The 112,640-nt window shown below is 58.5% G+C and carries 112 protein-coding genes (2 of these 112 cut by a window edge); 63 read left to right on the top strand and 49 right to left on the bottom strand.

Annotated features, from left to right (window positions below; translation table 11 throughout):
* Positions 1 to 371, top strand: partial view of a peroxide stress protein YaaA gene (gene yaaA, locus LCM21_RS13585; RefSeq protein WP_224891080.1) — the end only. 400 nt of this gene lie to the left of the window's left edge; the window shows 371 of its 771 coding nt (coding positions 401-771); its start codon lies beyond the left edge, outside the window; the stop codon is at positions 369 to 371.
* On the opposite strand, the gene LCM21_RS13580 is transcribed toward yaaA, so the two are convergent.
* Together LCM21_RS13580 and LCM21_RS13575 are read right to left on the bottom strand one after the other, a co-directional pair.
* On the bottom strand, positions 362 to 820 hold the full coding sequence (locus tag LCM21_RS13580; RefSeq protein ID WP_224891079.1) for a VOC family protein: 459 nt from the start codon (positions 818 to 820) through the stop codon (positions 362 to 364). The genes yaaA and LCM21_RS13580 overlap by 10 nt on opposite strands.
* 235 nt (positions 821 to 1,055) lie before the next feature.
* Complete coding sequence (locus LCM21_RS13575) at positions 1,056 to 3,254, bottom strand: response regulator (protein ID WP_224891078.1); 2,199 nt, start codon at positions 3,252 to 3,254, stop codon at positions 1,056 to 1,058.
* Between the two features lie 116 nt (positions 3,255 to 3,370).
* Here LCM21_RS13575 and LCM21_RS13570 point away from each other — a divergent pair, with 116 nt between their 5' ends.
* Positions 3,371 to 4,219: a 2-keto-4-pentenoate hydratase gene (locus tag LCM21_RS13570; RefSeq protein WP_224891077.1), complete on the top strand. Its 849-nt coding sequence runs from the start codon at positions 3,371 to 3,373 to the stop codon at positions 4,217 to 4,219.
* Here the strand turns inward: LCM21_RS13570 and LCM21_RS13565 are convergent, their stop codons facing one another.
* From LCM21_RS13565 to LCM21_RS13550, 4 genes are read right to left on the bottom strand one after another with little or no spacing between them, the layout of a single operon-like run.
* Complete coding sequence (locus LCM21_RS13565) at positions 4,220 to 6,262, bottom strand: DUF7408 domain-containing protein (RefSeq protein ID WP_224891076.1); 2,043 nt, start codon at positions 6,260 to 6,262, stop codon at positions 4,220 to 4,222.
* Positions 6,259 to 9,021, bottom strand: coding sequence for a DUF4159 domain-containing protein (locus LCM21_RS13560; protein ID WP_224891075.1), 2,763 nt, complete (start codon positions 9,019 to 9,021; stop codon positions 6,259 to 6,261). The genes LCM21_RS13565 and LCM21_RS13560 overlap by 4 nt, the downstream gene beginning before the upstream one ends.
* A complete protein-coding gene (locus LCM21_RS13555) occupies positions 9,018 to 9,893 on the bottom strand; it encodes a DUF58 domain-containing protein (RefSeq protein WP_224891074.1) in 876 nt (291 codons plus the stop codon). The genes LCM21_RS13560 and LCM21_RS13555 overlap by 4 nt, the downstream gene beginning before the upstream one ends.
* Positions 9,890 to 10,897 (bottom strand): AAA family ATPase, encoded by a 1,008-nt coding sequence (locus LCM21_RS13550; protein ID WP_224891073.1) that lies wholly within the window; start codon positions 10,895 to 10,897, stop codon positions 9,890 to 9,892. The genes LCM21_RS13555 and LCM21_RS13550 overlap by 4 nt, the downstream gene beginning before the upstream one ends.
* Before the next feature lie 65 nt (positions 10,898 to 10,962).
* Here LCM21_RS13550 and LCM21_RS13545 point away from each other — a divergent pair, with 65 nt between their 5' ends.
* The gene (locus LCM21_RS13545) at positions 10,963 to 11,541 is read left to right on the top strand and encodes a DUF1285 domain-containing protein (protein WP_224891072.1); all 579 of its coding nucleotides are present in this window, start codon (positions 10,963 to 10,965) and stop codon (positions 11,539 to 11,541) included.
* Here LCM21_RS13545 and LCM21_RS13540 read toward each other — a convergent pair.
* Positions 11,538 to 12,482, bottom strand: coding sequence for a DMT family transporter (locus LCM21_RS13540; protein WP_224891071.1), 945 nt, complete (start codon positions 12,480 to 12,482; stop codon positions 11,538 to 11,540). The genes LCM21_RS13545 and LCM21_RS13540 overlap by 4 nt on opposite strands.
* A 176-nt stretch (positions 12,483 to 12,658) precedes the next feature.
* On the opposite strand from LCM21_RS13540, the gene LCM21_RS13535 reads away from it, so the two are divergent.
* Together LCM21_RS13535 and LCM21_RS13530 are read left to right on the top strand one after the other, a co-directional pair.
* Entirely contained in the window at positions 12,659 to 13,414 is a 756-nt protein-coding gene (locus LCM21_RS13535; RefSeq protein ID WP_224891070.1) for a hydroxypyruvate isomerase family protein, read from the top strand.
* A 62-nt stretch (positions 13,415 to 13,476) separates the two neighbouring features.
* Positions 13,477 to 13,707 (top strand): DUF2798 domain-containing protein, encoded by a 231-nt coding sequence (locus LCM21_RS13530; protein WP_082677486.1) that lies wholly within the window; start codon positions 13,477 to 13,479, stop codon positions 13,705 to 13,707.
* Positions 13,708 to 13,752: 45 nt separating this feature from the next.
* Here LCM21_RS13530 and polA read toward each other — a convergent pair whose 3' ends face one another.
* The 3 genes from polA to LCM21_RS13515 all read right to left on the bottom strand — a co-directional run bounded on the left by polA (position 13,753) and on the right by LCM21_RS13515 (position 17,592).
* Positions 13,753 to 16,551, bottom strand: coding sequence for a DNA polymerase I (gene polA, locus LCM21_RS13525; protein ID WP_224891069.1), 2,799 nt, complete (start codon positions 16,549 to 16,551; stop codon positions 13,753 to 13,755).
* 116 nt (positions 16,552 to 16,667) lie between these two features.
* On the bottom strand, positions 16,668 to 17,330 hold the full coding sequence (locus LCM21_RS13520) for a YrbL family protein (RefSeq protein WP_082677472.1): 663 nt from the start codon (positions 17,328 to 17,330) through the stop codon (positions 16,668 to 16,670).
* An 82-nt stretch (positions 17,331 to 17,412) separates the two neighbouring features.
* Positions 17,413 to 17,592, bottom strand: coding sequence for a zinc-finger domain-containing protein (locus tag LCM21_RS13515; protein WP_068336798.1), 180 nt, complete (start codon positions 17,590 to 17,592; stop codon positions 17,413 to 17,415).
* Between the two features lie 87 nt (positions 17,593 to 17,679).
* Between LCM21_RS13515 and LCM21_RS13510 the strand changes: the two genes are divergently transcribed.
* Positions 17,680 to 18,672: an ABC transporter ATP-binding protein gene (locus LCM21_RS13510; protein WP_224891214.1), complete on the top strand. Its 993-nt coding sequence runs from the start codon at positions 17,680 to 17,682 to the stop codon at positions 18,670 to 18,672.
* 35 nt (positions 18,673 to 18,707) lie between these two features.
* Here the strand turns inward: LCM21_RS13510 and LCM21_RS13505 are convergent, their stop codons facing one another.
* The 3 genes from LCM21_RS13505 to deoC form a co-directional block, all read right to left on the bottom strand.
* Positions 18,708 to 19,526: an SDR family oxidoreductase gene (locus LCM21_RS13505; protein ID WP_224891068.1), complete on the bottom strand. Its 819-nt coding sequence runs from the start codon at positions 19,524 to 19,526 to the stop codon at positions 18,708 to 18,710.
* Between the two features lie 24 nt (positions 19,527 to 19,550).
* A complete protein-coding gene (locus tag LCM21_RS13500) occupies positions 19,551 to 21,884 on the bottom strand; it encodes an aldehyde dehydrogenase family protein (RefSeq protein WP_224891067.1) in 2,334 nt (777 codons plus the stop codon).
* A gap of 75 nt (positions 21,885 to 21,959) precedes the next feature.
* Positions 21,960 to 22,958: a deoxyribose-phosphate aldolase gene (deoC, locus tag LCM21_RS13495; protein WP_224891066.1), complete on the bottom strand. Its 999-nt coding sequence runs from the start codon at positions 22,956 to 22,958 to the stop codon at positions 21,960 to 21,962.
* Positions 22,959 to 23,156: 198 nt separating this feature from the next.
* On the opposite strand from deoC, the gene LCM21_RS13490 reads away from it, so the two are divergent.
* From LCM21_RS13490 to LCM21_RS13465, 6 genes are all read left to right on the top strand, one after another.
* Positions 23,157 to 24,110, top strand: coding sequence for a metal ABC transporter solute-binding protein, Zn/Mn family (locus tag LCM21_RS13490; RefSeq protein WP_224891065.1), 954 nt, complete (start codon positions 23,157 to 23,159; stop codon positions 24,108 to 24,110).
* A gap of 3 nt (positions 24,111 to 24,113) precedes the next feature.
* A complete protein-coding gene (locus tag LCM21_RS13485) occupies positions 24,114 to 24,917 on the top strand; it encodes a metal ABC transporter ATP-binding protein (protein ID WP_224891064.1) in 804 nt (267 codons plus the stop codon).
* Positions 24,918 to 24,919: 2 nt separating this feature from the next.
* On the top strand, positions 24,920 to 26,125 hold the full coding sequence (locus tag LCM21_RS13480; protein ID WP_224891063.1) for a metal ABC transporter permease: 1,206 nt from the start codon (positions 24,920 to 24,922) through the stop codon (positions 26,123 to 26,125).
* Positions 26,122 to 27,051 carry a metal ABC transporter permease gene (locus tag LCM21_RS13475; protein ID WP_224891062.1) on the top strand — a complete coding sequence of 310 codons (930 nt, stop codon included), beginning with the start codon at positions 26,122 to 26,124 and terminating at the stop codon, positions 27,049 to 27,051. Before LCM21_RS13480 ends, LCM21_RS13475 begins: the two co-directional genes overlap by 4 nt.
* A 283-nt stretch (positions 27,052 to 27,334) precedes the next feature.
* Positions 27,335 to 29,200, top strand: a complete 1,866-nt coding sequence (gene mutL / locus LCM21_RS13470) for a DNA mismatch repair endonuclease MutL (RefSeq protein ID WP_224891061.1) — start codon at positions 27,335 to 27,337, stop codon at positions 29,198 to 29,200.
* Positions 29,201 to 29,252: 52 nt separating this feature from the next.
* The gene (locus LCM21_RS13465) at positions 29,253 to 30,482 is read left to right on the top strand and encodes a DNA recombination protein RmuC (RefSeq protein WP_224891060.1); all 1,230 of its coding nucleotides are present in this window, start codon (positions 29,253 to 29,255) and stop codon (positions 30,480 to 30,482) included.
* Between the two features lie 3 nt (positions 30,483 to 30,485).
* On the opposite strand, the gene LCM21_RS13460 is transcribed toward LCM21_RS13465, so the two are convergent.
* Genes LCM21_RS13460 through LCM21_RS13450 form a run of 3 tightly spaced genes read right to left on the bottom strand, consistent with a single transcriptional unit; the run spans position 30,486 to position 32,258 of the window.
* The gene (locus LCM21_RS13460; protein WP_224891059.1) at positions 30,486 to 30,890 is read right to left on the bottom strand and encodes a hypothetical protein; all 405 of its coding nucleotides are present in this window, start codon (positions 30,888 to 30,890) and stop codon (positions 30,486 to 30,488) included.
* Between the two features lie 51 nt (positions 30,891 to 30,941).
* Positions 30,942 to 31,592: a ChrR family anti-sigma-E factor gene (locus LCM21_RS13455; protein ID WP_224891058.1), complete on the bottom strand. Its 651-nt coding sequence runs from the start codon at positions 31,590 to 31,592 to the stop codon at positions 30,942 to 30,944.
* Between the two features lie 9 nt (positions 31,593 to 31,601).
* A complete protein-coding gene (locus LCM21_RS13450; protein WP_224891057.1) occupies positions 31,602 to 32,258 on the bottom strand; it encodes a sigma-70 family RNA polymerase sigma factor in 657 nt (218 codons plus the stop codon).
* Positions 32,259 to 32,404: 146 nt separating this feature from the next.
* Here LCM21_RS13450 and LCM21_RS13445 point away from each other — a divergent pair, with 146 nt between their 5' ends.
* Entirely contained in the window at positions 32,405 to 33,178 is a 774-nt protein-coding gene (locus LCM21_RS13445; protein WP_224891056.1) for a DUF1365 domain-containing protein, read from the top strand.
* A gap of 87 nt (positions 33,179 to 33,265) precedes the next feature.
* Entirely contained in the window at positions 33,266 to 33,583 is a 318-nt protein-coding gene (locus tag LCM21_RS13440; protein ID WP_068336837.1) for a DUF3775 domain-containing protein, read from the top strand.
* A 188-nt stretch (positions 33,584 to 33,771) separates the two neighbouring features.
* On the opposite strand, the gene LCM21_RS13435 is transcribed toward LCM21_RS13440, so the two are convergent.
* Genes LCM21_RS13435 through LCM21_RS13420 form a run of 4 tightly spaced genes read right to left on the bottom strand, consistent with a single transcriptional unit; the run spans position 33,772 to position 37,275 of the window.
* Positions 33,772 to 34,914: a saccharopine dehydrogenase family protein gene (locus LCM21_RS13435; RefSeq protein ID WP_224891055.1), complete on the bottom strand. Its 1,143-nt coding sequence runs from the start codon at positions 34,912 to 34,914 to the stop codon at positions 33,772 to 33,774.
* Positions 34,915 to 34,917: 3 nt separating this feature from the next.
* Positions 34,918 to 35,973, bottom strand: a complete 1,056-nt coding sequence (locus LCM21_RS13430; RefSeq protein ID WP_224891054.1) for a saccharopine dehydrogenase — start codon at positions 35,971 to 35,973, stop codon at positions 34,918 to 34,920.
* Positions 35,974 to 35,987: 14 nt separating this feature from the next.
* Entirely contained in the window at positions 35,988 to 36,602 is a 615-nt protein-coding gene (locus tag LCM21_RS13425; RefSeq protein ID WP_224891053.1) for a glutathione S-transferase family protein, read from the bottom strand.
* 22 nt (positions 36,603 to 36,624) lie between these two features.
* On the bottom strand, positions 36,625 to 37,275 hold the full coding sequence (locus LCM21_RS13420) for a histidine phosphatase family protein (RefSeq protein WP_224891052.1): 651 nt from the start codon (positions 37,273 to 37,275) through the stop codon (positions 36,625 to 36,627).
* Between the two features lie 322 nt (positions 37,276 to 37,597).
* Between LCM21_RS13420 and gcvT the strand changes: the two genes are divergently transcribed.
* The 6 genes from gcvT to LCM21_RS13390 all read left to right on the top strand — a co-directional run bounded on the left by gcvT (position 37,598) and on the right by LCM21_RS13390 (position 45,928).
* Entirely contained in the window at positions 37,598 to 38,692 is a 1,095-nt protein-coding gene (gene gcvT / locus LCM21_RS13415; RefSeq protein WP_224891051.1) for a glycine cleavage system aminomethyltransferase GcvT, read from the top strand.
* 18 nt (positions 38,693 to 38,710) lie between these two features.
* The gene (gene gcvH / locus LCM21_RS13410; protein ID WP_068336854.1) at positions 38,711 to 39,076 is read left to right on the top strand and encodes a glycine cleavage system protein GcvH; all 366 of its coding nucleotides are present in this window, start codon (positions 38,711 to 38,713) and stop codon (positions 39,074 to 39,076) included.
* 108 nt (positions 39,077 to 39,184) lie between these two features.
* Positions 39,185 to 42,040 carry an aminomethyl-transferring glycine dehydrogenase gene (gene gcvP / locus LCM21_RS13405; protein ID WP_224891050.1) on the top strand — a complete coding sequence of 952 codons (2,856 nt, stop codon included), beginning with the start codon at positions 39,185 to 39,187 and terminating at the stop codon, positions 42,038 to 42,040.
* Positions 42,041 to 42,237: 197 nt separating this feature from the next.
* Positions 42,238 to 43,419, top strand: a complete 1,182-nt coding sequence (locus LCM21_RS13400; protein WP_224891049.1) for a phosphoserine transaminase — start codon at positions 42,238 to 42,240, stop codon at positions 43,417 to 43,419.
* Between the two features lie 59 nt (positions 43,420 to 43,478).
* Positions 43,479 to 45,074 carry a phosphoglycerate dehydrogenase gene (serA, locus tag LCM21_RS13395; protein ID WP_224891048.1) on the top strand — a complete coding sequence of 532 codons (1,596 nt, stop codon included), beginning with the start codon at positions 43,479 to 43,481 and terminating at the stop codon, positions 45,072 to 45,074.
* Between the two features lie 116 nt (positions 45,075 to 45,190).
* Positions 45,191 to 45,928, top strand: a complete 738-nt coding sequence (locus LCM21_RS13390; RefSeq protein ID WP_224891047.1) for a metallophosphoesterase family protein — start codon at positions 45,191 to 45,193, stop codon at positions 45,926 to 45,928.
* Here the strand turns inward: LCM21_RS13390 and LCM21_RS13385 are convergent.
* The 3 genes from LCM21_RS13385 to LCM21_RS13375 form a co-directional block, all read right to left on the bottom strand.
* Positions 45,915 to 47,432, bottom strand: a complete 1,518-nt coding sequence (locus LCM21_RS13385; protein ID WP_224891046.1) for a malonate--CoA ligase — start codon at positions 47,430 to 47,432, stop codon at positions 45,915 to 45,917. The two genes, LCM21_RS13390 and LCM21_RS13385, sit on opposite strands and share 14 nt — an antisense overlap.
* A gap of 94 nt (positions 47,433 to 47,526) precedes the next feature.
* Entirely contained in the window at positions 47,527 to 48,231 is a 705-nt protein-coding gene (locus tag LCM21_RS13380) for a GntR family transcriptional regulator (RefSeq protein ID WP_224891045.1), read from the bottom strand.
* 12 nt (positions 48,232 to 48,243) lie between these two features.
* Positions 48,244 to 49,599 (bottom strand): formimidoylglutamate deiminase, encoded by a 1,356-nt coding sequence (locus tag LCM21_RS13375; RefSeq protein WP_224891044.1) that lies wholly within the window; start codon positions 49,597 to 49,599, stop codon positions 48,244 to 48,246.
* An 81-nt stretch (positions 49,600 to 49,680) separates the two neighbouring features.
* On the opposite strand from LCM21_RS13375, the gene hutI reads away from it, so the two are divergent.
* The 8 genes from hutI (at position 49,681) to LCM21_RS13335 (ending at position 56,976) form a co-directional block, all read left to right on the top strand.
* On the top strand, positions 49,681 to 50,889 hold the full coding sequence (hutI, locus tag LCM21_RS13370) for an imidazolonepropionase (RefSeq protein ID WP_224891043.1): 1,209 nt from the start codon (positions 49,681 to 49,683) through the stop codon (positions 50,887 to 50,889).
* On the top strand, positions 50,886 to 52,415 hold the full coding sequence (gene hutH / locus LCM21_RS13365; RefSeq protein ID WP_224891042.1) for a histidine ammonia-lyase: 1,530 nt from the start codon (positions 50,886 to 50,888) through the stop codon (positions 52,413 to 52,415). The genes hutI and hutH overlap by 4 nt, the downstream gene beginning before the upstream one ends.
* Positions 52,415 to 53,212 (top strand): N-formylglutamate deformylase, encoded by a 798-nt coding sequence (hutG, locus tag LCM21_RS13360; protein WP_224891041.1) that lies wholly within the window; start codon positions 52,415 to 52,417, stop codon positions 53,210 to 53,212. The genes hutH and hutG overlap by 1 nt, the downstream gene beginning before the upstream one ends.
* On the top strand, positions 53,209 to 54,891 hold the full coding sequence (hutU, locus tag LCM21_RS13355) for a urocanate hydratase (protein WP_224891040.1): 1,683 nt from the start codon (positions 53,209 to 53,211) through the stop codon (positions 54,889 to 54,891). Before hutG ends, hutU begins: the two co-directional genes overlap by 4 nt.
* A gap of 70 nt (positions 54,892 to 54,961) precedes the next feature.
* Positions 54,962 to 55,840 (top strand): phosphoserine phosphatase SerB, encoded by an 879-nt coding sequence (serB, locus tag LCM21_RS13350; RefSeq protein ID WP_224891039.1) that lies wholly within the window; start codon positions 54,962 to 54,964, stop codon positions 55,838 to 55,840.
* Positions 55,841 to 55,887: 47 nt separating this feature from the next.
* On the top strand, positions 55,888 to 56,217 hold the full coding sequence (locus LCM21_RS13345) for an ArsR/SmtB family transcription factor (protein WP_224891038.1): 330 nt from the start codon (positions 55,888 to 55,890) through the stop codon (positions 56,215 to 56,217).
* Positions 56,205 to 56,630: an SRPBCC family protein gene (locus LCM21_RS13340; protein ID WP_224891037.1), complete on the top strand. Its 426-nt coding sequence runs from the start codon at positions 56,205 to 56,207 to the stop codon at positions 56,628 to 56,630. Before LCM21_RS13345 ends, LCM21_RS13340 begins: the two co-directional genes overlap by 13 nt.
* A gap of 25 nt (positions 56,631 to 56,655) precedes the next feature.
* A complete protein-coding gene (locus LCM21_RS13335) occupies positions 56,656 to 56,976 on the top strand; it encodes a YciI family protein (RefSeq protein ID WP_068336892.1) in 321 nt (106 codons plus the stop codon).
* Positions 56,977 to 56,981: 5 nt separating this feature from the next.
* Here the strand turns inward: LCM21_RS13335 and LCM21_RS13330 are convergent, their stop codons facing one another.
* The gene (locus tag LCM21_RS13330) at positions 56,982 to 57,980 is read right to left on the bottom strand and encodes an asparaginase (RefSeq protein ID WP_224891036.1); all 999 of its coding nucleotides are present in this window, start codon (positions 57,978 to 57,980) and stop codon (positions 56,982 to 56,984) included.
* Between the two features lie 178 nt (positions 57,981 to 58,158).
* Between LCM21_RS13330 and LCM21_RS13325 the strand changes: the two genes are divergently transcribed.
* The 5 genes from LCM21_RS13325 to LCM21_RS13305 all read left to right on the top strand — a co-directional run bounded on the left by LCM21_RS13325 (position 58,159) and on the right by LCM21_RS13305 (position 61,667).
* On the top strand, positions 58,159 to 58,692 hold the full coding sequence (locus LCM21_RS13325; protein WP_068336896.1) for an invasion associated locus B family protein: 534 nt from the start codon (positions 58,159 to 58,161) through the stop codon (positions 58,690 to 58,692).
* A gap of 162 nt (positions 58,693 to 58,854) precedes the next feature.
* Complete coding sequence (locus LCM21_RS13320) at positions 58,855 to 59,019, top strand: hypothetical protein (protein ID WP_169794851.1); 165 nt, start codon at positions 58,855 to 58,857, stop codon at positions 59,017 to 59,019.
* Between the two features lie 143 nt (positions 59,020 to 59,162).
* Positions 59,163 to 59,540 carry a lysozyme inhibitor LprI family protein gene (locus LCM21_RS13315; RefSeq protein ID WP_224891035.1) on the top strand — a complete coding sequence of 126 codons (378 nt, stop codon included), beginning with the start codon at positions 59,163 to 59,165 and terminating at the stop codon, positions 59,538 to 59,540.
* Between the two features lie 79 nt (positions 59,541 to 59,619).
* A complete protein-coding gene (gene rlmN, locus LCM21_RS13310; protein WP_224891034.1) occupies positions 59,620 to 60,807 on the top strand; it encodes a dual-specificity RNA methyltransferase RlmN in 1,188 nt (395 codons plus the stop codon).
* A 233-nt stretch (positions 60,808 to 61,040) separates the two neighbouring features.
* On the top strand, positions 61,041 to 61,667 hold the full coding sequence (locus tag LCM21_RS13305; RefSeq protein ID WP_068337328.1) for a cytochrome P460 family protein: 627 nt from the start codon (positions 61,041 to 61,043) through the stop codon (positions 61,665 to 61,667).
* Positions 61,668 to 61,669: 2 nt separating this feature from the next.
* Here the strand turns inward: LCM21_RS13305 and LCM21_RS13300 are convergent, their stop codons facing one another.
* Positions 61,670 to 62,014: a chaperone modulator CbpM gene (locus LCM21_RS13300; RefSeq protein ID WP_224891033.1), complete on the bottom strand. Its 345-nt coding sequence runs from the start codon at positions 62,012 to 62,014 to the stop codon at positions 61,670 to 61,672.
* A complete protein-coding gene (locus LCM21_RS13295; protein ID WP_224891032.1) occupies positions 62,011 to 62,928 on the bottom strand; it encodes a DnaJ C-terminal domain-containing protein in 918 nt (305 codons plus the stop codon). The genes LCM21_RS13300 and LCM21_RS13295 overlap by 4 nt, the downstream gene beginning before the upstream one ends.
* 149 nt (positions 62,929 to 63,077) lie before the next feature.
* Between LCM21_RS13295 and LCM21_RS13290 the strand changes: the two genes are divergently transcribed.
* Positions 63,078 to 63,461 carry a hypothetical protein gene (locus LCM21_RS13290; RefSeq protein WP_224891031.1) on the top strand — a complete coding sequence of 128 codons (384 nt, stop codon included), beginning with the start codon at positions 63,078 to 63,080 and terminating at the stop codon, positions 63,459 to 63,461.
* Here the strand turns inward: LCM21_RS13290 and LCM21_RS13285 are convergent, their stop codons facing one another.
* Positions 63,462 to 64,559: a cystathionine gamma-lyase gene (locus LCM21_RS13285; protein ID WP_224891030.1), complete on the bottom strand. Its 1,098-nt coding sequence runs from the start codon at positions 64,557 to 64,559 to the stop codon at positions 63,462 to 63,464.
* 3 nt (positions 64,560 to 64,562) lie between these two features.
* Entirely contained in the window at positions 64,563 to 65,405 is an 843-nt protein-coding gene (locus LCM21_RS13280; protein ID WP_068336914.1) for an LOG family protein, read from the bottom strand.
* A 79-nt stretch (positions 65,406 to 65,484) separates the two neighbouring features.
* Here LCM21_RS13280 and LCM21_RS13275 point away from each other — a divergent pair, with 79 nt between their 5' ends.
* Both LCM21_RS13275 and dapD read left to right on the top strand, forming a co-directional pair.
* A complete protein-coding gene (locus tag LCM21_RS13275; protein ID WP_224891029.1) occupies positions 65,485 to 66,402 on the top strand; it encodes a threonine/serine dehydratase in 918 nt (305 codons plus the stop codon).
* Between the two features lie 108 nt (positions 66,403 to 66,510).
* Complete coding sequence (dapD, locus tag LCM21_RS13270; protein WP_224891028.1) at positions 66,511 to 67,338, top strand: 2,3,4,5-tetrahydropyridine-2,6-dicarboxylate N-succinyltransferase; 828 nt, start codon at positions 66,511 to 66,513, stop codon at positions 67,336 to 67,338.
* Positions 67,339 to 67,396: 58 nt separating this feature from the next.
* On the opposite strand, the gene LCM21_RS13265 is transcribed toward dapD, so the two are convergent.
* Entirely contained in the window at positions 67,397 to 67,732 is a 336-nt protein-coding gene (locus LCM21_RS13265) for a cupin domain-containing protein (RefSeq protein WP_224891027.1), read from the bottom strand.
* Positions 67,733 to 67,845: 113 nt separating this feature from the next.
* Between LCM21_RS13265 and LCM21_RS13260 the strand changes: the two genes are divergently transcribed.
* Entirely contained in the window at positions 67,846 to 68,190 is a 345-nt protein-coding gene (locus tag LCM21_RS13260; protein WP_082677473.1) for a hypothetical protein, read from the top strand.
* Here LCM21_RS13260 and LCM21_RS13255 read toward each other — a convergent pair.
* Positions 68,187 to 69,245 carry a transporter substrate-binding domain-containing protein gene (locus tag LCM21_RS13255; RefSeq protein ID WP_224891026.1) on the bottom strand — a complete coding sequence of 353 codons (1,059 nt, stop codon included), beginning with the start codon at positions 69,243 to 69,245 and terminating at the stop codon, positions 68,187 to 68,189. The two genes, LCM21_RS13260 and LCM21_RS13255, sit on opposite strands and share 4 nt — an antisense overlap.
* A gap of 208 nt (positions 69,246 to 69,453) precedes the next feature.
* Between LCM21_RS13255 and dapE the strand changes: the two genes are divergently transcribed.
* The 5 genes from dapE (at position 69,454) to LCM21_RS13230 (ending at position 75,359) form a co-directional block, all read left to right on the top strand.
* Positions 69,454 to 70,593 (top strand): succinyl-diaminopimelate desuccinylase, encoded by a 1,140-nt coding sequence (gene dapE / locus LCM21_RS13250; protein WP_224891025.1) that lies wholly within the window; start codon positions 69,454 to 69,456, stop codon positions 70,591 to 70,593.
* 3 nt (positions 70,594 to 70,596) lie between these two features.
* Positions 70,597 to 71,172 (top strand): TIGR04282 family arsenosugar biosynthesis glycosyltransferase, encoded by a 576-nt coding sequence (locus LCM21_RS13245; protein ID WP_224891024.1) that lies wholly within the window; start codon positions 70,597 to 70,599, stop codon positions 71,170 to 71,172.
* 47 nt (positions 71,173 to 71,219) lie between these two features.
* Positions 71,220 to 73,478, top strand: coding sequence for a ribonuclease R (gene rnr / locus LCM21_RS13240; RefSeq protein ID WP_224891023.1), 2,259 nt, complete (start codon positions 71,220 to 71,222; stop codon positions 73,476 to 73,478).
* Between the two features lie 102 nt (positions 73,479 to 73,580).
* Positions 73,581 to 74,879: a lytic murein transglycosylase gene (locus tag LCM21_RS13235; RefSeq protein ID WP_224891022.1), complete on the top strand. Its 1,299-nt coding sequence runs from the start codon at positions 73,581 to 73,583 to the stop codon at positions 74,877 to 74,879.
* Between the two features lie 243 nt (positions 74,880 to 75,122).
* A complete protein-coding gene (locus LCM21_RS13230) occupies positions 75,123 to 75,359 on the top strand; it encodes a hypothetical protein (RefSeq protein WP_224891021.1) in 237 nt (78 codons plus the stop codon).
* A gap of 114 nt (positions 75,360 to 75,473) precedes the next feature.
* On the opposite strand, the gene LCM21_RS13225 is transcribed toward LCM21_RS13230, so the two are convergent.
* Positions 75,474 to 76,871 (bottom strand): aspartate aminotransferase family protein, encoded by a 1,398-nt coding sequence (locus LCM21_RS13225; protein WP_224891020.1) that lies wholly within the window; start codon positions 76,869 to 76,871, stop codon positions 75,474 to 75,476.
* 56 nt (positions 76,872 to 76,927) lie between these two features.
* The gene (locus LCM21_RS13220) at positions 76,928 to 77,629 is read right to left on the bottom strand and encodes a GntR family transcriptional regulator (RefSeq protein ID WP_224891019.1); all 702 of its coding nucleotides are present in this window, start codon (positions 77,627 to 77,629) and stop codon (positions 76,928 to 76,930) included.
* Between the two features lie 140 nt (positions 77,630 to 77,769).
* Here LCM21_RS13220 and LCM21_RS13215 point away from each other — a divergent pair, with 140 nt between their 5' ends.
* The 5 genes from LCM21_RS13215 (at position 77,770) to LCM21_RS13195 (ending at position 83,053) form a co-directional block, all read left to right on the top strand.
* Positions 77,770 to 78,855 (top strand): polyamine ABC transporter substrate-binding protein, encoded by a 1,086-nt coding sequence (locus tag LCM21_RS13215; protein ID WP_224891018.1) that lies wholly within the window; start codon positions 77,770 to 77,772, stop codon positions 78,853 to 78,855.
* Between the two features lie 67 nt (positions 78,856 to 78,922).
* Positions 78,923 to 80,050, top strand: coding sequence for an ABC transporter ATP-binding protein (locus LCM21_RS13210; protein WP_224891017.1), 1,128 nt, complete (start codon positions 78,923 to 78,925; stop codon positions 80,048 to 80,050).
* Positions 80,050 to 80,940, top strand: a complete 891-nt coding sequence (locus LCM21_RS13205; RefSeq protein ID WP_068336956.1) for an ABC transporter permease subunit — start codon at positions 80,050 to 80,052, stop codon at positions 80,938 to 80,940. The genes LCM21_RS13210 and LCM21_RS13205 overlap by 1 nt, the downstream gene beginning before the upstream one ends.
* Entirely contained in the window at positions 80,937 to 81,755 is an 819-nt protein-coding gene (locus LCM21_RS13200) for an ABC transporter permease (RefSeq protein ID WP_224891016.1), read from the top strand. The genes LCM21_RS13205 and LCM21_RS13200 overlap by 4 nt, the downstream gene beginning before the upstream one ends.
* The gene (locus tag LCM21_RS13195) at positions 81,752 to 83,053 is read left to right on the top strand and encodes an NAD(P)/FAD-dependent oxidoreductase (protein ID WP_224891015.1); all 1,302 of its coding nucleotides are present in this window, start codon (positions 81,752 to 81,754) and stop codon (positions 83,051 to 83,053) included. Before LCM21_RS13200 ends, LCM21_RS13195 begins: the two co-directional genes overlap by 4 nt.
* Here LCM21_RS13195 and LCM21_RS13190 read toward each other — a convergent pair.
* From LCM21_RS13190 to LCM21_RS13180, 3 genes are all read right to left on the bottom strand, one after another.
* Positions 83,042 to 83,923 carry a phosphotransferase family protein gene (locus LCM21_RS13190; protein ID WP_224891213.1) on the bottom strand — a complete coding sequence of 294 codons (882 nt, stop codon included), beginning with the start codon at positions 83,921 to 83,923 and terminating at the stop codon, positions 83,042 to 83,044. The genes LCM21_RS13195 and LCM21_RS13190 overlap by 12 nt on opposite strands.
* A gap of 61 nt (positions 83,924 to 83,984) precedes the next feature.
* Positions 83,985 to 84,641 carry a flagellar hook capping FlgD N-terminal domain-containing protein gene (locus tag LCM21_RS13185; protein ID WP_224891014.1) on the bottom strand — a complete coding sequence of 219 codons (657 nt, stop codon included), beginning with the start codon at positions 84,639 to 84,641 and terminating at the stop codon, positions 83,985 to 83,987.
* Between the two features lie 2 nt (positions 84,642 to 84,643).
* Entirely contained in the window at positions 84,644 to 85,879 is a 1,236-nt protein-coding gene (locus LCM21_RS13180; RefSeq protein ID WP_224891013.1) for a flagellar hook-length control protein FliK, read from the bottom strand.
* 111 nt (positions 85,880 to 85,990) lie between these two features.
* Between LCM21_RS13180 and LCM21_RS13175 the strand changes: the two genes are divergently transcribed.
* The 6 genes from LCM21_RS13175 (at position 85,991) to LCM21_RS13150 (ending at position 89,679) form a co-directional block, all read left to right on the top strand.
* Complete coding sequence (locus LCM21_RS13175; RefSeq protein ID WP_068336967.1) at positions 85,991 to 86,272, top strand: rod-binding protein; 282 nt, start codon at positions 85,991 to 85,993, stop codon at positions 86,270 to 86,272.
* Positions 86,256 to 86,615, top strand: coding sequence for a flagellar export chaperone FlgN (locus tag LCM21_RS13170; protein ID WP_068336970.1), 360 nt, complete (start codon positions 86,256 to 86,258; stop codon positions 86,613 to 86,615). Before LCM21_RS13175 ends, LCM21_RS13170 begins: the two co-directional genes overlap by 17 nt.
* A 208-nt stretch (positions 86,616 to 86,823) precedes the next feature.
* Positions 86,824 to 88,038, top strand: coding sequence for a flagellin N-terminal helical domain-containing protein (locus LCM21_RS13165; protein ID WP_224891012.1), 1,215 nt, complete (start codon positions 86,824 to 86,826; stop codon positions 88,036 to 88,038).
* Between the two features lie 77 nt (positions 88,039 to 88,115).
* A complete protein-coding gene (flaF, locus tag LCM21_RS13160) occupies positions 88,116 to 88,490 on the top strand; it encodes a flagellar biosynthesis regulator FlaF (RefSeq protein ID WP_224891011.1) in 375 nt (124 codons plus the stop codon).
* Positions 88,490 to 88,891: a flagellar biosynthesis repressor FlbT gene (flbT, locus tag LCM21_RS13155; RefSeq protein WP_068336978.1), complete on the top strand. Its 402-nt coding sequence runs from the start codon at positions 88,490 to 88,492 to the stop codon at positions 88,889 to 88,891. The genes flaF and flbT overlap by 1 nt, the downstream gene beginning before the upstream one ends.
* Complete coding sequence (locus tag LCM21_RS13150; RefSeq protein WP_224891010.1) at positions 88,888 to 89,679, top strand: DUF1217 domain-containing protein; 792 nt, start codon at positions 88,888 to 88,890, stop codon at positions 89,677 to 89,679. The genes flbT and LCM21_RS13150 overlap by 4 nt, the downstream gene beginning before the upstream one ends.
* 92 nt (positions 89,680 to 89,771) lie before the next feature.
* Here LCM21_RS13150 and LCM21_RS13145 read toward each other — a convergent pair whose 3' ends face one another.
* The 3 genes from LCM21_RS13145 to LCM21_RS13135 form a co-directional block, all read right to left on the bottom strand.
* Entirely contained in the window at positions 89,772 to 91,343 is a 1,572-nt protein-coding gene (locus LCM21_RS13145) for a DUF427 domain-containing protein (RefSeq protein ID WP_224891212.1), read from the bottom strand.
* 102 nt (positions 91,344 to 91,445) lie between these two features.
* Entirely contained in the window at positions 91,446 to 92,147 is a 702-nt protein-coding gene (locus tag LCM21_RS13140; RefSeq protein WP_068336984.1) for a winged helix-turn-helix domain-containing protein, read from the bottom strand.
* Positions 92,119 to 92,406 (bottom strand): hypothetical protein, encoded by a 288-nt coding sequence (locus LCM21_RS13135; protein WP_224891009.1) that lies wholly within the window; start codon positions 92,404 to 92,406, stop codon positions 92,119 to 92,121. Before LCM21_RS13135 ends, LCM21_RS13140 begins: the two co-directional genes overlap by 29 nt.
* Positions 92,407 to 92,583: 177 nt before the next feature.
* Here LCM21_RS13135 and LCM21_RS13130 point away from each other — a divergent pair, with 177 nt between their 5' ends.
* The 4 genes from LCM21_RS13130 (at position 92,584) to LCM21_RS13115 (ending at position 96,544) form a co-directional block, all read left to right on the top strand.
* Positions 92,584 to 93,072, top strand: coding sequence for a hypothetical protein (locus LCM21_RS13130; RefSeq protein WP_224891008.1), 489 nt, complete (start codon positions 92,584 to 92,586; stop codon positions 93,070 to 93,072).
* A gap of 111 nt (positions 93,073 to 93,183) precedes the next feature.
* Complete coding sequence (locus tag LCM21_RS13125) at positions 93,184 to 93,801, top strand: ribonuclease HII (RefSeq protein ID WP_224891007.1); 618 nt, start codon at positions 93,184 to 93,186, stop codon at positions 93,799 to 93,801.
* 106 nt (positions 93,802 to 93,907) lie between these two features.
* Positions 93,908 to 95,011, top strand: a complete 1,104-nt coding sequence (locus LCM21_RS13120) for a site-specific DNA-methyltransferase (RefSeq protein ID WP_224891006.1) — start codon at positions 93,908 to 93,910, stop codon at positions 95,009 to 95,011.
* 144 nt (positions 95,012 to 95,155) lie between these two features.
* Entirely contained in the window at positions 95,156 to 96,544 is a 1,389-nt protein-coding gene (locus tag LCM21_RS13115) for an adenylate/guanylate cyclase domain-containing protein (RefSeq protein WP_224891005.1), read from the top strand.
* A 78-nt stretch (positions 96,545 to 96,622) separates the two neighbouring features.
* Here LCM21_RS13115 and LCM21_RS13110 read toward each other — a convergent pair whose 3' ends face one another.
* Positions 96,623 to 97,759, bottom strand: a complete 1,137-nt coding sequence (locus tag LCM21_RS13110) for an alkane 1-monooxygenase (protein WP_224891004.1) — start codon at positions 97,757 to 97,759, stop codon at positions 96,623 to 96,625.
* Positions 97,760 to 97,818: 59 nt separating this feature from the next.
* A complete protein-coding gene (gene mutY / locus LCM21_RS13105; RefSeq protein ID WP_224891003.1) occupies positions 97,819 to 98,874 on the bottom strand; it encodes an A/G-specific adenine glycosylase in 1,056 nt (351 codons plus the stop codon).
* Positions 98,875 to 98,955: 81 nt separating this feature from the next.
* Here mutY and LCM21_RS13100 point away from each other — a divergent pair, with 81 nt between their 5' ends.
* Both LCM21_RS13100 and LCM21_RS13095 read left to right on the top strand, forming a co-directional pair.
* Positions 98,956 to 99,462, top strand: a complete 507-nt coding sequence (locus tag LCM21_RS13100) for a DUF721 domain-containing protein (RefSeq protein WP_224891002.1) — start codon at positions 98,956 to 98,958, stop codon at positions 99,460 to 99,462.
* Positions 99,463 to 99,476: 14 nt separating this feature from the next.
* On the top strand, positions 99,477 to 100,139 hold the full coding sequence (locus LCM21_RS13095) for a DsbA family protein (protein ID WP_068337011.1): 663 nt from the start codon (positions 99,477 to 99,479) through the stop codon (positions 100,137 to 100,139).
* 39 nt (positions 100,140 to 100,178) lie between these two features.
* Here the strand turns inward: LCM21_RS13095 and lpxK are convergent, their stop codons facing one another.
* The 5 genes from lpxK to LCM21_RS13070 form a co-directional block, all read right to left on the bottom strand.
* Positions 100,179 to 101,177: a tetraacyldisaccharide 4'-kinase gene (gene lpxK / locus LCM21_RS13090; RefSeq protein WP_224891001.1), complete on the bottom strand. Its 999-nt coding sequence runs from the start codon at positions 101,175 to 101,177 to the stop codon at positions 100,179 to 100,181.
* Entirely contained in the window at positions 101,177 to 102,400 is a 1,224-nt protein-coding gene (locus LCM21_RS13085; protein ID WP_224891000.1) for a 3-deoxy-D-manno-octulosonic acid transferase, read from the bottom strand. The genes lpxK and LCM21_RS13085 overlap by 1 nt, the downstream gene beginning before the upstream one ends.
* A complete protein-coding gene (locus tag LCM21_RS13080) occupies positions 102,397 to 103,197 on the bottom strand; it encodes an inositol monophosphatase family protein (protein WP_224890999.1) in 801 nt (266 codons plus the stop codon). The genes LCM21_RS13085 and LCM21_RS13080 overlap by 4 nt, the downstream gene beginning before the upstream one ends.
* The gene (locus LCM21_RS13075) at positions 103,184 to 104,530 is read right to left on the bottom strand and encodes a TldD/PmbA family protein (protein WP_224890998.1); all 1,347 of its coding nucleotides are present in this window, start codon (positions 104,528 to 104,530) and stop codon (positions 103,184 to 103,186) included. The genes LCM21_RS13080 and LCM21_RS13075 overlap by 14 nt, the downstream gene beginning before the upstream one ends.
* 444 nt (positions 104,531 to 104,974) lie before the next feature.
* Positions 104,975 to 106,498, bottom strand: a complete 1,524-nt coding sequence (locus LCM21_RS13070; RefSeq protein WP_224890997.1) for a DUF2125 domain-containing protein — start codon at positions 106,496 to 106,498, stop codon at positions 104,975 to 104,977.
* A 132-nt stretch (positions 106,499 to 106,630) separates the two neighbouring features.
* Here LCM21_RS13070 and LCM21_RS13065 point away from each other — a divergent pair, with 132 nt between their 5' ends.
* The 3 genes from LCM21_RS13065 to LCM21_RS13055 are packed head-to-tail and all read left to right on the top strand — an operon-like array spanning position 106,631 to position 108,719.
* Entirely contained in the window at positions 106,631 to 107,380 is a 750-nt protein-coding gene (locus LCM21_RS13065) for an SDR family oxidoreductase (protein ID WP_224890996.1), read from the top strand.
* Positions 107,377 to 107,985 (top strand): enoyl-CoA hydratase/isomerase family protein, encoded by a 609-nt coding sequence (locus tag LCM21_RS13060; RefSeq protein ID WP_224890995.1) that lies wholly within the window; start codon positions 107,377 to 107,379, stop codon positions 107,983 to 107,985. The genes LCM21_RS13065 and LCM21_RS13060 overlap by 4 nt, the downstream gene beginning before the upstream one ends.
* Positions 107,982 to 108,719: a VOC family protein gene (locus tag LCM21_RS13055; RefSeq protein WP_224890994.1), complete on the top strand. Its 738-nt coding sequence runs from the start codon at positions 107,982 to 107,984 to the stop codon at positions 108,717 to 108,719. The genes LCM21_RS13060 and LCM21_RS13055 overlap by 4 nt, the downstream gene beginning before the upstream one ends.
* On the opposite strand, the gene LCM21_RS13050 is transcribed toward LCM21_RS13055, so the two are convergent.
* Complete coding sequence (locus LCM21_RS13050; RefSeq protein ID WP_224890993.1) at positions 108,720 to 109,016, bottom strand: HNH endonuclease; 297 nt, start codon at positions 109,014 to 109,016, stop codon at positions 108,720 to 108,722.
* 48 nt (positions 109,017 to 109,064) lie between these two features.
* Here LCM21_RS13050 and LCM21_RS13045 point away from each other — a divergent pair, with 48 nt between their 5' ends.
* Positions 109,065 to 110,246, top strand: coding sequence for a TIGR03862 family flavoprotein (locus LCM21_RS13045; RefSeq protein ID WP_224890992.1), 1,182 nt, complete (start codon positions 109,065 to 109,067; stop codon positions 110,244 to 110,246).
* Here the strand turns inward: LCM21_RS13045 and holA are convergent.
* The 3 genes in view from holA to leuS are tightly spaced (each overlapping or abutting the next) and all read right to left on the bottom strand, a layout consistent with a single transcriptional unit that may run on beyond the window.
* Complete coding sequence (gene holA / locus LCM21_RS13040) at positions 110,243 to 111,271, bottom strand: DNA polymerase III subunit delta (protein WP_224890991.1); 1,029 nt, start codon at positions 111,269 to 111,271, stop codon at positions 110,243 to 110,245. The genes LCM21_RS13045 and holA overlap by 4 nt on opposite strands.
* Positions 111,268 to 111,759 (bottom strand): LPS assembly lipoprotein LptE, encoded by a 492-nt coding sequence (gene lptE, locus LCM21_RS13035; protein ID WP_068337042.1) that lies wholly within the window; start codon positions 111,757 to 111,759, stop codon positions 111,268 to 111,270. The genes holA and lptE overlap by 4 nt, the downstream gene beginning before the upstream one ends.
* On the bottom strand, positions 111,746 to 112,640 hold the 3' end of the coding sequence (gene leuS / locus LCM21_RS13030; RefSeq protein WP_224890990.1) for a leucine--tRNA ligase. 1,640 nt of this gene lie beyond the right edge of the window; only the last 895 of its 2,535 coding nucleotides appear in the window; its start codon lies beyond the right edge, outside the window — the gene reads right to left on this strand; the stop codon is at positions 111,746 to 111,748. The genes lptE and leuS overlap by 14 nt, the downstream gene beginning before the upstream one ends.

Genomic DNA, 112,640 nt, shown 5'->3' with positions numbered 1-112,640 from the left:
AAACCCGGCGCGGCAAAAACCTTTACGAGTATTGGCGGGACCAACTCAGCAAGGCGCTGAACGCGCAGGCGCAACAGATCGAGTCCAAGGTTCTGATCAACTGCGCCAGTCAGGAATATTTCGGTGCAGTAGACCCTAAAGCGCTAAAATTGCGGGTCATCACACCTGTTTTCATGGAAGACAAAGCCGGTACGCCCAAAATCGTCAGCTTTTTTGCAAAGAAAGCACGCGGTGCCATGGCGCGATACATCATTCAGCACCGCCTGACCGATCCCAAGGCATTGCTGGATTTTGACACTGGCGGATATGAGTACCGCCCCGACCTGTCGGAAGAGGACAAGCCCGTCTTTCTACGTCCCTATCAGGCTTGATTCAGAATCGACGGGTCATAGGCGACCAGCTCGACCGTATTGCCTTCGGGGTCTTCGGTGAAAATGCCGCGCCATCCGATCCAGTCAAACCGCTCAACGCGGTATGGCTGGCCCAGCTTTTCATACCACCTGATGACGGCTTCTTGTTCCTCGAAGGGTAGTGAAAGGGCGATATGGTGCAGAGATGATCCAGCCCCGGTTTCAGGCCTTTCGGCACCGGTTGGATGCAACCCGGGCCGAGGGGCTGCCGTATGATGAAACAGCGCCAACACCTGTGTGTGCCCACCGAAACCTTCGGCAATGCGAAAGAAGGTAATAGCGCTGTTATGATCTCCGGTCAGACGTTTCAACCCGACCACGGTCTCATAAAACTCGACCATTGCGCCCATATCCGCGCAGCGAATAGCAATCTCTCCTAATGCTCGCGGGTGAAATCCACGTTCTGACATAGGATCAGCCTAGGGTTACAGCGCAGCGTTTTCCATCGTTCTTTGTCGGTCCCGGGTCGGAAAATGGCGCTGGGGCTTGAACCCGTTGGGCAACGCAAAAGATCACAGCATCGCAGGACAAAGATCAGCCTAGTATGGATAAAAATCGGCTACCGCTCCACGAGAAATTCCAGGTTCTGTGACCGTTTACCCGCAGCTCGCATAGTGTCGGTTTGGTCGGGGGTAGTGCTCTGCGTTAGTCATCCACCAAGGTTCCGGCAAGGATGGGTGCCGCCCCTTCCGGCTTATAATCCAGTATCATCTTGTGGATTTTCCGTTTTTGCAGCGGCTTGGTCAGGTAGTGATCCAGGCCGGCGGATAAAATGTTCTTGTCGTCACCGGCCACTGCATGCGCGGTGAGGGCTACGATGGGTACGTGACGCCCTGCAGTTACCTCGCGGCGGCGGATTTCGGTTGTAGCTTGCTTTCCATCCATTTTGGGCATCGAGATATCCATAAAAATCAAGTCCGGATCGAAATCACGGTGCTTTTCCAACACCTCAATGCCATTGGCTGCGAATTGTAGATCAATGTTCAGATCCTTCACCATTTTTTGCAGGATGAGTTGATTGGTCCGGTTGTCCTCGGCGGCCAGCACACGCATGCGCGGCAGGTGCCTGCCGGGTTCAGCACGCGGTGTTTCCGACAACGCCTTGGGTGCCGAGGTCGAACGCCCAAGCGCGCTCAGGCAGGAGTAGAGTTCGGCCCGCGGAATAGGTTTTTGCAAAACACCTTCCAGAAGATGTCGGTCAGCGCTTGCGTGGATCAGGCCGGGATTGGATGTCATCACCACCACGGGCAGATTGTCCCAACCCCGGTTCCTCAGTTCACCGGCAAGTTCCAAACTGTCCATATCCGGTAGATCATGATCGCACAGCAGCAAGTCGACGCTGTTATCTATCGCGGCCAGCGCTTCGGTACCGGTTGAGCAAACCGTGACACGAGAGCCTAACCGCCCGAGTTGCTTTGTAAGTATGGCGCGACTGACCGCCATATCCTCGACCACCATCACATGGCGCAGTTGGTCTGACAGATTGGGTGGTACGGGCTGCGGGTCTTCGGTAGTCGGCAGCGACACCCGAAAGCCAAAGCAAGAGCCATGCCCAGGTTCACTTTCAACCCAGACCGACCCTCCCATCAGTTTGATCAGGCGCTCGGTAATTGCCAGTCCCAAGCCGGTGCCTTCAAAGGCGCGGTTTTGCTTGTCTTCGACCTGACTGAATTCCTCGAAGATATGCTCAATCTTTTCGGCTTCTATCCCGATGCCCGTATCCTCAATCGCAACATGGATATCGCATTGATCAGATTTGGCATTGGGCACCCCGGTGACCCGGATCAGCACGTGCCCGTTGGACGTGAACTTGACGGCGTTGCCAACCAGATTGGTAAGCACTTGCCGCACACGCCCCGGATCGCCCACGAATAAAGTCGGTAGAAACAGATCGTAGTCAACCAACAGGCACAGCCCCTTGTCGCGTACGCTGGGCTGCATAAGCATTGTAACTTCAAGAATGCAACGTTCGAAATCGAACTGCTCGGCGTGTAGGACCAGCTTGTCAGCCTCGATCTTCGAGTAATCAAGCACGTCGTTGATGATCACAAGCAAAGCCTCACCGGAATTGCGGATTGTGTTCAGATACAACCGCTGTTCGTCATCTAAGGGCGTTTCCGACAAAAGCTCAGCCATCCCGACAATGCCATTCATCGGGGTCCTGATCTCGTGGCTCATATTCGCAAGAAAGGCGGATTTGGCACGGTTGGCGGCTTCAGCGCGTTCTCGCGCGGCCTCAAGCGCGGCCTCATGCTTGACCGAAGCAGTTATGTTCAGGCCCAGGCTGACCACTTCGCCGCCAATGCCGCGATGGGCAATAACCTTAAAATACTCACCATTCCAAAACTTGATCACAACCGAGTCGGGCTGAGGCTGCGCCCAACGCTCCATCATTCTGTTTTGCCAATCTTTTGGGGACTCCGCGCCGATGTCGATTAGCTTTTCTTCCGTCAGAATCTCAAGGATACGCTGGTACGATATACCCGGTTCTACCTCTGGCAGGCCGTCGAACACGCCAAGATAGGTCGCATTGGCAGCGATCAGGCGGCTTTGGTTGTCAAAGAAAGCGAACCCGTCCTGAATGGTTTGCATCGAATGCCACAGGCGGCGTTCGGCCACTTCGATTTTTGCGTTGGCCAGCGTCAGATCTGATTTGACCTTTTCGTTTTCATCGCGAACCGTCTCTACCTCTGCTTCGGTTTCGCCGATGCGTTTGCTCAGGGCCAAGGCGTGCAGGCTGAGCTCATGATTGGCGGCAGACAGCTCGGCCTGTTTCATTTGCAACAGCCGCTCGGCGGCCAGCCGTGCGCGGCGTTCGTGTGCCAGTTTGGTTGCAAGACTCATCTTTTCGGGTTCCGGATAGCGTGCGCCAAGCATCCGTAGAGGAGGTAAAAATCTGTTTAAGCCGTTGCTGCCGCTGTGGAGTCCGTGCCACAATTTCCGAAAAGCGGAGGTGAGCCATGCAACCTGTGTCGTATATCTGTTTACTCTGTGCCGCTGTTATTGGGTCCCAAGTGGCGGCTGAATGTGCTTCGGACGCGCAAATCGAGCGATATGTGCAGGACTATGTGACCAATACGCCCACTGCGGCCCTCTCGGTGAATGGCAGCATGGAAGATGCGTACTGTACGCAAGCCAAGATAGTCGCTGCTTTAGAGCCACATATGGGCCCGGTCATCGGATATAAGGCGGGCTTGACCAGCAAACCCGCGCAAGAGCGCTTCGGCGCCGCGGAACCCATTCAAGGCGTCTTGTTCCGCGATATGATGCTGGAAGACAGGGCGACGGTACCAACCGCATGGGGCGCACGTCCGGTTTTCGAAGCTGACTTGGTTCTGGTTGTTGCCGACGCGGGGATCAATCAGGCCACAACACCGCAAGAGGTCATCGCGCATGTTGCGGCCATCCGCCCCTTTATCGAACTGCCCGACCTGACTTTGGCCGAGGGTGAGCCGATCACGCCTGTCACTCTGACGGCTATCGGTGTCGCGCCAAAACTGGGTGTGTTGGGCTCTGAAATCCCTGTTTCAGACGCTGAGGCAATGACAAAGGCCTTGGCGGATATGACTGTCACGCTCAGTGCGGCTGATGGTGAGGTTTTGGCCCAAGCGCCGGGTACGGCAGTGCTGGGGCACCCCGCAAACGCTGCTTTGTGGCTGATGTCGAAAGGTATCGTGTTTGAGTCCGGAGACCTGATCTCGGTCGGGTCCTTCGGGCCGCTGGTACCGCCGGCAAAAGGCAAGGGCGGGGCGTCCGTCACATATACGGGTTTGCCGGGTGATCCGACCGTCAGCGTCACGTTCGAGTAGTTAACGCCGCCCTTCGCGCAGCCAGCCGCCCAACAAAAAGCCAACGGCCAGCAGCAGCACGAGCCACGGCGGCAGCAATCCAGCCTGAGTCACATCACGCGTCTCATAGGCATCGCGCGGGGTCAGGCCGATCCAGCCACGCCCGGCAGCCGGACGTCCGGCGCGGACATTGCGGATGGAGGGCAATCCCTCTTCCAGCCGAACTGCGCCACCGCGCATCTGAGTCAATACAGGGTCCAGAACCTCGGCGGTGGCAATGGTGCGCTCAAACTCTTTTGGTGCCGCCGGGCCCAACCCGATGACCGCCATCTGCTCGCCTTCCTGCAGTCGGTAAAGCCCGATCTCTGGCCCGAAATACGTTGCTTCGAACCGGCCGGGCGATACCTCGTCCAGAGTGATTTCGAGTGTCTCTCCGTTCGGGCGGGTGATCGTTACCGGACCAACCTCATCCTCTAGCGTTTGGCGGATGATGCGCATGACCTGCCCATTGGCCTCGGCCCAAAGGGCTTCTTCTTCCAATTCAGGCTCTTTCATCATCCAATGGGCCAACCGACGCAGCAGTTCCAACTGCGGTCCGCCCCCTTCAAAGCCTCGGCTCCACAGCCAGGCGTGGTCCGATGCCAGCAGCGCGACCCGTCCTTCCCCCACACGGTCAAGCACCAGCAGCGGGCGTTCGTCCACGCCGGTCATCAAAAGCTCACCGCTGCGATGGCTCACATCGATCTGACGCAGCCACGCGCCCCAATCTTCGGAATCGCCAAGATCGGTTGTCACAGGATGACGATGCCCCAGGTCGGTGACCGTTGGCACAAAGCGCTCTTCGATCACCCGTGCCGTGGGCTGCGCTGGCAGAATTGGTGCCAGAGGCGACCGAAAAATGCTGTCTGCGCTGGCAAAGTCCGGTCCCGCAGCAATCAGAACCGCCCCGCCGTCGTTGATGTAGTTGGTCACGTTGTCCAGATAGATCGCAGGCAGGATGCCGCGCCGCTTGTAGCGGTCAAAGATGATCAGGTCGAAATCGTTGATCTTCTCCAGAAACAACTCACGTGTCGGAAAAGCGATCAGAGATAGTTCGTCGACCGGTACCCCGTCTTGTTTCTCTGGCGGGCGTAAAATGGTGAAATGCACTAAATCAACCGAGCTGTCAGATTTCAACAAGTTGCGCCATGTCCGCCCGCCGGGATGCGGTTCGCCCGAGACCAGCAGTACGCGCAGCCTGTCACGTACACCGTTCATCTGGATCAGCGCAGTGTTGTTGCGGTCGGTCAGTTCGCCGTCGGCCTGCGGTACCGTGAACTGGATCACGTTTCGACCGCCATGGGGCAGCGTGATCGGTAGTTCGACATCAATTCCTATGGGAATATTCAGCCGCTCTGGCTCAGCCCCGTCAACCGAGACTTCAAGCGGTGCGGTCGTTTCATTGGCGGGCGCCGCACCGCTGTCCTCGACCCGCAGGGTCAGCGTGACCGGCTCGTCTATGATAGCGAACGCGGGGGCGTTGCGGACGATCAGGCGGCGATCCCAGTCATTGTTACGCCCAGTCTGTAGCAGATGCATCGGTGCGGGAAGGGCGGGGGCCTGATCGACGTCATGCACGATCCCGTCTGAAACGACGAGAATGCCGGCAATGCGCGCACGCGGCTCTTCGGCCAGTGCAGTGTTCAGCGCGGTCATGACCTGCGTGCCTTCGTCGCCGTCCCCGTCGCCGAGTGTGATCCGTCGCAGTTCGGTATTGTCGCGGGATTCTATTTCGGCAGCCAGTTCCTCGGCCGCTCGTGCTGTCTGATCAGCCCGGTCCGACAGGGTCTGGCTGGCGCTTTCGTCTTCGATCATCAGGACGATATCGGTCAGCGGCGCGCGGTCTTCGACTTGGTAAACCGGTCCCGCCAGCGCTGCGATCACGACGAGGGCTGCCAAACCACGCAGCGCCCAGCCCGACAGGCCGCGCCACAGGGCCAAGACAACTCCGGCCACCGCAACAGTTGCTACAATCGCCAGAACCGGCCATGGGATGAGAGGATCAAAGATGACGGTTCCGGTCATTGTCCCAACCTGTCAAGCAAAGCAGGCACATGGACCTGATCGGATTTGTAATTCCCGGTGAGTACATGCATCACCAGATTGACGCCAAAGCGATTGGCAAGCTCACGCTGACGCTCCCCGGCATAGCCACGCCCGACAGGCAACATCGCCTGCCCGTTTCGATCCACCGCCCAAGCCGACGCCCAGTCATTGCCGCCGATCACAACCGGCGTCACGTTGTCATTGAGATTGCGGAATGGCATGCCTTCGATCTGTTCCGCGTCCAGCGGCGCTGCCTCGACCCAGACTTCGGTACCGGCATATCGGCCCGGAAAGTCCTGAAGCAGGTAGAAGGCGCGGGTCAGGACGTGATCACGTGGAACAGGCTCTAACGCAGGGATATTCAACGGCGCGGCCAGTTGTTGCAGCTTACGCCCATTGGGGCTTGAGGCGCCAAACTGCGCCACATCCGCGTCGCGCGTATCGAACAGGATCATGCCGCCCGACCGCAAAAAAGCGTTGAGCTTGGCGTAGGCCTCGGCAGACGGTTGCGGCTGATCCGGCGTGATCGGCCAGTAAAGCAGCGGGAAAAACGCAAGTTCGTCACGCTCAAGGTCCACGCCGATGGGGTCTACCGGCTCGACGGATGTGCGAAAAAACAGCGTCTGAGCCAATCCACGCATGCCAGCCCCGGCCACCTCGTCCACCTGCGCGTTGCCGGTCAGTACATGGGCCAATACCAGCTCTTGTGTGGCGGTCAGAGCGAAGTCGGTTTCTTCCGCGGTTTGTGCCTGTGCTTGGGGAACCAACATCATCGCACCCAGTGCCACGGCTGCGGCTTTGGCAAAGCCTAGGCGGCCGGACAAGGCGAGTGAGGCAATTACATCAATTGTCAGCAACAGCAACGCAAGGCTGAGCAGAATTCCCCCGATGGGCGTTTCCGTGTTCACCTCTTGCCCCTTGATTGGCACATCTGAGGGCCACGCTGCGGGTGTCAGGACTGCATCTTCGGACAGGACATTCAATGCCAGCTTTTGCTTGCCGCTTTCATAAAGCCCGGGCTGCAAGTCTGGACCAATCGTGCCCGAGATCAGACCGACCCCATCAACACCGGCCAGGTTCCCCGCGTCGGACAAGGTTCCAAAGCCATCCATGACCTGTATCGGTTCCCACGTGGTGCCTTGCAACTGCGCATCCTGCCGGGATTTCGCAGCCGATGCCACGGCCAGACGATCCAACATCTCAACAAACAATCCTGAAAGCGGCAGGCTGGACCACTCTGCATCCGCTGTGACATGGAACAGGACCACCTGCCCCAAACCCAACGCCTTGCGCGTTACCAGCGGCGTGCCATCGGACAGGGATGCAATCACGCGATCCGCCAGATTAGGGTCTGGTTGTGCCATGACCTGAGTGCTGATCGTAACGTCGCCGGGGATACGCAAACCAAAGAATGGGGAGTTCTCGGGGAAGGGGGCCAGACCCTTGGCTTCACCCCAACTCATCGCGCCGCCAACCGAGCGGCCCCCGCTGCGCAACCTTACGGGCAACAGCGTATCCTCGGCGTCGCGGCCCAGATCGCTGGCGGCCATGCGCGGACCGGCAAAACGCAGCAGGAGCCCGCCCTGTTCGACCCATTCTATAAGCGCGCTCTGCTCACCCTCAGACAGTTTTGCGACATCGGCCAGTACGATCACGTCCGGGTTTGCAGGCAACACATCCAGCAAACCACCGTCGACGAAATCTGCTGTTGGGCTTAGAACTTGCGTCAGATAATGCAGCGGTGACAACAGCTCCAAACCTTCGCGGTTGAGCGTCCCGGCAATCAGAGCAACCTCGCGTCTGCGCAAACTGTCATCGGTCAGGGTCACTGCACCGGCTGATCGTTGGCCCTGAATTTCGAACCGAGTAATCCGGGCGCGCAGTTCTGACGGAAGTGCCAAATCCACCTGAGCTTGCGTGTCCTGGCCCAAGAACTCGATCTCGGCCCTTTGCAAAATCCGCTGTGCGCCTGCGGGATCTCGGCCCTGTGCTACTATGGTGATGCGGTCCACCGGTCCCGGTTCATCGCGCTGGGCGGTCAGTTGGATGACACCATCCTGATAGGCAGCGGGCAAGAGTGCAAGGACAGGTGCCGCGGCCTGATACACCGATACGTCACCGCGAGATTGCAAGGCTGCCAAAACCCTGCCATGGCCGTTGTACGTAAGCCGGTCGCTGAACCAATGGGTTTCAAATCCACCTTCCACCTGATCCAACGCGGCCACGGCTTGATCAACCTGCATGTCCGTTGGTTGCCACGGTTTGGGGGCCAGACCCGGCAGGCGTCCGCGCCAGGCTTCAGCGGCCTGGAAAATCGGCGGCTCAGGCTCCGTCAGGCTCAGGATGGCCACCGTCCGGCCTGCACGTCCGGCTTCGGTCAGTTGCGCGTCGATCTGGTCCAGCGTCGAAGGCCACCCGGTCGCCCCTGCCCAACTGGCATCCAGCACCAACAGCAAGGGTCCCGATCCGGAAACATCCCGTGACGGGTTCAGGACCGGCCCGGCCAAACCGATGATAATTGCTGCAGCAGCCAGCATCCGCAGTAAAAGCAACCACCACGGTGTGCGATCGGAAACACTTTCATCGTCTTTCAGGCCCAACAGCAACGTCACCGCAGGGAACAGACGGCGTATCGGTGCGGGCGGCACGGCACGCAGGATTAGCCAAAGGATCGGCAGGGTCAGCAAACCCAGCAGCACCCAAGGCGCGGTAAAACCGATGCCCGCCAGTACAGTCATCGCGTTCCCCCATCCAACGCACGGTAAAGCCACAACAAGGCTGCTTGTGCGCTATCCCCGGTGTGATGCAGGCCCAGTTGCCATCCCGTGGCACGGCATAGCTGTGTCAGAGCGTCCTTGCGTTTCGCAAGCCGTTCCAGATACCGCTCTCGCAGCTCGCCAGCTTTGAGCGTTTCGTGCCGGACCGAGCCGCCGACGCTTTCGAAAATCGTCCGACCGCGATAGGGAAACGTTTCTTCGCCCGGATCAAGAACCTGCAGCAGGACCCCGCGAACGCCACGGTCGGCGGCTTTGGTCAAAGCTAGCTCAACTTCGTCCATTGGGCCGAGGAAATCGGAAATGAACACTGCACGGGCATGGGGTATCATGGCACGATGCTCGGGTGGCGCGTAGTCTGTCTCAAGGTCTTGCGACAAGGCTTCTGCCAGCCGGATAATCTGCGCATTACCGCGCCGTGGCGGCAGGGTGGTTCCGGTCAGGCCAACGCGCTCACCTCCGCGAACCAAAAGAATGGCAGTTGCCAGACCCAAAAGGCGCGCGCGCTCAGCCTTGGAGACAAGGTTTTTGTCAGATGCGAACCGCATCGAAGCGCCCTGATCCACCCAAAGCATCACCGATTGCGCGATCTGCCATTCACGTTCGCGTACGAATTGCTGGTCACCACGGGCTGATCGCCGATGGTCAATCATTCGGCGGCTGTCGCCAATCTGCGCGGGCCTGTATTGCCAGAAATCATCACCCAGACCGGATCGCCTGCGCCCGTGATCCCCCAGCAGAACGGTTCCTGCCAGATGTTCGGCACGCGCCAATAATGGCGGCAGCCGGGACGCCTCGGCCTCGGATCTTTCGCGAAGTGTCAGTGCCGCATTCACGCCGCTGCCTCGGTACGGATCAGGCCGGCAGCCGTTGTTTCGATCAGATCGGTCAAGCTGTCACCGCGTGCGCGCGCCGCGAAGTTCAGCGCCATCCGGTGGCTGAGAACGGGGCGGGCCATGTCCAACACGTCGTGAGCATTCGGCGCCAGCCGTCCTTGCAGCATCGCCCGGGCGCGCACGGTCATCATCAGCGCCTGCGCCGCGCGCGGGCCGGGACCCCAGGCAACCGTTTCTTTCACGCGTTCCGAGGCGTCTGCCTCTTCGGGGCGGAATGCGCGGACCAGATCAAGGATCAATTCCACAACCGACTCTCCGACCGGCATACGGCGCAACAACACTTGCGCGGCCAGCAATTCGTCTTTGGTAAATATCTCATGTGCCGTGTCTTCTTCGACGCCCGTCGTGGCCAGCAGGATGTCGCGCTCGGTCTGACGGTCCGGGTATTCCACGTCAATCTGCACAAGGAAGCGGTCCAATTGCGCCTCGGGCAGGGGGTATGTGCCTTCCTGTTCAATCGGGTTCTGCGTTGCCAGCACGTGAAATGGCTCACCAAGCGAGCGATCCTCACCCGCGACCGTCACGGTGCGCTCTTGCATGGCCTGCAACAGGGCTGACTGGGTGCGAGGGCTGGCGCGGTTGATCTCATCCGCCATCAGCAACTGACAGAAGATCGGGCCGGAAATGAACCGAAAGTGGCGCGAGCCATCGTCGGCGGTGTCCAGAACCTCGGACCCCAGAATATCGGCTGGCATCAGGTCAGGCGTGAACTGGATACGGTTGCCATGCAGGCCCATCACCGTCGACAGCGTTTCGACCAACCTTGTTTTGCCCAGCCCCGGCAGACCGATCAGCAAAGCATGCCCGCCGCACAAAAGCGCAGTCAGGGTCAGGTCCACGACCCTTTCCTGTCCAATAAAGCGACGGGTGATTGAGGACTTGGCCTCTTGCAGCTTGGATTCCAGCGCTTCGATCTCGGACACGAGGTCGGCAGGTTCGGTCATGACTTTCCCTTCCGTGGGCTATTATGCTTTGAAGTGTATCGCGCTTAGAGGAAATGGCAAAAGTAATGAGCGGACAAAAACCTGTGACACCTTCTCCTGACGGTCTGGCAGCATCGGTAAAAGCAGCCAAAACCAGGGGTTTGCCCCCTGTTCACCTTTGGAATCCTCCGTTTTGCGGCGATCTGGACATCCGGATCGCAAAAAATGGTACATGGAGTTATTTAGGCTCGCCCATCAACCGGTTCGAGCTTGTGAAGCTTTTTTCCTCAATTCTTAAGAAAGAAGATGGGAAATATTTCCTGGTGACTCCGGTCGAAAAGGTGGGAATCACCGTGGAAGACGCGCCATTTGTCGCCGTGGATTTCGACGCCGCAGGCGAGGGGGACGCGCAAAACCTGACCTTTATCACCCAGGTCGGTGACACGGCGGTGGCCGGCCCGGATCATCCGATCCGCATTGTCATTGACCCCGAAACGGATGAGCCGTCGCCGTATGTGCTGGTTCGCGCAAATCTTGAGGCGCGGATCGATCGCAAGAGTTTCTACCGCCTTGTCGACATTGCCGTTCATCGCGATGAATGGTTCGGCGTGTGGTCTGGCGGTCAGTTCTTTCCACTGATCCGGTCGGATGATCTGCCTGACTAAGCCGGGCGGGTCACACGACGATCCTGGGCAAGCACAACGGCCAGCGCAACGATACCGGCACCCAAGGCACGGGTGCTGTTCCACTCCTCTCCCATCATCATCATGATCACCATCACGTAAAACGGTGCGATATTGATATGAAACGAGGACAAGGCCACTCCCAGCTTGCCTATGGACGCGATGAACAAGACCTGGCTGAGACCCATCGAGATCAGCGCGTAGATGACCAGCATTCCCAACTGCTGGGCATCAACGGGCTTGGAGGGCAAGACGTCCATCCCAAATTGCGCCGCGCCGAATACCAAGAGCGACGCCATAACCAGCCCGCCAACGAAGGTGATCGTTGTGCGGCCCGTCTGGCTGAGTTCCGGAAAGTCCCGCGCTGTCGCCATGCTGGCCCAACAGAAGAGACCCGTGGACATGATGGCCAGGGCCGCGCCAAGACCCAACTGTGCCGGAGCCATCGCGCTTGTTGCGATCAAGCCGCCGACAATTGACACCAGCACACCCAGCGCGAAGTTCCAGCGCAGCCGTCGCGTGCCTGCGGCAAGCTCTAACAAGGTTGCAATCAACGGTGCGCACGAGGCGATGATCGCCACCGTAACCGGATCGGTCAGCTTCTGCGCTACGATGATCAGGAACATACCCGTTCCCAACCCGACCCCGCCAACACCCATTGCACGCATCCAGCGGGCACGCATCACCCTGCGCGGCCCATCGATCAACAGCCAGACTGGAACCATGATCGCCACCGCCAGGGCCAGCCTCGCTGCGAACAAAGCCACCGGGGGCCATGTTTGCAGCAATACCTCAGCAGCAGGAAATCCAGCCGCCCAGGTCAGCATGGATGCAACCGCCAAACCGTTGCCGGACAACGCGGAATTGCGATCCGCAGCCATAGAAAGATTGGTCCCGCGCGCGGGGTCAGGGCTCATCGCCATAGGAGTCAGACCTCATGTTGGCACGGCAACCTGAAACGGTTCGCCGCATTTGCCCAAAGGGTCACTGATTCGCAGCACGCGATCTGGCTGATTTTCGACAATCTGTCGTTTTTGACCCCCTTCCCCTGCAATCAGCCTGTGAGTATGGTCCGGGCGATAGCCGCCCGAGACCCCTCATGCCCAAATTCGCCGCCAATCTCTCTCTGCTCTATACAGAGTTGCCGTATCTTGAGCGCTTTCAGGCCGCAGCCGAAGCCGGTTTCAAAGCGGTGGAGGTTCTGTTTCCCTACGAATTGGCCGCTAAAGAAACCCGCCGCGCGTTACTGGCCAACGGGCTAGAGCTGGTTCTGATTAATGCGCCGCCGCCAAATTATACCGGTGCCGAGCCTGGCTATGCCGCAATCCCCGGTGCCGAAGCGCGGTTTCAGTCCGATATCCGGCGCGTTTTGCGCTATGCCGATGTTCCGCAGCCAAAGCTGATCCATATCATGTCAGGCTACGCAACCGGACCCGAGGCGCAGGATTGTTTTGTACGTAATCTGCAATGGGCTGCTGATTTTGCACTAACACAGCAGTTCACGATTGAACCCCTCAATCCGATCTCACAACCCGGTTATTTTCTGAATGACTATGAACTGGCCGCGCAGGTGCTGGACCGCGTGAGCCGCCCGAATGTCGGCCTGCAATATGACAGCTTTCACGCACATATGATCCACGGCGATGCGCAGGCGATCTGGGATCGCTTTTACCCCCGGATCGTGCACGCCCAAATCGGCGCCGCCCCTAACCGCAGTGAACCGCGGTCCGGGGAAACGAACTTCGAACGTCTTTTCCGGGCGATTGACGCCGCAGGCTATTCCGGGTGGGTTAGCGCGGAATATACACCGTCAACAAAGCGCACATCCGACAGTCTTGGATGGATGCAGATGTAGGTCTGGCATTTTTATAGAAAATGCATCACATCGTAGAGGCTTCGACCAATAGGACGCCCGTGATGATCCCTGCCCAATATTCCCGTGCCGTGTTCAGCCTGATCATGTCTGGCCTAATGTCCCTTATCGTGACTGGTATCGCGACCGTGAAGGCAATCGGGTTCGGCCCAAGCACATTTGGCAACTGGATGGCATCGTGGAGTTTCTGCTGGCCGATTGCCTTTACCGTCATCCTTCTGTTCGGACCTATGGTGCAACGGGTGGTCAATAGGCTGGTCAGGCCGCAGGACTGACCCGCGGCGAAGAAGGCCCGCGGGGCCCGATGAGCTGCGCCTTTCCTAATGCGCCTCAGCCCAGTTCGCGCCTTGGCCTGCATCCACGCTCAGCTTTACATCCAGCTTGACGGCAGGGTCCGACGCACCCTCCATCACGTCGCGGGCAACGTCGATTACCTGATCCACCGCATCCTCGGCCACTTCGAACAGCAGTTCGTCGTGTACCTGCAGCAGCATCTTGGCGGGCAAGCCGTTGATTGCATCCGGCATTCGCACCATGGCCCGCCGGATCACATCCGCCGCAGTCCCTTGAATCGGCGCGTTGATCGCCGCCCGGCGCGAGAAACCGGCATGCGGCCCTTTGGCATTGATCTCGGGCGTATGGATTTTGCGACCAAACAGGGTCTGGACATAACCATGATCCTTCGCGAAAGCGATGGTGTCGTCCATGTATTTCCGAATACCCGGGAAACGTTCGAAATAGCGGTCGATAAAGCCCTGCGCCTCGGCCCGTGGAATGCGTAAGTTGCGCGCCAGTCCAAAACCCGAAATGCCGTAGATCACACCAAAGTTGATCGCCTTGGCCTTGCGGCGAATATCTGGCGTCATCTCGTCCAGTGGGACATCGAACATCTCGGACGCCGTCATCGCGTGAATGTCCAACCCATCCGTAAATGCCTGTTTCAGGGCCGGAATATCGGCGATATGGGCCAGGATTCGCAGCTCGATCTGGCTATAGTCAAGGCTGACCATCACGTTACCTGGCTCGGCAACAAATGCCTCGCGAATGCGCCTCCCTTCTTCGGTGCGCACCGGTATATTCTGCAGGTTCGGATCAGTCGACGCCAGACGACCCGTATTGGCCCCAGTGATCGAGTAAGACGTATGCACCCGGCCCGTATCGGGATTGATATGGGTCTGGAGCGCATCCGTATAGGTCGACTTCAGCTTGGAAAGCTGTCGCCAGTCCAACACCCTGCGCGGCAGTTCATGCTCGGTCGCGAGGTCCTCAAGAATATCGGCTCCTGTGGAATACTTGCCGGTCTTGCCTTTCTTGCCGCCTTCGAGGCCCATCTTGTCGAACAGAATTTCACCCAGCTGCGCGGGTGAGCCGACGTTGAAAGTCTCACCTGCCAGTTCGTGGATTTCAGCCTCTAACCCGGCCATTTTCTGTGCAAACGCGTTTGACATCCGCGATAGCACATCGCGGTCAACCTTGATGCCATGCATCTCCATCTCGGTCAGGACCGGCACCAACGGACGTTCCAGCGTTTCGTAAACCGTTGTTACCTGAGCCTGATGCAGCTGGGGTTTAAACAGCTTCCACAGGCGCAGCGTGATATCCGCATCCTCGGCGGCATAGGCCGTAGCCTCATCAATTGGCACCTTGTCGAAGGTGATCGCCGATTTACCCGATCCCAACAGCGGTTTGATCGGGATCGGCGTGTGGCTCAGATACCGCTCCGAGAGTGTATCCATGCCATGCCCATGCTCGCCGCCGTGCATCGCGTATGACATCAGCATCGTGTCGTCGATGGGGGCAATGTCGATGCCATACCTTTTGAAAATCTTGGCGTCGTATTTCATGTTCTGCCCGATTTTCAGGATCGACGGGTCCTGAAGCATCGGTTTCAGCAGTGTTAGAGCCTCATCCAGCGGCATCTGCCCTTCGGCCAACGCATCCGATCCAAACAGATCATCAGCCGCCCCATCCCGGTGGGTCAGAGGTACATAGCAGGCCTCACCCGGCTCGATACACAGCGAAATACCCACCAGATCAGCAATCATCTCGTTCAGACCAGTGGTTTCGGTGTCCACCGCGACCCAGCCGCGTTCATAGGCCTGATCAATCCATTTCTGCAGCGCGCCAGCGTCACGGACACACGCGTATTTCGTTGCATCAAAGGGCGCGGCCTCAACCTCTTCCACCTCGGCGGCAGGCGCAGGCGCGTCAGCAATCACGGGCGCTTCTGCCCCCAGTTTGTCCGCGATGCGCTTCGTTAGGGTGCGGAACTCCATCTCTGCCAGAAAGCCCAGTAGGATCTCGGAATCAGGGTCCGTCACCTCAAGATCGTCCAAAGTGAAATCCAACGGAGTGTTCTCGTCCAACTGCACAAGTTTTTTGGACAGTTCGATCTGATCGCGCTTTTCGATCAGGGTCTGGCGGCGCTTGGGCTGCTTGATCTCTTCCGCACGATCCAGAAGCGTTTCCAGATCGCCAAATTCGTTGATCAGCAGGGCTGCGGTTTTTACCCCGATCCCGGGTGCGCCCGGAACGTTGTCGACGCTGTCGCCAGCCAAGGCCTGCACATCGACCACACGTTCTGGTCCAACGCCAAACTTTTCAACCACGCCATCCCGGTCGATGCGCTTGTTCTTCATCGCGTCCAGCATTTCAACGCCGTCACCGACCAGTTGCATCAGGTCCTTGTCCGAACTGACAATTGTGACACGCCCGCCCGCGGCGCGTGCCTGAACGGTAAGGGTGGCGATGATGTCGTCGGCCTCGTAGCCTTCCAATTCCTTGCATGCGATGTTGAAGGCGCGGGTTGCTTCACGGGTCAGCGGAATCTGGGGGCGCAAGTCTTCGGGCATCGCCTCGCGGTTTGCCTTGTACTGGTCATACAGGTCATTTCGGAAGGTATGAGAGCCCTTGTCAAAGATCACCGCAACATGGGTCGGTGCATCCGGCCCGGTATTCCCTTCGACATATTTTTGCAGCATGTTGCAAAAGCCCGAAACCGCCCCGATCGGCAGCCCGTCAGATTTTCGCGTCAGCGGAGGCAACGCGTGATAGGCCCTAAAAATAAAGGCCGATCCGTCAATCAGATGCAGATGACACCCTTTTCCGAAATTGCTCATGCGACGTCTCCGATTTGGTTGGAGACGGTTCTGCCACAGGGGCGCGCGGGTGACCAGTCAAGAAGGCGATCCATCCACCGGCAAGCGCACTCGCAGGCCGCCGGGGCCAGCCATAATTACACAGTGCGAAATGCCCGATGCGCCTTGTCCCAGATCAGCCCTGTCCGATCAGCGATGTATTGCATCTGCCTGCTGAGCGAACGGTCATTCAACCTGCGGCTCAGGGTGCGCAAGGGGATCACGTTGCGCTCTCCGAATCCGTCAATCAGAACAAACATTTTGGTTTGATTGCGCAGCCCATAGACTATGTTCTCGGGGTGAATATCGCGCCCCACGATTTGAAGCTGGAACAGGCTTTTCACAAAGCTGTTCAATTGGTTCAGGACCTCGTCGCTCAGCGTTCCCTGTTCACACACCCACGACAATTGTCGAGCAAGCTGCCCGTCTTCGGACTGAATGCGCTCTACAACAAGACCCGGGCCGACATCGGTCTGCACGACACCGAAAGAGCGTGCCAACGGCAATTGCGCAATATCGGTACCGCTTTTCAAAGCTGCCTTCAGCTCGCACTCCATTTCCTTTAGGGCGTTGCGATAGATCGCATCGGGAAACACCCGTCGGATCAGCCGCTTTGTGTAGGACCGAATGGGACGTTTGCGCGGCCGTGTGACCTTGATCAGTAGCTCTGGGAAATCCGGACAGGCATACACGTCCCTTTGACCACCGGTCGTCAGAGGCTCCTGACTCGACAGCTGCAAAAGATCCAGTGCAAACAGCATCACGCCTCCGTAGTGTTTCGAAGCCGCGATGCTTCGTCTGGCCGAAAAAGGGACATGTCGGGCAAGTGGGCTGCCAGCCCTCTCAGCTCTGCCCCGCTGCGCCTTTCAGCACGTATTTGCAGTCGCAATAGGGGCATTCGACCCAACCGATGTCCTCGGGGATTTGAAGCCACACGCGCGGATGACCCAACGCACCCTCGCCACCGTCGCACGCGACACGAGTGGTTTCGACGATCTTGGTTTCCGGCGCTTCGATGGTCACGGCTGGCGATCCTTCTTCGGTTGTCGGCCTCGCGGGCATGTATTAGGTGCGTTTATGAGCGATGAGCAAACCGGGGGCAAGAGCCACATGAGCGATGCGGCAATCACAATCGAAGGGCTGCGCAAGACCTATAAAGGCGGCAAGGGCCAACCCGAGAAGCATGCACTCAAGGGTATCGACCTGACAGTCCCGCGCGGTTCGGTTTTTGGTTTGCTCGGGCCAAACGGCGCTGGAAAGTCGACGCTGATCAACATTTTGGCCGGTCTGGTGGTGAAAACCGCAGGCCGTGTCGTGATCTGCGGGTTCGATCAGGATAAACATCCGCGCCAGTCCCGCGCCGCAATCGGCGTGATGCCGCAAGAGCTGAACCTTGATCCTTTCTTCACGCCTCGTGGCGCGTTGGAAGTTCAGGCCGGGCTTTACGGCGTTCCCAAGGCACAGCGCCGCAGCGCCGAGATTCTGGACCTTGTTGGCCTCAGCGACAAGGCAGAGGCCTATGCCCGAACTCTGTCCGGCGGTATGCGGCGGCGGCTGCTGCTGGCGAAGGCGCTGGTGCATCATCCCAAGATTCTGGTTCTGGATGAACCCACGGCCGGCGTTGATATCGAGCTGCGCCAGATGCTTTGGGCCAATGTGCGCAAACTGAACGAACAGGGTATGACCATTATTCTGACAACGCATTACCTGGAAGAAGCTCAGGAGATGTGTGACGAGATTGCCATCATCAATCACGGAGAAATGATCGCGCAGGACAGCACTGCCAACCTTCTTGGCAGGATGGACAGCCGCACCATGGTGATCGCTCCGGACGACCCCGTCACCGATCTGCCGTTCGCGGAAGGTGTTGAGGCGGCGCTGCGCGAGGATGGAAACCTTGTATTGCGATATCAAAGCATTCAAACCAGCGGCGAGCAGGTCCTAGAAGCCGTACGGCAGGCTGGCATTCGTATCCGCGACGTCCGAACCGAAGAAGCCGATCTTGAGGATGTTTTCCTCGCGCTTACCTCATCCCGCGAGGATGAAGCCCCGGTAGACGATAACGACCAACCCCGCAGGGGGATGCACCGGGTTAGGCTGTAGGCCCGGTTTATCCGCATAGGGCCAGATTGTTTCGGCTATTTAGGGTCTGTTTTTACCTGCGAGCGCAGCATTTGCCCCATCATTTGTCCGAATTTGCCCGACCCGCGCTGATACAGCGCCCCGTCGACGGACAGAACTGTTCCGCTGATATAGCTGGCCAAGTCCGAGCAAAGGAACAGGCAGGCATTGGCCACGTCTTGCGTGGTTCCCCAACGTCCCAGCGGCACGTCCTGTCTGATCTCTTCATGCGCGTTTTCCGTAGGAGCCAATCGTCGCGCCCCTTCGGTGCCCTCGATGAAACCTGGCACCACCGAGTTTACGCGAATCCCCTCAACCCCCCATTCCATCGACAGCGTTCGGGTAATCTGATCGACGCCAGCCTTGGCGGCGCAGACATGAGCCTGCCCTTCATAGGGTAGGAACGCCTGAGGGGCCGAGATGTTGATGATGCTGGCCCCGGGTCGTTTCAGGTGGGGATAGGCGCCCTTCATCACATGGACGGTGCCCATCAGGTCGATATCCACCACCGTCTTGAACGCATTTACTGACATTTCAGAGGTCAGCGCCGGGAAATTTCCCGCCGCGCCCGAGACGAGAACGTCGAAATTGCCGAAAACGTCATGGAACTGGTTGAGTCCAGCGGCCACTGCGTCCGCGTCACGAACGTCAAAGGCGGCGCCGATGGCGTTCGCCGCGCCTGCCGCTTTCAGCGCCGCCACGGTGTCGTCCACCTTCTCTTGCGACCGGCTGGCAACCGCCAGTTTGGCCCCCGAGGCCGCAAAAGCCTCGGCGATGCCTCGATTGATGCCGCTGGTCCCGCCAATGACGATGACAGTTTGCCCTGCAAAGTCCATGTAGACCTCCCTTAGCGGGGTGCCTTACTCGCCGTAGGGCACCCAGATGTTCTTCACTTCGGTTGAAGCTTGAAGGAAGCGGCGCGATTGGTCCACGCTCCAGTCAAATGCCGTCGCGTTATTGACCCAGGTCCGTTTCAGGTTCCCGGCTGAGACGACCTCGATTTCCTTCGACAGATCGGTGGAGGAGAAGGACCAGACCGCATCGACGTTCAGATGTGAGGCCAGCGGTTTCGCCAGCTCCGCATGGCTGCCGGTCAGGATGTTGACCACACCTGCGGGCACGTCGGACGTCTCGAGGACCTGGTAGAAATCCGTTGCTGCCAGCGGATAGGGTTCCGAGGCCACAAGAACCGTCCGGTTTCCCATCGCAATCGCCGGTGCCATGGCCGAGACCAGACCCAACAGTGGCGCCTCATCCGCACAGAGCGCGCCGATGACGCCCACCGGCTCTTTCATCGCGATGGCGACACCCCGGATCGGAACGCCATGCACCTGGCCGTCATACTTGTCGGCCCAGGCGGCGGCGGTGAACAGACGCTGGATCGAGGTCTCGACCTCTTTCGCACCGTCTTTCTTGCCGGTCATGGCGTCAATACGCGCGGCGAATTCATCGGCACGGGCCGAGAGGTTCTCGCCGATATAATAAAGAATCTGCGCGCGCAGATGGCCGGTGGTCTTGGACCAGCCTTTCGCGCCTGCCGCAGCCTCAACCGCGTTGCGCACATCCTTGCGGTTGGCCAGCCCCACATGACCCAGCAGGCCGGATTTGCCCCACACGGGCTTGGAATAGCCGCCGTCGGGTCGCGCCTGCTTGCCGCCGACATACATCTTGGCGGTGCGGTCGATGGGGTCGACCGGGGCGCCTTCGCCGGTGGTGGCTTCAACCTTCGCAAGCGGCTTCGCCTTGCCCTTGGGTCTGGTATACGCCGCAAGCCCTTCCCATCCGCCTTCGCGGCCAAAGCCGCTTTCGCGCACGCCACCAAAGCCGGCGGCGGCGTCGAACAGGTTGGTTGCGTTGACCCAGACCACACCCGCAACCAGCTTAGGCGCGATATCCAGCGCGAGGTTCACATTCTCGGTCCAGACGGTTGCAGCCAGGCCGTAGCGGGTGTTGTTGGCCAGCTCAACCGCCTCGGCCGGGGTGCGGAATGTGGACGACACCAGCACCGGGCCGAAAATCTCTTCCTGCATCAGCGGATCGGAGGTTTCGAGGCCCGAGATCAGGGTCGGCGGATAATAACAGCCATTTTCGGGCAACTCACAAGCGGCTTGATGCACGTGACCAACCGTATTGCTTTCAACCATGCCCTTGATGGTTTGCAACTGGATGGGATCCACAACCGCGCCCACGTCGATGCACTTGTCCAGCGGATCGCCAATACGCAGCGTGTCCATCCGCGCGCGCAGCTTCTCGTGGAAACGGTCGGCTATCCCCTCTTGCACCAGCAGGCGGGACCCAGCACAACACACCTGACCCTGATTGAACCAGATCGCATCGACCAGACCTTCGATGGCGCTGTCGATATCGGCGTCGTCAAAGACGACATAGGCGGACTTGCCGCCCAGTTCCAACGTCAGTTCCTTGCCTGACACTGCAGTCGCCTCGCGGATACGCCGACCCACGGCGGTAGAGCCGGTAAACGCGATCTTGTCTACATCCGAGTTGACGATCATCTCACCCACAGCACCGTCACCGGTAACGATGTTGACCACGCCTTTAGGCAGACCGGCCTGCGTGCAGATATCGGCAAACAGCAGCGCGGTCAGAGAGGTATACTCGGCCGGTTTCAGAACCATCGTGTTACCCATCGCCAGAGCGGGCGCGATCTTCCACGCCAGCATAAGCAGCGGGAAGTTCCAAGGAATGATCTGGCCGCATACGCCAAGCGCCTGCGCGTCTGGCAGCTCGCTCTCCATCAGTTGCGCCATACCTGCGTGATAGTAGAAATGCCGCTGCGCCAGCGGGATGTCGATGTCGCGCGATTCACGGATAGGCTTGCCATTGTCCAGGCTTTCCAGCACTGCAAACAAGCGCGAATGCTTCTGCAACAGCCGTGCAATGGCGTAGAGATAGCGCGCGCGTCCCGCGCCGCCCAGCTTTTCCCATTTCGGTTGCGCCTTGCGGGCGGCAGCAACGGCGGCGTCAACATCGGCTTGCTTGGCCTGTGTCAGCTTGGCCAGAACCTCTCCGGTCGCCGGGTTGCGGCTTTCGAACCCTTTGCCGGGTTTGGTGAAAGCGCCATCGATATAATGGCCAAACTTGTCGCCCTGATCGACCAGCCAGGCCAGCGCCTCAGCCGCGCTTTCGGGGGCGGGGCCATAGTCCATGGTTTCGAAAATCTCTTTGACTGTCATTGTTCTTGTCCTTTTCCCGGGGCTTCGCCCGTTCGGCACTGAAATCGCTCCACCGGAGCGATTTCCGTGCGTGCCTCACCCCATAGAATGACGGTAACCGGCGGAATATGCGCCCGTCACATAGTGTTCCAACTGCCGTTCAATATCACCCAGCAGAGACGACGCGCCAAAGCGGAACAGATCGGGTTCCAGCCAGCGGTCCCCAAGCTCATCCTTGATCAGAGCCAGGTAAACCAGTGCATCCTTAGCCTTTGAGATACCGCCCGCAGGCTTGTACCCAACGCGATAGCCGGTGCGGTCATAGTAGTCGCGGATCGCGCGGATCATCACCAGCGAAACGGGCAGGGTGGCGTTGACGCTTTCCTTGCCGGTCGAGGTTTTGATGAAATCCGCACCGGCCATCATGCAAACCAGCGAGGCGCGTGCGACGTTTCGCAGGCTACCCAGTTCACCAGTCGCCAGGATGGCTTTGACATGCGCATCGCCGCAGGCCGCACGAAAGGCTTTCATCTCGTAATACAATGCCTGCCAGTTGCCCGACAGCACGTGGCGGCGCGAGATCACGATATCGATCTCTTCAGCCCCGGCCTGAACGCTTTCCTCTATCTCGGCCACGCGCAGGTGAAACGGCGACAGGCCAGCCGGAAACCCCGTGGACACCGCAGCCACCGGGATGCCGGTGCCTTCTAGCGCCTCAACGGCGGTTTCGACCATGTCGTGATAAACGCAGACCGCCCCGGTGGTGATCGGCGTCATGTCCATTGCACGCAACAGCGCAGGCGACACCGGTTGACGTGCCTTGGCACACAGGCGGCGCACCCGGCCAACCGTGTCGTCGCCCGACAAGGTGGTCAGGTCGATCATCGTGATCGCCTTCAGCAACCAAGCCGCCTGATAATCTTTCTTTACAGATCGTCGACCGGGCAGGGTTGCTGCGCGACGCTCTATGGCCGACGTATTGGCCTGAACGGCACGCACCCAGTCCAGATCAAGATCCATTCCGGGGTTTCTGGGCTCGGTCACTTGCGGCAGATGCGCGGTGCGCACGGGGCTGTCTGAGCTCTGCGTTTCCATTGTCACATCCTTTGGAGGTTTGCGTCAAACTTGCACGAGAGGTGCCCAAATGGAAGGCGTAGCAGCGCACAGCTTGAACATTTTTTGACCAAATGGACAAAATACGTACTTTTTTTGCGAATAATTCGCAATAGCGTTGACTTAGTTGCGAGTGGTTCGCATATTCATTTGCAAGAGGACAGCAAACCGGGGATTGGTATGATTCGTCGCAGCTTTCTTGCAGCGTTGGCTTTTGCCGCTGCATTGCCTTTGACCGCTTGGGCTGAAGCACCCCTGAAAGTGGTCGCAACCACTGGTATGATCGCTGACGCGACCCGCCAGGTCGGTGGTGATCAGGTAGAAGTCAAAGGTCTGATGGGTCCGGGTGTTGACCCGCATGCCTATCGCCAGACGCGCAGCGACATCGTGGCGATGACCCGCGCGGACGTTGTTCTGTGGCATGGTCTGTATCTTGAAGCGCAGATGGAAGACTTCTTCCGTGATCTTGCGCGCAAACAGACCGTTGTTGCGGTTGCAGAAGGGATCGACAAATCCAAACTGCGCGCCCACGACGACTACGCTGACAAGTACGACCCGCATGTCTGGATGAGCCCGGACTTGTGGCGTGAAGTCGTAATCGAGATTCAGGACACTCTGACCGAGGCGCGCCCCGAGGCTGCGGACATCTTCGCTGCAAACGCGCAAGCGCACCTCGCCGAACTTGAACAGTTGCAAGCCTACGCTGACCAGACCCTTGCCGCCGTTTCGGAACAGAACCGCGTATTGGTCACAGCGCATGATGCGTTTGGCTATTTCGGCGCTGAACACGGGTATGAGGTGATGGGTATTCAGGGGATCTCGACCCAGTCCGAGGCCGGTCTCAACCGCATCGGAGAGCTGGTGGATACCCTGGTCGACAAGCAACTCAAGGCGGTGTTCGTGGAAAGCTCGGTCTCTGACCGGTTGATGCGTGCTTTGATCGAAGGCGCGGCGGCTAAGGGCCACGACGTTGGAGTGGGTGGTGAGCTCTATTCGGACGCGATGGGTGAGCCGGGCACCTACGAAGGCACCTATGTGGGTATGCTGGACCACAACATCACCACGATCGCCGGAGCGCTGGGCGCAGACGTGCCCGAACGTGGGATGAACGGCAAATTGTCGGCGGGGTACTAACGCATGCTGGAATTGGCCACAAATCAGGGTATCCCGGTTGCCGAGCACAATGTTGAGGACAGCCCCTTGGCCATACGGGGCCTGACCGTATCCTATGGGCAGAAACCAGTGGTGTTTTCGGTTGATATGACCGTGCAGCCGGGGGCGATGACTGCAATCATCGGGCCGAACGGAGCGGGGAAATCGACCCTGCTCAAGGCTGCTTTGGGAATTGTGGCGCCGCTGTCCGGGCAAGTGACGGTTTTTGGTCAGCCGCTGGAACGCCAGCGCGCCCGCATCGCCTATGTCCCACAGCGGGCCAGCGTAGATTGGGATTTCCCGACACGCGTGATCGACGTTGTCCTTATGGGTTTGTCGCGGCAGCTGGGGTTGCTGGGCCGTATCCGGGCGCGGCACATGTCGCGCGCGATGGAATGTCTGAACCGCGTTGGCATGCGCGATTTCGCGGATCGCCAGATTGGCCAGCTTTCCGGCGGTCAGCAGCAACGGGTTTTCCTGGCGCGCGCTTTGGCGCAGGATGCTGACCTCTATCTACTGGACGAACCGTTTGCCGGAGTTGATGCCGCAACCGAGAAAGCCATCATCGCGGTCCTGAAATCGCTGAAAGAAGCTGGCAAGACAGTTGTTGTCGTGCATCACGATCTGGCTACTGTCACTGAGTACTTCGATCACGTCTTCCTGATCAATACCCGCAAAGTGGCCGAAGGTCCTGTGGACACGGCGTTCACGGCTGAAACACTGCAAACAGCCTATGGCGGCCGCCTGGCCACCGCTCAAATCGACCAGATTTCTCGCGCGCTGGCGTAAACATGCTTTGGGAAGCTCTGACCCTGCAGCTTGGCTATAATGCCACGCTGGTCGCGATTGGTGCGACCTTGTTGGGTGTGTCAGCCGGAGTCACCGGCACTTTCCTGTTCCTACGAAAGCGCGCGCTTGTGAGTGACGCGATTAGCCATGCGACCTTGCCGGGCGTCTGTCTGGCTTTCATGATGCTGGTCACCTTGGGTGGTGACGGGCGCAACCTGATCGGCCTGCTGGCCGGATCAGCGGTTTCGGCGTGGATCGGATTGCTTTGCATGAATTGGCTAACGCGCCGCACCCGACTGGCTGAGGATGCCGCGATCGGAGCCGTATTATCCGTCTTTTTCGGTTTTGGCATCGTGTTGCTGACGGTCATTCAAACGATGGGTGTGGGCCGTCAGGCCGGGCTCGAAGGGTTCCTTCTGGGGTCGACGGCCGGGATGCTGTGGGCCGACGCGCTGATCATCGCGATTGGCGGCGCGGCGACATTGTTGATGGTGATAATCCTTCGTCGTCCAATGACGATTGTTGCCTTTGATGCGGACTACGCTGCGGCGCAGGGTCTGCCAGTGCATCGAGTTGATCTGGCTATGATGGGGCTGGTGATGGCTGTCACTGTTGTGGGTTTGAAAATCGTTGGTTTGATCCTGATAGTGGCACTACTGATTATCCCCGCTGTCACAGCGCGGTTCTGGACCGAACGGTCCGACAGGGTGGTGATGCTGGCAGGTCTGGCCGGGGGGCTGGCAGGATATCTTGGCGCGGCTCTTTCGGCTGTAACTCCCAACCTGCCGACCGGTCCTATCATCGTTTTGGTCAGCTTTGGCTTCTTTGCTCTGTCGCTGTTGTTTGCGCCTGGCCGGGGTGTGCTGGCGGCCGTTTTGCAGCATCTGAAATTCCAGCGCCGCGTTCATATCCGCCAAGGCCTTCTGGCGCTTGCACAAGGTCAAAAAATCTATGAACCGCTCACCCTGCGCCTGCTGGCACGCGCGGGTCTTGTCCGTGCCGACGGGGTTGCAACCGAGGCAGGAAAAGCCCTTGCTGCCAAGGCGCTGCGCGATGAAAAACGGTGGGAGGTCATCCGGGCCGACCAGGCGCATGAGGCGACGGCGGCGCTCTATGACGGGTTGCGTGATATTGAGACCGTGCTGACCCGAGACCAGATCGCCGAAATTGACCGACGGATCGGCGGTCCGCAGGAGGTTCCGGCATGAGCGGTGAAGACTTCGTTCCACTGTCGCTGACGCCATTGCTTATCGGGACGTTCGCGGCGATTGCCTGCGCCTTGCCCGGTAACTTTCTGGTCCTGCGAAAACAGGCCCTTATTGGTGACGCGATCAGCCATGTGGTTCTGCCAGGCATCGTGGTGGCCTTTATCTTGACCGGCACAATCTCGACATGGCCCATGATGCTGGGCGCTGCGGGGGCGGCGATTGTCTCGGTCGTGATGATCGAGGCGATCCGGCGGTTGGGCCAGATCGAACCGGGGGCCGCGATGGGCGTGGTGTTCACCACCATGTTCGCAGGCGGCGTGCTGCTGCTGGAGCTGACCGATACCTCGAGTGTACATCTGGACGTAGAACATGCGCTTTATGGCAACCTGGAAAGCCTGATCTGGCTGGATGCGGTGGGGTGGTTGTCGCTGTTGGACCTGACGGCATTGGCCGGCCTGCCACCGGAACTGCCGCGGATCGCGTTGACGCTGGTCGGGGTGATCCTGTTCATCTGGGTGTGCTGGCGTCCGCTTAAGATTTCCACTTTTGACGAAGGCTTTGCCCAGACCATCGGCATTCGCACCGGTACGCTTGGCATGGCCCTGGTAATCGTGGCAGCGATATCCGCCGTGGCCTCTTTTGACGCGGTCGGCTCTATTATCGTGATCGCGATGTTCATCTGCCCCCCGGCGGCAGCGCGGATGATGACCAACGGGCTTGAGGCGCAGATCGCGTGGAGCGTCGTCTTTGCCGGTGCGTCGGCGGTGTCGGGGTACGTTTTGGCGGGATACGGTCCGCTTTGGTTGGGGGCTGCGGATGCAGTCAGCGCGGCAGGTATGATCGCAACAATGTCCGGCCTGATTCTGGCCTGTGCTGCACTGTGGGGTCCTTACCGCACACGTACTGGCGCACCTCAAGAGGCTTGACACGGCATGTTCCCGCTAACGGTGAATCGTATCTTTCGGCTGAAAATCGCCTAGATACGGTGCGTTAGTAGATCACGTAACTGTGATATCGCGTTTCGTGCTAGGACAACCGCTAATGAATTCAGGATGACCACCACTCACTTCGGAACGTTCGGACAATCTCGACCGGCATTGCGTTAAACAAGACCAGCGCTGCGAGATTGTTCGAACGCCCCCTCTTCAGGACAATTACAGCCGCCAAACCGGTGGCAGAATCGTGCGAACCTGTGCTAGGTCTGGTAGTATGGCGCAGGTAAACCCCAATATCAGCGAAAATCGCCCCGTAATCCGGCAACTCGACGATGCCGCGATCAACCGTATTGCCGCGGGTGAGGTTGTGGAACGTCCGGCCTCTGCCGTGAAAGAACTGGTCGAAAATGCGATCGACGCCGGATCGACCCGGATCGCCATCGACATTGCGGATGGGGGTAAGACACTGATTCGTGTCAGCGATGATGGTTGCGGGATTTCAGCGGATGATTTGCCGCTGGCCTTGTCACGCCATGCAACATCAAAGATCGATGGCTCGGATCTGCTGAACATTCACACCTTCGGTTTTCGGGGCGAAGCGTTGCCCTCGCTCGCGGCGGTTGGGCGGCTGACCATCACCAGCCGGGTGCCGGGGGCTGAGGCTGCCTCGATCCATGTGGCGGGCGGCAAGATGGAGGCGGTAAAACCCGCGGCGCTGCGTGCTGGTACCGTGGTGGAACTGCGGCAGCTATTTTTCGCCACGCCTGCCCGTCTGAAGTTTATGCGCACCGACCGGGCTGAGGCACAGGCGATCACCGATACGGTAAAACGGCTGGCCATGGCCGAGCCTTCGATCACTTTCACCTTGCGCGATGTCTCAGGTGGGGGCGAAGGCCGTGTGACCTTCCGCTCCGACCGCGAGAACGGCGACCTGTTCGACGCGCTACATGCGCGCCTGGCGCGTGTGATCGGCCGCGAGTTTGCCGAGAATGCCTTGCAGATCGACGCGACGCGCGAAGGCATCCGACTATACGGATACGCTGCTTTGCCGACCTATTCGCGCGGTGCAGCGGTGGCCCAATACCTGTTCGTGAATGGCCGCCCTGTGCGGGACAAGATGCTCACTGGTGCTTTACGCGCAGCCTATTTCGATTTCCTCAGCCGTGACCGGCACCCGGCGGCGGCTCTCTTCATTGACTGCGACCCAACTCTGGTGGACGTGAACGTGCATCCCGCAAAGTCCGAGGTCCGCTTCCGCGACCCCGGCGTGGCGCGTGGATTGATCGTCTCGGCCTTACGACATGCTTTGGCCGAGGCAGGGCATCGGGCGTCCTCGACCGTGGCCAATGCCACCTTGGGTGCAATGCGGCCCGAACCGGCCTTGCCAGCGCAGCCCGCAGCGGCGCGGGTGTATCAGATGGATCGGCCGTCGGTTGCGGCACGACAGGCCGCATACAGAGCGCAGTCGCCCGGATTCGCAGATTTGTCGCACGACTACAGCGGCAGCATTGTTGAGCCCGCGCCTGCAGTGCCAGTTGCTGATGAACCTCCGGCGCAAGACCTACCCTTGGGCGCGGCGCGCGGGCAGGTGCATGAAAACTACATCATCGCTCAGACCGCCGATGGCATGGTTATCGTTGACCAGCACGCCGCGCATGAACGGTTGGTTTACGAAAAGCTCAAACGCCAGATGGCAGATAATGGCGTAGCCGCACAGGCATTGCTAATCCCTGAGATCGTCGAACTCTCCGAGGGCGATTGCGCGCGCCTGATGGCTGTGGCTGATGATTTGTCCCGCCTTGGGCTGACGCTTGAGCCGTTCGGCGGCGGTGCCATCGCTGTGCGCGAAACACCCGCGATCTTGGGTGAGGTCGATGCCCGCGCGATGATCCTGGATATCCTCGACGAGCTGGCCGATCAGGGCGAAAGCCAGACGGTGCAGGCGCGGATTGAGGCGATCCTCAGCCGGGTTGCCTGTCATGGATCGGTCCGCTCGGGTCGCCGAATGCGCGCAGAAGAAATGAACGCGCTATTGCGCGAGATGGAGGCCACACCGCATTCGGGGCAATGCAACCACGGGCGACCGACATACGTCGAACTGAAGCTGACCGATATTGAGCGTTTGTTCGGCCGCAGTTGATCTGACTGTTAAGCTGGGCTAAGAAGAATAAAACAAGAACATCCGAGGCGACATGATCGAGATTGCTGGCACTGAAATGGCGTTGAACGACCCTGTGATCCTGATCGTGGGTGGGATTGTAGCCCTGATCCTGTTGCTTCTGTTCATGTCTTTGCGCGCTTCGAATCGCTCAGCCCGGATGGCCGAGCCGCTGGCGCGGCAGATGGCCCATCTGGGTCAGCATGTGCAGCAATTGGGGCAGGGTCAGGAACAGCTGCGCGGCGGATTGCAGCATGTATCAGACACGCAAGCCAACGCTCAGGTGCAGGTGATTCAGACAGTTGAATCTCGCTTGTCCTCGGTTCAGCAACAGATGAATGATCGGCTTGCGGATAACGCGATGAAATCGGCCCGCGCGCTGGCCGAGATGCAGGAGCGGATGAAGGAATCGCTGCATGGCTCCTCGAAACAGACAGCTACTTCGCTGACGCAATTGCAGGAACGTCTGGCCGCCATCGATAAGGCGCAGGACAATATCACCAAACTTTCTGGTGACGTGCTGTCGCTGCAGGACATCCTTTCAAACAAGCAAACCCGCGGTGCGTTTGGAGAGATCCAGTTGAACGACATCGTCTCAAAAGCGCTGCCATCAGACAGTTTTCAATTGCAGGCGACCTTGTCAAACGGGCGCCGCGCGGATTGCCTGATAAACCTACCAAACCCTCCGGGACCGATTGTGATCGACAGCAAGTTCCCGCTTGAGGCGTATGAGTCGCTGATCGGATCGACCAACGACATGGAACTGAAAGCGGCCGTGCAGATGTTCCGCACCACCGTACGCAAACACCTCACGGATATATCTCAGAAATACATTCTGGACGGCGAAACCGCTGATGGTGCGCTGATGTTCCTACCGTCCGAAGCGGTCTATGCCGAGCTACACGCCAAGTTCCCCGAACTGGTGCAGGAAAGTTTCAGCAAACGCGTCTGGATCGTGTCCCCGACCACCTGCATGGCCACGCTGAACACGATGCGGGCAATCCTGAAAGACGCACGGATGCGCGAACAGGCCGGAGCGATCCGCAAAGAGCTGGGTATGCTGCACAAGGATGTCGAACGTCTGGAGGATCGGGTCTCAAACCTCGACCGACATTTCGGGCAGGCGGCCAAGGACATCTCGGACATCAAGATCAGCGCTGAAAAAGCGGGTCGACGGGCGCAGCGGCTGGACAATTTCGATTTCGAAGAACTGGCACCGGACGAACACACAAACGTCGTGCCACTTGGCAAGACCGAGGGTTAGGGTCTACTGGATCGATAGGTCCAGATTGTACCCAACCGTTTTCCCGGTGTCGCGGTCATTGCCCATCAGGTAGACACGGATCGTATAGTTTCCGTCATCGGGCAGATCGATCCGGGCGGTATTCCCGTCGATTGAGCCGTTGTAAATCGCGGCCCCGTCGCTGCCGGGTGGCAGGATATTGAAATAGATTACGCCATTGCCATTTGTATCGCTGACCTGAAGCTCGGCAAACATCTCCTGCCCGGCTTTTGCGCCTAGGTTGTAGTCAAAATATTCATCGCCGGTGATGGTACCACTGACCATTGTACCGAAGTTACCCGGCTCGAATTTCACGTCGGCTGTCTGTTGTGCCCACGCAGTAAAGGCCAAGCCCGCGAAGAATGCACTCAGGATTAAACGCAATTTCATGATCTACTCCCTAATTAAACTTGGGAAAGTATAGCACGAAACACTGCGTCGTCAGATGCGAAGGAATGGCTGGAACAGACGCGGCATCATTTTGGTGAACTTCAGAGGCGCATCAGTAACGGCCAGACAGATGCAGTCCTCTGAAATATCCGCGGTCGGCATGTGGTGCAGATCTTCATCCGCGATCTCAACATCGCCGCGGGCAAAGTGGTCAACCTCATCCGAAAAAGCACCTTGCAGCACCATCGTCAGTTCCATGCCGTTGTGGCTGTGGTCCGGAACCGCAGCACCGGCAGGGATGAACAGCAAGCGTGCCGTTGCTTCGCTTGTGGTTGGAAGGATTGCCTGCTTGACGCCCATGCCGATCGACCGCCACTTGATGCTGTTGACGTCTCCGCCAACGTAATCCTGCAACGGTGCTGGCAGAACCGAGCACCCCGCGCGGGCGGGCTTTACGATCGGTGCACCTTTGGCAATCAAAGCCATTGTGGCCGCCAGCGACCCATCGGACATATTTGCAGTGCCGCCTTGCTCTTGCAGAACACAGCCGCCTACAGCCTCAAAGCTTTCGGCACGCGCACGGCAGTGGTCGCACAGCGACAGATGCGTGGCGACCATAAGGTCGAACGCTTCGGGCAATGTACCTGTGGCATAGGCCATGAGCAGGTCATCGGTCAGGTGATGTTTGATCTCTGTACTCATCTTTTCATCTCAATTCATCGCGTGGCGCAAGCGGTCCAGCGCCAGCCGTATACGTGATTTGATTGTTCCCAAAGGCAACCCTGTCTGCGACGCAATCTCGCGGTGGCTCAGATCGCCAAAATATGACTTCTCAATCAGTTCTCTTTGCGCGGCAGGAAGCGCCGCCATGGCATCGCGCAACTGCGCGGTTTCCTGTTGCAGTGCGACGACGTCGTCCTGTTCAGGTTCAGCTTCGGGGCCCCAACCCAAATCTTCCGGTTCGGGGCGGCGTTGTTTGCGCAAAACGTCGATGCGCTTGTTCCGGGCAATCGTGAACACCCAAGTGGCCACGGTTGCACGGGTCGGATCGAACATATGCGCCTTGTGCCACAAGGTTGCCATAACCTCTTGGGCGCATTCCTCGGCCAATGTTGCGTCCGATCCCGACTTGATCAGGAACGCTTTGATCCGAGGCGCAAAATGCTGGAACAGTTCGGCAAAGGCCGCCTGGTCCTGCGCGTCTCTTATGCGTCTGACGTGGCTTACCCACTCAGTTCTGGTTTCGCGATTGCCATTCGCACTGTTCACCGACTTGCCCCTGGTACTTGTCTTTTCGCGCCAAGGCTTAAGCGCTGGCCTGTCGGCCGCCGGGTCGTCCAAGGTCACGGTATCAATCTCGGTAAACATAACCACATTACGACGCGCGACCCAAGCCGGATCACTTTGTTGTTCGTTTTTGATCCGTCTGCGGCTGCTTTTCGTACAGACATATGTATACAAATGAGGAAAAGAATGCCGATTGAGCGGTTTACAGGTGCGGCGGAGATACTCAATTGAACTGGGTCGACCATATTGCAGGCCACACATATCACGGGCGAAAGGGCGCGATTCAGAACGCTTTTCGTTACTCCGTCGACTACATCCTGCTTGATCCAGAGTCCGACCCTGACACCCCGATGCTGTTTTCGAAAAACTACCCCAACGTGACAAACTGGCGGGATCTGGACCATGGCGGCGAGCCGGGACAAGGGCGCGGCGCGGTTTGGCTGCGTGAGCAGTTCGACCAGTTTGGTGTGGCACAGCCCGCCCATATCACCCTTCTGACGCAGCCACGTGTGTTCGGTCATGTGTTCAACCCGGTAAGCTTCTGGTTCTGCTTTGATGACACCGCCCTGCTTTACGCGGTCGTGGCCGAGGTCACGAACACCTACGGCACGCGCCATAGCTATCTGTGCCACAATCCGGGTTTCACGCCGATTCAACCGTCGGACCGGATTGTGGCGGACAAGCTGATGCATGTCTCACCCTTTCAAAAGGTCGAAGGGAGCTACACATTCCGGTTTGACTATCGTCCCGAACGCGTGGGGGTATGGATTGATTACGGCCGTGAAGGCGGTGGTCTGATTGCGACCCTGACTGGTCCTCGGGCCAGGCTGACCAACCGCACTATTATCTGGTCATTGCTGCGCCGACCGTTTGGTGCCCGCCGCGCGTTTTTCCTGATCTTGTGGCAGGCGCTGAAACTGTGGGCGAAAAAGGCCCGGTTCCGCGCGTTTCGCTCGGCGCCTGTTCCCGATCATCCGGTGTCTCGTATTCGTGAACCTTGAGGCCGCTTTGTTTGAGTAAGATCAAAGACTCAGACGCCTGACAATGATTGTGCTAGGGTTGAAACCGCGAACACAAGGAGTTGGGACATGTTGGAAATCTCGGCAAGAAAAATCGCTCAGGTGGCCATGATGGGTCGTGAACTGAACCGGGCCGAGGGGGAACTGCGCGCATTTATTGACCGTATGAGCGAAGATGAGCAGGCAGAATTGGTTGCGGTCATGTGGGTCGGGCGTGAAAGTTTCTTTGCCGAGGATCTGGCTGAAGCAATCGCAACCGCCAAATCAGAGGCCTCGACGCCCTGTGCCGATTACCTGATCGGAACCCCGCACCTGTCGGATCATCTTGAAAACGGGTTGGATGCGCTTGGTATCTCGGCTGAGGATGTAGAAAACGACCTTATGTAGGGTCTGTTTCCGGTCGAATAAACGTTGAGCTGGTGTTCGGATTTGCAGACCCCTCGACGCCGCCCTTTTCGCGGCCAGCGTCCAAGCCGCTGGCCATTCCATGCTTTTAGCTCGTCATCAACAAAGCCGAGCTGCGTTCGGGGATTAAGGTCCGCCCTGATGTGCTGGACAGGCCTTTTTCTTTGAGATCACGCCGTGTGGTCCACCACTTGCAGGTGTTGGGCCAGAGTGTCTATTTCGCCCATCCAGTCCTGCACCAGCTTGGGGTCACTGGGGGCGGCATGGACGCCTGCCGGGATTGCGCGATTCAGAACCGCCTCGACAGCCAGCGAGACGGGGATCGAAACCAGGCGCGCCATGGCCGTACCGCGCGCGTCGCCCCATGCGTCCATCACATAGGTCTTATGCCAGACCGGGATGCCGTCTTTTTCTGCCTTGAGCCCGACGCATAGAACCACGCGGTCCGGTTCACCCTCGTCATAGGCGTTCTCTGCCCAGAACTGATCTGACATTTCTTTCAGGCGCGCGTCGCCTTCGGGGCCGGAAAGGGTCTCGATTTCGGTAAATACATCCGACCAGGCGTCGGCCCAGCCGTTCAGGCGCAAGGTGCCACGGACGAATTCCTTGACCGGCCAATGGTCTTCGAACTGGTACTCTTTCATAAACGGGATCGAGTCGCGGTTCGGATACACCTCAAAGCTTTCCGGAGCAGGCAGCGGCGCGATATAGCTGGTGATCGCGTCCCACGGGCGCGCCACATCCAGCGGAGCGTAGTCGCGGATCGACCTGGACGGCGACCGCAATGCCTTGAGCACACCTAGCGGCGACCAGCTGAATTTGTACCGGAACGGGTTCGGGTTTTTGGGAATACCGCCACAATACGAGATGAAGCTCAGGTGGTTCTGCGGATCAAACGCATCCGAGGCGCGGTAATCATCCACCAACGCATGCGCCATCAGGTGATCGATGCCGGGATCAAGGCCCACCTCGTTGACCAGTGCCACACCTGCCTCGCGCGCCTTGTTATCCAGTGCGCGCATCTCGGGCGCAATATATGAGGACGAGACAAAATTGGCTTCTTTCGAAATCGCCAGTTCGGCCAGAGGTACGTGCCAGTCGCCCGGCAGCATCGAAACGATCACATCACCCTTGCCCAGCACCGCGCCCAGCGCGTCGATATCAAATGCACGGATATCGTCGGTCAGATCTCCAACCTCGGCCTTGGCCTTTTCGACGGTCCGGTTCCAGACGGTGATCTTGTGCCCGCCTTCGATCAGGCGGCGCAGGCCGGGGATGGCCGACAGGCCGGTGCCACACCAGTGAATCGTCATCGCTCAGATTCCTTCGATATGTGTTTTGTAGGTTGCTTCTGCCCGACGCCAGACGCCGCTGTTCAGATCGGTCAGGGTCAGCAATGAGGGCAGCAATTGCGCTGCATAGTCTTGCGAGCTTTCGACCGGCAACATCGACGGCAGGTTGTCGATCGCCATCACATCCAGAACCGGATCGGTTGCCACGCGAACGGCGGGCTGGTCCCATGTCGTTGCACGGTCATAGACGGGGACCGGGTTGTAGTCGCTGTCCGGGTCGCAGGCCACATCACCAATTGCGGTCAAGGTGCGCGGGGCCGTCAATGCCTCTCGCGGGACAAAGACAGGGGTGCCGGGGCGTGCAAAAATACAGTTCAGGAACAGGTAATGGTCAAGAATCTCGGGAAATGGCCCACCACTCGCGGTCTCAGCCATATCCCACTTGGTTACTTCTACGCCCATGACTTCGCACAGATCGGCTGCACCTGTCCCCACGCGACCCAACGCGCCGATGACGATGGCGCGCGGACGGTCGGCGCCAGTGGCATCCAATTCAGCGATTAGTTCGGCATTCAGCGCATCCTTGCTGGGGTAGACACCGACCGGGGGGCATTCCTCAGCCCGTTGCTGCGCAGCCCATGTTTTTAGTGTTACGGCTGCCCCGGCGTACCCTGCCCAATAGCCAAAGGCCGCAACGCGGCGGCCATCTTCATCCACAAGATATTCAAGGTCATACAGTGTACTGCCGCCAGCCTTGAACCGTTCCAGCAAGGCACGGCCGGAATGCTGGCCCTTATAGGCGTGACCGAACATGATGTGGCGGTGGGGCAGGGGCGTGCCATCCTCTGGCAGTTCCTTGAGGCCGAAGATGATCGCATCCAACGGCGCGTCCGGCCACGTATTCTCGGGCGCGATTTCGCATCCGACCTGCTTGTATCCCTCAATTGGTATCGCGCGGACGGTGCTCTCTTCGACCGTAACGCGGATACCCGCTGCGATCAGTTCCTTGGCGCCTTCGGGGGTCAGCCCGACCCTTTCCTCGTTCGGGCGCTGTTCTGCCCGGACCCAGAGATGTGTCATGCGTTTTCCTTTTGTCAGAGCATTCCAGCGGCTCGTACAGCCTGAACCGAGGCGCGCGCCTCCATCGCCGCGCGGAAGGCTAGAATCTTGGGAAAGGCCGCGACGTCTACGCCATCACCTTCGAGCCAGCTACAAACCACATAAAGATAGGCATCGGCCAGCGAAAAGGCCTCACCCAGCACAAACGGCCCGCGCAACCCGTTCGAGGTGATGTACTTGCAGGATGCGGTCATTGTCTGCGGCACCTTGTCCGCCATATCGGTCCAACTGGACTCGTCATCGGCCCAACGTGAGCCGCGCATCTTGTGGGCGTGGTTCACATGCATCGTCGAAGCGAGGTAGTACATAACCTCACGTATGCGCGCTGCTGCAACCGGGTCACTGGGCACCAGCCCTGCTTCGGGCTTGATCGCGGCCACATAGTCCAGCAGGGCGCCCGTTTCTGTCAGGATACCGCCCTCTACCGCCAACGCTGGAACGCGGCCTTTGGGGTTGATTTGCGCATAGGCCGGTTTGGTCTGCTCTGCCTGTGCAAAATCAAGACGGATGGCTTCATAGTCCAACTGGGCCTCTTCCAAGGCAATTGCGACAGCAACCGAGATCGTGCGCGGAGCGTAATAAAGCTGCATGAACGGGGTCTCCGGGTGTGGTTTACAGATGCGTTTGCGCGAATTGCCGGTCGGGCGCTTCCAGATGGGGAACCGCGTTGAACAGTACCGGGCTCAACTGTTCCCCGATCGGGTGCAGCCGATGCAGCGACGTGTTCATGATGGCAAGCGCCACCCGTGCCATTGCCGGAATATCCAGCCCCATGGCCTGCCGCACCGCCATCGAGATGAGACCGCCCGACGTAACAACAATGGCCGGCCCGCCTTCGGTTCCGATCTCGTGCAGCGCGGCGGAAACGCGGGTTTCGAAGGCTTCGAACGTTTCCGGCGTGCCTGTGATCTGACCCTTGGCCCATGCTTCAAAGGTACGGGGCAGGTGCTCGACAAAGCCTTCACGATCTACTGGAATAGCCACACCGTGTTGCTGTTCGTAAAGCTGCGCGATGGTGAAATACTCGATCTCATTCAGACGGGAGTCCTGAATCGGGTTGGTCAGGCCCATGCTGGCAGCCGTATCCACATGCCGTTTCAGCGTACCGCAATAGACCCGCGGATAATGCGCACCGGTATCCTGTAGATGCGCGCCCAACCACCGCGCCTGCTGATGACCCAGATCGCTGAGCATGTCATAGCTTTCTTCATCACGGGCAGTTGTATTGGCCTGGCCGTGTCGTACCAGTGTAATGTGTGACATCGCGGTTCCTCTTGCGCGACGTCTTAGGGCAGGTTTCGGGCCGGGACCAGAGGCGTTTGACAGGATGCGGGCACAAATCGGTCTGTAGACGGTGATTACCCGGCGCGGATTCGGCAAAACACTGTACGCCTTTTGTGTTGCCTAACGGAAAAAAGTTTCCTATACGATACAAAATTGCTGCATGCGGCCGCATACCACCTGCTTTCGCGCCCGGGCAAACCCTGTTGACTCGCAATAGCGTCCCGGGAACCTTGGTGCCTGTCAAAGCTGTCACTGCGCCCCGCACGGCAACCTTTGCAAACGGCATTGAAAGGTTAAGAAGATGACCGCACCAAAGCGCACACCGTTGTATGATCTGCATGTTGAATTGGGCGGTAAGATGGTCGACTTTGCCGGGTGGGAGATGCCGGTACAGTACCCGATGGGAATTATGGGAGAGCATAGGCAGTGCCGCGACAAAGCGGCGGTGTTTGATGTAAGCCACATGGGTCAGGTGATCCTGCGCGGCGAAAACGTGGGCGAAAAGCTTGAGGCGCTTTGCCCGCAGGCCTACGCAACGCTGAAAGAAGGCAAGGCGCGGTATGGGTTTTTCACCAACCCCGAAGGTGGAATCATGGATGACCTGATCGTATCGAACGCGGGGGATCACTTTTTCGTCGTGGTCAACGCAGCACTGCGTCATCAGGATATCCCGCATATGAAGGCCAATCTGGAAGGTGTCGAAGTGACCGAGATATTCGACCGCGCTCTGGTCGCTGTGCAGGGTCCAAAAGCCGAAGATGTGGTGGGTGACCTTTGCCCGGCGGCCCGCGATCTTAAGTTCATGGAAACCACCGAGGCAGACATCATGGGTGTCGCGTGCCGCGTATCGCGCCTGGGCTACACCGGAGAGGATGGCTTTGAAATCTCGATCCCCGAGGACAAAGCCATCGAGATTACGCGCGCGTTTCTGGCGCATGCGGATTGCGACCCGGCCGGTCTGGGCGCACGCGACAGCCTGCGGCTTGAGGCGGGGCTTTGCCTCTACGGCAATGACATCGACCAAAGCACGTCACCCGTTGAGGCCTCTTTGGGATGGGCCATTCAGAAACGCCGCAGGGAAGAAGGGGGCTTCCCGGGGGCGGAGCGTGTTCAGAGGGAACTGGCGGAAGGCCCCGCGCGCAAGTTGGTCGGCATCGCACCCGAGGGCCGTGCGCCCGCGCGGCAGGGCGTCGAAGTGCAATCCCTTGAGGGGGATACCATTGGTCAGATCACCTCGGGCGGGTTTGGCCCCACGGTCGGTGGGCCGGTTGCGATGGGTTACGTCTCTGCCGACCATAGTGCGGCAGGTGAGACGGTGAACCTGATCGTACGCGGCAAGCCATTACCAGCGCAGATCGTGGCGCTGCCCTTCGTCAAACAGAACTACAAGCGTTGAAGTCAGGAGAAAGACAACATGGCTACCTATTACTCAGAAGAGCATGAATGGATCGAGGTCGAAGGTGACACTGCCACTCTGGGCATCACTGCGCATGCCGCCGAGCAGCTGGGCGATGTGGTCTTTGTCGAACAGAAAGACGAAGGTGAGGAATTCGAAAAGGGCGATGAGATTGGCGTGATCGAGTCCGTCAAAGCAGCCTCCGAAATATATGCGCCGGTTGATGGCGAAGTGATCGAAGTCAACGAGACATTGGCCGACAACCCCGCCTCTTTGAACGACGACCCCGAGGGCAACGCCTGGATTTACAAGATCAAGCTGAGCAACGCCGCTCAGTTGGAAGACTTGATGGACCTGAACGGTTATAAAACCTTCATCGGCTGATCCAATGGCGGGTTCCTGTGTGGATCCGCCCTTCATCTGGCAAAAAATATCCCCGCCGGAGGCTCCAGCCACAGCGGCAGGGCGAGACATACTTTGAGGAGTGCAACAATGGCCTTCAAACTGACCGATTACGAAGCCTATGACTTTGCCAATCGCCGTCATATCGGGCCCAGCCCGACCGAGATGCGCGATATGCTCAAGGTGATTGGTTTCAAGACGCTTGATCAGCTGATCGACGCCACCGTCCCGCCTGCAATCCGGCAGGCCGAACCGCTGGATTGGGGCCCGGCGATGACAGAACGCGACGCGCTGTATCACATGAAAAAGGTGGCCAGCAAAAACAAGGTTCTGACCTCGCTGATCGGCCAAGGCTATTACGGCACCACCACGCCCGCACCGATCCTGCGCAATATTCTTGAGAACCCGGCGTGGTACACCGCTTACACGCCCTATCAGCCTGAGATCAGCCAGGGCCGGCTTGAGGCGCTCTTGAACTTCCAGACCATGGTTAGCGACCTGACCGGGCTGGACGTGGCCAACGCGTCTTTGCTGGACGAAGCCACAGCGGCGGCCGAAGCCATGGCCATGGCCAAGCGCGGCGGTCGGTCCAAGGGCAATAACGCGGCTTTCTTTGTTGACAAGAACTGCCATCCGCAGACCATCGCGGTGATCAAGACCCGCGCCGAGCCCTTGGGTATCGACGTGCAGGTTGCCGATCCGGACACGCTGGACGCCGGTGCCGTCTTCGGCGCGATCTTTCAATACCCGGGCACCCACGGCCATGTGCGCGATTTCACCACTGAGATCGCTGCGCTGCACGAACACAACGCCATTGCAATTGTGGCGGCTGACATCCTGTCACTGGCGTTGCTCAAATCGCCCGGTGAGATGGGCGCGGATATCGCCATCGGCTCGACCCAGCGCTTTGGCGTTCCGATGGGCTATGGCGGCCCGCACGCGGCCTACATGGCCACCACCGACAAGCTGAAACGCGCGATGCCAGGGCGGATCATTGGCGTCAGCATCGACAGCCGCGGCAACAAGGCCTATCGCCTCGCCCTGCAAACCCGCGAACAGCATATCCGGCGCGAGAAAGCGAACTCGAACGTTTGCACCGCGCAAGCGCTGTTGGCCGTGATGGCCTCAATGTATGCCGTGTACCACGGCCCCGACGGGATCAAGGCGATTGCGCAATCGGTCCACCGCAAAACCTCGCGTCTGGCCGCTGGCCTGGAAGAGGCAGGCTTCGCGGTCGAGCCCGAGGTGTTCTTTGATACGATTACGGTCGAAGTTGGCCATCTTCAGACAACCGTGATGGAAGCGGCTGTTGCCCGTGGCATCAACCTGCGCAAGGTCGGCGAGACCCACGTTGGCATCAGCCTTGACGAACAGACCCGCGCCGAAACGATCGAGGCGGTCTGGGGCGCGTTCGGCATCGACCGCAAGGATGACAGCTCGAACAAGCAGTACCGCCTGCCGGATTACGCTCTTCGCGAGACACCCTATCTCACCCACCCGATCTTCCACAAGAACCGGGCCGAGGCCGAGATGACCCGCTATATGCGTCGTCTGGCTGACCGCGACCTGGCGCTGGACCGGGCGATGATCCCGTTGGGATCCTGCACCATGAAGCTGAACGCCACGATCGAGATGATCCCGGTCACATGGCCCGAGTTCGGCAATCTGCATCCGTTCTGCCCCGAAGATCAGGCGCAGGGCTATCACGAGATGATTGCCGATCTGAACGACAAGCTGTGCCAGATCACCGGCTATGACGCGATCTCCCAGCAGCCCAACTCGGGCGCGCAGGGGGAATATGCGGGCCTCTTGACCATCCGCAACTATCACGTCGCCAACGGGCAGGGGCATCGAAATGTCTGCCTGATCCCAACCTCGGCACACGGGACCAACCCGGCCTCGGCGCAGATGGTGGGCTGGCAGGTCGTCCCGGTGCAATCGGATGCGAATGGCAATATTGACCTGAATGACTTCCGCGCCAAGGCCGAGAAGCATTCGGATAACCTAGCCGGTTGCATGATCACCTATCCCTCGACCCATGGCGTGTTTGAAACCACCGTTCAGGAGGTCTGCCAGATCACCCATGATCACGGCGGTCAGGTGTATATCGACGGGGCCAACATGAACGCTATGGTGGGCCTGTCGCGTCCGGGTGATATTGGCGGCGACGTCAGCCACCTGAACCTGCACAAGACCTTCTGCATCCCACATGGCGGCGGCGGTCCCGGCATGGGTCCGATCGGCGTCAAGGCGCATCTGGAGGAACACCTGCCCGGCCACCCGGAATACGGCACCGCTGTGGGGCCGGTCTCAGCGGCGCCCTTTGGCTCGCCCTCGATTCTGCCGGTGTCGTGGGCCTATGTGCTTTTGATGGGCGGCGCGGGTCTGACCCAGGCGACTAAGGTGGCGATCCTGAACGCCAACTACATCGCGGCACGTCTGCAGGATGCTTATCCGATCCTCTATACCTCCGAGTCCGGTCGCGTGGCGCACGAGTGCATCCTCGACACCCGCCCGCTGGACGCTGAGGCACATGTGACCGTGGATGACGTCGCGAAACGTCTGGTCGACAGCGGCTTCCACGCCCCCACGATGAGCTGGCCAGTGGCCGGTACCCTGATGGTGGAGCCCACCGAGTCTGAGCCCAAGGATGAGCTGGACCGCTTCTGCGACGCCATGCTGTCGATTCGGGCCGAAGCGCAGGATATCATCGATGGCAAGATCGACGCGGAGAACAACCCGCTGAAAAACGCCCCTCATACGGTGCGCGATCTGGTCGGTGACTGGGATCGCCCATATACCCGTGAACAGGCGTGTTTTCCTCCGGGCTCAATGGGCGTCGACAAGTACTGGTCTCCTGTAAACCGTGTCGACAACGCATATGGTGACAGAAACCTGGTGTGCACATGCCCACCAATGGCGGACTACGCAGAGGCAGCGGAATAAAACCATCAAACCCCGCCAAGAGACTGGCGGAGTTTTTTCGCCAATCGGAAACCTGTGTTCCAATTTGCGCCCCTTTCAGGTGTCGTTTTTTGCAAGTGAAGCGTCTTTTCCGCTTGCTGCAATCGCAAACGCCCCATACCTCTGACCGTGGGACACCCCTCCCCAACGAGGGGCGTGTATCTGGAAGGGTAATACAGATGAGCATTGAACAAACGGCGTCGCGCGACGCCGCGCGCAAACCTGAACTGCGGCCAGCTAATCCGCGTTTTTCCTCGGGTCCTTGTGCCAAACCCCCCACATTCGATTTGACTAAACTGGCCGACGCCGCTCTGGGTCGGTCGCACCGCGCGGCTGTTGGCAAAGACAAGCTGAAGGCGGCCATTGAAGGCACGCGTGAGGTTCTGGGCATTCCCGCAGATTACAAGATCGGCATAGTTCCCGCCTCGGACACCGGCGCGGTTGAGATGGCGATGTGGTCGCTGCTGGGTGAGCGCAAGGTTGAGATGCTGGCCTGGGAAAGCTTCGGTGCGGGCTGGGTCACGGATGTGGTCAAGCAGTTGAAAATTGATGCTGAGGTCAAAACGGCTGATTACGGTCAGATCGTTGATCTTGCATCCATCGATTTTGCCAATGACGTTGTCTTTACATGGAATGGCACCACGTCGGGCGTGCGGGTTCCAAATGGCGACTGGATCGCAGATGACCGTCAGGGTCTGACCATCGGTGACGCGACCAGCGCAGCGTTTGCGATGGACCTGCCTTGGGACAAGCTGGATGTGACCACGTTCAGCTGGCAGAAGGTGCTGGGCGGGGAAGCTGCGCATGGGATGCTGATCCTGTCGCCCCGTGCGGTGGAGCGGCTGGAAAGCTATACCCCCGCATGGCCACTGCCCAAGATTTTCCGCCTGACCAAAGGTGGCAAGCTGATCGACGGCATCTTTACCGGCGCGACGATCAACACGCCGTCGATGCTGGCGGTCGAAGATTATCTGTTTGCGTTGGACTGGGCGCGCTCGGTTGGTGGCTTGCAGGGTCTGATCGCCCGGGCCGATGCCAATGCCGGTGCGGTGCACGCGTTCTGTGACCAGAATGATTGGATCGCCAACCTGGCCGAAGACGCAGCAACTCAATCAAATACCTCGGTCTGCCTGAAATTCACCGATGCGCGGATCAAGGATGGCGCAGCCTTTGCCAAGGCCGTGGCCAAAAGGTTGGAGGCCGAAAACATAGCGCTGGATATCGGAGCCTATCGCGACGCGCCGGCAGGACTGCGTATCTGGTGTGGCGGCACGGTCGAAACCTCGGATATCGAGGCGATGTTGCCTTGGCTCGCATGGGCTTTCGAGGCTGAAATCGCGGCGCAAACCGAAGCCGCTTGATCTTGCGCACCGGGCCGCAACAGACCCGGACCTTTCATACAATTCAAGGACCAGAGAATATGGCCCCCAAAGTACTCGTCTCTGACAAGCTCAGCGAAACAGCCGTTCAGATTTTCCGCGACCGAGGCATCGACGTGGATTTCATGCCCGATCTGGGCAAAGACAAGGACAAACTGGCCGAGGTGATTGGCCAGTATGACGGCCTTGCAATCCGGTCGGCAACCAAAGTGACGCCAACGATTCTGGAAAAAGCGGACAAGCTGAAGGTGATAGGCCGGGCCGGCATCGGTACCGACAACATCGACAAAGAAGCTGCGTCGAAAAAAGGCGTGATCGTGATGAACACGCCTTTCGGCAACATGATCACCACCGCTGAACACGCGATCGCGATGATGTTTGCGGTTGCGCGCCAAATCCCCGAGGCCAGCACCTCGACCCATGCCGGCAAATGGGAAAAGTCCAAGTTCATGGGGATCGAGCTGACCAACAAAACGTTGGGCGTGATCGGTGCGGGCAATATTGGCGGCATCGTCTGTGAACGCGCGCTGGGTCTGCGTATGAAGGTTATTGCCTACGATCCGTTTCTGAACGCAGAAAAAGCCGCGAAGATGGGCGTGGAAAAGGTTGAACTGGACGAGCTGCTGTCGCGCGCCGATTTTATCACCCTGCACGTGCCGCTGACCGACCAGACCCGCAACATCCTGAGCCGCGAAAACCTTGCCAAGACGAAGCCGGGTGTGCGTATCGTAAACTGTGCCCGCGGCGGTCTGGTGGACGAGGAAGCTCTGGCCGAGATGCTGCAATCGGGCCATGTCGCTGGTGCCGCCTTTGATGTCTTCAGCGAAGAACCGGCCAAGGATAACCCCTTGTTCAACCTGCCCAACGTGGTGTGCACACCGCATCTGGGGGCGGCCACAACCGAAGCGCAGGAAAACGTGGCTCTGCAGGTGGCTGAGCAAATCTCGAACTACCTGCTGACCGGGGCCGTTGAAAACGCGCTGAACATGCCCAGCGTGACCGCCGAAGAGGCCAAGGTGATGGGGCCGTGGATCAAACTGGCAGGACATCTCGGCAGCTTCATCGGCCAGATGACGGATGAGCCAATCAAGGCGATCAACATTCTGTATGACGGTGTCGCGGCAAAGATGAACCTTGCTGCATTGAACTGCTCTGTTGTCGCTGGGATCATGAAAAAGTTTAACCCCGAGGTGAACATGGTCTCGGCCCCGGTGGTCGCAAAAGAGCGTGGGATCCAGATCTCGACCACCAATCAGGACAAGTCCGGCACGTTTGACGGCTATATTAAGGTGACCGTGGTGACCGAAAAGCGGGAACGTTCGATTGCCGGTACAGTCTTCAGCGATGGCAAGCCGCGCTTTATCCAGATCAAGGGCATCAACATCGACGCCGAGGTGGGCGCGCACATGCTTTACACCACCAACGAAGATGTGCCGGGCATCATCGGTGCGCTGGGTCAGACCATGGGCGACAACGGTGTGAACATCGCGAACTTTACCCTTGGTCGAACCGAGGCGGGCGGCGAGGCAATCGCCCTGCTTTATGTCGATGAACCTGTTCCGGCAGAGGCGCGGGCCAAGCTGGCGGAAACCGGGCTGTTCAAGCAAATCAAGCCTCTGGAGTTTGACGTTGCCTAAGCGGTACTGATACTCCGCGCATTATCCCGCCCGCGCCATCATTTGCGCGGGCGTTTTCTTTTTCCGGTCGCCAGTTTACATCACACAAGCAATACGACGTGTTACGAAGGTATTTCATGACATCTCCGCTTTACGCCATTGGCGATATCCACGGTCAGCTAGACATGCTGGAAAATGCGCTTCACCTGATTGAGCAGGATGGAGGGCCAGATGCCCGCGTGGTGTTTCTGGGTGACTATGTGGACCGCGGACCAAACAGCAGCGGTGTGCTGGACCTGCTGGTTGAAGGGCAGCGTGCGCGTAAAAATTGGATCATGGTCAAAGGCAACCATGACCGGATGATGGCGCGCTTTGTGCAAGAGGGCGAAATCGCGGACAAACACCTGCCGATCATGCTCAACTGGCTGCATCCGCGTCTGGGGGGTGTTGAAACGCTGGCGTCCTACGGGGTCGAGGTTTCTGACGATGACCGCATTTTTCAGGTCATTCAGCGCGCCTGTGCAGCTGTTCCGCCTGCGCATATCGATTTTGTCAACGCGCTGCCTTTGTATCATCGCGAAGGCGATCTTTTGTTCGTCCATGCCGGTATCCGCCCCGGTATCCCTCTGGAGCAACAGGCCGAAGACGATCTGGTCTGGATACGCCACGAATTTCTGCAAGAGACCAGCCCGCATCCCTGGCTGGTCGTCCACGGGCATACGCCGTGCGACCGGGCCGAACATTGCGGCAACCGGATCAATCTGGATGCGGGCGCGGGTTATGGCCGGTCTTTGGCGGTGGCCGTATTCGAAGGGCGGGATTGCTGGCTTTTGACCCGGACGGGACGCGTTCCGCTGACGCCTAACCCTTTGTAAACAGGGTTTCATAGGTTTCGCGCAGCGCGTTTTTCTGCACTTTGCCCATCGTGTTTCGGGGCAGCTCGTCAACCACGATCAGCTTGCGCGGATGTTTGAAGCGGGCCAGCACGTTCTGGACATTGGTCAGGATGGCGTCCGGGTCCAGTGCCTCGCCCGGTTTGGGCACCAGAATGCCCAACACGGTCTCGCCGAAATCCGGGTGCGGCACGCCGATCACGGCGCTTTCCAGTACGCCGGGCTGATCATCCAGCACCAGTTCGACCTCTTTGGGATAGATATTGTAGCCGCCCGAGATGATCAGGTCCTTGCCGCGCCCAACGATGTGAACATAGCCATCCTCATCCACGCGCCCCAGATCACCGGTAATGAAGAACCCATCTTCACGCAGTTCGGCTGCGGTTTTCTCGGGCATCTGCCAATAGCCGCTGAAAACGTTGGGTCCACGCACCTCGATCATACCAATCTCACCCTGTGGCAGGTCGGCGCCTGTTTCCGGATCAGTAACCTTCAGTTCGACACCAGGCAGCGGGAAACCCACCGTGCCCGCGCGACGTTCGCCATCATAGGGGTTCGAGGTGTTCATGTTGGTCTCGGTCATGCCATAGCGTTCAAGGATGCGGTGGCCGGTACGCGCTTCGAACCGCTCATGGGTTTCCGCCAGCAGTGGGGCCGAGCCCGAGATGAACAGCCGCATGTGCCCGGAAAGATCACTTGTAAACCGCTCATCACCCAGCAGCCGAGTATAAAATGTTGGAACCCCCATCATCGATGTCGCCTTAGGCATCCATCGCAGCACCTCGTCCAGATCGAATTTTGGCAGGAAGATCATCGACCCGCCCGACGCGAGCACCACATTCGTTGCCACGAACAGGCCATGGGTGTGAAAAATTGGCAGGGCGTGCAGCAGTACGTCATCCTTGGTGAAATGCCATTCCTGTACCAGCGTCTGGGCATTCGACAGCAGATTGGCCTGTGTAAGCATCGCGCCCTTCGAGCGGCCTGTGGTGCCCGAGGTATAGAGGAACGCAGCAAGGTCGTCTTCGGCGCGCTTCACAGGTTCAAATGCAGGCAACATCCCCATCGCCCGCCGCATCAGGCTACCAGTGCCATCGGCGTTCAGCGTCTCTATCCGTGCGTTCTGGGCGGCGGCGATGGGCGTGAGGTCCTGTTCTTTTGCCGCGTCGCAGACAACGAGTTCTGCCCCACTGTTTTCGATGAAATAGCGCAGCTCGGTTGTGGTGTAGGCTGTATTCAGCGGCAAAAAGATCAGCCCGGTCTGGGCGCAGGCGGCATAAAGCGCCAGCATTTCGGGCGATTTTTCAACCTGCACCGCCACCCGGTCGCCGGGTTCAAGTTCGTACCCCGTAAGGGCATTGGCGATCTGCGCAGTCATGTCCAGAAAGGCAGCATGGGTCAGGGTCTGCCCGTCCGGAAGATGAAGAAACGGCGTGTCCTTTCCCGCATGAATGCCAAACAGTCGATCATAAAGCGGGTTGGCCATATCGTCATTCCTTTTGCGCCTGCTCAATCGGGGCTGAATCTGTATCGGATTGAAAGGGGGGTAAAGCCCTTTGGCGCGGAAATTCAAAACGCGTTCAGAATTCTGTAGTCATACGATATCCGGCGGCAAAATACATTTTGGCAAAGGTTACTGGCTGACCCTCTAACCACGTGATCCGCTCTCCGGTAAAGACGGGGTCCCCTTCGGTCACGTCCAGAAACCCGGCAACCGTTGCGTTGGCGCGGCTGGCAAGAAAGCTAAGCTCGACATTGGTAAAGGGAACAGTTTGGATCAGCCACTCATTCGGGCCGACTTCCGAGAAATCAGCCAGCTGCACCTGCGGGACCGAGGCTGTGACGATCCAGCGGTCTTCATACTGAAACGGGGTGTTGCCGTTGAAATGCATGCAGCGCACATGCACCACGCTTTGCTTTGGCGAAAGGGCCAGACGGGCGCTTAACCATTCTGGCGCGGTTTCTGAATCAGCCGAGACCAGCGCATAGCGATAGGTGCCGCCCAACGCCTCAACCTCATCCCGGACCATTGGGATGGTAAAGCGCGCTTGCCGTTGTGGTGCGCTCAGCACCCGGGTTCCGGCTTTGCGGCGGCGTTCCAGATAGCCTTCCTCGGCCAGTTCCCGCATGGCGCGGTTTACCGTGGTGCGGGTGCAGGAAAACTCAACAGCAAGCTCCTGCTCGTTCGGTAAAAGCGAGTCAGGCTGCCACTTGCCCGACCGAATGCGCGCCAGAACGGTCTGTTTGATGTCTTTGTAGCTGGTTGTGTCGTTTGATTGAGCCATCGCGACGCTCCTTTAGACCGAGGCCAACAGACCCGCAATCGCGGATCGGTAGGCGGCTATGATCTGATCTCGTGCAATGTGCCGGCCCTGTTTCACCACACGGCGCCCGGCACTCCATAAATCGGTAACCAAACCGTCGGGGGCGGCAAAGCACAGACCATCCAGCAGTTGATCGTCGGTCAGGGCGCAGAGCGTCGGATGGCTTCGGTCAATGGCAACCAGATCGGCAAGCCTGCCCTCGGCAATCTCGCCCGCGTCGCGCCCAAGCGCACGTGCGCCGCCCCGCGCGGCACCTGTGTACAGCGCATGCCCGACCGAGCCTTCGTCCTTCACCAGAACCGCACGCTCATGATCGCGGAGCCTTTGCGAATATTCCAACGTTCGCAGTTCCTCGGGCAAGGATATCCTTATGTTAGAGTCTGATCCCACGCCGAATTGCCCACCTTCGGCAATATAGGTTGCTCCGTTGAAAATACCGTCGCCCAGATTGGCCTCGGTGATCGGGCACAGCCCGGCGACCGCACCAGACTTGGCCAAGGCGCGGGTCTCAGCGTCAGTCATGTGGGTCGCGTGGATCAGGCACCAACGCGCGTTAACGTCAGCATTGTCCAGCAACCACGCGACCGGGCGCTGCCCCAGCGCGGCCTCAACATCGGCGACTTCCTTTTGCTGTTCCGCGATGTGGATGTGTACTGGCCCTTGGGGTACGGCCTGTAGAACCTCTGCCAGATTGGCGGGTGAGGTGGCGCGCAAGGAATGAGGTGCGATGCCCAAAATGGAGTCTAAATCAGGTAATACGCTTCGGCAGTCGTCCACCAACCTGAGAAATTGATCCACGGTATTGCCGAACCGCAGTTGCCCGCCTGACAACGGCTCTTGCGAGACGCCCCCATAGGTATAAAGAACGGGCAGATGGGTCAGCCCGATCCCCGTCTGGCTTGCGGCCGCAAAGATGCGCTGGCTGAGTTCCGAGACGCAATCGTAGGCCGCGCCACCGGGTTTGTGATGGACATAGTGGAATTCGCCGACCGAGGCATAGCCAGCCTCTTGCATCTCCATGTAGACCAGCGCGGCGATGGCCTGGATCTGCTTAGGCGTCAGTTGGTCCAGAAAACGATACATCAACGTGCGCCACGTCCAAAAACTCTCACGCCCGGCCATACGGGTTTCGGTCATACCGGCCATGGCGCGTTGAAAGGCATGGCTGTGCAGATTGCCCAATGCGGGCAAAAGGACATCCACTTGCGTGTCCCCCGGCATCGCCTTGGACTGTCTCTGCAGCCGGTTGATGCGCCCTTGATCCGTTTCAACCCGAACATCTTGAACCCAGTCAGAGCCTAACAAAGCAGTTTTGGCGTGAACCTGCATTTCGATACCATAACGTGTAGACTTTATATCTTTTCACATATACGAAAAAATCAAACAAGAGGGGAGCCGAAAAGAATCGCCATGACCAGAAAAGCGGTTTTGATCAGCGCCGGAATGGCCACGATGACCGATGGGGACACGCCATACGGGCTGTGTCACGATGCAGCGATTGCAGTTGACGGGACCAAGATCGTATGGGCCGGGGCGCATAGCGCCCTGCCGCAGGAGTTCACCGACTGGCCGACTGAAGACTTTGGGCCGCGTCTGATCACGCCGGCCCTGATCGACGCACATACGCATGTTGTATTCAGCGGTGACCGCGCGGTTGAGTTCGAGATGCGACTGAAAGGTGCTTCGTACGAGGAAATCGCCCGCGCCGGGGGCGGTATCCTGTCTACGGTCAACGCCACGCGGGCAGCCAGCGAGGACGCACTGTTGGCGGATGCGCTGACCCGGGTTGACGCTCTGATCGCCGAGGGTGTCTGTACCATTGAGGTTAAGTCTGGCTATGGGCTGGACACAGAGACCGAGTTGAAGATGCTGCGCGTGGCGCGCCGTATTGGCGAATCCCGTCCCGTCCGTGTGAAAACCAGCTTTCTGGGCGCGCACGCGGTGCCGCCGGAATTCGCCTCGCGGCCTGATGACTATATCCGCGATGTCTGCATCCCGACCCTGCGCAAAGCCCATGCCGCGGGTCTGGTGGATGCAGTTGACGGTTTCTGCGAAGGGATCGCCTTTACCCCCGTTCAGATCGCGCAGGTATTCGACGTGGCGCAAGAGTTGAGCATTCCGGTGAAGCTGCATGCAGAACAACTGTCCAACCTGGGCGGAACGCAATTGGCGGCGTCCTACGGAGCTTTGTCGGCTGATCATGTCGAATATCTGGATGAAGATGGAGTGTCCGCCATGGCAAGGGCTGGAACGACGGCCGTCTTGCTGCCGGGCGCGTTCTATACCCTTCGGGAAACGCAGGTGCCGCCTGTCGACCTGTTGCGCCAATACGCAGTGCCAATGGCGCTTGCGACGGATTGCAACCCGGGGTCCTCACCGCTGACTTCGGTATTGTTGGCGATGAATATGGGCTGCACCCTGTTCCGCCTGACGCCAGAAGAGGCGCTGGCGGGTGTTACCAGAAACGCGGCCCGTGCGCTGGGAATTGAAGATGCCGGGACAATCGCGCCCGGACAACGCGCTGACCTGGCGGTGTGGGACGTCGCACACCCGGCCGAGCTGTCTTATCGCATCGGATTCAACCCGCTCCACAAACGTGTGTTCGGAGGGTTGGCATGACCAGTCTGACGTTGCAGCCGGGTCAAGTGCCCCTGTCGCAATTGGCCGACGTGTATTGGAACCAAACGGCCGTGTTGCTGGATCCTGCGTGCAAACCCGCAGTCGACGCGGCAGCTGATCGCATTCGTGCCGCCGCTCGGGGTGACGAACCCGTCTATGGCGTCAATACCGGCTTTGGCAAACTGGCCAGCCATAAGATCGCCGCGCAGGATACGTCGATCCTGCAACGCAACCTTATCCTGAGCCACTGCTGTGGTGTGGGTCCGGCTATCCCAAGGCGGCTGACGCGGCTGATGATGACGCTCAAACTGTTATCGTTCGGCCGGGGCGCGTCGGGTGTGCGGTGGGACCTGATCGAGGTGTTGCAGCAGATGCTGGTCCGAGGGGTCACGCCGGTGATCCCGGCGCAGGGGTCGGTCGGAGCGTCGGGTGATCTTGCACCGCTTGCCCATATGACCGCCGTGATCATCGGCGCAGGCGAGGCAGAGGTAAACGGAGAGATCCTGCCGGGGGATCAAGCCCTGAAAAGCGTCGATTTAGAGCCTTTTCAACTAGGCCCCAAGGAAGGCCTTGCCTTTATCAACGGTACGCAGTTTTCAACGGCCTTTGCTTTATCTGGTCTGTTTGAAGCCTGGCGCGCGGCACAAAACGCGCTTGTCATCTCGGCCTTGTCGACGGATGCAATTATGGGGTCAACTGCGCCCCTGCGGTCCGAGATTCATACATTGCGTGGTCATCGCGGCCAGACCGAAGCCGCCAGTGCCATGCGTGCCGTGCTTGATGGGTCGGAAATTCGCGAAAGTCATCGCGATGGCGACACGCGGGTGCAGGACCCGTATTGCATTCGGTGCCAGCCGCAAGTCACCGGTGCAGCCATGGATGTAATGCGACAGGCTGCCGCCACGCTAGAGGTTGAGGCCAACGCGGCCACCGACAATCCATTGGTTCTGGAGGACGGTATCGTGTCGGGCGGGAACTTCCATGCCGAGCCGGTCGGATTCGCCGCAGATATGATCGCCCTGGCCCTGTCCGAAATCGGTGCCATTGCGCAACGCCGAATTGCGCTGATGGTGGATCCGACGCTCAGCTTTGACCTGCCGCCTTTCCTGACACCCAATCCCGGTCTGAACTCGGGCCTGATGATTGCCGAGGTCACGACGGCTGCGCTGATGAGCGAGAACAAGCATCTGGCCAATCCATGCGTGACGGACAGCACTCCGACCTCGGCCAATCAAGAGGATCACGTCTCGATGGCGGCGCATGGCGCGCGGCGTTTGACCCGTATGGTCGAGAATTTGAACTACATTCTGGGTGTCGAACTGCTCTGCGCCGCGCAGGGGGTCGAGTTTCGCGCACCTTTGACCACCAGCACGCCGTTGCAACAGGTTATCGCCCGGTTGCGGGCCGACATTCCAGCCCTGACCGAAGATCGCTATCTGGCGCCGGATCTGGAGGCCGCAAAGCACTTGGTCGCTGAGGCCACCATTCTAAGCGCGGTGGGTGTTCAGATGCCGGAGTTTACGTGATGCAAGTGGTGAGCGTGCAGCGCGGCGATAGCCCGATCGTACTGGGGCAACCTCACGGTGGGACATTTGTGCCTGATGAGATCGCGGCCCGTTTAAATGACACGGGGCGCGCATTGGCCGATACCGATTGGCATATAAATAGGCTCTATGAGGGGATTTTGGCGGGGGCAACTGTCGTGCAATCCCATATCCACCGCTATGTGATCGATGCCAATCGCGATCCTGAAGGTATCTCGCTTTATCCCGGCCAAAACACAACGACGCTGGTGCCGCTGACAGATTTTGATGGCCAGCCCATCTGGCAAAGCGGACAGGAATCCTTAGAAGACGAGATCGCCGAACGATGCCAAGCCTACCATGCGCCCTATCATTCTGCGTTACGCGAAGAGGTTCAGCGTGTCCGCGACCGCCATGGGGTGGCGGTTTTGTTCGATTGCCACTCAATCCGCAGCCGCATTCCGTTTTTGTTTAACGGAACGCTGCCCGACATGAATATCGGAACCGATGGGGGTGCAACCTGTGCCCCTCGAATAGAGTCTGTTACGTATGAATATGCCTCAACTTCACCTTTTAGCACCGTCTTGAATGGACGCTTTCGAGGTGGGTGGACGACGCGTCACTATGGTCGCCCTGCTGAAGGGGTACACGCCATTCAGATGGAGTTGGCACAGTCCACCTATCTGGCGGCCGAGGCCGCGCCGTGGCGCTATGACCCGGCCAAAGCGGACCGGTTGCGCCGCTGGTTGCGCGACATTCTGAATGCCATCCAGGACACTGCATTGGAGCTTACGCCATGACTGACCCTCGTAAGAATACCCGCGACATCTATCCTCCGACTGGTCCCGAGTTAAATGCGAAAAGCTGGATGACCGAAGCACCGCTGCGGATGTTGATGAACAACCTGCATCCGGATGTGGCCGAAAACCCGCATGAGCTGGTGGTCTATGGCGGTATTGGACGGGCGGCGCGCACGTGGATTGATTTCGACACTATTGTTGATGGTTTGAAAGATTTGGAAGAGGACGAAACCCTGATCGTTCAATCCGGAAAACCCGTTGCAATTATACGCACGCACAAGGATGCGCCACGGGTGCTGATCGCCAATTCCAACATCGTACCACACTGGGCGACCTGGGATCACTTCAACGAGCTCGATAAGAAGGGTCTGATGATGTACGGCCAGATGACCGCCGGGTCTTGGATCTATATCGGGACGCAGGGCATCGTTCAGGGCACATATGAGACCTTTGCCGAAGCAGGACGCCAGCATTATGGCGGCGATCTGACGGGCAAGTGGATACTGACCGGGGGGTTGGGCGGTATGGGTGGTGCGCAACCGCTGGCGGCTGTCTTTGCCGGGGCGTGTTGTCTGGCGGTTGAATGCAACCCTGACAGCATCGATTTTCGCCTGCGGACCAAGTATTTGGATGAAAAAGCCGAGACGCTGGACGAAGCACTGGAGATGATCGACCGCTGGACCAAGGCAGGCGAGGCGAAATCCGTAGGCCTGCTGGGCAATGCCGCCGAGATTTTCCCCGAGATCTATCGCCGCATGGCCGAGGACGGGATGCGCCCGGATATCGTCACTGACCAGACGAGTGCTCATGACCCGATCAATGGCTACCTGCCGCTGGGCTGGACCATGGCGCAGTGGCGCGAAAAGCGCGAAACAGACCCTAAAGCAGTTGAAAAAGCGGCCCGCGCGTCGATGAGGCAGCATGTTGCCGCGATGGTCGATTTCTGGAACGCGGGTGTTCCGACGCTGGATTACGGCAACAATATCCGGCAGGTGGCGCAGGATGAGGGGCTGGAGAACGCCTTTGCCTTCCCCGGCTTCGTGCCTGCCTATATCCGCCCGCTGTTCTGTAAGGGGATCGGCCCGTTCCGCTGGTGTGCCTTGTCCGGTGACCCGGAGGACATCTACAAAACCGATGCCAAGATGAAGGAGCTGTTCCCCGAGAACGAGCATCTGCGCCGCTGGCTCGACATGGCTCGGGATCGGATCGCGTTTCAGGGTCTGCCAGCGCGCATCTGTTGGATCGGGTTGGGGGATCGTCACCGTGCCGGGCTGGCCTTCAACGAGATGGTGGCCAGTGGCGAGCTGAAAGCGCCGGTTGTTATCGGTCGTGACCACCTCGACAGTGGTTCGGTCGCCAGTCCGAACCGGGAAACCGAGGCTATGCTGGACGGGTCCGATGCGGTTTCAGATTGGCCGCTGCTAAACGCATTGATCAATACGGCCAGCGGCGCGACCTGGGTGTCGATTCATCACGGCGGCGGGGTCGGTATGGGTTTTAGCCAGCACGCGGGCGTCGTGATCTGCGCTGACGGGACCGAGGATGCGGCAAAACGGCTGGAGCGTGTCCTTTGGAATGACCCAGCCTCGGGCGTGTGGCGGCATGCGGATGCGGGGTACGAAGCCGCAAAAGACTGCGCCCGCGCCCACGGGCTGCGGTTGCCGGGTATTCTGGGGTAGACACTTCAACTGTCTCTGGTGAATTGGCGCCCTCTGAGGTATGCGCAGGGAAGTTCGCAGGAGACCGAAGATGTATGTTGCCACGCTGTTGACCAACCCTGACACGCCCAAGCTTGATCTGGCTTTGGTCGAGTCGCTGTGCAATGCGTGGGGCGGCGACGATCCGGTGTGGCTCAGCCAAGATGAGGCCGCGCAGTTTTTGTTCCCCAACCTGCCCGACAATCAGTGGGAGGTCTGGGCCGAGCTGCAACTGCTGGAAGTCGACCTGATCGTTCAACCGCTGGGGAAGCGCCGTAAACTGATGCTGTTGGCCGATATGGACAGCACAATGATTCAGCAGGAATGCATCGACGAACTGGCCGATGAGGCCGGTGTGGGCGATTGGGTCAAGGATATCACCGCGCGGGCGATGAATGGTGAGCTGGATTTTGAAGGCGCGCTTATTGAACGCGTTAGCCTGCTGAAAGGTCTGGATGAGGCCGTGATCAGCAAGGTGCTGGAACAACGCATCACGCTGATGCCCGGCGGTAAAGAGCTGGTTGCGACGATGCGTCTGAATGGGGGGTACGCCGTTCTGGTATCGGGCGGGTTCACCGCCTTTACCGCCAAAGTGGCCGACCTGCTGGGTTTCGATGAGAATCGTGCGAATACTCTACTGGTCGAAAACGGCAAGCTCACGGGCGATGTACAGCGCCCGATCCTGGGGAAACAGGCCAAGGTGGACGCGCTGGAACAGATCACCAAGCGCCTCGGTCTGTCCGAAGCTGACGTGATCGCTGTCGGCGACGGGGCCAATGATCTGGGGATGCTCAGCCGGGCCGGAACCGGGGTGGCGCTGCACGCCAAGCCGTCGGTCGCAGCGCAGTGTGACATTCGGATCAACTATGGGGATTTGACGGCGTTGCTATACCTGCAAGGCTATTCCCGCACGGCCTTCGCAGACGTCTGACCCGAAAGGGGCTTCCTTTTATTTAACAAAAATGTTAAATAGTAGTCATGAACACGCTTCTGACTGCTTTCTCGGCCCTGTCCGACGCCACCCGATTTTCAATTGTTGAGCAATTGATGCAAAGCGGTGAACTGTCTGCCGGTGATCTGATCGAAGGGCGCGGCATGTCGGGGGCGGCAATTTCGCGCCACCTTAAGGTGCTGCGCCAAGCCGGTTTGGTTCAGCAACGGGTGCGGGGCAGTCAGCGGATATACTCCATCCAACCCGAAGGGCTGCGCGCGATTGCCGAATGGACCATCTCGAAACGGCAGTTTTGGGAAAGCAGCCTGGACCGTCTTAATGATTTGATTGAAAGTGAAAACTCATGGCCGACCTGAGACTGGAACGTGAGTTCCCAACCAACCCCGACAACCTGTTTGCCTGGATCAGTGACGGTGCAAGGCTGTTGCAATGGTGGGGGCCGGAAGGGATGCATGTGCCTGAACATGACCTGGATTTTTCGCGCCTCGGGCCGTGGTATTCGGTCATGGTGAATGCGGAGGGCCAGCGTTACAAGGTTTCAGGACAGGTTACCCATGTCGACCCGCCAAATTCTGTGGGGTTCACTTGGGGGTGGCACGATGATCAGGACCAGCGCGGGGCAGAAAGCCATGTGACGCTGACGGTTGAGCCGTTAGGCGAAGGTGCGCGGCTGATCCTGGATCACCGGGATCTGGGCGATGACGAGATCGCGGCCAACCACGAATCCGGTTGGACCTCATCCCTGCGCAGGCTTGAGGCACAGTTTTAATAGGCTCTCATAACGGAGGAAGAAAATGCCCCAATACTTGTTTGTCTATCATGGCGGGACCACCCCGACGGATCCCGCGGAAATCGACGCAACCATGGCCGCCTGGGGTACGTGGTTTCAGAACATGGGCGATGCGCTGGACATTCCCGGCAACCCGGTTGGCCAGTCTTATACCGTCAGTTCCGGTGGTGTCGTTGACAATGGCGGTGCAAATCCGGCCTCTGGCTTTACCGTGATTAAAGCCGACAGCATCGACGCCGCAACCGAGATGGCCAAGGGTTGCCCCATGGTCATCAACGGTTCGGGTTCGGTCGAGGTCGCCGAGGTGCACGAAATCGAAATGTGAGAGCCTTAGCCGGGAAATCCTGACGCTGGTTTGATCACTCCGCATTCCAGCCCACGGCGGCTGTATTGCGTGGCGTTCATGAATTTGCGGGTGGCTGGGTGGTTGGCCTCCAGCACACCCAAGCTGACCAGAATGGCGGCGATCGCGCATTCGCTGGCGCGGGTTGTGCCATCGGTGATCTTCAGCGCTACGCCCATGCGTTTTTCCGGTACGATGGCGACGTAGACGGCCTCGGCCCCGGTCTTGATCGCGGCGCGTCCTTTCATGGCGCGCATCAGTTCGGTACAGGCGCGGTTTTCTCCGGCGACCAGTTCCGGGTGTTTCATCATTGCGGCGGTCAACTGAGCCGCCGCATCGCTGGTCCGGTCCGAGCGATCAGCAGCTGACGCAAACCACGCCATCGACCGCGCCAGCCCCACGAGCGAGGTGGCAAAATTTGGGGCCGAACAGCCATCTATGCCATAAGCCGGGCTGGTTTCGCCCGTTGTTTCCTCAATCGCGGACAGGCAGGCCTGTTGCACGGGGTGGTCGATCTCAAGGTATTCCGGCCCGGCGCCCATATGCTGGGCCACCGTCAGAAACCCGCAGTGTTTGCCCGAACAATTGTTGTGAATCTGGCAGGGCGTGTCATCGGCCAGGATCAACCCGTCCCGCGCCGCCATGTCCTGCGGTTCTTGCGGGCCACAGCGCAGATCATGCTCGGACAGTCCAAGGTGTTCCAGCCAAGCCGACACGCGATCTGTATGTATACGTGCGCCATTGTGCGACGCGCAGGCCAGAGCGAGATGTTCGGTCGTCAATCCGTATTTTGCGGCCGCTCCGGATGTGATCAACGGCAGCCCCTGAATCATTTTGGCCGAGGAACGGGGATAGATCACTGCGTTGGGATCACCCCAGCTGTGCACAATCTGTCCGCTGTCGTCACAGACCACCGCATGCCCCGTATGCAGGCTTTCCAACAGGGGGCCTCGCCACAGTTCTGTCATTGGTACCGGTTGCGTCATCTGGCCCCTCCGTTATATGCGCAAAATTCTGCCAATCGCCCTTTCGCCTGTGGCGAAACCTGCGTTAGTGTGTGTATGTCGACAATCATCGGAATACGCAACTTACAGACGAACCGGCAGAGTTCACAGTTATGTCCGATGGGTATGAGGTATTAGGTCGGGCTAGGAGGCTGGACAGATGGGATCGAAACTCGTCCGTGTGATTGCGGGCCTGTGTATGGCCGGGTTGGCCACAACTGCAACCGCTCAACAGGCGTCAAGCACCAATCGCGTGGCGGCGAAGACGGATTGGAGCGTTTTCGTCGAAGATGATCCCACCGAATGTTGGAGCGTGTCTGCCCCAAAGGAAACCGTGAACACCCGAGGTGGTCGCGTGGTGTCTGTGCGCCGCAGCGATATCTTGCTGTTCGTGTTTTATCGTCCGAACGCAGACGTTAAAGGGCAGGTGACGTTCACCGGCGGATATCCTTTTGCAGCAGGTTCGACAGTGAATGTCGAAGTGGATGGGTCCGAGTTTGAATTCATCACCGATGGCGAATGGGCCTGGCCCGCGACGGCTGGCGAAGACCTGAAGGTTGTCGCGGCCATGAAGCGCGGAACCGAGGCGGTGCTGACCGCGCGCTCGGAACGTGGCACGCAAACCAAAGATACATTCTCGCTTTTGGGCTTTACCGCCGCAATTGAAGACGCCGAAAAGCGCTGCACAGAATAATCCGGAACTTTCAGCGCGCAGAGCCCCGTCATCCGGCGGGGTTTTGTGTTTTTCACACAGACGCATTGTTTACGTCACGTCCGGTATTCAACTTGATCCGTATCAAAGTGATCCTCTTTCTGCTGAACTAATCAGTTTACAGACAAAGGAAGGAAACTGGAAATGCTGAATAAAACCCTCGCCGTCTTGATGCTGGCTGCTGCATTGCTGAGCGCGTGCGAAAACACAACTGAGACCTACCCGATTTCGGGTGAGGAATGCGGCCCGAACGACCCGGTACAAACCTTGGATGCCGCGGATTGTGCCGTTGTGCCTGCGGGTATCTGATGGCCTTTGCCGCGATATTCTTTGCCATGACTTGAAAGACCGGTCAGGCCGAAGCGTTCGTTGCGTGGCGGCCAACTGAACTAGGCACTTTTCACAGCTTGTGCTACCGTCAGCGTGTATGAAGTGCTTGCTGGACACGAGTTATGCGTCACGTTCTGTTTGTTCTGTTCCTGCCATCCGCCGCGTTTGCGGACCCGACGCTGGAATGCTGGGACGCCAGCTCACAGGTTGAGATCGGGTCTTGTGTTCGCGACGCAGAAGCCCGCGTCGACAAGGCAGTCGAGGCAAGTTATGGTCTGGCCATGCGTGCCGCCAAAGAGTTGGATGACGTCACTGAACGCTTGGTCGCGCAACCCGCGTTAGAGGCGGCACAAGACGCGTGGGTTGCTTACCGGGATGCACAATGCGAAGCGGTTGGCGCATCTTTTGGCGGCGGCTCGGGTACAGGGATTGCCATTACCGCTTGTCGGGTTGATCTTGGCCGTGCACGCGTTGATCAATTACTTGGCTATGCGAACTAGGCGCGACAATTCCTTTTGATCTTTGCGCGCAATCCTATATAGAGGCGCATCCCAAGCCAGAATGTTCCGAGATAGCCACATGTCGCCCAAAGCGCCGATCACTCAAGACGTCATGACCATCCCCCGCAAATTGCCGGAAGGGAAGACAAACCTTGTCGGCCTGACCCGCGATCAGCTGCGTGAGGTTCTGATCGCACATGGCACACCGGAAAAGCAGGCCAAGATGCGCACCGGACAGATCTGGCAGTGGATTTACCAGTGGGGCGTTCGCGACTTTGCCGAGATGACCAACCTTGCCAAAGCCTATCGCGCGCAACTGGCCGAGAACTTCGTGATCGAAATCCCCGAGGTTGTGACCCGTCAGGTATCCGAGGATGGTACGCGCAAATACCTGTGTCGCATCGCGGGGGGGCATGAGGTCGAGGTCGTTTACATCCCCGAAGAGGATCGCGGCACGCTTTGTATCTCGTCCCAGGTGGGCTGCACGCTGACCTGTTCCTTCTGCCATACGGGCACACAAAAGTTGGTGCGTAATCTGACCGCGGCCGAAATTGTTGGTCAGGTGATGATGGCCCGCGACGATCTTGAGGAATGGCCGACCCCCGGTGCGCCGAAGGACGAGACGCGCCTGCTGTCGAACATCGTTCTGATGGGCATGGGTGAGCCGCTCTACAATTTCGAAAACGTCCGCGATGCGATGAAGATCGCCATGGACCCCGAGGGGATTTCCCTGTCGCGCCGGCGTATCACTTTGTCCACATCCGGCGTGGTGCCTGAAATCGCACGCACGGCCGAGGAAATCGGCTGTTTGCTGGCGATCTCGTTCCACGCCACCACGGATGAGACCCGAGACGTTCTGGTGCCGATCAACAAGCGGTGGAACATTGAGGAGTTGCTGCAGGCGCTGGCCAGCTATCCCAAGGCCTCGAATTCCGAACGGATTACTTTCGAATACGTGATGCTGGATGGTGTCAATGACAGCGATGAGGACGCGCATCGTCTGATCGATCACATCAAACGCCATAACATCCCGGCCAAGATCAACCTGATCCCGTTCAACGAATGGCCCGGCGCGCCTTACAAGCGCAGCTCGAACAATCGTATCCGCGCCTTTGCGAATATCATCTATCAGGCGGGCTATGCCTCACCGATTCGAAAGACACGCGGCGAGGATATCATGGCAGCCTGTGGTCAGCTGAAATCAGCAACCGAGCGCGCCCGCAAATCCCGCAAGCAAATTGAGGCAGAAACTGGTCTGCAACGCTAGGCCGTTCATGTATCCCAGATCAGAGAGGTATGGTATACTGGTCAGGTCGCTGTCTTTGGCCTTTGGAATTTGGTATGTTTTTCAGGCTCGGATCGGGTTCCGCATCTCACTCTTTCGCACAAAGCTGTGAGAGCCGTGGCCCGGCTGTAGCGCGTTTCTACAAGGCCGCTATCCTTCCTTTTGTCGGGCGTGCGGCGCTTAGGCGAACCTTGTCCAACAGGCGGGCCATCCAAATGTTTTTACGATTAAGACGTCTTTTTTCGATTTCAATTTCAGCCGCAGCGCTTGCAGCTTTGGCCGTTTCGAACGCAGTTGCGCAATCCGCTGGGGAAAACGCTCATATCGCCATCGAGAACCCGGCTGAGTTGTCCAAGGATGAGGCCCTGCGCATCTATCAGTCGTTGCAGAAGCGCATGGCGCGGGGTTACGGCGCTGCGCACTTGGATCAATTGCTGAATTACCAGAACTGGCCGCTGTTCAATGATGCCCCTTATATCTCGGCCACGCATGGCAAGAGGTTTGTAAACAGCTATGCCAATCGAATGGCACATAACTACGGCACCCTTGAGGCGGGAGAGAAACTGCCCCTCGGTTCGGTTCTTGCAAAGGACAGCGTCACCGTGACGGATGAAGGAAATGTCCATCCCGGCGCGTTGTTCGTGATGGAGAAGCTGGCCCCGGGCGCCAGTCCCGATACGGCTGATTGGCGCTATATCATGGTACTGCCAGATGGTTCGCTCTTTGGGGATACAATGGGTGACCGCGCTAGTTCGGTCGCCTATTGCCACAGTTGCCACGAAATGGTTGCGGACCGGGACTATACTTTTTTTGTGCCCGAAGAGTTCGTCGTAGGTAACTGATCTCACTCCCCGCCGAAGCGAGCCGTGCCAATTACCTTGATCAGAGCCTGACGCACCGGTTCCGGTTGCGCCTCAATCGCGTTCAACACCTCACGAAGTTCCGCGCGTAACCCGTGCATCTGGTCAATCAATGAGATCATCATCGACAGCGCGTCAGGCTCCATCTCGTATTGATCATGTAACTCGCAAGCCAGTTCCAGGCGGGCGGCGTCGAGGGTGCGATAGACGGGGCCTTTCTCTGTCTGCTCTGGGATGACAATCTCTGCGGCCAGGTATTCGGTCAGCCGGGTCGATGTCAGGTGGGTGACGGTTGCAATCAACTGCTCTTCGGTCAGGGTGCGGGTCATGACGGCATTCCTTTGCGCGGATCATAGCGGTGATTTTCGCGCCACGTCTCCATGAATTGCTTTAGCTCGTCGTCAATCCGGTCCGGCATCGAAACGGTCAGTTCGATCAATTGATCACCGCGTTCGCTTGATCCGCGTTTCTTTACGCCTTTACCGCGCAGGCGCAGTGTTTTGCCACTGCTGGTTCCTGCGGGAATATTGACATTTACTCCACCATCGATGGTGGGCGCGCGGACTTTGCCGCCCAGAATGGCCTCGTCAATTGTGATTGGCAGGGTGATACGGATGTCATCCCCCAGACGCTCGAATACGGGGTGATTGGCAACCGAGACCGTGACCAGAGCGTCACCCGGCGGACCCTCGCCAAACCCTGGATCACCTTTGCCGCGCAGGCGGATGGTCTGTCCGTCCGTGATTCCGGCCGGGATTTTTACTTCGATTCGGTCGCCATCGGGCAGGGTCAGTTTCTGGCTGGCACCAAAGACTGCGTCCAGAAAGCTGATTTGCAGGGTATAGCTTCGATTGTGCCCCGGCGCATGGAAATCACCTCTACGCTGCCCAAAGCCACCGCGCCCGCGCATGAACTCGGCAAAGATGTCTGACATATCGTCTGGGTCTGCCGCCCGTCCGCGATAAGGGTTTCCGGCAGCCTCGGCATATTCGCGGTAGTATTGCTGTTGCTGACGTTCCTGGCCTGACGCGTCAATCTCGCCCTTATCATACCGGGCGCGCGTTTCGGGGTCTTTCAGCAAATCATAGGCGGCGGCCGCAGCCTTGAACTTGGTTTCGGCCTCTGTATCGCCCGGTTTCAGATCAGGGTGGCAGTCTTTGGCGATGCGCCGGTAAGCTTTTTTGATTTCGGCGGCGCTGGCATCTTTGGCGACACCAAGCACGGAATAGGGATCGTCGCTCATCTCACCTCTCGCGGGTCGGGCGGAACAGGATAGGTTTTATCATGCGATTTCACTCGTCCGAAAGGAAGAGGCATTTGAAACCGCTCGCAAAATCCTGCAAGCTTGTTAACATATGCATATTTCGAACTGTTAGTTGACGGAGATCCCCCATGACGCGCAGACTCAAGTCTATTCTGGCCCTGCTGGCCGGCAATGCCATCGGGTTGTTGCTTGCTGCGCTGTTGCTGCCGGAATTCGCGATAAAGCCAATCTCGTTCATCGTTGTGGTGATTGTCTTCACGCTGGTGCAGTGGATCGCCGAGCCGCTGATCCTGAAACTGGGTGAGAAAAAAGCACCCGCGATCAAGGGCGGTATCGCGTTGATCGTGACATTCATCGGCCTGTTGGTGACTGATCTGGTCACGGATGGGCTGACAGTCGGTGGAATTTCCAATCTGCTGGCGGCAACGCTGTTGGTCTGGCTGGGCGCGTTGGTCGCAAGTGTTGTGCTGCCGATCTATGTGTTCAAGGAACTGCGCGAGCCGAAGAAATAACTACAGCGCGTTCAGGCTGTCCTTGATCGCTTGCCACAGCTCCTCCACCGGCTCACAGCCCACCGACAGGCGGATGAAGGCAGGGTCAACATCATCGCCCCACCGCGCGCGGCGCTCTGCCGAGCTGTGGACGCCGCCGAAGGATGTCGCGGGGCGTAGCATCGGGCAGGTGTTTATGAAGGTTTCAGCCTTTTCCTCTGACCCCAGCGTGATCGACAGCAAGAAGCCAAAGCGCGTGGTTTGAGCCTTGGCCAGTGTATGCGCGGGGTCATTGGGCAGGCCGGGATAGCGAATGTTCCTGACCGCCGGATGCTTGGCCAGTCGTTCGGCCAGCACCTGCGCCGAGCTACACATGCGGTCAAACCGAACATCCAGCGTTTCAAGCCCACGATGCAGCAGCCACGCCTCATGCGGTCCGGGGATCGCGCCCGAAACTTTCCGCCATTCCTCTACCCGCTCCATGATTTGCGCATTGCGGCTGGCGACGTGACCCATCAGCAGGTCGGAATGCCCGCCCATGGCCTTTGTGTCCGAGGCCACCACAATGTCGATACCCATATCCAGCGGCCTTTGGCCCAGTGGGGTTAGGGTCGTATTGTCGGCAATCGTAATTCCCCCCGCCGCACGCACCGCTGAGGCGATGGCGGGCAAGTCCATCATATCCAGCCCAGGGTTCGAAGGGCTTTCGACAAAGACCACGTCGAACCCGTCAAATCCACCATCGGCAAACGTGGTGGTCGGGCGTTCAGTGATCGAGATACCCAGATTGCTCAGAAACCTGTCGGCCAGAACCCGTGTCACGTAGTAGCCATCAGATGGGATAAGAATATGGGACCCGGCCTTCACAGTTGCGAACAACGCCGCGGAAATCGCCGCCATGCCGGATGGGAAGGTCAGGCAGGGCGCGTTTTCAAGATGGGCCAGTACATGTTCCAGATGCTGCCACGTAGGATTGTCGACCCGGCCATAAGTGGGCAAGCCATCCGGCGCGCCGGGCAGGTGGTACATGCTGCTTTGGACAAGCGGCAGCGCCACCGGGTCACCCTGTTTCAGTGCATTGCCACGCAGATGCAGCATCTCTCCGGTCTTCGAAGTCATTCGTCAACGCCCCGGAATTTCGTCGCGGGCCGGGGCGGGGTCCCAGTTCTCGATAATGTCGACCGCCTGTTGCGCGGTGTCCACGAAACGGAACAGATCGAGATCTTCGGCCGAGATGGTGCCCGCGTCGGCCAGCGCCTCCCAATTGATGACCTTTTCCCAGAACGCGCGCCCGAACAGCAGAAAAGGTACGCGTTCCATCCGGCCGGTCTGGATCAGGGTCAGCGATTCGAAAAGCTCATCCATCGTGCCAAAGCCACCGGGAAAAATGGTGATGGCACGGGCGCGCATCAGGAAATGCATCTTGCGGACGGCGAAATAGTGGAAATTGAAGCTCAGCTCGGGCGTCACGTATAGGTTCGGTGCCTGTTCATGCGGCAGCACGATGTTCAACCCGATTGAACAACCGCCCGCATCGCTTGCGCCCCGGTTTCCGGCCTCCATCACACCGGGGCCGCCGCCGGTGACGATGACGTTCTCGCGGCAGCCGGTCGCGTTGGATTTCTCGGTCATCAGCCGGGCGAACTCGCGCGCCTCGTCGTAATACTGCGACAGGCTGGCCAGCGTTTCGGTTCGGGCCGTGTGTTTCTGCGATGGCTCGGGAATGCGCGCCCCGCCGAACATGACGATGGTTGACGTGATCTCACGCTCGGACATGATCATCTCGGGTTTCAGCAATTCCAGCTGCAGGCGCACGGGCCGCAATTCCTCGCGGCACAGGAAATCGTCATCCGCGAAAGCAAGGCGATAGGAAGATGAGCGCGTCTGCGGCGTGTCCGGAACCTCGCTCGCGGTTGAGCGGTCCGTCTGTGCGTCGCGGAAAGGGCTGAGGCGATCTTCTCTCATTGGTGACGGTTCCCTGCTTGCGTGTCTCGCAAACAGCTATAGGGTTCGCGCGCAGAGCGCCAGTCACGGAAGAACAAGAATGAATTGGAAGAGTGAAATTTCAGCAGCAGCAGATCGGATTGCCGGGTATGCACAGGTGACACCGGTCATGGAAAGCCACGCGTTGGGGCTGGACTATCCTGTCGAGATAAAGCTGGAACACATGCAACATACTGGCAGTTTCAAGGCGCGCGGGGCGTTTAACACGCTGCTTAGCCTTGATGTGCCAGAGGCGGGTGTTGTTGCTGCGTCTGGCGGCAACCATGGGGCGGCAGCAGCTTTTGCGGCGCGGGCCTTGGGGTATCCGGCCAAGATTTTTGTGCCAGAGATGGCGGGGTCGTCCAAGATTGCTCTGATAGAACGAACAGGCGCTGATCTGAGTGTTGTCCAGGGCGAATACGCAAATGCGCTGACCGAAGCACAGGCCCATGAAAAGGCAACAGGCGCGATGCAAATTCATGCATACGATGCACCGGCAACCGTGGCCGGGCAGGGCACCTGTTTCGCTGAGTGGGAGGCGCAAGGGCTTCAGGCGGATACGGTTTTGGTCGCCGTTGGCGGCGGGGGTCTGATCTCGGGCGCGCTGGCATGGTTGCAGGGCGCGCGTAAGGTTGTGGCGGTTGAGCCTGAAACCTCGTGCGCGCTGAACGCTGCTTTGCAAGCAGGAGAGCCGGTAGATGTTTCCGTCTCGGGCATCGCAGCCAACGCGCTGGGCGCGCGGCGGATCGGGTCAATCTGCTTTGGATTGGCGCAGGGGATGACCTCAGTTCTGGTAACTGACGAGGCCATCGCCGAGGCCCAGAAGTTGCTGTGGCGGGCACATCGAATTCTGGTGGAACCCGCGGGGGCCACGGCCCTGGCCGCTCTGACGTCGGGGGCTTATCAGCCCGCAAACGGGGAACGTGTGGCGGTGCTGGTTTGTGGTGGCAATATCTCACCCGACCCGCTGAGCGACTGAATCCGCACGCATCAGCCGCAAAGCACGCGTTCAGCGTCGCATTGCGGCCAGTCCTTCGCTTGCGTATAGGCAACACCAACGTGAACAGATTCTGCAGGGAGCCGCCAAATGTCCAACGCGCAACTGGAAGCCGCCATCGAAGCCGCCTGGGAGGCGCGCGATACGATCACCCCCGCCACCACTGGCGAACAGCGTGAAGCGATCGAAGATACGCTGAACGCGCTGGACAGCGGGACGCTGCGCGTGGCCGAGAAGTTGGACAACGGCGACTGGCACGTAAATCAGTGGGCCAAGAAGGCGGTTCTGTTGGGCTTTCGCATCAAGGACATGGAAATCCAGACGGGTGGTCCGCAGGATGGCGGTTGGTGGGACAAGGTGGACAGCAAGTTCGCCGGTTGGGGTGAAAACCAGTGGCGCGCTGCCGGCTTCCGCGCCGTGCCGAACTGCGTGGTGCGCAAATCGGCCTTTATCGCGCCGGGCGTGGTGCTGATGCCCTCGTTTGTGAACTTGGGTGCTTATGTCGACGAAGGGACCATGGTCGATACCTGGGCCACCGTTGGCTCCTGTGCGCAAATCGGGAAGAACGTGCACCTGTCGGGCGGCGTCGGCATCGGTGGTGTGCTTGAGCCGATGCAGGCGGGTCCGACCATCATCGAGGACAACTGCTTTATCGGCGCCCGGTCCGAGGTTGTCGAAGGCTGTATCGTCCGCGAAGGCTCGGTTCTGGGTATGGGCGTCTTTATCGGCAAGTCGACCAAGATCGTCGACCGCGAAACCGGTGAAGTCACGTATGGTGAAGTTCCGCCCTACTCGGTGGTGGTGGCGGGATCAATGCCATCCAAGAACAACATCAACCTTTATTGCGCCGTGATCGTGAAGCGGGTGGACGAAAAGACGCGTTCGAAAACCGCAATCAACGATTTGCTGCGCGACTAAGCCCATAGCTTTCAGGAAACGGGGCTGTAGCCGTGCGCTACGGCCCTTTTTTGCGCCTCTATCCTTTTATCGGATAGCGGTCAGCCTCTTCAAACGCATCAATGACCCGTGTGCCGGCCTTGATCCTTCCGCCATGTTCAACGCCGGACGGAATCGAATAGCTGTCGCCCGGTCGATAGGTTTTGGTTACGCCGCCGATGGTCAATTCAACCTCCCCTTCGATCACGGTGCCCCATTGCGCCTTGTGCGCATGCGCGGGCAGTTCGAAATCCTTCAGGAAGGTAAAGAATGCGACCAGACCGGCATCCGACCGGATCACCGCAGTTTGCACCGTATCCTCGGGGAAAGGCACGTCGAGGCTGGGAAACTGGGTGATGAAATCCGGAAAGGGCATGGAAACGTCCTGTGTGGTTCGAGGTTGCTTTGCTGGCACTATGGCGTCGAAGCTGCGGCCCCGCAATTCCCGACTGCTTGACCGGGGGCGGACGCGCGGATATGGCCCCCTGCATGGAAAAGCAAAAGAAACCTTCCCGTCAGCAAGTCTATACCCTGCTGGTACAGATCGGTCGCAAAGAGGGCGATGGCCTGCCCGAAGGCGCGACCGGTGCGGCGTTGATGTGTTTCGCCAGCGGCGTGGATGAGGCCGAAGCCGTGCGCGAAACGGTGGCGATCCTCAAGCAAGCCGACACCGCACCGCTTGATGTGACAGGGTATGGCACCCTGGCTGAACGCGAAGCGCAGGGGCATGACATCGATCCTGATGAGCGGGCACTGATGCAACGGGCGTTGGACGAGAACGCGGTTATCGTTGCGCAGATGACGCCGTTTTACGGGGATGAGGCACAGGCCTAGTTCCGCGCCCCGAACCATTTGCGGTAAATCTCTTCATAGGTTCCGTCTTCACGCAGCGACAGCAACGCCTGATTGACGTCCTCGACCAGGGGCGATCCGGTTGGGAAGGCAATCCCGTAGCTTTCGCGCAGAAAGACGCCACCGGTCATCGTGGCGATCCGGCGCCCCTCGTGCGCGGCGTAATAAGACAGGATCGGCGCGTCGAAGACCACGGCGTCCAGATCTTTGCCCTCGAACGCGGCCAACAATTCTTCGAGGCCGGGATATCCGGTGAACTCGATCTCGCGCCGGTTCAGGAAGTTTGCCGCAGTTGAGTCCGAGATCGTACCGACCTGTTTGCCGTACAGGTCGTTCACGGAATTCACACTGCCGCTGATTGCGTCCACCGTCATGACCGAGGTGATCCGCGCGGTGAAAACCGACACGATGAACAACGATGACACCACAAGGATAACGCCCAGCAGGCGGCCAAACGGGGTGCGCGGCATGCGTTCCTCGAACCCGCCGTTCACCACAAGGTTCAAAGCCCACCAGAACGAGGGGAACCACGCCTCATCCAGCTTGCGATCGAAATAAGGCTGTGCCCTGCGTTCGAACATCCACATCAACATGCCGCCGCCCAGCAGGATGGCAAAGGCCAGGCCGATGGCGATAAACAATTCGCGTGACAACAGCGCCTGCAGCAGGGAAGGCCGCCGTGCGGCTTCGGACGGGACCATGATCTGCAAGCCGGCCTCAAAGATCGGTTGGCTGAAATCCATCTGTGTCTCACGCGCGGCGGTAATCGAAATATTGGCAATGGCAAGATCAGCGGACCCCTGCCGCACCGCGTCCAGCATGTCACCGAACCCTTCGACCCTGTTCACTGCAAAGTCCCAGTCTAGCGCCTGTGCCAGCACCGTGAGCAGGTCTATGGAAAACCCGGCCTGAGCCCCGTCTTCGACATAAGAGAACGGAGTGCGGGTCACCGTAGCGACATTCAGTGTCTGCGCCTGGCTTTGCAGTGCAAAAACAGTGCAAGCCAAGCAGATCAAGGCAAAAAGGGCGCGTTTCATAGTCAGTTACCTGTTTCGCGCGGCTCTAACGCAAATGTGAACGTTGCGGCAAGGTGGTCGCGGGGTAAAGGCCCGTGTTTTCTTGGTGTGTTAAATTGCAAGAAGGGAAAAAAAGCCTTTGGAATTGAGGGTGCAGGGGTTGGCAATCGGGCCAATTCGTTGAATCTGTGCGCGAACCAGCGTGCATATGAAACAAAGAGGCGCGATCATGACCGATCCTGTTCAACTGACTGCGGACCTGATCCGTTGCCCATCGGTCACACCCGAGGAAGGCGGCGCTTTGGTTTTGCTGGAAAATATTCTGGGTGTGGCCGGGTTTGAGTGTACCCGCGTTAACCGTGGCGGCATCAGCAACCTGTTTGCGCGCTGGGGTGAAAAAGGACATGCGCGCAGTTTTGGGTTCAATGGCCACACCGATGTTGTGCCAGTTGGGGATGACGCCGCCTGGACCATGCCGCCTTTCGGGGCGAAAATCCGCGATGGTGTGATGTTTGGGCGGGGGACCACCGATATGAAATCCGGCGTGGCGGCTTTTGTTGCCGCGGCTGTCGATTTCGTCCGCGACACGCCGCCGGATGGTGCGGTCATTCTGACAATCACCGGCGATGAGGAAGGCGACGCCATAGATGGCACAACTGCGCTGCTGGACTATATGGACAGCACGAATGAACGCATGTCGGTCTGCCTCGTGGGCGAACCGACCTGCCCCAATACCATGGGCGAGATGATGAAGATCGGGCGGCGCGGTTCAATGACCGCGTGGTTCACGGTAACGGGCGTACAAGGTCATTCCGCCTATCCGCACAGGGCCAAGAACCCCCTGCCTGCCATGGCGCAGTTGATGCACCAGCTGGCAAGTCACAGGTTGGATCAGGGCTCGGATCATTTCGATGCTTCGACCTTGGCGGTTGTGACTATCGACACTGGAAACACGGCAACCAACGTGATCCCGGCGCAGTGCCGAGGGGCGGTGAATATCCGTTTCAACGATCTGCATTCCGGAGCAAGCCTGAGTGAGTGGCTGCAGACCGAGGCCGCCGCTGTCGCCAAGGCCCATGACGTTGAGATTGACGTAAAGATAAAAATCTCGGGCGAAAGCTTTCTGACACCACCCGGCCCCCTGTCCGACCTTGTGGCGCAGGCGGTTGAGGCGGAAACCGGTACCCGGCCCGAACTCTCCACCACGGGCGGTACCTCGGATGCGCGCTTTGTGAAAAACCACTGCCCGGTGGTCGAGTTCGGATTGGTCGGCAGGACAATGCATCAGGTGGATGAATGCGTTGAAGTGGCCCAGATCGAGCAGCTCAAGGCGATCTACACGCGTATTCTGCGGGACTATTTCACCTGAACCATGCAGCGCACTCTGGTCATCATGGTGAAAGAGCCGCGCCCGGGCCGTGTCAAAACGCGCTTGGGCCGCGATATCGGAATGGTTGGTGCGGCGTGGTGGTTCCGCCATCAAACGCGCGCCCTGATCCGGCGGCTGCGTGACCCGCGCTGGAAAATCGTGTTGGCGGTGTCGCCGGATCACGAGGGGCTGACCAGCCGTATCTGGCCCGTTGACCTACGTCGCGCAGCGCAGGGCAGCGGTGATCTGGGTGATCGTATGCGGCGGATGTTGCGGGGCATGCCAAAAGGACCTGTCTGCCTGATCGGAGCGGATATACCGGGAATCACGCGCGGACATATCGCCCAGGCGTTCAAGGCTTTGGGCAGGGAACAGATGGTGTTTGGCCCCGCACCTGACGGGGGGTATTGGCTGATTGGTGCACAGCGATACAGTGCGTTGCCTTTGGGCTTGTTCAACAATGTCCGCTGGTCGACCGAAAATGCTCTGGCCGACACGCTAGCGTCGGTTCCGGGCACGCGCGTAACCTTGCTGGACCAGTTGCGCGATGTCGACACGGTTGCCGATCTTAGGCACTGATCCTTTTTGGTCATGACGCCGTCGCGTCCCCGTGCTAGGCCGGAATTATGACTCGCATCCCCACCAAGCAGGAGGTCCTTGACTGGATCTCGGCGAACCCCACCCTGACCTCGAAACGCGATATCGCCAAGGCCTTTGGCATCAAGGGCGCGGATCGGATTGATCTGAAGCGCGTGCTCAAAGAGCTTGAGGCCGAAGGGCATCTGGAAAAGCGCAAGCGCAGCTACCGTGACCCGGACCGCCTGCCGCCGGTCAGCGTATTGCAGGTCAAGGCTCCGAACGAGGATGGAGACCTGTTCGCGCGCCCGCTGGAATGGCATGGCGAAGGGGTCGAGCCGATTGTTCTGATCGTCGCGCGCGCCAGTGACCCGGCGTTGGGCGAAGGCGACCGCATTCTGGCGCGCCTGACAGTGGTGCACGAAGCCGACCACAATTACGAGGCCCGCCTGATCCGCCGTATCGGGACCAATCCGCGCAAGATCGTCGGAATCTTTCGCAAAGCGGCTGAGGGCGGCCGGATCGTGCCTATCGACAAGGCGGGTTCAACCGAATGGCTCGTGCAGGATGGCGCAGTACTTGGGGCCAAGGATGGTGAATTGGTCGAGGCCGAACAGGCTGGACCCAAGAAACGCATGGGCCTGCCCCGCGCGCGTATTGTCGAACGGCTGGGGGATCCGACTGCGCCAAAGGCAGTATCTCTGATCGCAATCCATCAACATGGCATCCCCGACGACTTCCCCGATAAGGTGATTGACGAAGCCGATAAGGCCAAACCCGTCGGCCTGAAGGGGCGCGAAGACTTGCGGGACATGCAGCTGCTAACCATCGACCCGTCGGACGCGCGCGATCATGACGATGCGTGCTATGCCCACGCGGACGATGATCCGAAAAATCCCGGCGGCCATGTGATCTGGGTCGCAATTGCCGATGTTGCCGCCTATGTATTGCCCGGCAGCGCGCTGGACCGCGAGGCGCGCAAGCGCGGCAACTCCAGCTATTTTCCTGACCGTGTGGTGCCTATGCTGCCCGATCGTCTGTCGGGCGATCTGTGTTCGCTGCACGAAGGCGTTCCGCGCGCCTGTATTGCGGTGCGGATGCAGATCGATGCCGAGGGCAATAAGATCGGCCACCGCTTTGTGCGCGGCCTTATGCGCTCTGCCGCGTCGCTGAACTATGCCGAGGTTCAAGAGGCCATCGACGGCACCCCCAACGACCGCACCGGGCCATTGTTAGAGCCTGTTCTTAAACCGCTCTATGCCGCCTATGCCGCACTGAAAAAGGCGCGGGCTGTTCGGCAACCGCTGGAACTTGACTTGCCGGAACGCAAGATTGTTCTCAGTGAAACGGGCAAAGTAACAAGCGTGGCCTTCCGCGAACGTCTTGATGCGCACAAACTGATTGAGGAATTCATGATCCTCGCCAATGTTGCTGCCGCCGAGACCCTGATCGCCCAGCGTCGCCCGCTGCTGTTCCGCGTGCATGAAGAACCTGCGCCCGAGAAACTGGAAAGCCTGCGGGAAACCGCCCAGGCGGCGGGGCTAAATCTGGCCAAGGGGCAGGTATTGCAAACCCGTCACCTGAACGCGCTGTTGAACGCGGCGGCGGGGACCGAAGATGCCGAACTGATCAACCTAACCACCCTTCGATCAATGGCGCAGGCTTATTATAACCCTGAGAATTTCGGCCATTTCGGGCTGGCGCTGCGAAGCTATGCGCATTTTACCTCGCCCATTCGCCGCTATGCCGACCTTGTCGTGCATCGGGCGCTGATCTCGGCTCATGGCTGGGGCAAGGACGGGTTGACCGAGGATGAAATCGCCAAGCTGGAAGAGACGGCCACCCATATCTCGGACACGGAACGTCGCTCAATGATGGCGGAACGTGATACGACCGACCGTTATCTGGCTGCCTATCTCAGCGAACGCGTGGGCAATGAATTTACAGGCCGGATCAGCGGCATAGCCCGCTTTGGCGCATTCGTGAAGATGGATGAGACCGGTGCGGATGGGTTGGTTCCCGTGCGGTCTTTGGGGCGTGAGTATTTCCATTTCGACCGCGAGGCCGGAACGCTTATGGGGTCGGACACCGGGCTGATCATCGCCATAGGCCAGCGCGTTACCGTCCGTCTGACCGAGGCGACGCCTGTCACAGGTGGGCTGGAACTTGAACTGCTTTCGATTGATGATCAAGCATTGCCACGCGGACGCGGGCCAAAGGGGCGGCCAACGCGACGCAAGTCCGTCAGCGCCAAACGCAAGAAAGATAAGATAAAACGCAAGGTCGAGCGCAAGCGGCGGGCCAGATAGTGATTTGGCCGGTGTAAATTCGCGCAGTCCAAAATCATCAGCGCTTTGAGAAATTCCGGTTTTACGCTATCCTTGAGATGAGCAGTAATCAGGAATTTCGGAATGCGTAAATGCGCAAGTGGCATCATAGCCGCTGCATTATGGGCATCCATTTTGCAGGCGGAAACCGTTAATCAACCGGGTGAATTGACCTCTATTCAACTGGCCTCGGCAGATGTGACAGTGTCCATCAGACCAGTCGTGCGGCCATCAGCGAAGGAGTACCGGGTGTCGACCGAAGGAAACGCGCGGTTCCAGGCGTGGCTAGGGGCGTTTCGTGAACGTGCGGGTCAGCAGGGCATTTCACACGCGACACTGGACCGGGCGCTGGCGGGCCTGACCTACGACAAAAAGGTCATTGAACGGGATCGCAATCAGGCCGAGTTTTCCAAGCCCATCTGGGAATATCTGGACACGGCTGTTTCGGATAGGCGAATAGCAAACGGACGCGCCGGGCTGGAGCGTCATGACAGGATACTGACGCAGATTGAGGCGCGTTATGGCGTCGAGAAAGAGGTCGTGACCGCGATCTGGGGGCTTGAAACCTCGTTCGGAACATTCCGAGGCAATGATCAAACGATCCGGTCGCTGGCGACACTGGCCTTTGATGCGCGGCGGTCTCAGTTTTTCGAAGCGCAACTGATCGCGGCGCTACAGATCATTCAGGCCGGTGATGTCAGCCCCCGCAATATGGTCGGCAGCTGGGCCGGTGCGATGGGGCACACGCAGTTCATGCCCACCTCATACCTGGATCATGCGGTGGATTTCGACGGTGACGGGCGGCGCGATATCTGGTCCGAGGACCCAACGGATGCGCTGGCCTCCGCCGCCGCGTATCTGGCGCGGCATGGGTGGACCAAGGGTCAGCCCTGGGGGGTTGAGGTGCGGCTACCCAAAGGGTTCGACTTTGCCACGGCCAAGCGGGACTATACCTTATTGCCATCAGACTGGGCGGCGCGCGGGGTGGTTGGGCGTGACGGTCAACCGATCCCTGACCACGGGCGGGCCGCCATCCTGTTGCCTGCAGGCGGGCAGGGTGTTGCATTGATGATCTTTGACAATTTCGGCGTCATTGAGAAATACAATGGTGCAGATGCTTACGTCATCGGAATTGGCCACCTGTCGGATCGTTTGGCTGGCGGCGCACCATTTCAGGCTGATTGGCCACGCGGTGATCGGGTGCTGAGTTTCACCGAAAAAAAGGAACTGCAAACCCGCCTGACCCAGGCCGGATTTGACACGCAGGGCATTGATGGGCGCAACGGTCCAAACACGATCAACGCCGTGCGGGAATATCAACTGGCGCAGGGGCTGCTGCCAGACGGATACGCGAGCTTGAAGCTTTTGGAGCGGCTGCGTTAAGAAATGAGGTGTCTCGCAAGCGGGACCGTTTTCTAAGGTGCCGCCCTGTCACTCATAGTCAGCGCCCTGCGAACGGGTTTTGGAGCTTGGCGGCTTTGTCTGCCCCATTGCGCGCTCTTTGAAACGCTGTCACAGAGGGTCGCAGAACCTGTCTCATGTGCGCCAGACTGTCGCCGTTCCTAGGTTGGTGCTGTCTTTTTTCAGAATGCGCCTAGCTGTCTTCTCAAAGATGAGGAGATTTAAATGAAAGACACATACGACACCGAAAGGCCGGACGCCGTCGCGCAATACAAACGCGAATGCCAGCAAGCCGAGAGGGTAAGAGTACGAAACGGTATTGTGGCCATGGCCGCTTTTGCGCCCCTGTGGTCAGCCGCAGACCCCAAAAGCCGCTTGGCCTATTTTAACCGCATAGCGCCTTTTGTGTTGATCGGAACGGTCGTCGCATTTGCGGGCATTGTGGCTTTGGGGCTTGTCTGAAGCCTTTGGTAGATTCTGTGCCGTGGTGACCCTGCGTGGCTAATATGTTCCGCGGTTTAGCATCAATAAAGGCGGCGTTTTAGCGCCGCCTTTCTGTAAAGTAAGGATGTCGATTTAAGACGCCGCCTTCATCAACCCTTGATCGATAATGTCCTTCTGCGCCTCGTCCAGTGATTTGTGAATACGCACAAACATCTCGTCGATATCCGAAGGGGTCAGGATCAGCGGGGGCGAGATGATCATCCGGTCGCCCACATGGCGCATGATCAGATTGTTAGAAAAACAGCGGTCGCGGCAAACATAGCCAACCGTGCCGGGCGCAGAGGCAAACTTGGCGCGGCTGGCCTTGTCCGGCGTCAAGGCGATGGATGCCATCATCCCGATGATCTTGGCTTCGCCAACCAATGGATGATCGACCAGCGCCTCCCATTTCTCTTTGAGGTAGGGCGCAGCCACATCGCGGACGTGATCGACGATCTTTTCTTCTTCCAGAATGCGCAGGTTTTCCAGTGCAACGGCCGCAGCAACGGGGTGGCCCGAATAGGTGTAACCGTGGTTGAATTCGGTGCCACCGATGACCTCGGCAATCTCATCATTGACGATGGACCCCCCGATCGGCGCATAACCTGAGCTGAGACCCTTGGCGATGGTCATGATATGCGGCTTGATCCCCACGGTTTGCGAACCGAACCAGTTGCCGGTGCGACCGAAACCGCAAATCACCTCATCCGCGATCAGCAGGATATCGTATTTGTCGCATATACGCTGAACTTCGGGCCAGTACGTATCGGGTGCCACGATCACACCGCCCGCACCCTGCACGGGTTCGGCGATAAAGGCCGCGACGCGGTCTTCGCCCAATTCCTGAATGGCTTCTTCCAGCTCACGCGCACGCGCAAGGCCGAAGTCTTCGGGCGTCATGTCGCCACCTTCTGCCCACCAGTTCGGCTGGTTTATATGGTGGATATTCGGGATCGGGATACCACCCTGCGCATGCATCCCCGCCATACCGCCCAGCGAGGCCGAACCCACGGATGAGCCGTGATAGGCATTGTGGCGGCTGATAATGATGTTCTTGTCGGGCTGGCCCTTCTCCGCCCAATAGGTGCGCACGAGGCGGATGTTCGTGTCATTCGCCTCGGACCCGCCGGCGGCAAAGAAGACGTGGTTCAGATCGCCTGGCGCAAGATCGGCCAGCTTTTTGGCCAGCGCGATGGCAGGCACGTGGGTGGTCTTGAAGAATGTGTTGTAATAGGGCAGCTCACGCATTTGGCGATATGCGGCCTCGGCCAGTTCATCGCGGCCATAGCCGACATTGACGCACCACAGACCGGCCATGGCGTCCAGAATCTGTTCACCATTACTGTCTGTCAGATAGACGCCATTCGCGCGGGTGATAACGCGGGCCCCTTCTTTACCAAGCGCGCCGTTGGCTGAAAACGGGTGCATGTGATGGGCGGCATCCAACGCCTGCAATTCGGCGGTGGGCATGTGGTTGGTGATGGTGGACATCCGGAAATCTCCTGCAAGAGCGGTTGGCGTTCACAATATGATCAAATTTTTCCGTGTCAATCGAATCGCGTGGGCTGAGCATCGTTCAGCGCCTCGGCCATCAGCTCCATCCCCTGTTCGATGTCCTGTGCGGTCGCTCTGGCAACTCCATCGGCGTTACGTGCGCGCAGTGATTCGATGATATCCTTATGGCGATCCGGTAGGCTTTGCGTGCCGAACCGACCGCAAACCACCCGCAGAGATGGTCCGAATCTGAGCCAGAGTCGCTCGGCCAAGTCACTGAGAATCGGGGCATGGGCGTAGGAATACAATGTCTCGTGAAACGCGTGGTTCAGATGCAGGTAGCCGCTGACATCCCCATCTGCAATTGTGCCGTCCAGACGTTGGTCGATGCGCTCAAGATCGTCGATATCAGTGCTGTTTACATTTTCGGTTGCACGCTTCGAAAGCTCTGATTCTATTGCAATTCTGGCGAAAATCATCTGCTCAACGTCACCTGTGGACAACAACGGCACGCTGACCCTGCGATTGCCTTGAAACACCAGCGCACCGTCCGAGATCAGGCGGCGGATTGCTTCGCGCACCGGAGTCATTCCGACCCCGAGTGATTCCGTCAAACCCTGGATCGTGACAGGTTGGCCGGGCACCAGCTCACCAAACATGATCTGCGCCTTGAGGGTTTGATAGACCTGTTCATGTGCTGGCCTTTTTTCAGCCTCTTCCAACACGGCCGATGCCTTATTTTTGATCAAATCCAATTGGTTTGCCCTGTTTCCAATGAAGGTGACTTGTCAGGTATCTGACCTCGTGAAACCATACGCATGTTCGGGGGAAAACGCAAAACTTGATCAAATCACAAAAAACGGGAAAATACCCTTACACTTGCAGGGAGAAAAAAATGTCAATCAAAACGCTGAGCATGACTGCGGTCATCGCACTGGGGACGTCGGCGGCCTTCGCTGAAGAGGTGCGCGTATACAACTGGTCCGACTATATCGACGAAGACCTTCTTGAGAAATTCGAACAGGAAACCGGCCTGACGCTGATTTATGACGTGTTCGACAGCAATGAGGTTCTGGAAACCAAGATGCTGGCCGGCGGGTCAGGCTATGATGTGGTGGTGCCGTCCGGTACATTCCTGCAGCGCCAGATTCAGGCTGGCGCGTTTCAGGAGCTTGATCAATCCAAGCTGTCCAATTTGGGCAACCTTTGGGACGTGATCCAAGAGCGTACGGCGGGCTATGACCCCAACAACGCCTATTCGATCAACTACATGTGGGGGACGACCGGCCTTGGTGTGAACGTCGACAAGGTCAAAGAGGCACTGGGCGAGGGCGTTGCCCTGAACAGCATGGACTTGGTTCTGCAGCCTGAGAACATGGAAAAGCTGGCCTCGTGCGGGGTGCATTTCCTGGATGCTCCGTCCGAGATCATTCCGATGGCCTTGCAATATATCGGTGAAGACCCGGACAGCCATGACACGGATGTCATTGCAAAAACTGAAGAGGTTCTGATGGGCGTGCGCCCACATATCCAAAAGTTCCACAGCTCGGAATACATAAACGCCCTGGCTAACGGCGACATCTGTGTCGCTGTCGGTTGGTCGGGTGATATTCTGCAGGCACGGGATCGCGCGGCCGAGGCTGACAACGGCGTAAACATTGAATACCACCCCTTCGCTGAAGGATCGCTGATGTGGTTCGACCAGATGGCCATTCCGGTGGATGCCCCGAATCCGGATGGCGCGCATAAGTTCCTCGACTTTATCATGGACGCCAAAAACATGGCGGCTGCATCGAACTATGTGTACTACGCGAACGGCAACGAGGCCTCGAAAGAGTTCCTTGAAGAAGATGTAATTGGTGATCCGGCAATCTATCCGGACGATGCGACCATGCAAAACCTGTATATCACGACGCCTTACCCATCCAAAACACAACGGGTCGTGACCCGTCTTTGGACCAAGATCAAATCCGGCACCTGATCTGATTTGTTCATGCAAGGCGGCCTGGCCGCCTTGTTTTTTACCAGAATGTCGAACGGGGGCTGTAGTGAACTCTGACGTCTTTGCGCCGTGGGAAGACCCGCAGGCGAAACCTTTGATCCAGTTCCGGAATGTTACCAAGCGCTTTGGCGACTTCACGGCCATCGACGACCTGTCTCTGGATATTTTCGAGCGTGAGTTTTTTGCGCTGCTGGGGCCTTCGGGCTGCGGCAAAACCACCATGATGCGGATGCTGGCGGGATTCGAAAAACCGACCGAGGGGCGCATCATTCTGGGCGGGCAGGACATTGACCCGATCCCGCCGAACAAAAGGGCGGTCAACATGATGTTCCAGTCCTACGCGCTGTTCCCGCACCTCAGCGTCCGGGACAACATCGCCTTTGGCCTGCGCAGGGACAATATGCCCAAGCATGATCTTGAAGATCGCGTCGAAGAAATGTTGCGACTGACACGGTTAGAGCGGTTTGCCCGACGAAAACCGCATCAGATTTCGGGCGGGCAACGTCAAAGGGTGGCGCTGGCGCGGTCTTTGGCCAAGGCGCCGAAGCTGCTGTTGCTGGATGAACCACTGGGTGCGCTGGACAAGAAATTGCGGCAGGATACGCAGTTCGAGCTGATGGACATTCAGGAAAAGACCGGCACGACCTTCGTGATCGTTACCCATGACCAAGAGGAAGCCATGACCGTGGCCAGCCGCGTTGCGGTGATGGATCAGGGCAAGCTGATGCAGGTGGCGACACCGGACAAGATCTACGAAAGCCCGAACTCGGTCTACGTGGCGGATTTCATCGGTGATGTGAACATCATCGAAGGCCGGGCCACAGCGAACGGAGACGAAACCTATCAGGTCGACTGGGCCGAGGGGCAGGCACCGCTGACCGCGACGTCAGCCACCGGGTTTTCGAACGGACAGACCTGTCACCTTGCGATCCGGCCCGAGAAGGTGACGATCTCGGTAGATCGCCCGGCAGATGCGATCAACGCGGTGCAAGGCAGGGTGCATGACATCGCCTATCTGGGCAACCTGTCCACCTATCATGTCGCACTGCCGAACGGCACGATCATCAAGGCGCAGACGGCCAATACCCGCCGCATCTCGCGCCGGTCCTTTACGTGGGAAGACCCGGTCTGGCTGTCCTGGACAGCGACGGCTGCGGTTCTGCTGGCCGACTGATGCGCCGCGCGTTTCTGATCGCCGTTCCATATGTCTGGTTGCTGGCGCTATTTCTGGTGCCGTTCTTCATCGTTCTGAAGATATCGCTGTCAGATACCGAGTTGGCCATCCCGCCATACACTCCGACATTGGACCTGTCGCAGGGCTGGGCCGGTATCAAAGACTTCTTCAGCCAGTTGGATTTTGAGAATTTCGTCTGGCTGACCGAGGACGATCTTTACTGGAAAGCCTATCTTTCCAGTGTTCAGATTGCGGTCATCTCAACCGTTCTGACCTTGCTGGTGGGGTATCCGATCGCCTACGGCATGGCCCGCGCACCTGTGGAGTGGCGGCCGACGCTGATGATGCTCGTGATTTTGCCGTTCTGGACCTCGTTCCTGATCCGCGTTTACGCTTGGATGGGCATCCTGTCGAACGAAGGCTACCTGAACCAGTTCCTGCTGTGGACGGGCATCATCTCGACCCCGCTGACCATTCTGAACACCAATACCGCCGTGTATATCGGTATCGTCTACACCTATTTGCCCTTCATGATCCTGCCGATCTATTCCTCGCTTGAAAGGATGGACGAATCTCTGATCGAAGCCGCCGAGGATTTGGGTTGTTCGCGTTTGCAGGCGTTCTGGCTGGTGACAATACCGTTGTCGCGCCCTGGGATTATCGCTGGGTGCTTCCTTGTCATGATCCCGGTGATTGGTGAGTTTGTTATCCCCTCGCTTCTGGGTGGGTCTGGCACGCTGATGATCGGTAAGGTGCTGTGGGAAGAGTTTTTCTCGAACCGCGACTGGCCGGTTGCCAGCGCCGTGGCGGTTGTTTTGCTGCTGATCCTCGTGGTGCCGATCGTGCTGTTCCAGCGCAACCAGCAAAAACAGGCGGAGGCGGAAAAATGAGCAGGTTAAGCTGGTTTAACACAGTCTCGCTGACGCTGGGGTTTGCGTTCCTGTACATCCCGATGATCATTCTGATTATCTTCAGTTTCAACGAAAGCAAGCTGGTTACGGTCTGGGCCGGGTTCTCGACCAAATGGTATGGCGCGGTGGTCCAGAACGAGGCGTTTTTGGATGCCGCCTGGGTGACTGTACGCGTTGCCGTGGTCTCATCAACTCTGGCGACGATCCTGGGTACCGCGGCGGCCTATGTGCTGGTGCGTGGCGGACGATTCTTTGGCCGTACTCTGTTCTCGGGCATGATCTATGCACCGCTGGTGATGCCCGAGGTGATCACCGGCCTGTCGCTGCTGCTGCTGTTTATCGGTATCGGCTTGGATCGGGGCATTCTGACAATCGTTCTGGCGCATACGACCTTTTCGATGTGTTTTGTTTCGGTCGTGGTGTCGTCGCGTTTGGTGACTTTCGATCAGTCGCTGGAAGAAGCAGCGCTGGACTTGGGGTGCTCTCCGGCGCAGGCCTTCCGGCTTGTGACCCTGCCGATCATCGCGCCTGCGGTGATTTCCGGATGGTTGCTGGCGTTTACTTTGTCGCTTGACGATCTGGTGATCGCATCCTTTACCTCGGGCCCGTCAGCCACGACCCTGCCGATCAAGATTTTTTCTGCCGTACGTTTAGGCGTCAGCCCTGAAATCAACGCGCTGTCCACAATCATGATCGCGGTTGTCACGGTGGGTGTCATCACGGCATCGCTGGTGACCAAGCGCGCGATGGTTCGGCAGAAGCAGGATGAACTGGCCGCCGCAAAAACAGAATGAAACGGCTGTTCCCGACCTACACCTACGGATCCGGTCCGCGGACCAACTGTTGGTGGGATGAAACCATTGCCAGCCCGGACTGGCCAGTTTTGCAGGGCGATTTGAACACGGATGTCGCGATTGTCGGGGGCGGCTATACAGGCCTGTCTGCCGCGCTGCATCTTGCCGAGGCTGGAATACGCGTAGCAGTGCTTGAGGCCGAGACGCCAGGCTGGGGCGCATCGGGGCGAAATGGCGGGTTTTGTTGTTTGGGAGGCTCAAAACTCAGCCAGGCCGCAATGGTTCGCCAGTTCGGAGAGGGTGCCGCGCAGAGCTATGCGCAGGCTGAAAAAGACGCAGTTCACCTTGTCGCGGATCTTTTGAGCGGTCACGCCATTGACGCGGATGTGCATTCGGCAGGGGAAACCCAACTGGCCCACACGCCCCGCGCGATGGACTCGTTGCGAAAACAGGCCGAGGCGTCAGGCACCCTTCACGAAGCAAGTGACCTGCCTGCGCTTGGCTTCGGGGGCGGGTTTCATGGCGCATACACCAACCCGGTCGGTTTTGCCCTGAACCCCAGAAAGTATCTTTTTGGTATTGCGGGGGCGGCTCGTTCCTTGGGGGCTGATCTGTTTCGCAACAGCGCGGTTCATAGACTCCGTAAAACGCAATCCGGATTCGAACTTGGCACAAAAAATGGCCGTGTCACTGCGCGCAATGTTTTGATCTGCACCAATGGATATTCCAGCGAGGATGTGCCGCCCTGGATGTCGGGCCGCTATATGCCTGCTCAGTCCACAGTTCTGGTTACCCGCCCGCTCACGGAGCCCGAATTGCACGCACAAGGCTGGACCACGGATCAGATGGCGTACGACACCCGGCATTTACTGCACTACTTTCGGCTGATGCCGGACCGAAGATTTCTGTTCGGAATGCGCGGCGGTTTGCACTCGTCCCCGCGGGCTGAGGGAGCGATTCGGCAAAAGGCTGTCCGGGACTTCCGGCGAATGTTCCCGGCGTGGGCTGATGTCGAGGTCACTCATATGTGGTCCGGTATGGTTTGCCTGTCGCGGGGTCTGACACCTTTTGTGGGCGAAGTGCCGGGTCAGCTCGGCCTGTTCGCGGGTTTTGCCTATCATGGGAATGGGGTTGCGATGGGGACCTATAGCGGGCGCGCGCTGGCTCGGCTTGTTTTGGGGCAGGCGGATGACCTACCCGACCCGATGACGCGCATCCCTGCGCGTTTTCCCCTTGGCCGCTGGCGGCGCGCGTTGATGCCGCCCGCTTATGCGATGATGGCCGTTTTAGATTGGTGAAGACGGCAGCGCAGCGCGTTCCAGCTCTAAACCTACTGAGTAGTCCGAACCACCGTTTTCAATCTGCCACAAGCAATAGGCTGCCATCCGCCACGCGTACCAGCGGCGAAGCGATTTGTAGCGTTTCACCGCGTTGGCACAGCCATAGGCAGAGAGAAACAAGCTTTCCTCTGTAAGGGTCAAGGCTTTGCCCCGGTACAGATGCTGCATGGCGGGCGACAGGAACAGCGCGAGGTCCTCACACGGATCACCCTGCGCGGGGCATTGCCAATCAATAAGGGTCAAACCTGAGGGTGCCACCAGAATGTTCCCTGCAACCGGGTCGCCATGTATCAGGCAGGTGTGGTGGGTCGGCGGAATGTGATCGTCGGGCCGCAGCGCCTCTATCTTTTGCCGCATGTCAGATCTGCACCGATCAAGAATGCTCTGCCCGTGGCGGGCCAGGTCCATACTGCCATTACACCCCTTGGGTGCTTGTATCTGCAGATCAAGCTGATGCAGTTTGCCCAACAACTCTGCCACCGGCGCAACGCCATCTCGCCAAGGGGACCCCGGTGCGTGGTCGTAAAAGACCCAGCGGTCATCTTGGTGCTGGCCGGTCGCGCGCAGGCGGGGCACAAACCCGGTCGGTTCCAAAAAAGTAAGGCACTGCGCCTCAAGTTCGCCGTCGTTGCGAAACAGTGGGTTGCGCAGGCCCGCACGGTACAGTTTCAGTACCCTACCGCCGTTTTCGCCGATCACCTTCCAAACCTGATTGGTACGTCCGCCATACATGGCCTGGAATTGCGTTTCCGCAGCTATCAGGCCTTGATCGCGCAGTTGCGCAACCAGTTGGATTGGAGGGCTGTTCGGGTCAGGCAGGGGGATCACCAATACGATAAGCGAGTCGCGTGTCGCACTGGTGTGGCCCGTCCCGGTCCGTAGATCAAGCTCAGGTGCTTACCAAAGTCACCATCCAGACCGGAACGGACTGCCCGTTTTCCAGTGTCAGCGAAACCGTCCCATCCGCGGCCTGCGCTTCGACCACCTTGCTGAAAGGTGAGACTGACAGCGTCGATATCAATTCATCCTCATAGTAGCTTTCCAGCGTTGCCGAATAGCTGCCTGGCGGAAGAGTGCTTCCATCGCTTGCGACTCCGTCCCAGGTGAATTCAGACTGGGTCACGGGAATGGATACCCGATCAACCTCGGTTCCTTCACTGTCAACGATCACCATCTCGGCGCTGTCTGCCTCTGCTGCGGCCTGTCCATGCATGGTCACCGGATCACCATCAAACTGGAACGAGGTTGTCTGAACAGACATACCGACCCAATTTGCAAGTTCGTCGAGTTTTACGCTGCCCAAAGTCAGCGCCAGTTCTGACAGGCGATCGTTGGTTTGCACCTGCTGTTCCACCATCGAGAACTGAGCCAATTGCGAGGCATATTCAGCAGACCCAATCGGTTCCAACGGATCCTGATTCTGCGCCTGTGTCGTCATCAACAAAAGGAACGTGTCGAAATCCGACGCGATTGAGGAGGTCCTGGATTGGGATGCGGACGTGACCTGCGTGTTGGCTTGGGTTGTGGCTTGTGTTGGGTTGATCATGGTCAAAGCCTCATGTCGATCCGGCCTACAGGGCCTAATTTTGGAGCGGCTGGTGCAGCCTCGGTAATCTGTTCGGGCTGTGTGTCGGAAAACCCTGCGCCTTCGCCGGTATCAGAGTCGCTGTGCTGTGACCCTGCAGATGTCCCAAGGTCAAAAGACAGGTTGCCGAACCCGAAGTTCTGGAATTCTGTCTCAAGAACCGAAAGGTGGCGGCGCATCATGTCCAGCGTCTCTGGACGTTCGGCTGAGATCGTCATGTGCAGACCGTCTTCGCGACCGTTTAAGACAATCGAAACGCGCCCCAACTCTTCAGGGTTCAAGGCGACTTCGATCGTTCCGGGCTGCCCCCGGGCAGAAACGACGGTTGCCATTTGATTGGCGACTGCGCGCGCCGTTTCAACCCGTGCCGTTGCGGTCGTCGTTGTTTGTGTCATGGGGGTAGAATCGCGTGATGAAGAAAGTGTTGTGGCCTCCCTGCTGAGTGGGATGTCTTCAATCTCGGTTGTCGGGTTCGCCTCGGGTTGAAGGCTTTGAGTGTCGGCGGCGAAAAGCTGTATCTGGACAGGCGTCGGCGGCGTGCGACCGGGTTTCACTGCCTCCGGGCGACTTGTCTGCGGCACGGTCTGGGTGGCAGGTGTCTCTTTTTCAGACTGGGGAGGGGTTGGAAGGTCAGGTGTTCCATCAAGGTGAGCATCTGGTGTTGCCAACCCCACGGGGACGCCATTTGGCCGAGCGACGACCTGTGGCGTTTTTTTCGGAGGGACCGACGCAAAAATCAGGGCCTGAACGGTCGGTGCAACTTCGGCCTGCGTTGGGCGCGGCTGTGATCGTACCGTTTCACTCTGCGCGACTACAGGTTGCGTGTTAGCGGACGCCTCAGCTTCAACAATGACAACCGGGGCCACTACAATTGGCTTTTCATTTTGCCTTGCGACGACCGGAATTTGGGCAATTTCAACCGCAGCAGGCCGTATTTCGGCCGGCGGTTGATCCTGCGGCTCGATTGGTAAAGGCGCGACCTCACTATCGACAACGATGATTTCCGAGTCCGGTGCCAAATCGGGATTCTGAATCGCAGGTTCGGCCGTTTTTTGTTCGTTTGGCTGCGCGTCGGCCTCTTGATCCATGACCGTTTGAAATGACTCGGCACCCTTGGTGTTGCTTGCGTCTTTCGCGGCAGCCGCAGGTTTCATGGCGCCGCCCGACGCAGGCATCAGTGCTGGAATAGGGTTGGGCATTTTGCTCCGACTCCGTTTGTGTGACCAGCAACCTGCCCGCAGGAAGTTACGTTTATTTTAACCGCTTTCGCCTTTGATCAAGAAAGTTCGATGTAAATTTCGGAGAATATGATGAAGATTTCTGGAACCCTGCCTGGCTCCCACCCGCCAACTACGGCTGAAAAACTGCAAGCCGCCGCTGTTGAGCTTGAGGCGGCATTCCTGGCTGAAATGTTAAAATCCTCTGGATTGGGTGAGACACATGATTCCTTTGGCGGCGGTGCCGGCGAGGAACAGTTTTCGTCGTTCCTTATACAGCATCAGGCGCGCACGCTGGCCGAGGCTGGCGGCGTTGGGCTGTCCGAGATTCTGTTCCAATCCATGATGGAGAAAACAAATGCCGACCAATACTGATACCGACCTGATCCGCTCGCTTGAAGACGTGCTGGACCTTGAACGTACCGCGCTTGTCGATGGTGATCTGAACAGACTGAACCAGGTGGTACCGGAAAAAGAAAAACTGATTGATACGATCAATGAGCTTCAGGTCTTTGAAAGCGCCGAGTTGATTCGGCTGCAAAAAAAGGTCGAACGGAACCAGCTGTTGCTCAACAGCGCTGCCGAAGGGATCCGCGCCGTGGCCGACCGCATGGCTGAACTGCGTCGCGTTCGGCAAGAGTTCACCACCTATGGCGCGGACGGGCAGCGCAACGGGTTCGCTGTGCGTCGCAATCCAAAGCTGGAGAAGCGAGCATAGGTACGGGTTTGATTCAAATCCAAAATTTTTGACCGAGGGGCTTTAGCACTCCGTTAGGAGGTAACGGGCAAAGGTGGTCCTGCACCTGATACACCAGGTGGCGCGAACAGCCCGACGGCGGATCGCATCGCTCAGAACGACGTCAAAGCCCGCTTACGGTGCGGGGTAAGCATGGGCGCAAAGTGCCCGAACACAAAGGAAGAAAGCTATGTCCAGCATTCTGACAAACAATGGCGCAATGGTGGCGCTGCAAACCCTGAAAATGGTCAATAAGAATCTGGGGCAAACCCAGAACGCGATCGCAACTGGTAAGGATGTTGCAACCGCCAAAGACAATTCGGCAGTTTGGGCGATCTCCAAAGTTATGGAATCCGACGTCAAGAGCTTCAATGCGATCAAAGACAGCCTGGCACTGGGTGAATCGACTGTTGCGGTGGCTCGTAACGCGTCAGAAACCGTGACCGACCTGTTGATCCAGATTCAAGAGAAAGTCGTCGCGGCCCAGGAAGACAACGTCGAACGGGATAAGATCGATGCCGATGTTACAGCGCTGAAAGACCAGATTGTTTCGGTTGTCAGCGCGGCCCAGTTTAACGGTCTCAATCTGGTGAACGGAGACACAGCATCAGCTAAGATTCTGTCGTCGTTGGATCGTGACAGTTCTGGTGCCGTGAAGGATTCTTCGATCACCGTTAATGCTCAGAACCTGTCGACCGGCGGCTACTCGGCGAAAAACGTTCTTGATGATTCTGACAACGCAAGTACTGACGGAGATGTGGCTAGCTTTTCCTTGGACAAAAGCGGCGGTTCGGGAAACCTTAACTTCAACAGCGCAACTGACAATTTTGCAGTGGGTGACAAAATCTCAGTCACCGTAGGTGGCCAGAGCGTATCCTATACAGTGCAGGCATCTGATATTGATGCAGTCTATAATGCGCCCAACACCGATACCAAAGTTGCAGCTGGCTTGAAGAGCCAAATCGACGCTTTGGGTATCAAGGGTCTTACGATTACCCAAACTACAGATGAACTGGCCTTTGCGACTGCTGCTGCGGATCAGGATTTGACCGTTTCGGCACAGTTTACGAACGCAGGTTCCGGTGGTCTGGGTGCGTTGTCTTCAATTGACGTAACGACAAAAGCTGGTGCAAGTGCAGCATTGGGTACGATCACGGGTCTTATTGACACCGCCATCGATGCGTCGGCTGCGTTTGGTTCGGTCCAAAACCGGATTGAGACCCAGAAAGAGTTTATTGCGAACCTTACTGACTCGTTCAAATCCGGTATCGGGTCGCTTGTCGATGCCGACATGGAAGAAACATCGGCCCGCCTTCAGGCCCTGCAGGTACAGCAGCAGTTGGCAACCCAGTCGCTGTCGATCGCAAACCAGGCACCGCAGTCGATCCTGTCATTGTTCCGTTAATCTTCGGAACCCGGTCGGGGCGCAACCACGCGCCCCGACCCTGACCGCCAAAAGACGGCCTATTGGAAGGAATTCAAGTGACACCGCAAACTCTCGCCCGGCGCGCATATGCGCAGACCTCCGCTCCAACGCGTACCCCGCGCGATACCGAATTCGAAGCGATTTCAAAAATTACGCATCGGCTCAAGGCTGCGACCACCCGGCGCAAAACCGACTATGCCGGGTTCGTTCAGGCACTTCACGAAAACCGCCGTTTGTGGACCGTTTTGGCTACGGATGTAATGGATTCCGACAACGGCCTTCCCGACGATCTGCGCGCGCGGATTTTCTATTTGGCAGAGTTCACGGAACAGCACAGCACCCAGGTTCTGAGCAACAATGCGACCGTAGAACCTTTGCTTGAGATCAACATGGCCGTCCTGCGTGGCTTGCGGCAGATTGGTTTGACGTGATGGCTGGGCTGGTTCTGAAACTGGCACCGAAAGAGAGGGTGCTAATCAACGGTGTGGTCGTGGAGAATGGCGACCGCCGCAGTCGGTTTTCGATAATGACGCCCGGGGCAAATGTCCTGCGTCTGCGTGATGCCATCCACCCTGATGAGGTGAATACTCCGGTTCGGCGGGTCTGTTATGCTGCCCAGCTTGTTCTATCCGGTGACATGGAGCCCGAACAGGCGCACCAACAGCTTTTGCGGCGTGTTGAAGAGTTGAGTCAGGTTTTTACCGACTTAGACAGCCGTCAGGTGCTGTCTGAAGCCACCGAAGCATTGCTGGCCAAACAGTATTATAAATGCCTGAAATCGCTTCGCGCCCTGTTGCCGCGCGAAGAACGCCTGATGGCGTATCAGCAATGACTTTTCAGCCAGTAGTCCCCGCAAACGGAATCGTGGGCTGGCGCTTTCTGCAGCGTACCTACGGCGCGCAACTGCAAAGTTTTTCATCCTCCTCTGTTAATGAAAGAGAGACCAAGTATTTTTTGGACAACATCAGCAAGGTTCAGACGGCTGAAGATTTGGTTTCGGACCGGCGCTTGTTGCAAGTGGCGTTGGGAGCCTTCGGATTGGACGGTGACATCAACAACCGCTTCTTCATCCAGAAAATACTGTCCGATGGCACCACAGCTGGTGACGCGCTGTCAAACCGGCTGGCTGACAAGCGATATCGGGAGTTCTCCAAGGCATTTGGGCTTGGACCGGGTGAAATTCGCAAAACCGGGTTGATCACGTTTATGGAGGAGGTTGCCCAGGACAATGTTGTGTCCCAGTTTGAAATCGCAGTCGGTGAGTCGGATGAGACAATGCGTATATCGCTTTACGCACAGCGCTCCTTGACGGATTTGGCATCTCAGGACAACAGCGTAGATACCAAATGGTTTGATCTGATGGGCCAGCCGCCGCTGCGGAGCATGATGGAGACGGCTTTGGGTCTGCCGTCAAGCTTCGGGCAAGTTGATATCGACAGGCAGCTTGAGGTGTTCAAAGACAGGTTGTCACGTCTGACAGGGTCAGATGATCTTGCGCAGTTCACCGATGAGGCAGCCATTGCCAAGCTGACGGATACATATCAAGCCCGCAGTCAGATAAAGCAATTGCAAAGCACGATATCACCGGGTCAGACGGCATTGATTCTGCTCAGGGCATAACGCGGTAAATTTGGATTTTCCGCGATTTCAGGCACCAAAAAAGCAAATCATACCAGGCAGCAATCCGTCTGGCCGACGAACGCTGCGGGCCATTAGGCATTCAGCACTGCATCCGCCGACGTACTTAGCGCAAAGGATGTTACAGGCAGTGATACGTTGTGCAGTTTGATATCGCCTAATGGTATGGCGCTGGTGCATGCGGGTTGTATATCCCCCGAGACGACAATGCGGTGCCCCGACGACTTACCGTATTCACCCAGCCGGGCTGCAACATTCGCGGCCTGACCGATGACAGTGAAATCCAGCCGTTCGCGCGACCCGACATTGCCATAGGTAACCTGCCCGTAGGCTATCCCGATTGAACAATCGCAATGGGCTTCGGTGCCGGATTGGCGCAGTTCACCTAGCTTTTCGACGATCGCAATCGCTGAACGCTGCGCATTACCGCGCGCCACGATTGAATCTTCGCCTTCGGGAAAGACCGACAAAACAGCGTCTCCGATGAATTTCAAAACCTCGCCACCGTTGTCATGCACGATACCTGATACGGTTTCGAAAAAGTCGTTTAGCAAGTTGATATAGTCCGCGCGGCCAAGCTGTTCCTCAAGACTGGTGGAATTGCGCAGATCGCAGAACATGATTGCCGCGTCGATCTCATCCCCATCGCCACGCCTGATTTCACCGCCCAAAACCCGTGCGCCCGAGCGTTTGCCAACATAGGTCTCAAGCAGAACCTGCGCATTCTCGCGTTGCATGAAAACTTCGTAAAACCGGGCAATAACCGACGAACATTCGAAAACCAGCCCAAGATTCTCGGTAGTGAATCCGTCTGGGTGATCGCACGTCAAGGTCAGAACGTTTGTGCGCCCATCCGAAAACGGTAGCGGCATCGCGACGTAGTCTGTTGCTCCCTTGGCCCTGAGGTCTTCCATTATGGGAAAGCTGTTATGCGGGTTGTCGTCATTCAACCGCTGGCGAACACCGCCCAGCCCGTTCGAGACGTGGCGTAAGGGACTGTTGATATAGGCCGGGTGGTCATGGATTTCATAAGTTGGCACATTGGTCGAAATCTCGGCCGCGCCTTTCTCCCAAATATAGTGCTTACCTGCGATCAATGGATGCAAAGACCACGTCAAAATGCTGAGACGCTGGATCGCTATCCCATGCTCCAGCATCTTTTCGGCAAGCGCCTTGGTGAAAGCCTCGGGCGTCTTGCTGTCAGATGCGCGGCGCATCAGCCAGTCGATTAGTGGGCCGCTGATATTGCCATCCTCAGCATCTCGGAGAGTGTTCTCACCCAGGTCGACATGCGTGTAGGCGTCCGGCACAAAGCCAACATAGCCTCGAATGGCAAGGCTTTCAGGCAGCGGGTCTTCGTAGGCCCAAACAGAGTTGGCCAACCGCTGGTCTTCCAGAATAACGTCGTGATAGGTCGCCGTCCCCTTGAACGGGCAAAAGGTCTGTAACTCGCTTTCATCACCCATATCGACGCGAACATCTGCGCGGGGGACGTAAATGGTGGCTGGCAAGCGCGTTTCGTACATCACCTTTGCACGGGTACTTTCAGCCAATAGGGTTTTATCGCGGTAGATCGCGACCCGCCCGGTCAGGTCTTCGACCGAGATGCCAAAACCTTTGGTCTTTGGGGTGGTGTGCACATTCATCATCAGACTCCCTGACGTGACTATTCCATAGCATGGGTCCTACATGGGTTTATTCCAAGGGGTGTAACCGGCTTTTTCGCGCGCATGACCTGTGCGACCTGTTCAAACCATCTGAATCACGTCTTTTTCGATCGACAGCATGTAGCCTTTTTTGGCGATATTCTTGACCAGCAACTCGCTGACCATCTGATTTCCCAGGGCATCCCGCAACCGCTTGATACGGGTGGCGCCTGCGGATTCGTCGCAATCAGCGGCGTCTCTACCCGAAATCATCGCCTCGATCTGGGCGCCGGACAGAACTTCGTCATCCAAACGGGATTCAGCCAGTACCGACAGCGTTTCCATCGCGGCGGGGGTCAGTTTGAAATCCATGTTGTTGAGGTAGACGGTATTTTCCTCACGGCTGATCAAAAGCGAGGTAACCTGAATTCCTGTGCGTTCGATCTGCGCCATGCGTCTGTTCAGCAAGACCAGCATCACCAGAAAAACCAGTGCTGATACCAGCATGGCAGTGGCGAAAACGAGCAATACAAAAATCACCATACGATAGCTGGACAGGGTATCGGCAAAGGCCGTGCCGGATTGGGCCAGTATCTCAAGCAAACGAATCTCGGCCTGCGAGGTCAGATCGCTTTCGACGAACAGGCGCTCGACCTTGGCGTTGAAAGCATTGGCATCCGGCAACGTCCAAAACAGGAAAACGGCTGCCGTCACCAGAATTACGACGATCGCCGCAATGCCGGCGCCGACCAGCCTGACACCGGACCGGCGAGCCTCAGTAACGGAGATAGAATTGTCCGGCATTGGCCTTCCTTTTATCCAACCCTTCCGATCCGAACACGGATATGACGTTCAGCAGGGTCCAGCCCGACCCTTTGAGGCGCTGGGCGACTTCTTGATTTGCCTGCCCTTTGCCGCAGGATGACACCTGCATAACGCCATAGTGCAGACGCAGCGGATTGTCCTTTTTGGCCTTGTAGTCGGCATAGCAATCCTCCGCCGCAGCGGCGGTGCCAAGCGTTATCAGGGCCAGCAGGATCAGAGAAGAGAGGATCTGTTTCATAGGCCGCATCCTGCGCATGGGTTGGCGCGATATTCAATAACCGAAGGGGTTTCGCGGCGCTGATATCGGATAACAGGGACCCGTTATTGCTTGTCTGGGTGGGGGATTGCCAGTGTCAGGGCATCGAGCACAAGGCCCGCGACCGGGTCACCTCAAGACACCTGAAGGACAAGAACCATGCACAGGAAATTCATAGCTTTGATCGTGGCTTCGGCGGTTGCCATCACGGGCATTTCAGCGTCGCAGGCGCGGGCGGCAGATGTTGGGGATATTATTGGCGGGCTGGCTGCAATCGCGTTGCTTGGGGCCGCTGTAAAGCACTTCAGCGATGACGACAAAAAGAACACCGTTACACATAACTACAATCACGTATATAAGGCACCGCATGACCACGTGTATAAAAGGCCAAAGGACAGGCCGCATCACGTTCGTCCACTGCCGAAACGTGTTGCGCGCTATACTCTGCCGCAACGATGCCTGCGCACCTTCAAAGGGTATTCACCTGATCAGCGGCTGTTGGGGCAGACGTGCCTGGGGAACCATTACAAATACAGCAACAGCTTGCCGAACCAGTGCAAGGTCAGGTTCTGGAATGGCAAAAAGGTCAAGCGCGCCTACCACCCCGGCTGCCTGCGTCAGCAAGGATACCGTGTGGGTTCCAGATAACCGGTTTCGAGCAGGAGCGGCGCCAAAGAAGCGCCCCGCGGGAGAGGGTGGCGCAAGCTACCCTCTCTTTTCCCCTTGCTATGGTCTTAAAAACGCGATTTCCCGGACCGCATGACGTTACCGGATTATGAAATTGAGAAAGCCGCCCTTGCGCAGGGATATCTGCGGATCGCCGGCGTTGATGAGGTAGGCCGCGGACCATTGGCCGGACCGGTGGTCGCGTGTGCCGTGATTCTGAACCCCGAGGATATTCCCGCAGGATTGCACGATTCGAAAAAGCTGACGGCGAAGCGGCGCATCGCGCTTGAGGCTGTGCTGCGTGACCGGGCAGAGTTTGCCGTTGCCGAAGCCTCGGTGTCCGAGATCGATGAACACAATATATTGCGGGCATCACATCTGGCGATGGAGCGTGCAGTGGCGGCTTTGGACCCAGCGCCGGACTTTCTGCTGATTGATGGAAACCTGGTTCCGCGCGGCCTGACGATCCCGGCCCGGGCAGTGGTTAAAGGTGACGCGCATTCTGTATCAATTGCGGCTGCTTCGATCATAGCGAAAAACTGGCGCGATCAACTGATGGTGGATTTGGCGCAACAGCACCCCGGCTATGGGTGGGAGACAAACGCCGGTTATCCGTCGAAACAACACAAAGAGGCGCTGCAAAATCTTGGTGTGACCCCACACCATAGACGTTCGTTCAAACCAGTCCACAATATCTTGTATCAAGAGTAAATCGTAAGTCCATGATTCAAAAAAGAAATTGACGGCGATTCGTCTTTGACTCATCCTTGTCTCAACCAAATGAGCGCAAAAGCGCCGTGGAACTTGAGGCAGCAATATGACAACGACCAAGACAAAGGGCGCAGCCGCGCTCTCGTTAAACACGATTCTATCCGGGGACTGCATCGACGTGATGAACAGTCTGCCCGAGGCGGCGGTGGACCTGATTTTTGCAGATCCGCCCTATAATTTGCAGTTGAAAGGCCAGCTGCACCGCCCCGACAACAGCCAGGTAGACGCGGTCGACGATCACTGGGACCAGTTTTCCAGCTTTGCTGCATATGACCAATTCACCCGCGACTGGCTCAAGGCGGCGCATCGCCTGCTCAAGCCGAATGGCGCGATCTGGGTTATTGGGTCCTACCACAATATCTTCCGCGTCGGCTCGGCCCTTCAGGATGCCGGATACTGGATTCTGAACGATGTGGTCTGGCGCAAATCGAACCCGATGCCGAATTTCCGTGGCAAGCGATTCACCAACGCGCATGAGACGATGATCTGGGCGTCCAAGCGTGAAGGTGCGAAATATACGTTCAACTATGAGGCATTGAAGGCGCTGAATGAAGGCGTGCAGATGCGCAGCGACTGGGTTCTGCCGATCTGCACCGGGCATGAGCGCCTCAAGGACGAAAACGGCGACAAAGCGCATCCAACGCAAAAGCCTGAATCGTTGTTGCATCGCGTTCTGATCGGCTCGACCAATCCGGGCGATGTTGTCCTGGATCCGTTCTTTGGCACCGGTACAACGGGCGCGGTTGCAAAGATGCTGGGGCGAGAATTCATCGGGATTGAGCGTGAGGAAAGCTATCGCAAGGTGGCCGAAAAGCGTATCGCCAAGGTCCGGAAGTTCGACCGCGAGGCGTTGGAAGTCAGCGCCAGCAAGCGCGCCGAGCCTCGCGTGCCATTCGGCCAACTGGTTGAACGCGGCATGCTCCGCCCCGGCGAAGAGCTCTATTCCATGAACCAGCGCCACAAAGCCAAGGTTCGTGCTGATGGCACGTTGGTCGGACAAAACGTAAAAGGCTCGATCCATCAGGTCGGAGCGCATTTGGAGAATGCACCGTCCTGCAATGGCTGGACCTACTGGTGCTTTAAACGCGATGGAAAGACAGTTCCGATCGACGTTCTGCGGCAGCAGATACGGGCCGAGATGCACAACTGATTTACGAACACCGCCGGTGCCTGTGGCCTGACACAAGGCACTAAGCCTTGCCCCGCCGAGCCCGGCGGGGTCTTTTGTTTTTCCGGGCGTTTGGTTTGAACATGCGCTTTCTGTATTCTGCGGCGCAGTGAAGGAGCTTGTGCAATGTCGGACACCACAGCCAGCGGATCCCGCTTTGATCGGTTTTTCGTGACCCGCCCGGACACTGTCGACCTTGAAAACAAATACACCGAAGCCGCGCTGGAGCGTCACAAACGCGAAGGTCTGGAACTTGCCGTCCGTGCGCGCTGGCTGGCGATGGCGCTGACCGGGGTTCTGTTGGTTTTCCTGAACCCTCAGTGGGATGTGTTGTGGTATCACTTCATTCTGCTGCTGATCTGCGCAAATGGCTGGCTGATCCGACGGGCAGGGCGCGTTGGGCAATCACGGGTCGAGTTGCTGCTGATCTTTGTGGACCTGCTGATCATGACGCTTGGGATGATCCTGCCCAACCCGTTCAGCGACGATGTCCGGCCTTTGGCGATGCAGTACCGGTTCGATAACTTCCAGTACTTCTTTATCATTCTGGCAGCGGGTACGCTGGCATATTCCTGGCGGACAGTGATTGCGATAGGGTCATGGACAGCCGGGATCTGGACCGTCGGATGGATAATAGCCTGGTGGGTGGCGACCCCGATGCCTGGCCTTAGCGAGCGCGTCGCCGAGGCTTTGTCCGGGTATCCGGCGGTGGCCGAACTGTTGGACCCCAACAGCTTTATGCCGTCACATCGCATACAGGAGGTGATCGTATTCATGATGGTGGCGGTGACGTTGGGCGTGTCAATGCGGCGCCTAAACCGGCTGCTGATGACAAATGCGGGGCTTGAACGCGAAAGGGCGAACCTGTCGCGATATTTTTCACCCAATGTTGTGGAAGAACTCAGCCAGAACGACGAGCCTCTGAAGCAGGTGCGCAAAGAGAACGTAGCGGTTTTGTTCATCGACATCGTGGGGTTCACGAAATATGCCGCAGGCCGCGATCCCTATGACGTCATCGAGGTTTTGCGTGGTTTCCACGCCCGGATGGAATCTGCGGTGTTTCGCCATCACGGGACGCTGGACAAGTATTTGGGTGATGGGTTGATGGCTACGTTCGGGACACCGGTGCCGACGCCGCTGGATGCCACAAACGCGGTGGCCTGCGCGGTGGATATGGTCGGTGTCATTGATCGCTGGAACTCGGAACGCCGCCGCGCAGGAGAGCCCGAGATCAAGGTTGGGATCGGGGTCCACTTTGGGTCTGTGGTGTTGGGCGATATCGGTGCCAACAGACTGGAATTCGCGGTGATTGGCGATGCCGTGAATGTGGCAGCCAAGCTAGAGGCGCTTACCCGTGACATTCCGGCAAGGGTCGTGATCAGCGATGCCGTTCAAAGCCAGTTGGAACGCGAAAGCCATCTTGCATCAGATGTGATGGCAGGATTTGAAAGCCAGCAGAATCAGGCTGTTCGAGGCATAGACGCCCCGATGAACCTCTGGGTGATGAGGGCGTAGCGGCTCCCGCCAATCTGGCATGCATCGAAGATGCAAGTCAGATCGTTGGGCCGGGCAGCGCGCAGTCGCGCGCTGCGGTTACGCGCGCGGTAAGGGGTTTTGCGACCTGTTGTAGGGGACCCAGTCCTTGACCTCGGGGTAGTGTTGGCGCCGCCATGCGCGGACGCGCGGGTTCATCACACGGCGCCAGAGTGGCGGGATCATCGCGGCGACTGTCATGACTGGATAGCCATAGGGCAATTGTGGGGCAGTGTCGTCGGGGTGATGCTGCAACAGGGGAAAGCGGCGGTTCGGTTTGTAATGGTGATCCGAGTGGCGTTGCAGGTTGATCAACAACCAGTTCGACGCTTTTTGTGAGGCATTCCAGGAATGACGCGGCTGGACATGTTCATACTTGCCATCTCCCAAATGTTTCCGGGTCAGGCCGTAATGTTCGACGTAATTGACCAGTTCCAGCTGCCAAATGGCTGTGCCCGCCTGGATCAGGAACAGGGCGAGGCCGGACCAGCCTCCGATAAGGGCGGCCAGCCCAAGCATGGTGCCCTGCAGTGCCCAGTAGCGCCAGAACGGGTTAGTGCGATCAGTCCAGCGGCGATCCTTACGAGCCAATTTTTTGCGTTCAGCCTTGAAGGCAGAGACGAGGCATTGTTTCAACACCCGTGGATAGAAGCGGTGAAAGCCTTCGTTGTATCGTGCAGTTACCGGGTCGCGCGGCGTCCCGACAAAGCGGTGATGCACCAGTAAATGCTCCGAACGGAAATGGGAATAAAGCACCATTGCCAACAGGATGTCGCCCAGCCAGCGTTCGAACCGTCCTTTTTGGTGCATCAACTCATGGCTGTAATTGATACCAACTGTCCCCGAAATCACGCCCATTCCAAAGAACAGACCTATCTTTGCCAAAGTCGACAGGTGGTCAGCATGTGTTGCGTACCAGATCAATCCGTAAAGGGTCAGAAACTGTACCGGAACCCAGACCTTGGTCAGCAGGACGTACCAGCGCAGAACCGGGTCTTGAGTGTTGGGGTCGGCGTTTCGAATTTCAAGGCCGGTCAGCCGATCCAGAACAGCAAAAACCCACCATGTCGACAGCGGCACCAGCAGAACCCACCAGCCACCTGCAATCGCCGTAAACCAGATCAGTGGAATCAACAGGAATGAGACCCAAAAGGGCAGGGCCGATTGCCAGCGGGACAGAGTTTCTGTTGCGATCATTCCCAAGCTCCGAACAACTGGGCCGAGACTAGTCCAAGTCCGTTACACCGCACAATGGGTTACCGATTGCGCCAAAGATCATGCGCCTTGCGCATCACGGTTGGCAGGTCGCTGGGGCGGAAAGCATGTTTGTCTAACACAATTAAACGATGTGGGTGGAGCCCGGCAGGCAGCGGGGCGGTCCATATACGCAGGATCAGGTGGAAATGGGTGAACGTGTGGCGAACCTCGCCCGCCAATTCCTGCCAGTCCGCTGAAAAAGGGGGTGTGTTGACCGGCGTATCTGACCAATCGGACCCGGGCCAGCCCAACATACCGCCGAGCAGCCCCTTGTCGGGGCGACGCTCCAACAACAAGGCTCCGTCTTCGCGCTGGGCTATGTAGACATGGCCATAACGCGTTGGCTTGGGCTTTTTGGGCGTTTTACGCGGCAGATCGGTCTGTGTTCCGGCCGCGCGGGCCTGACAGGGGTCCCGCAGCGGGCAAATTCCACAGGCGGGTGACTTGGGTGTGCAGATCGTGGCACCCAGATCCATCACCGCCTGTGCGTAGTCGCCGGGGCGCGTGTTCGGCGTAAGTGCAGCGGCCTTGTTTTTGAGTACCGGCTTTGATCCCGGCAGAGGCTCGTGGATGTCATGCAGGCGGGCCATCACGCGTTCGACGTTGCCGTCCAGCACCGTTTCGGGACGGTCAAAGGCGATGGCCGCGATAGCAGCAGCGGTATAGGGACCGATCCCCGGAAGATTCAGCAGGGCATCGTAGGTATCGGGGAATGCTCCGCCATAATCATCGGCCACCACACGGGCACATTTCAGCAAGTTGCGGGCGCGGGCGTAATAGCCCAGCCCAGCCCATTCCCCCATCACCTGATCGTCGGGGGCGGCAGCCAGCGCCTGAACTGTCGACCAGCGCGTGGTGAAGCGGGTGAAGTAATCGCGCACGGCAGCAACGGTGGTTTGCTGCAACATCACCTCGGACAGCCAGACCCGGTAAGGGTCGGGCATAACGCCTGCTGCCCGGTCGCCCGGCCCAACGCGCCACGGCATCACACGGGCGTTGCGGTCGTACCAGTCCAGCAGGTCGGTGCTCAGGTCAGATTGAATAGCGTCACGCAAGTTTTATCTATCTCTTTGTCGGGTTTTTCTGGCGCCCGGTGTCATGCCCATTACAATAGCGGCGCAGGAGTTGGAAACCAGATGCAGCGCAGACGTTCTTCGACCCGCGGGTTCAAACGCACCGCGACATTGCTGAACGACCAGATCAGGCGCGCCGGGGAAAGCCGGGGTTTTGCCGTGTCACGTCTGTTGACCCATTGGGCTGAAATTGTCGGGCAGGATCTGGCCGCTATCGCGAGGCCAGTGAATGTCGGCTATGGCAAGGGTGGTATTGGCGCGACGTTGACGGTGCTGACCACCGGTCCGCAAGCCCCAATGCTTGAGATGCAAAAAGAACAACTGCGCGACAAGGTGAACTCCGTCTATGGCTACAACGCCATCAGCCGGGTGCGCATCACGCAGACCGCTCCGACCGGGTTTGCCGAGGGGCAGGCCAGTTTTGACCACAAGCCGAAACCGGCAAAACCAAGAATCAATCCAGAGATTGCAGCCGAGGCAGACCGGACCGCACGCGAGGTTCACGATGGTGATTTGCGCGCAGCCCTTGAACGTCTGGGTCGTAACGTTCTATCCAAACAAAAACGCTGAGAAAGGGCTGAGAAATGAGCCGTATTGCAACTGGAATCTGCGCGGCTGTCGCCATTGCCGCAGGCGGCTATTGGCTGTCGCTGTCGAATTCCACGTCTTCGTATCCGCTGATCAGCAGCGCCGAAGCACAAGAAGCCGATCTGGACACCTCGACAATTGTCGAGATGGTGCAGGGGGCCGAGGATGCGCCGGTCGAAATCATCGAATATGCCTCTTACACCTGTCCGCATTGTGCCAATTTCCATAACGGCCCGTTCAAGCAGTTAAAAAAGGACTTTATCGACACCGGTAAGGTGAAATTCATCTATCGGGAGGTGTATTTTGACCGATATGGTCTGTGGGCCTCGATGGTTGCGCGTTGCGACGGGCCTGAAAAGTTCTTCGGGATTTCAGATCTGATCTATGAAGGTCAATCCGAATGGACCAAGGCAGGCGGCCCTGCCGAGATCGTGGATGAACTGCGCAAGATCGGGCGGCTGGCCGGTATCGACAATGATCAGCTTGAGGCTTGCCTTCAGGACGGAACACGCGCTCAGACGCTGGTGGCCTGGTATCAAGAAAACGCCGAACGTGACGGCGTTCAATCCACCCCCTCGTTCATCATTAACGGAGAGAAAGTGGGCAACCAGTCTTATGCCGATTTTAAAAAGCTGATCGAGGCTGAACTGGGTAGCTAAGCAATTGATGTGACCAGCCTGTTCAGGGCTGGTCGCCTTTCAAGGCGAGGGGGCAATTCGCAAAAGCATCTGCCGGACCTTGTCGGACTCATTTACCCTAAGACGCACTGGAAGGGTGATCACCTTGCTTCGAAATGCAGGTGGCAGGCGAACCGCGTCTTTTTCCGTTGTAACCATCTGCGCACCTAACAGGCGGGCGTCGTTTTCCAACCGCGTCATCAGCGCCGGGGTCAAAGGCTGGTGATCATCCAGCGCTTCGGCCCTTAGCAGTGTGGCGCCTTGTTGACGAAGGGTGGCAAAGAACTTCTCGGGATGGCCGATCCCTGCAAAGGCCAGAACAGGCGTGTCACTCCAATCCATACCGGTTTGCAGGGGTTCAACCGCTCCTGTTGCATGGAGTTTGGTCAGGGCTTGCCCCCAACGAGCCGCAAATTCGGTTTGTGCCGCGTCATCACCCAGAGACAACACCAGATCAGCGCGCTTCAGCCCGACATCGACAGGTTCACGCAACGGTCCTGCTGGCAGGCACAACCCATTGCCAAAGCCACGTGCCGCATCGACCACGATAACCGAGAAGTCCTTGGCGACCGACGGGTTCTGAAACCCGTCATCAAGCAGAATCACAGTTGCACCTGCTTCCGCTGCGGCGCGGGCACCGGCGGCGCGGTCCTTGGCGACCCAAACCTCGGCAAAGGCAGCCAGCAATAATGGCTCATCCCCAACCTGTGCGGCACTGTGTTTGGTCGGATCGACCTGCACCGGACCATCCAGAGACCCACCGTGACCGCGTGTGACGACGTGTGGTTGGTGCCAGGCGTCGCGCAGTTGCTCGATCATCCAGATCACGGTCGGCGTCTTACCGGTGCCACCTGCGTTCAGATTGCCGATGCAGATGACCGGAACACCGGGTTTGTAACCCACGCCGGCCGCGACCCGTCGCGCCGTGGCTGCGGCGTAGACGTGCCCCAGCGGCGCCAGAAGACGCGCGCGCAGATCCAGTTGGTCCGGCGCGGTGTTCCAAAAGTTCGGTGCCCGCATCACTTCGCACTCCGCTGATCCAGACAATCCTGTACCATGTCGACCAGTTTATCCGCCTGGGGTGCGCCTTCGGAAACGATCCGCCATCCCGCCAATGCCATATCCGCGGCGCGGTCCGGCGAAAGCAGCTCAACCACAGCGTCGCCCAGCTCGGTTGCCGTTCTGACAACGCGGGTTGCCCCGGCCTGATCCAACTGATCGTATATCTGCTGATGACGATGCACAAACGGGCCGTGGATCACGGATGAGCCAAGCGCAACGCCAACCAGCGGATCATGCCCGCCCGCGCCCCGTTCAAGTGAGCGGCCCATAAAAGTGACAGGCGAGACCCTGTGCCACAAACCCAGATCTTCCTGTTCGGACGACAGTATGACCTGCGTAGTGTCTTCGATCTGCCCGCCCGTATCCCAGTTGGTACAGCGCAGGTCCATGTTTTCCAGGCGGCGGTGCAGTGGCTCGGCCTCGGCCACGTCCGCCACATGCAGCACCAGCGTTAGCCGCGGCAGTATCCGCAGCGCCTGACGATGGGCGGTAAGGACCGAGATGAATTCCGTATCCAGCACACAGGCTGAGAGCCAAACTGGACGCCCGGCCAGCGCGTGGGTGATCTCGATCAGCTCATCTTCTGGCCAGGGTTTAGGGTTTGGACTCACATGCAGGGGTGGAGCTTCGGACACCTTGCTTGACGCGATACCAAGGCGTCGGATGGTGCGTACCGTTTCGGGCGTTGTGGCCAGAATCGATTGAAAGCAATCTAACGTAAAACGGGTGATATCGGGCAGCCACCGTGCACCGCGCGCGATGTTGATGTCGATCTGCGCCTCGATAAGGATCAGGGGGATACCCCGCTCATCGGCGCGTGTAATCACATTTGGCATCAGGCCGCCCCCGACCCACAGGCCGATATCCGGGCGCCAATGATCAAGAAACGCCCGCGCTGCGCCGGTCTGTTCCAACGGCAGATCGACAAGCGGAAACTCGGACTGATCCCAGCGCGACAGATCGGCTCCGGGCGGGGTTGTCAGCAGTACATTTAAATTAGGCCGGACCTGTTGCAGGCGACGGCAGAAATCGGTCACCGCGCGTTGACGGTCTTGGGTGCTGATATGCGCCCAAATGACTTCACCTTCCGGGCGCTTGGGGTAAGACAAGGTGGCCGCGTTAGGTACGCCCCAGGACAGAACCCTATATGCAGCCAGGCTGAGCGAACGCGGTTTGCTCATGGGCGAATGCCGGTGCTGTCGGGGTCAAGCCGTGCCCGCAAGATCTGGTGCACTGCCGCGCCCGCCGCAATCACGCCGTTCAGGCGTGGATTTGCGTTGTTGAATCGCAGAGGATGACCGAGCCGGTCAGAGCAGGTGCCGCCCGCCTCGCGGATAATCAGGTCGCCTGCGGCGATATCCCATTCCCAACTCGGCCGAAGCGTCAGCATCCCGTCGAACCGGCCTTGTCCGACAAGCGCCAGTCGATAAGCAAGCGAGGGGCGGTAGACCCGTTTGAATTCCGGCACTTCGCCTTGCCGCCAATGGCGCGGGTCGAGGTTGGGCTTGGCAGCCAGAATCTCGGCCGTTTCTAAGGCCGAAACTCCGGAAACGCGGATCGGGGCACCGTTCAACGTCGCGCCTTGCCCCTTTGCAGCCGCGTAAAGCAGATCGCGCCGCGGCAGGAAAATCACCGCTGCCGTTACTTCGCCCCGCTCGGCAACCGCCAGAGAGTGCGCCCATGTGCGCGACCCTTCGGCAAAGCTGCGGGTGCCATCAATGGGGTCGATGATAAACAGGCGGTCCTTCGACAGCCGGGCGCTGTTGTCTTCGGTTTCCTCGCTTAGCCAGCCATAGCCGGGCCGGGCGAAGGGCAAGCGCTGTTCCAACATGGCGTTTACGGCAAGATCGGCCTCGGTCACCGGCCCCGCGCCACCGGGTTTATCCCAGCGTTGCGCCGTATCACCCGAATACCGTGTCGCGATCTTTCCGGCCTCTAATGCGGCGTCGATCAGAAGTTGCAGGTCAGCTGCCGGCAAGTGTCATTCCTTCGACCAGAATCGAGGGGACAACCCGCGACAGCCAGGGCCGCGCGTCGTTTGCCGGGATGATCCGTTTCAGCATATCGCGCAAATTGCCTGCGATGGTGCATTCATTGACCGGGTGCGTAATCTCTCCGTTTTCGACCCAGAACCCCGAGGCCCCGCGCGAATAATCGCCGGTGTTCGGATTGATGGTCGACCCGATCATCGACGTCACCAATAATCCGGTGCCCATGTCGCGCAGCAGGTCTTCGCGGCTGTGTTTGCCCTGCGTCAGACTCAGGTTCCAGTTGCTGGGCGATGGCGGTCCGGACACACCGCGGGCCGCATTGCCTGTCGAGGTCATCTCCAGTTTGCGCGCGCTGGACAGGTCCAGCGTCCAACCGGTCAGGACACCATTTTCGACAATGGCGCGCCGTTGCGTCGGCAACCCTTCGGCATCAAAGGGGCGCGAGCCTGAGATGCGTGGGCGATGTGGGTCTTCGATCAGCGACAGATGCTCTGGCAGCACTTGCTCGCCCAAGCAATCCTTCAGCCAGGACGCCCCGCGTGCAATTGCAGCCCCGTTGATTGCCGCCAGCAAATGACCGATCAGCGAGGATGAAATCCGTTCGTCAAACAGGACCGGAAACGTACCTGTGGCAGGCTTGCGGGCACCCATCAAAGCCACGGCGCGTTCGCCGGCGGTGCTGCCGATCTCGTCGGGGCTGCGCAGGTCGCTTTGGAAGGTGCGGCTGTCGCCGTCATAGTCGCGCTCCATCCCCGTGCCTTCGCCCGAGATCGCGACGCAAGAGGTGGATCGGCTGCTGCGGGCATAACCGCCGGAAAAGCCGTTGGTTGCAGCCAGATGCACGCGATGCGTGCCATAGCCCGCCGCCGCATCCGAAACTTGCGAAACGCCGTGAACCGCAAGCGCCGCCGCCTCGGCCGCCAATGCATCTTGCAACAGATCCTCAGCCGCCGGTTCCTGGGCTGGATCGAAAAGTTCAAGCGCGGAAAGGTCCCAGCCGGTGGCCAACTGGTCAGAATGAGCTAACCCGGCAAACGGGTCCTCTGGTGCCTCGCGGGCCATGGCCACGGCGCGTTCGGCCATGGTGGCCAGTGTTTCGGGGCGGCTGTCCGAGCTGGATACAATCGCTTGCCGCTGACCCAGCAAGACCCGCAGGCCAAGATCAGTGCCCTCTGACCGCTCGGCATGTTCCAGCGCGCCGCCACGGACTTCGACAGAGACCGAAGATCCGTCGATCACAATAGCATCCGCAGCATCCGCCCCGGCTTTGCGGGCGGCATCCAGCAGGGCGTGGCTGATATCTTCAGGTGTACGGGTCATGCGGCCTCCGGTTGCAATGCACTGGACCTAGCCTTGGACTGCCCTTCCCGCAAGACCTTAGGGCAGATTGAGTCGCCGTTGAGCCCGGCAAACCGCGCCTAGTTTCGAAGGCGGCAGACAAAGGGTCTGGGTCTTTAATCAGACGCGTCTTCGGTGTTTTAGGGAGGTTGAACGTTTCTGCAGTAATCGTGCCTTTCAACGTGTTCGTCGAGCATGGCCTAACGGCCGAACCTCAAAGGCATGTTCTGTTGCACCACGCTAAGTTTTTTTGTTGTGAAGCAAAAATCCTTCAAACGAGAAGTTAAATGCGAATATCCTGGCACTTTTTGATGGCCGAAAGGCCGGACGACGCATCGCTCGGGCGCTGATGGAAGAACTTAGTTAGAAACCTGAATTCCTAGTGCGGCGAAGCCCATTTAAGGCTGAGCTTCACCGCTGAGAGCATCATTTGATGCGCTGACCATTGGCCAGAATCTGACCGTCTTCGGTGAATTCGATCTTGGAGTTCAGCGTGTCCGGTGCGTCGCCCGGAACAGCCATCATGCCCATCATCATGCGCGCGCCAATCGCTTCGTTCTCGTCAACCAGGCCCATGCTGATCAGCGTGTCGATCAAGGCGTTGGCACCCACCAGTTGCAGGTTCGCCACGCCCGTAGGGGTCGGCATACCGTCAAACTCTGCCGCATTGGAATTGTCGAAGGTAAAGTCGCCATCTCCGGTCAGCTCTGCGCCAACCAAAGAGACCAGCAATTCGTTGATCTTCAGCGAATGCAGCTCACCCGGCGCAGCGCCCGTGGTCTCCATGGCTTCGACCGATTCCGGATCGAACAAGTTTGTCAGTATTTTTGCAGTGCCGGTTGCGTCCAACGCAATGGTTGCAGGGTCACGCGGTAAGGCGCCTGCCGGATCGAACATGCTCCACAACACATCCGACATGGTGAAATCCTTCAGGTTCATGGCAAAGCCAAAGGGCTGAACCTCTTCGGATTGCTGTACCGGAAATTCGAACTTCATACCGGCATTTGCCATCGCGATTTCGATCGGAAAGGGCAGGTCATCCGTGGTTACCGCCAGTTTCGAGCTGTTCTGCTCGACATCATAGGCCAGGCGCTGATCGTCGATGCTGACGCCAAAGCGTCCGCCTTCGGATTCGCTTCCCATCGAGAATGCCTCGCCCTCGCTGGTGCCTGCAATCGCGGTTTGACCGGAGGCATAGGTAAACAGACCCGAGAATGAAAAGCCGTTCTCAAAGAAGGCTTGCGGGTCTGTCCCGTCGAAATCGTCTGGGACCACGCTGGTACCCTCGAACGTAAGCTGGTTCAGTGATCCGTTAATCTTGCCGTCATCCGATCCTTCAGGGTCGTTGAACACCAGATCATAGGTGAGCGTCGCGGCTGTCATATTCTGATCAACTGACCGGGAGTCACCGATTTTCATCCGCGTGCTGCCAGCCAGGTCGGATAGTTTCAGATCCATGTCCAGACTGTCTTCTGGAATGGTCTCGTCATCGACTTGCAGGCCGCCCAGCTTCAGTCCAAGCGCTGGCGCGGAATAGTCATAGGTCATATCGTCAGGATCGCCCGAGACCACCATCTCCAGCCCTGTGTGGTAGTATTCGATATCGACCGAGAACGCCTCGCCATCCTCTTCACCGGACAAGGTCATGGGAAGGCTTTCCGGCAGACCGATATTGACTGTGCCATCGCCGTTTTCGGTCAGGGTCATCTGCGGGACGTTCATCTCAAACGATCCGCTAGCGTCCGGAACGGTGGCGACCACCTTCATATCCGTGATGGTGGTCACATTGCCTGCTGTCGATTGCTCTGCCGATACGGTATATCCCATCTGGGACAAGTAGGCTTGCCAGTCATCCCACACCTGTTGGGCGGTGACGTCGGCGAGCGCGCCTTGGGTGACAAGGGCATAAGCTAAGACTGCGCCGCTGCTGCGACGAAGGAAAACGGACATCTGAGAACCCTTCTTTATCAATTTGCCGGCATCGTCGTGCCTGCAGAGGCAGGCGTCAAGGGGCAAGGGCTGGACCCTTTCCCCCTTGGCGCGGTAGAGATTCACTTAATCTCAAAACAACGGAGGTACAGGGTGGAAATGCAGGGCAAAACCGTACTGATAACAGGGGCCAGCCGCGGCATCGGGGCCGAGGCGGGGCGCGTTTTTGCCGCAGCGGGGGCAAATGTTGCACTGGTGGCGCGCAGTGGCGATCAGATCGGCGCATTGGCCGAGGCGCTAGGTGATCAAGCCATGGCGCTGCAATGTGACGTCAGCAATTTTTCGCAGGTTGAACAGGCCGTCGCAGAGTGTGTGGACCGTTTCGGCGGGTTGGATGTCGTGATCGGCAACGCGGGTGTGATTGATCCGATCTCTCATTTGTCCAATGCCGATGTCGCAGCCTGGAGCGCGGCTATCGATATCAATCTCAAGGGTGTGTTCCATGGAATGCGCGCGGCGCTGCCTGTGATGCGTGCTGCCGGAGGCGGGACGGTGATTACCGTTTCATCAGGCGCGGCGTCTAATGCAATTGAAGCGTGGAGTCATTACTGCGCCTCGAAAGCTGGGGCCAAGATGCTGACCGAATGTCTGCATCTTGAAGAGTCGATACACGGCATCCGCGCCATGGGCCTTTCCCCCGGAACCGTTGCCACGGATATGCAGCGCGTGATCAAGGCGAGCGGCATCAACGCCGTCAGCCAGTTGGAGTGGAGCGATCACATCCCCGCCGATTGGCCCGCGCGGGCGTTGCTGTGGATGTGTTCACCCGACGCGGATGAGTTTTTGGGCACCGAAGTTTCTCTGCGGCGCGAAGATATCCGCAAACGGGTTGGGCTGACGTGATCGAATTGACCAAGGCAGATGGGTTGTGGACGGTCACGCTCAATAATCCGCAAAAGGCCAATGCTTTGACGGCTGCGGTGCTAAGTGATCTGGCTGAAATCGCAGAGGCCGCGACCGAGGCGCGCGCTCTGATTCTGACCGGTGCGGGCAAGGTCTTCAGTGCTGGGGCTGATTTGGAGGAGGCGCGGGCGGGTCTTGCAACCTCGGACCTTTGGGAGCGGGTATCGGGCGCAATTGCAGCTTTGCCCTGTCTTACCGTTGCTGCCTTGAACGGAACGCTGGCGGGCGGGGCCAACGGGATGGTCTTGGCCTGTGACATTCGAATTGCAGTGCCGCACGCCAAGGTCTTTTACCCGGTGATGAAATTGGGCTTTCTGCCGCAACCGTCAGATCCCGGGCGTATGGCAGCCCTGATCGGGCCAGCGCGCACCAAGATGATCCTTATGGCCGGGCAAAAGATTACGGCAGAAGAAGCCTATGACTTTGGTCTGATTGACCGAGTGGTTGAGCCCGATCAACTGATGCAAACGGCGCATGAGCTTGTCGCTGACAGTCTGGCAGCCACGCCTGAGATTGCGGTAGGAATCGCAAGGATGTGCCGATGAGATTGTCCGCTTTGTTTCTGCGTGTCGCGAACCCCGAACGGCTTGCAGGTTTCTATGCGGATGCTTTGGGCATGACGGCACAAGCACAAGGGCCGAACCACAGGGTTGGCTATGCCGGTCAGGACGCGGACCTTCTTTTGATGCCGGGTGCAGGTGGATACACCCATGACGGCGGGCAAAGGTACTGGAAGATCGGGATCACCGTGCCGGATGTTGATCTCGCCGTATCCCGTCTGCGCCAAAAAGGTGTCGAAGTCTCGGAACCGAAACAGTTTCTCGACATTGGCTATATGTGTCACCTAAAAGACCCGGAAGGGTTTGTAATCGAGTTGCTGCAACATGATTTTCAGGCCAATCGCCCCATGAACGCCGCCAATCCTGCCGCGCCATTTGCAAAAGCTTGCATCGGCCAGATCACCTTGCGATCGGGGGATATCGCCGCCGAAGATGCTTTCTGCCGTGCTCAAGGCATGCGGCTGTTGTCAATTCAGGATGTGGCCCAATTGGGGTTCGACCTGCATTTCTATGCCTTCACCGATGAAACGCCGCCTGACCCCGATATTTGGTCTGTTGCAAACCGCGAATGGCTTTGGAAACGACCGTACACGGTGCTGGAATTCCAGCATCTTTCCGGGGCGCAATTCGCACCGGTACCTGACTATCGCGGGTTAGAGGTTCAGGGGCTGGCGGTATCCGTCCGCGATGCCTTTGGTGATCCTGTGCGTCCGGGTTGATCACCGCCCACGGCGTTTGCCCGGAACTTTCGACCGAAAGCCGGGCGGTCGTTTCCGGACCCATTGCAGGAATTTTTCAAGCCGGGGATGAACGCGCAAGGCCTCGACGGTGTTGAACTCGCGGGCCAATTCCGCTTCGGTCAGGGTGGCGTGAACCTCTTTGTGGCAGATGACATGCAACAAAACCGTCGGTCCGCCCTTGCCCCCTTTGAGTTTTGGGATCAGATGGTGCAGGCTGCCGCCCCCATTCGGAATGGGGCGGTCACAGAGCGGGCAGATCGGATCACTGTTCGACATGGCCCACGTAGAAATGCGCGGGACGGAGCGGAAAGCAAGGGGGCAGTCGTGGCGCAGGCAGTGATAATCGGGGCTGGACCCGCAGGTTTGATGGCTGCTGAGGAATTGTCTGCCGCTGGCCATGATGTTCTTGTGGCCGAGGCCAAGCCCTCGGTCGGGCGCAAGCTGCTGATGGCGGGGAAATCGGGTCTGAACCTGACAAAGGATGAACCCCTTGAGACTTTGTTGCATTCGTATGGGGACGCGGCCAGCTGGCTGCGACCTATGATTGCCGATTTCGACGCCACCGGCGTACAGCGCTGGGCGCAAGGGTTGGGGCAAGAGGTATACACCGGTACGACAGGCCGAGTGTTTCCGACGGTGATGAAAGCTTCACCGCTGTTACGTGCGTGGCTGTCCCGGCTTGAGGCCGCAGGCGTTCAGATCAGAACCCGCTGGCGTTGGCTGGGTTGGGATCGCGATGCGCTGCTGTTCGAAACACCGGACGGCGAGCAGCGGCTTACGCCGGATGTGACAATACTGGCACTGGGCGGGGCAAGTTGGGCGCGGTTGGGCTCGGACGGCCAGTGGGCAAAAATCTTGGGGGGCGCAGGTGTCGCGACGGCCCCTTTCGCACCGGCGAACGCTGCCTTGTCCGTTGGTTGGAGCGATCATATGCGACCGTATTTCGGTTCGCCGCTCAAGTCGGTGCGCTGGAAGGCGGACAAGCTGCAAAGCCGGGGCGAGGCCACGATCTCGGCAACCGGGCTAGAGGGTGGGGGGATGTATTCCTTGACTCCAGCGTTGCGTGAGGGTGCGCCGCTCTACCTCGATCTGCTGCCAGATTTGGACCTAGCGGCCCTGCAATCCCGGCTTGATGGAAAGAAATCCAAGACCACGCTGTCACAATGGCTGAAAAAATCACTCCGCCTGCCGCCACAAAAGATCGCGCTGTTTCATGAGATGACCAAAAGCAACGGTCTGCCGCAGACGCGATGGCCCGAGGCCCTCAAGCATCTGCCGATCCGATACGATAGCCTGCGTCCTATGGACGAAGCGATTTCGACAGCGGGCGGCGTCAAGCGTACTGCTTTGGATGGTGGGCTTATGCTGACCGCGATGCCCGGTGTGTTCTGCGCCGGAGAGATGTTGGATTGGGAGGCCCCAACCGGCGGCTATCTGCTGACCGCCTGTTTGGCGACCGGGAAATGGGCCGGGCGATCTGCCGCGGAATGGTTGCAAGCGCGTTAGCGAGACCGCGCCAGCATCGCCAAGCGAATCATCGCACGTTCGACCAATGCCATCGCGGGTGCTGTTTGTCCTGCGGAGCGCAGTGAAAGGTCGGTATCGGTCAGAACCGTCAGCGCGGTCTGCAATTTCGGTGCGCCCCAACCTTGCGCCTGCCGTAGAATCCGGTCACGGCGTTTACCATAGACCGGTGGCCGCAGCTTACCGATTCCCTGTGCTGCCCCGCCGGGGTCCGACGCACAGGCATAAAGCGTGCGAAAATGCCGGGTCGCACCGATGCACAGGGTAACCGCGTTGGTGCCTTGGGATTGCAAACGCCGAATCAGCGGACCGATCTCGCCGGCACGACCCTCGGCGATGACGTTCAGAACATCATCCAGCCCGGCCTCGGTCGAGCGGGGGGCGCAGGCCATGATATCCTCGATAGACAGCTCTGACCTGTCGCCGTACTTGTAGAGCGACAGTTTTTCGATGGTTTGCGCAAAATCACCCGGGCTGATTGCGGTCGCCAATTCGACCAATGCAGACATCGAATCATTGGGGATGTTGTCCAACCCGGACTGCTTAAGAATCCGTTCGACCTCGCCCCGGGATGGTGGGTCGTCGTAGATACCGACCGCATAGGCCGACGGGTGTGCCTCGAACGCTTTGCGGATTTTCGAGCTGGGCTTGAGCTGCCCGGCAGTAACGATGATCTGAGCATCACCCGGAGCCCAATCCTCGAACGCGGCGGTGATCGCGGGGGCTGCGACGTCCGTAGTGTCTTCGACAAAAACCGCGCGCGGCCCGGGGAAAAAGCCCACCGCCTTGACCGCATCCAGCAACAGGGCAGGATCGCCGCGTAGATCAGCCCCCGGCATCCGGGTCAGGCGCATTTCTTCTTCGGCATTGCTGCCCAGTAGTGCGGTCAAAACCTGTTGGCGTTTCAAAGCCACGCGCATCGCATCTGCGCCATAGATCAAAAGCCCGGCCTTGTCGGCGTCGGGCCGCGCGAAATACTCCTCAGCCTCGCGCGGGCTGAGCTTCATGAGCCAAGACCCGGCGTGGCATAAAGCTCGTTTACGATCTGGTCCGCCAGGATCACCATCAACCTTTGCCGGGCATCGCGCTCGTCCGCTAATGTTGAGACCGTCGATCCGGCAGCTGAATAACCGACGAAATTATTGACGGCACCGGATGCAACAACCTGACCCGTGCTGTTGGATTTCAGGGCGTAATTCGCTCTGCCTTCAATGGTATAGCGGTTGATCTCGTTGGTTGGGGTGATAGCGGCCGACCGGATAACAGTGGCGACACTCACGTCCAGATTGTAGTCATTCCCCGAATTCGCGCTGCGACCCAGACGTTGTTCAAGATTCTGGACCATCAAGTAGCTGTCGGTCGAGTTCGGGACTGAAACGGCAACCTTCCCATTCAGCGCTGCGCCCGACCCGCCGGGTGCATAGACCGGCTCAAAGCCACAGGCTGCCAGCACCAGCGGCATCAACAACAGGGTTCTGCGGTCAAACAACGACATTCACGATCCGGCCCGGGACAACAATCACTTTCTTCGGCGCGGCACCATCCAGTGCCTTTTGCACAGCTTCGGTGCTGAGCGCGATTTTTTCAACCTCTGCCTTGGCCAAATCCTTGGCCACGCTGATTTCTGCGCGGCGTTTGCCGTTGATCTGGATCGGCAGGGTGATGGTGTCGTCGATCAGCATCGCCTCATCCGCGACAGGCCACGGGGCGGTGGCAACCAGCCCTTCGCCGCCCAAAAGCTGCCAGAGTTCTTCCGACAGATGCGGGGTCATGGGCGACATCAGCTGTGCCAGCGTTTTGGCTGCCTCGCGTTTTGCGGCTGTGCCTGCCTTGGATTTCGCCAGCGTGTTGGTAAAGGCATAGAGCTTGGCGATAGAGGCGTTGAACCCAAAAGATTCGACCCCGCCCGTTACGTCATGAATGGCCTTGTGCATCTCGCGCAGCAGGGTTTCGTCGTCGGCATTGGCCGGAACGTCTGACGCGGCGATCTCGGTCGCGATGCGGTGAACGCGGCTGAGGTGCTTGAATGCGGCTTCGGCCCCGGAGGCTGTCCACTCTACGTCACGCTCGGGCGGCGAATCGGACAGCACGAACCAACGCGCGGTATCCGCGCCAAAGGCCGAGATAATGCTGACCGGATCAACAACGTTTTTCTTGGATTTCGACATTTTGGCCGAAGGGATGATCTCAACCTCTGTCCCATCGGCCAGTTTGCCGTCGGTCACATCCTCGGGCAGGTGGTAGACCGGGCGGCCTTTTTCGTCGCGTGTCTGGTATATCTCATGGGTCACCATGCCTTGCGTAAACAGGGCATCGAAGGGTTCGATGGCTTTCTTGGGCAGGTGGCCGGTAATGTTCATCGCCCGTGCGAAGAAG

Origin of the sequence: Ruegeria profundi (assembly GCF_020171505.1) — a bacterium.
Taxonomy (GTDB): Bacteria; Pseudomonadota; Alphaproteobacteria; order Rhodobacterales; family Rhodobacteraceae; genus Ruegeria; species Ruegeria profundi.
Note: the sequence above shows the minus strand (reverse complement) of the source record. Positions and strands in the feature narration are given on the sequence as shown.

Excerpts from the sequence above, each read along its gene's own strand:
- LCM21_RS13130 (WP_224891008.1), top strand. The coding sequence starts at position 92,584 with ATGCACAGGAAATTCATAGCTTTGATCGTGGCTTCGGCGGTTGCCATC.
- LCM21_RS13085 (WP_224891000.1), bottom strand. The coding sequence starts at position 102,400 with ATGAGCAAACCGCGTTCGCTCAGCCTGGCTGCATATAGGGTTCTGTCC.
- hutG (WP_224891041.1), top strand. The coding sequence starts at position 52,415 with ATGCAAGTGGTGAGCGTGCAGCGCGGCGATAGCCCGATCGTACTGGGG.
- LCM21_RS13275 (WP_224891029.1), top strand. The coding sequence starts at position 65,485 with ATGAATTGGAAGAGTGAAATTTCAGCAGCAGCAGATCGGATTGCCGGG.
- lpxK (WP_224891001.1), bottom strand. The coding sequence starts at position 101,177 with ATGCGGGCACCGAACTTTTGGAACACCGCGCCGGACCAACTGGATCTG.
- serA (WP_224891048.1), top strand. The coding sequence starts at position 43,479 with ATGGCCCCCAAAGTACTCGTCTCTGACAAGCTCAGCGAAACAGCCGTT.
- LCM21_RS13575 (WP_224891078.1), bottom strand. The coding sequence starts at position 3,254 with ATGAGTCTTGCAACCAAACTGGCACACGAACGCCGCGCACGGCTGGCC.
- LCM21_RS13265 (WP_224891027.1), bottom strand. The coding sequence starts at position 67,732 with ATGCCCTTTCCGGATTTCATCACCCAGTTTCCCAGCCTCGACGTGCCT.
- holA (WP_224890991.1), bottom strand. The coding sequence starts at position 111,271 with ATGAAGCTCAGCCCGCGCGAGGCTGAGGAGTATTTCGCGCGGCCCGAC.
- dapD (WP_224891028.1), top strand. The coding sequence starts at position 66,511 with ATGTCCAACGCGCAACTGGAAGCCGCCATCGAAGCCGCCTGGGAGGCG.
- LCM21_RS13285 (WP_224891030.1), bottom strand. The coding sequence starts at position 64,559 with ATGACTTCGAAGACCGGAGAGATGCTGCATCTGCGTGGCAATGCACTG.
- LCM21_RS13580 (WP_224891079.1), bottom strand. The coding sequence starts at position 820 with ATGTCAGAACGTGGATTTCACCCGCGAGCATTAGGAGAGATTGCTATT.
- LCM21_RS13140 (WP_068336984.1), bottom strand. The coding sequence starts at position 92,147 with ATGCCGGACAATTCTATCTCCGTTACTGAGGCTCGCCGGTCCGGTGTC.
- deoC (WP_224891066.1), bottom strand. The coding sequence starts at position 22,958 with ATGGAAACGCAGAGCTCAGACAGCCCCGTGCGCACCGCGCATCTGCCG.
- LCM21_RS13325 (WP_068336896.1), top strand. The coding sequence starts at position 58,159 with ATGGGATCGAAACTCGTCCGTGTGATTGCGGGCCTGTGTATGGCCGGG.
- LCM21_RS13485 (WP_224891064.1), top strand. The coding sequence starts at position 24,114 with ATGCTGGAATTGGCCACAAATCAGGGTATCCCGGTTGCCGAGCACAAT.
- LCM21_RS13215 (WP_224891018.1), top strand. The coding sequence starts at position 77,770 with ATGTCAATCAAAACGCTGAGCATGACTGCGGTCATCGCACTGGGGACG.
- LCM21_RS13420 (WP_224891052.1), bottom strand. The coding sequence starts at position 37,275 with ATGTCACACATTACACTGGTACGACACGGCCAGGCCAATACAACTGCC.
- LCM21_RS13305 (WP_068337328.1), top strand. The coding sequence starts at position 61,041 with ATGTTTTTACGATTAAGACGTCTTTTTTCGATTTCAATTTCAGCCGCA.
- LCM21_RS13200 (WP_224891016.1), top strand. The coding sequence starts at position 80,937 with ATGAGCAGGTTAAGCTGGTTTAACACAGTCTCGCTGACGCTGGGGTTT.
- LCM21_RS13290 (WP_224891031.1), top strand. The coding sequence starts at position 63,078 with ATGACGCGCAGACTCAAGTCTATTCTGGCCCTGCTGGCCGGCAATGCC.
- LCM21_RS13560 (WP_224891075.1), bottom strand. The coding sequence starts at position 9,021 with ATGACTGTACTGGCGGGCATCGGTTTTACCGCGCCTTGGGTGCTGCTG.
- flbT (WP_068336978.1), top strand. The coding sequence starts at position 88,490 with ATGGCTGGGCTGGTTCTGAAACTGGCACCGAAAGAGAGGGTGCTAATC.
- LCM21_RS13295 (WP_224891032.1), bottom strand. The coding sequence starts at position 62,928 with ATGAGCGACGATCCCTATTCCGTGCTTGGTGTCGCCAAAGATGCCAGC.
- gcvH (WP_068336854.1), top strand. The coding sequence starts at position 38,711 with ATGGCTACCTATTACTCAGAAGAGCATGAATGGATCGAGGTCGAAGGT.
- LCM21_RS13335 (WP_068336892.1), top strand. The coding sequence starts at position 56,656 with ATGCCCCAATACTTGTTTGTCTATCATGGCGGGACCACCCCGACGGAT.
- rnr (WP_224891023.1), top strand. The coding sequence starts at position 71,220 with ATGACTCGCATCCCCACCAAGCAGGAGGTCCTTGACTGGATCTCGGCG.
- hutI (WP_224891043.1), top strand. The coding sequence starts at position 49,681 with ATGACCAGAAAAGCGGTTTTGATCAGCGCCGGAATGGCCACGATGACC.
- LCM21_RS13550 (WP_224891073.1), bottom strand. The coding sequence starts at position 10,897 with ATGACCGAACCTGCCGACCTCGTGTCCGAGATCGAAGCGCTGGAATCC.
- LCM21_RS13165 (WP_224891012.1), top strand. The coding sequence starts at position 86,824 with ATGTCCAGCATTCTGACAAACAATGGCGCAATGGTGGCGCTGCAAACC.
- LCM21_RS13175 (WP_068336967.1), top strand. The coding sequence starts at position 85,991 with ATGAAGATTTCTGGAACCCTGCCTGGCTCCCACCCGCCAACTACGGCT.
- LCM21_RS13055 (WP_224890994.1), top strand. The coding sequence starts at position 107,982 with ATGAGATTGTCCGCTTTGTTTCTGCGTGTCGCGAACCCCGAACGGCTT.
- LCM21_RS13100 (WP_224891002.1), top strand. The coding sequence starts at position 98,956 with ATGCAGCGCAGACGTTCTTCGACCCGCGGGTTCAAACGCACCGCGACA.
- LCM21_RS13180 (WP_224891013.1), bottom strand. The coding sequence starts at position 85,879 with ATGCCCAACCCTATTCCAGCACTGATGCCTGCGTCGGGCGGCGCCATG.
- LCM21_RS13185 (WP_224891014.1), bottom strand. The coding sequence starts at position 84,641 with ATGATCAACCCAACACAAGCCACAACCCAAGCCAACACGCAGGTCACG.
- gcvP (WP_224891050.1), top strand. The coding sequence starts at position 39,185 with ATGGCCTTCAAACTGACCGATTACGAAGCCTATGACTTTGCCAATCGC.
- LCM21_RS13490 (WP_224891065.1), top strand. The coding sequence starts at position 23,157 with ATGATTCGTCGCAGCTTTCTTGCAGCGTTGGCTTTTGCCGCTGCATTG.
- gcvT (WP_224891051.1), top strand. The coding sequence starts at position 37,598 with ATGACCGCACCAAAGCGCACACCGTTGTATGATCTGCATGTTGAATTG.
- LCM21_RS13465 (WP_224891060.1), top strand. The coding sequence starts at position 29,253 with ATGATCGAGATTGCTGGCACTGAAATGGCGTTGAACGACCCTGTGATC.
- LCM21_RS13475 (WP_224891062.1), top strand. The coding sequence starts at position 26,122 with ATGAGCGGTGAAGACTTCGTTCCACTGTCGCTGACGCCATTGCTTATC.
- lptE (WP_068337042.1), bottom strand. The coding sequence starts at position 111,759 with ATGTCGTTGTTTGACCGCAGAACCCTGTTGTTGATGCCGCTGGTGCTG.
- dapE (WP_224891025.1), top strand. The coding sequence starts at position 69,454 with ATGACCGATCCTGTTCAACTGACTGCGGACCTGATCCGTTGCCCATCG.
- LCM21_RS13195 (WP_224891015.1), top strand. The coding sequence starts at position 81,752 with ATGAAACGGCTGTTCCCGACCTACACCTACGGATCCGGTCCGCGGACC.
- LCM21_RS13545 (WP_224891072.1), top strand. The coding sequence starts at position 10,963 with ATGAGCGGACAAAAACCTGTGACACCTTCTCCTGACGGTCTGGCAGCA.
- LCM21_RS13540 (WP_224891071.1), bottom strand. The coding sequence starts at position 12,482 with ATGGCGATGAGCCCTGACCCCGCGCGCGGGACCAATCTTTCTATGGCT.
- LCM21_RS13170 (WP_068336970.1), top strand. The coding sequence starts at position 86,256 with ATGCCGACCAATACTGATACCGACCTGATCCGCTCGCTTGAAGACGTG.
- LCM21_RS13440 (WP_068336837.1), top strand. The coding sequence starts at position 33,266 with ATGTTGGAAATCTCGGCAAGAAAAATCGCTCAGGTGGCCATGATGGGT.
- LCM21_RS13390 (WP_224891047.1), top strand. The coding sequence starts at position 45,191 with ATGACATCTCCGCTTTACGCCATTGGCGATATCCACGGTCAGCTAGAC.
- LCM21_RS13050 (WP_224890993.1), bottom strand. The coding sequence starts at position 109,016 with ATGTCGAACAGTGATCCGATCTGCCCGCTCTGTGACCGCCCCATTCCG.
- LCM21_RS13255 (WP_224891026.1), bottom strand. The coding sequence starts at position 69,245 with ATGAAACGCGCCCTTTTTGCCTTGATCTGCTTGGCTTGCACTGTTTTT.
- LCM21_RS13450 (WP_224891057.1), bottom strand. The coding sequence starts at position 32,258 with ATGTTTACCGAGATTGATACCGTGACCTTGGACGACCCGGCGGCCGAC.
- LCM21_RS13145 (WP_224891212.1), bottom strand. The coding sequence starts at position 91,343 with ATGAATGTGCACACCACCCCAAAGACCAAAGGTTTTGGCATCTCGGTC.
- LCM21_RS13115 (WP_224891005.1), top strand. The coding sequence starts at position 95,156 with ATGTCGGACACCACAGCCAGCGGATCCCGCTTTGATCGGTTTTTCGTG.
- LCM21_RS13345 (WP_224891038.1), top strand. The coding sequence starts at position 55,888 with ATGAACACGCTTCTGACTGCTTTCTCGGCCCTGTCCGACGCCACCCGA.
- LCM21_RS13425 (WP_224891053.1), bottom strand. The coding sequence starts at position 36,602 with ATGCAGCTTTATTACGCTCCGCGCACGATCTCGGTTGCTGTCGCAATT.
- LCM21_RS13245 (WP_224891024.1), top strand. The coding sequence starts at position 70,597 with ATGCAGCGCACTCTGGTCATCATGGTGAAAGAGCCGCGCCCGGGCCGT.
- LCM21_RS13455 (WP_224891058.1), bottom strand. The coding sequence starts at position 31,592 with ATGAGTACAGAGATCAAACATCACCTGACCGATGACCTGCTCATGGCC.
- LCM21_RS13500 (WP_224891067.1), bottom strand. The coding sequence starts at position 21,884 with ATGACAGTCAAAGAGATTTTCGAAACCATGGACTATGGCCCCGCCCCC.
- mutL (WP_224891061.1), top strand. The coding sequence starts at position 27,335 with ATGGCGCAGGTAAACCCCAATATCAGCGAAAATCGCCCCGTAATCCGG.
- LCM21_RS13385 (WP_224891046.1), bottom strand. The coding sequence starts at position 47,432 with ATGGCCAACCCGCTTTATGATCGACTGTTTGGCATTCATGCGGGAAAG.
- LCM21_RS13320 (WP_169794851.1), top strand. The coding sequence starts at position 58,855 with ATGCTGAATAAAACCCTCGCCGTCTTGATGCTGGCTGCTGCATTGCTG.
- LCM21_RS13530 (WP_082677486.1), top strand. The coding sequence starts at position 13,477 with ATGATCCCTGCCCAATATTCCCGTGCCGTGTTCAGCCTGATCATGTCT.
- LCM21_RS13260 (WP_082677473.1), top strand. The coding sequence starts at position 67,846 with ATGGAAAAGCAAAAGAAACCTTCCCGTCAGCAAGTCTATACCCTGCTG.
- LCM21_RS13535 (WP_224891070.1), top strand. The coding sequence starts at position 12,659 with ATGCCCAAATTCGCCGCCAATCTCTCTCTGCTCTATACAGAGTTGCCG.
- LCM21_RS13120 (WP_224891006.1), top strand. The coding sequence starts at position 93,908 with ATGACAACGACCAAGACAAAGGGCGCAGCCGCGCTCTCGTTAAACACG.
- LCM21_RS13230 (WP_224891021.1), top strand. The coding sequence starts at position 75,123 with ATGAAAGACACATACGACACCGAAAGGCCGGACGCCGTCGCGCAATAC.
- LCM21_RS13570 (WP_224891077.1), top strand. The coding sequence starts at position 3,371 with ATGCAACCTGTGTCGTATATCTGTTTACTCTGTGCCGCTGTTATTGGG.
- LCM21_RS13460 (WP_224891059.1), bottom strand. The coding sequence starts at position 30,890 with ATGAAATTGCGTTTAATCCTGAGTGCATTCTTCGCGGGCTTGGCCTTT.
- LCM21_RS13110 (WP_224891004.1), bottom strand. The coding sequence starts at position 97,759 with ATGATCGCAACAGAAACTCTGTCCCGCTGGCAATCGGCCCTGCCCTTT.
- LCM21_RS13375 (WP_224891044.1), bottom strand. The coding sequence starts at position 49,599 with ATGCAGGTTCACGCCAAAACTGCTTTGTTAGGCTCTGACTGGGTTCAA.
- LCM21_RS13205 (WP_068336956.1), top strand. The coding sequence starts at position 80,050 with ATGCGCCGCGCGTTTCTGATCGCCGTTCCATATGTCTGGTTGCTGGCG.
- hutU (WP_224891040.1), top strand. The coding sequence starts at position 53,209 with ATGACTGACCCTCGTAAGAATACCCGCGACATCTATCCTCCGACTGGT.
- LCM21_RS13070 (WP_224890997.1), bottom strand. The coding sequence starts at position 106,498 with ATGTCCGTTTTCCTTCGTCGCAGCAGCGGCGCAGTCTTAGCTTATGCC.
- LCM21_RS13505 (WP_224891068.1), bottom strand. The coding sequence starts at position 19,526 with ATGGACTTTGCAGGGCAAACTGTCATCGTCATTGGCGGGACCAGCGGC.
- LCM21_RS13480 (WP_224891063.1), top strand. The coding sequence starts at position 24,920 with ATGCTTTGGGAAGCTCTGACCCTGCAGCTTGGCTATAATGCCACGCTG.
- rlmN (WP_224891034.1), top strand. The coding sequence starts at position 59,620 with ATGTCGCCCAAAGCGCCGATCACTCAAGACGTCATGACCATCCCCCGC.
- LCM21_RS13565 (WP_224891076.1), bottom strand. The coding sequence starts at position 6,262 with ATGACCGGAACCGTCATCTTTGATCCTCTCATCCCATGGCCGGTTCTG.
- hutH (WP_224891042.1), top strand. The coding sequence starts at position 50,886 with ATGACCAGTCTGACGTTGCAGCCGGGTCAAGTGCCCCTGTCGCAATTG.
- LCM21_RS13430 (WP_224891054.1), bottom strand. The coding sequence starts at position 35,973 with ATGACACATCTCTGGGTCCGGGCAGAACAGCGCCCGAACGAGGAAAGG.
- polA (WP_224891069.1), bottom strand. The coding sequence starts at position 16,551 with ATGAGCAATTTCGGAAAAGGGTGTCATCTGCATCTGATTGACGGATCG.
- LCM21_RS13380 (WP_224891045.1), bottom strand. The coding sequence starts at position 48,231 with ATGGCTCAATCAAACGACACAACCAGCTACAAAGACATCAAACAGACC.
- LCM21_RS13330 (WP_224891036.1), bottom strand. The coding sequence starts at position 57,980 with ATGACGCAACCGGTACCAATGACAGAACTGTGGCGAGGCCCCCTGTTG.
- LCM21_RS13315 (WP_224891035.1), top strand. The coding sequence starts at position 59,163 with ATGCGTCACGTTCTGTTTGTTCTGTTCCTGCCATCCGCCGCGTTTGCG.
- LCM21_RS13280 (WP_068336914.1), bottom strand. The coding sequence starts at position 65,405 with ATGAGAGAAGATCGCCTCAGCCCTTTCCGCGACGCACAGACGGACCGC.
- LCM21_RS13520 (WP_082677472.1), bottom strand. The coding sequence starts at position 17,330 with ATGCTGTTTGCACTGGATCTTTTGCAGCTGTCGAGTCAGGAGCCTCTG.
- LCM21_RS13340 (WP_224891037.1), top strand. The coding sequence starts at position 56,205 with ATGGCCGACCTGAGACTGGAACGTGAGTTCCCAACCAACCCCGACAAC.
- LCM21_RS13435 (WP_224891055.1), bottom strand. The coding sequence starts at position 34,914 with ATGACGATTCACTGGTGTGGCACCGGCCTGTCGGCCATCCCCGGCCTG.
- serB (WP_224891039.1), top strand. The coding sequence starts at position 54,962 with ATGTATGTTGCCACGCTGTTGACCAACCCTGACACGCCCAAGCTTGAT.
- LCM21_RS13150 (WP_224891010.1), top strand. The coding sequence starts at position 88,888 with ATGACTTTTCAGCCAGTAGTCCCCGCAAACGGAATCGTGGGCTGGCGC.
- LCM21_RS13135 (WP_224891009.1), bottom strand. The coding sequence starts at position 92,406 with ATGAAACAGATCCTCTCTTCTCTGATCCTGCTGGCCCTGATAACGCTT.
- LCM21_RS13225 (WP_224891020.1), bottom strand. The coding sequence starts at position 76,871 with ATGTCCACCATCACCAACCACATGCCCACCGCCGAATTGCAGGCGTTG.
- LCM21_RS13235 (WP_224891022.1), top strand. The coding sequence starts at position 73,581 with ATGCGTAAATGCGCAAGTGGCATCATAGCCGCTGCATTATGGGCATCC.
- LCM21_RS13510 (WP_224891214.1), top strand. The coding sequence starts at position 17,680 with ATGAGCGATGCGGCAATCACAATCGAAGGGCTGCGCAAGACCTATAAA.
- LCM21_RS13125 (WP_224891007.1), top strand. The coding sequence starts at position 93,184 with ATGACGTTACCGGATTATGAAATTGAGAAAGCCGCCCTTGCGCAGGGA.
- LCM21_RS13075 (WP_224890998.1), bottom strand. The coding sequence starts at position 104,530 with ATGACCCGTACACCTGAAGATATCAGCCACGCCCTGCTGGATGCCGCC.
- LCM21_RS13095 (WP_068337011.1), top strand. The coding sequence starts at position 99,477 with ATGAGCCGTATTGCAACTGGAATCTGCGCGGCTGTCGCCATTGCCGCA.
- LCM21_RS13300 (WP_224891033.1), bottom strand. The coding sequence starts at position 62,014 with ATGACCCGCACCCTGACCGAAGAGCAGTTGATTGCAACCGTCACCCAC.
- LCM21_RS13400 (WP_224891049.1), top strand. The coding sequence starts at position 42,238 with ATGAGCATTGAACAAACGGCGTCGCGCGACGCCGCGCGCAAACCTGAA.